The following is a 115,343-nucleotide window of genomic DNA, read 5'->3' as shown; positions in this document are numbered from 1 at the left end:
AACTTTCTATCGCTATGCATCACGATGAAAATCGCACGGCCTATGAGGCTTTGGATCTCAATCGTGCTCGACTACAAGAAGAACTAAAGCGCTCTAAACTGCTTCAGGACAACCACGAAAAGCAGCTCGAAATTGTTAACCTGTATAAAACCCAAGAGCTCTATCAATTCGCTCTGTTTTGCTTGGCTATACTATTGATTGCGACCTATAAAATTCACACTAAGAGCCGTCGCTTAGCTCAGTATGATTCACTGACTAACACACTTAGCAGGATCGGTACACTAAGTCGCGTTCGCCAGCAAAAAGAGCCTAGCCTTGAAGGCTGCTACAACGTGTTAGCACTGTTCGACCTTGACAACTTTAAGCAAGTCAATGACAGCTACGGGCACCCCACGGGTGATTTAGCACTGCTCCACGTCACCCAAGTCATTAATGAAAGTCTTGAGAGGGGTGATTTTATTGGCCGATTAGGAGGGGAAGAATTCTTAGTCTTAATGAAAAATGTGGCAGAAGGCGATGCTGCACATCGAGTGGAATCTTTGCGAGCCTCTATCTCCAACTCGCAATTTACTTCTGAAGATAATTTGGATGTTAACGTTACCGCTAGCTTTGCTTTTTTAGCTACAAAAGAAGCGCTTAACGACTTCGATGTGCTCTATTCGATACTGGATCAAGCGCTCTATCAAGCGAAGCTAAATGGTCGTGATTGCATTGTGGATGCCTACCACGACCCTATCGACATTATGCCTTATTCTGCTGCTCGATAAGCGTTTGCATAACTGCCGCTTGGTTGTCTTGATACTCTTCTAGACCAGCTCGGCGCAGGTCACAAGACGGACAATCACCACACCCATCACCTATGATGCCGTTGTAACAAGTGAGCGTCTCTTCTCGTACCAGTTGCAACGCATCATTTTGATCAGCTAACGCCCAAGTTTGAGCCTTATCTAACCACATCAGCGGCGTTTGAATGGTTAAAGGGCGATCCATCCCTTGAACTAGTGCACTGTTCATCGCTTTGACAAACTCGTCTCGACAATCTGGATAGCCAGAGAAATCTGTCTCACAAACCCCAGTAATTACGGTGTTCGCTCCGATTTGATAAGCGTAGATCCCAGCAAGAGTCAAAAACAAAATGTTTCGGCCTGGCACAAACGAATTAGGTAAACCATTTTCTTGAAGCTCATGAGAAACTGGAATGTCATCTCGAGTCAAAGAGCTGATTGCCAACTCATTCAGCAAGCCTACATCCATCACTTTGTGCGCCGCTACTCCTAGCTTCTTCGCCAAAGCTTCAGCCACTTCAATTTCTAGTTTATGGCGCTGTCCATAATCAAAAGTAATCGCATGAACTTCATCAAATTCTTTAAGAGCTTTGACCAAACAAGTCGTGGAATCCTGTCCACCACTAAAAACCACAACCGCTTTATTCATCTTCTATTCCTATGCGATGTTTAAGTATTTATGAGTTTGAATCGACAAACGCCAATTACGTTTGATGCAGGTGTCGATACACAGCTGAGTTGCACGAGCCTTCTGGCTGATAGGCTGCAAAGCAACGTTTGAAGCGTTAGCGATGCCTGCCATTTCTAATAGCTCATCGAGTTGGTCGATATCTTTCTGAGTACCAACTGGGTGCTTGATCTCATTGGCACGCAACATGGCGCTTTTCAGTACTGGAAGTTGGCCTTTCATTGCGACTTTTGGTGACACTGTCACCCAAGTTGATTCCGTGGCTAACACTTCAGAAGTGCCGCTGGTTTCAATTTGACACTGACAACCAATCGCTTCAAAGGCTTGAGTCAACTCAGTAAGATCATAAATGCACGGTTCGCCGCCTGTGATAACCACATTTGTCGCACTGTAACCTTGAGCTTGATACTCAGCAACCAACTCAGAGGCATCCAACGTACACCAGGTTGGGCTATCACCCTGTTTGACCATAATATCCCCTAGCGAAACTTGGTCCTGCTCCAGTGCTTCCCACGTCTGCTTGGTATCACACCATGCACAGCCTACTGGGCATACTTGGAGACGCACAAATACTGACGGTACACCAGTAAATGAACCTTCTCCCTGAATCGTTTCAAACATTTCGTTTAGTTTATATTGGGTCATGAAGTTCAAACCACTTAAAAAATTGGAATCGAGATTATACGGAAATGATAACCCAATACTAGTGGAGTGATGATATGCAGCGCCTTAGTCTGTCACTAAAGCGCTGTGAATAGAAAATAGCAGCGATGCTTTAACGCTGCATGATCTTGAACACGGAGGCGCAAACCAAAGCTGCACAAGGGTATGGTGCGACGAGCATAATAAACGATAGGAAGGAGCTCGATGAAGCTAACACTTGACCCCAAGCGGCAACAGCAATGATTATAATCCCAATAAGAACCAAGCCCCCTGTCGCAACATGGCTTAGCTTGGTCGAATCATTAGGCAATAAAGTCATATGAATAGCCGCTAAACTAAGGCTCAACGCCAACCAAAATGCAAATTCTGGGCGTTGCCACATTACCACCAGCACCACACACAGTGCACTCAGTGCCCACCAAATCATGCTACTCTCAAACAAACGCTTGAACTTTGAGCCCACCTTCGCCTGTGTTCGAACAAAGTGCCAAACGACCAGTCCACCCAATACTGCACCTAGCACGATATCTAGGAAAAACTGGTTACCCAAAATAATTGACGCAAAACCTTGTAACAATACAATCACCAGCATAGGGCTAACCAAGCGAGCCTCTGCGTAAAGGCGATATGATAACCCAAATAGGGTCACCATCACCGCAGTCGCAAGGCTTGGGGCTCCAAAACCTAGGTCCACCACGCTCGTTTGAAGCGAAGGCATATATGCCCATGGTCTAGCAATCGAAAGCCCTACTTGAGCAACAAGCGCCAAAAGTGACACGATCGAAACAGCAAAGGCGACCATGGTCGCTTCCGCTTTGGAAAATTTGGAATACAAAACGATCATTGCCACCAGCAAAAGCACAGGCGAAGCAAGAGCATCAAGTAAAATCACTACAAACTTCAACCCCTCACTTTGCAATACAAAATCTTGAAGCACGACCAGATAAGGCAGTTGCGCCGCATATAAACTTGGTGCAGCTTCGCTGGCATGCTCAATGAAGCGAACCTTGTGGTGGGTAAGATCTGGTATCGCTTTTTTGATGTGGTAAAGGTGGTAACTGTAACGATAATCCTCAACGTAATCTGGGTTTGCTAACATCACTTGGTTCATTTCTATGCCAAAATGCGGCGCAAACCAAGCTGGCACTAAATAGTGGCCATGTTCTGTCTGAGTGGTATAAGCAATCACTTCAGAATCTGAGACACAGTCGTAATAAATCGCCTTCTCGTTTCGATAAGCTTCATCACCTACTGTCACGACCAATCCAGTTTCTTCCCATGTTTCTCGCTGTGCGGCGAGTTTCGGGTCCTCGCCAGCTTCTATCGTGCCACCGGGCAGCGATAGTTTTCCAGTTAACACCTCTCGAAGCATCACGACTTGGCTATTGTCGGTAGCAATTAAACACAACGCACCTTTGGGCATTTCACTGGCTAGACTTAAGGGCGAGAAAAATAAAATCAATAGTAATAGACGTTGGATCACGAATGGGTCCTTAAACAAGAGGCTTTCTTAGGTAGTGAATGTGATTGATGAATCCGGATTTTTTGTAGAAACCAAGTGCAGGTTGATTGAAGTCCCAAGCCTCCACAAATAGCTGCTCTACACCGCAATCGATGAATGACTGCTGAATCCTATCAAAAAGTAGCTGAGCGACGCCTTGGTTACGATGGTTAGATACGACGAACATCTCATCTATGCTCCCCATTTGAACAGGCTCAACGATAGGCGACATCAACTCACAGAAGTGACCACTGATAAAACCTACTAATTGGTCAGTTTGTGCGACAAAGACAAAGCACTCAGGATGGTCTAAATATCGAGCAATACTTTTTTCTTGTTCGACATCGTGGGCCGTTTTGAACAGAGCCGGGTTAGCTTGATGATGGAAATCATGCAAGTCATACATCATTTGGTTAAGAGCTTCGAGATCATCCAACCGAGCCGCTCGAATAGTTATATCTTTCATGGTCGCTATTTTATTGTTTGATGCTTACGCCATCATACGCATAAATAAAAAAAGCCCCAACAATGGGGCTTAAATTAACGTTACTAAATGCTTTTATAGTGTGTTTTTGAATCAATCGTGGTGCAACACTCTTTCTAGTTCGTTCAAGCTGGTTGGGTCATCAATAGTTGATGGCACTGAATAAGATTCGCCATCGGCGATTTGGCGTATCACTCGGCGCAAGATCTTACCTGAGCGAGTCTTAGGTAATCGGTCCACCACTAGCGCTTGCTTGAAACAGGCCACCGCACCAATCTCCCCTCGGACTTTGCTGACCAATTGATCCTCGAGGTCGTGCTCATCCACTTGCACGCCATCTTTTAAGACCACCAAACCCAATGGCATCTGCCCTTTGAGCTCATCGTGGACACCGATCACAGCACATTCAGCAATGGCTGGATGCCCGCCAACGATCTCTTCCATTTCACCTGTCGACAAGCGGTGACCCGCAACATTAATCACGTCATCGATGCGACCCATGATGAATAAGTAGCCCTCGTCATCAAAATACCCGCCGTCTCCAGACACGTAGTAACCGTCAAATTGGCTCAAATAACCCGATTCAAACCGATCGTGATTACGCCATACCGTTGGTAAACAGCTCGGTGGTAGTGGGCGTTTTAAAGCTACATACCCTTGCTGGTTCGGCCCTACTGGCTCACCAAGTTCATTGAGCACTTCAACTTGGTAACCCGGGATCGGCTTGGTTGCGGAGCCTGCTTTGACAGGCATCAACTCTATACCTGTTGGGTTCCCTGCAATTGCCCAGCCTGTCTCCGTCTGCCACCAGTGATCAATAACAGGTTTACTGGTTTGAGTCTGCACCCACTCAAGAGTTGGCGGGTCTAAACGCTCACCTGCCATGAAGATGGTTTTTAATCCGGACAGATCGTACTTGTCGACCAACAGGCCGTCTGGGTCTTCTTTCTTAATGGCTCGGAAAGCCGTTGGCGCCGAGAATAGAGCATCAACCTTATACTCTTCACACACTCGCCAAAATGCACCCGGATCTGGTGTTTTTACTGGCTTTCCTTCGTACAAAATAGTGGTGCATCCATGAATCAGTGGTGCATAGACAATATATGAATGTCCTACTACCCAACCGACATCCGATGCCGCCCAAAACACACCATCTTGAGCAATATCATAAATAGCACTCATGGAGTATTTCATTGCCACCGCATGACCACCATTATCCCTGACCACCCCCTTAGGTTTCCCCGTGGTGCCGCTGGTGTAAAGGATATAGAGTGGATCTGTGGCTTTCACAGGCACACAGTCGTGAGGCATCGCAAACTGCTCAGCTTGGCGCCAATCTAAATCTCGACTGCCATCAAGCTCTGCGATAGATTCTTGGCGTTGCCATACCAACACTCTTTCTGGCTTCCAGCGACTGTCCATGATCGCTCTGTCAACCAGGGGCTTATACGGCAGTACCTTATTCACTTCAATGCCACAAGAAGCGGTCATGATCACTTTAGGCTCTGCATCTTCTATACGAACTGCCAGTTCATTCGGGGCAAAACCACCAAAGACCACCGAATGTATCGCCCCTAAACGTGCACAGGCTAACATCGCCATTGCAGCTTCAGGGATCATAGGCATATAAATGATGACTCGGTCGCCCTTCTCTACCCCTTGATTCGCCAACATGCCAGCAACTTTAGCCACACGTTGCTGCAATTCAAGATAGGTGTAGGTTTGTTTGGTCGATGTGACTGGCGAGTCATAAATCATCGCCACTTGATCTCCACGACCTTGTTCGGCGTGGTAATCAAGCGCAAGCCAACAGGTATTAAGCTCCCCATCGACAAACCAGCGCTCTATTCCGTTGTCATCTTTCGCCAGTATGGTTTGTGGAAATGTAAACCAATCCAGCTGCTTTGCTTGTTGCGCCCAAAATTCTTCAGGCTGTTGTTTGCTCAGTTGATATTGTTGCTCGTAGGTAGTCACAGGCTCCCCTCCATGAATCTACACTAGTGCCAAGACATCGTGAGTGCGTTTGCACCTCAAGGCAGACATGTATCGCTAGGTACACGTACCCAGCCTTCCATTAAAATTCGAGCGCTTCGGCTCATGCTCGCTTTCTCCACCACCCAACCAGTATCGCCATGAGTCGCACTTGCTCCGACTTTAAGCGACCCTGACGGGTGGCCAAAATTCACTGATTCCCTCTCACCACCTCCGGCAGCAAGGTTAACTAAAGTACCGGGGACACACGCAGCAGAAGCAATCGCCACCGCCGCAGTTCCCATCATTGCGTGGTGCAATTTCCCCATCGACAAAGCACGCACCATCACGTCAACTTCATCCGCACCTACTTGTTTACCGCTAGAGGTCTCATGAGATTGAGCCTTTGCCACAAAGGCAACTTTAGGTGTGTGTTGTCGGGTGGCTGCTTGCTCTAGCTCGTCAATCAAGCCCATCTTTAGCGCACCATGGGCACGGATGGACTCAAAAACGGCCAAGGCTTCTGGGTTGCTATTGATATCATCTTGCAGCTCTTTCCCCGTGTAACCTATCGCACTGGCATCCACAAAAATGGTCGGAATCCCAGCGTTGATCATGGTGGCGTTCAAAACACCTAACTCTGGCACTTCAAGGTCATCCACCAAATTGCCTGTTGGAAACATCGAACCGTCGCTGTCAGCAGGGTCCATGAAATCCACTTGAATTTCCGCGGCGGGAAAGGTCACGCCATCAAGCTCAAAATCCCCAACCTCTTGAACTTGTCCATTACTAATCGGTACGTGCACTACGATCGATTTGTGGATGTTAGCCTGCCAAACCTTGACTTCCACAATCCCGTTTTGTGGAATTTTGCTCTCATCAACCAAGTCACTGTGGATGGCAAACGGCCCAACCGCCGCAGACAGGTTTCCACAGTTTCCGCTCCAGTCTACAAATGCTTTATCAATCGAGACTTGACCAAAGAGGTAATCGACATCGTGACCCGGCTTATCACTCTTAGAAACAATGACAGTTTTGCTGGTACTTGATGTTGCTCCGCCCATGCCGTCTATCTGCTTAGCGTAAGGGTCAGGGCTACCAATCACTCTCAGCAGAAGTGCATCTCTTGCCTTCCCAGCAACTTGTGCCTCTTTGGGAAGATCCGCTAAATTAAAAAACACGCCTTTGCTGGTACCACCACGCATATATGTCGCTGGCACTTTCATTTGTGGTAAAAAGCTCATCACGCCCCCTTACTGCGCCAAGAAATCTTGCGCAAATCGCTGCAGCACACCACCGGCCTTATACACGCTCACTTCATCGGCAGTATCCAAACGACAAGTGACTTGTACATCCAGCTTCTCACCATTGCGTCGAGTAATAATCAACGCTAGATCAGCTCGCGGCTTGATATCCCCAACCACGTCGTAGGTCTCAGAGCCATCTAATGCCAAAGTGTTTCTATCGGTACCCGATTTAAATTCCAATGGCAGGACGCCCATGCCAACCAAGTTAGTGCGGTGGATGCGCTCAAACCCTTGTGCAACGATGGCTTCTACGCCCGCCAGTCGCACACCTTTTGCCGCCCAGTCGCGAGAAGAGCCCTGTCCATAGTCCGCACCAGCAACAATGATTAGTGGCTGTTTGCGGTTCATATAGGTTTCAATGGCTTCCCACATGCGGGTCACTTGGCCCTCTGGCTCGATACGTGCCAACGAACCTTGCACGGTTTCACCGTTTTCTTTAACCATCTCATTGAATAACTTAGGGTTAGCAAACGTTGCGCGCTGAGCCGTCAAGTGATCGCCACGGTGAGTGGCGTAGGAATTGAAGTCTTCCTCCGGCACTTCCATCTTGGCAAGGTATTCACCCGCAGCACTGCTGGCCAAGATGGCATTAGATGGAGACAAGTGGTCTGTAGTGATATTGTCGCCCAACACTGCTAGTGGTCGCATTCCGGAAAGCGTACGCTCGCCCGCTAACGCCCCTTCCCAATAAGGTGGGCGGCGAATATAAGTACTTTTTGCTCGCCAATCGTAAAGCGGATTGCTTTTCGCTAAATCGTCATCGAGTTTAAACATCTGGATGTAAACTTGATTAAACTGCTCTGGCTTAACATGTTGATTAACCACAGCATCGATTTCTTCATCGCTTGGCCATAAGTCATTTAAGTAGATCGGTTTGCCAGAGGCATCAGCACCTAGGGCATCGCGCTCGATATCAAAACGAATTGTGCCCGCCAAAGCATAAGCCACAACCAGTGGTGGAGAGGCTAAGAATGCTTGCTTAGCATAAGGGTGGATTCGGCCATCAAAGTTACGGTTACCGGAAAGTACCGCCGTGGAATAAAGGTCTCTGTCGATGATCTCTTGCTGAATCTTAGGGTCCAACGCACCACTCATACCATTACAAGTGGTACATGCATAGCCCACGATTCCAAAGCCTAGTTTTTCCAGCTCTGGCAATAGACCTGCTTCTTCTAAATAAAGTTTGGCAACTTTAGAGCCCGGAGCAAAAGAAGTTTTCACCCATGGCTGACGAACAAGACCCAGTTCATTGGCTTTTTTAGCCAACAAACCCGCAGCAACCACATTGCGAGGGTTACTGGTGTTAGTACAGGAGGTAATTGCAGCGATTATCACCGCACCATCAGGCATGGTTTCTTTGTTATTATCTGAATCTACAGGCGTCCACTCACCAGCGATACCCTGCTGAGTCAGTTCAGCCGTCGGTAAGCGGCGATGTGGATTTGACGGACCTGCTAGGTTTCGTTCGACGCTCGATAGGTCAAACTCTAGTACTCGCTCGTATTGCGCAGTTTCAAGATCGTCCGCCCAAAGGCCCGTTGTTTTAGCATAATTCTCCACCAACTCTACCTGCTGCGCGTCGCGTCCAGTCAGTTTTAGGTAGTTGATGGTTTGTTCATCGATATAGAACATGCCTGCCGTCGCACCATACTCTGGCGTCATATTTGAGATAGTCGCTCGATCACCAATAGTCAGATCTCTCGCACCTTCACCAAAGAACTCCAAATAAGCTGAGACAACTCGTTCTTGGCGTAAGAACTCTGTAATGGCTAGTACGATATCCGTTGCTGTAATACCCGGCTGTCGTTTACCTGTGAGTTTGACACCAACAATATCTGGCAGTCGCATCATCGAAGGTCGACCAAGCATTACGGTTTCAGCTTCCAAACCACCGACACCAATCGCTATCACACCGAGGGCATCAACGTGGGGCGTGTGGCTATCAGTACCAACACAGGTATCTGGGTAAGCAATGCCTTGTTTGGTTTGAATAACTGGCGACATTTTTTCTAGATTGATTTGGTGCATGATGCCGTTGCCCGCAGGGATTACGCTTACGTTCTCAAATGCGGTTTTACACCACTCAATAAAGTGGAATCGGTCTTCATTGCGACGCTCTTCAATGGCTCGGTTTTTATCAAAAGCATCTTTATCAAAGCCGCCATGCTCTACCGCCAATGAGTGATCAACAATCAGCTGAGTTTCAACCACAGGGTTCACTTTGGCAGGGTCACCTCCCTGGTCGGCAATGGCATCTCTTAGGCCAGCAAGATCGACAAGTGCAGTTTGACCAAGTATGTCATGACATACCACTCGGGCTGGATACCAAGGAAAATCTAGATCTTGCTTGCGTTCAATAAGCTGTTTAAGTGAATCGGTTAACGCTTCTGGCTCACATCGACGGACTAAGTTTTCCGCCAGTATGCGAGAAGTGTAAGGTAGTTTCTCATAGGCACCTTCTGAGATTGCATTGACCGCTTCACGGGTATCAAAATATTCTAGATTGGTGCCTGCCAGTGTTTTCTTGTACTGGGTATTGATTGAATATGTGCTCATATCTTTCATCCATGTAGGGCAAACCATAGACGTTGGAGGAAGTCGCAACGTCTTGGTGAATGAGGGTCCAACAACGAATGCTGGAGGCTAAGCGATACCCTGAGTATTTGATTTTTATTGGGTATCGCTATTTATGGCTATTTCTGATCAGCCACGCTGGTCGATTGGCAACCAATCTTGATGCTCAGGACCGGTGTAATCTGCACTCGGGCGAATGATTCGGTTGTTGGCACGCTGTTCGTATACGTGTGCAGCCCAGCCCGTCAAACGGCTCATTACGAAAATAGGCGTAAACAATTTGGTTGGAATGTCCATAAAGTGATAGGCCGATGCATGGAAGAAATCAGCATTACAGAACAAGCCCTTCTCACGTTTCATTACTGACTCTACTCGCTCTGAGACGGCGTAAAGATGCGTATCACCGACTGCGTCTGATAGCTCTTTTGACCAACGTTTGATAAGTGCATTGCGTGGGTCACTTTCACGATAAATTGCATGACCAAAGCCCATGATCTTGTCTTTGTTTTCTAGCATCTGCATGATTCCAGCTTCTGCTTCATCTGGCGTCTGCCAATTTTCGATCATGTCCATCGCTGCTTCATTGGCACCACCATGGAGAGGTCCACGCAAAGTACCAATTGCACCTGAGATACAAGAATGAATGTCAGACAAAGTCGATGCACACACGCGTGCTGAGAAGGTAGATGCATTAAACTCATGCTCTGCGTACAAAATAAGCGAACAGTGCATTACCTGCTTATGCAGCTGAGATGGGGCTTTGTCAGTCAGCAACTTCAGGAAATAGCCACCGATAGAGTCTTCACTTTGATCTTCAGTATCTATTCGAACGCCATCGTGGCTGAAGCGATACCAGTAGCAGATGATGGCTGGGAAAAGTGCCAACATTCTTTCAGTCGCATCTTGTTGCTCAGAAAAGTCCATCTCTTGTTCTAAGTTGCCCAGCATTGAACAACCGGTACGCATCACATCCATCGGGTGCGCCGAAGCTGGGATCAACTCTAGTGCTTGCTTTAGGTCCGCAGGCAGTCCACGTAACCCAACTAGGCGTGTTTTGTAGTCATCCAGCTCAGCTTGTGTTGGCAAATGGCCACGCAATAGCAAATGAGCGACTTCTTCAAACTGCGCATTCTCTGCAAGGTCAGTAATATCGTAACCACGATAAGTAAGACCTGTGCCTGTTTTACCAACAGTACATAGCGCAGTGCTACCAGCACTTTGACCACGTAATCCTGCGCCACCAAGTTTTTTATCTGACATGAGGAGTTCCTTCTCAGGTTTCAGGTGGCGTTGCCACCTGCTAGTTTCACGTTAATTGGAATATAGTTTTTATAGTGTCGACTTATTGCTTATCTTGACTAAACAGCTGGTCAAGTTTCTGCTCATAGTCGTGGTAATTTAGATAGTCGTATAGCTCAGCGCGAGTTTGCATGCTATCGACCAATGCTTCTTGGTTACCGACAGCAAGCAAGTGCTTATAGACGTTTTCAGCCGCTTTATTCATTGCTCGGAAAGCACTGAGTGGATAAAGCACCATATCGACATTGCTTTGCGCTAGCTCTTGCGTTCCATACAGCGGGGTTTGGCCAAACTCAGTAATATTGGCAAGAATTGGCACGTGTCGCCCACACGCCGATTGCAGTGCGGTTGAAAACTCTTGATATTGACCAAGCTCATTCATCGCTTCAGGGAAGATCATATCTGCGCCTGCTTCTACACAAGCAATCGCTCGTTCAATCGCACTATTCATGCCTTCAACCGCCAAAGCATCGGTACGAGCCATGATCACAAAGTCATCATTATTACGTGCATCAACGGCGGCTTTGACTCGATCAACCATCTCTTGCTGGCTCACAATCGCTTTATTCGGGCGGTGCCCACAGCGTTTTTGGGCCACTTGGTCTTCCATATGTACCGCCGCAGCGCCTGCTTTTTCCATCGCTTTAATCGTACGACCAATATTAAATGCCCCACCAAAACCAGTATCGATATCCACCAGCAAAGGGACCGACGAAGCATTAGTAATACGTTCTACATCCACCAAGACATCGTTAAGTGTGGTGATGCCCAAATCAGGTAAACCATAAGAAGCGTTAGCGATGCCACCGCCAGACAAGTAAATCGCTTGATGTCCAAGACGTTCGGCCATCATGGCGCAGTACGGGTTGATGGTGCCGACAATTTGTAGCGGATCATTTTCTTTCACGGCAAGTCTAAACTTTGCACCCGGCAATAGAGTCATGAGGCATTCTCCTTTTGCTCTTCAATTTGGTTTTGAATCAACAGGCGACTGCCTGCGATGTGGCGGCGCATCAGCATTTCTGCAAGTTCTGCATCTTTATTGCGGATGGCTTTTAAAATCTGTTTGTGTTCGTCCAACGCTTCATTAGGACGAGAGTGGGAACGCGGTGATTGGTAGCGATACATACGCAGCAGTTGATACAACTCATCACAAAGCAGTGAGACAAGTTTTGAATTGCGGCTGGCTTTAATGATGCGATAGTGGAAATCAAAGTCACCGTGTTGATGGAAGTAAGACTTCCCTTCAACTTCATCGATATGGCTTGAGTGCTTGTTTAACAATTTCTCAAGAGAAGTCAGCTCTGCATCAGTGATGTTGGTCGCCGCAAGTCTTGCCGCCATTCCTTCTAAGGCTTCACGTACACTGTAAAGTTCTACCAAATGCTCGCTAGAGATAGTGATGACTCTGGCACCAACATGGGGGATTCGCTCAATCAAGCCTAACCCCTCCAATCGCATCATTGCTTCGCGTAATGGCCCACGGCTCACAGAAAATCGTTTCGCTAACTCTGGCTCAGAAATTTTGCTTCCCGCAGGGATCTGCCCTTCGACAATGGCCTCAATCAAATACCCCGTGAGGTTTTCTGATTTAGTGTTTTCCTTCTCTAGATTGAAGTCATTCATAGCAAATTCACACATCTCGATAACGTACATTTAACATACGCCATTCAAAGGTCGAATTTCAAGCAGATTGTCGACAATTTATACCAAGGTCTAATTTGCAATCTTTGAGGCAGTTTATATAAACCAAATTAATTATTTATATTTCAATGCTTTAAATGGAATACAAGCAAATTCAAATAAAATCCACTTTATATGTTGTCAACAAACCTGCCTGAGTTTATCAGTCTAAACTCACATTACTTCCTGTGATCTAAGTCACCCACATTGAGAATCTTCGAGAGTTCTGGCGATGTTTCTCTCTCTCCTGCTTGAGAGAAATTTCGGCCGTTTTACCATCAAAAACCTTCGATAAACAGCGCGCACAAGGTAAATAAGATGACGATTTATCAGTTAGACCAGTTTGACAAAAGCTCAGATCTCCCCGAAAAAATCATCGACATCATCAATGATGTAAAACAGCGACTAAAGAACTCAGCACGAGTTGGGCACTACACCATCCGCCACTTAAACAGCTTTTACTTTATTGTCGAAGAGCAAACCAAACCGTTTGAACAAACACGCGCTGAAATCCACCACAAATTTATTGATGTGCAAATTGTTCTTGAAGGGCAAGAAACCTATGGTTTTAGCCCCATAGCCCCTTGTGCACTAGAGGAGGTAAAACTAAGAGAGAAAGATGTAGCCTATACATCACAGGTAGAGAATGAACGGTTTTATACTCTGAGTCCTAACGAGTTTATGGTCTTTTACCCAAACCAACCACATCGTCCGATGCTCGCAAAAGATACCCCTAATCGAGTAAAAAAAGCGGTAATTAAAATTGATCGTGCTTTGGTCGAGGTTTAATGATGATAGCTAATTCACTTCAACGCATTGGATTCAAAATCAAATTGCTCATTGTGGTGTTCTGTATTGTTGCGGGAACCATTACCACCTCCAACATCAGTGCTAACTACTTTATTAGCGATTACATCAAGGTAAACGAGCAAAGCCATATCGAGAGTCAACTCAACGTAATACGAGACGTGCTTTCAGAAAGTATCGAGCAAAAAATTCTACTAGCTCAAAGCTTAACGGTGAAACTAACCAATATAGAAGCACTACTGGAAAGCACTGATTTTGAACAGATCTACAAGCTTTCATACGGAATGATTTTTGATCGTCATGGCGAACTTAGCGCTTCGACGCACTCCCAAGACATCAGCGCTCGATTTGCAGCTTCAACAGATAAGCTCTCAGTTAGCAATATCTATCGACTTAATGACGCCCCTCACCTTGCAATAACAGTTCGTCACTCGGAAGGGGCTGCCGATATGTTTGTGATTAACCTAAACACCTTGACCAAAAAACTTGAAGATATGACCGTCGCAGGAAGCTTTCTAGAGCTTAAAGACCAACACCAAGCCGTGGTTTTTACCAATAAAATTGATGGCGACCTCACCGCATTTCAAAATACGATTCGCGTACATGACCATGATTGGATGCTGACAGGTTACATTGATCAACAAGCGATCCAACAAAATGTCGCCAAAATTAATCAAGGCATTACTCTTAGCCTATTGAGCGCAGCACTGGGCATTATTCCTATCAGCGTACTCATGTTGCACCTGACTATGAAACCCATTGCTTCATTGAGAGACATAGTGACCGACCTTGCCCAAGGTGATAGCGATCTTACCAAACGTCTAATTGTCCGCTCTCAAGACGATTTAGGAAAGATAAGCCAAAGTATCAATCTGTTTATCGAAAAACTGCAAACATTACTGATATCGGTTAAAGATGCTGAAAGCCAAATCAACACCCAAACGAACCAGCTTTCTCAACAGACGCAAGCTAGCCAACAGATATTGCTCAATCACACCACAGAAACCGAGCAAGCTGCGGCGGCGGTAGCGCAAATGAGCCAAAGTGCCGATGCAGTCGCTAGCAGTGCAAACGTGGCCGCACAACTCACCAACCAAGCCAGTAGTGAAGTCGAGCGCTCACACCAGGCGGTAAGTAGTGCTATCAGCAGCGTCGAAAACCTGACAATAGAAGTCGAAAAAATGGAGCACGCCGTCCACCACATGAACCAAGAGACGCAAACCATAGGAAAAGTGCTCTCTGTCATTGGCGAAATTGCTGAACAAACGAATCTGTTGGCGCTCAACGCAGCCATTGAAGCCGCTCGTGCTGGTGAGCAGGGCCGAGGTTTTGCGGTGGTCGCCGATGAAGTGCGTTCGCTTGCCGCCCGCACTCAATCTAGTACTTTTGAGATCCAAGATATGCTTGCCAAATTGCATCAAGGTAGCGAAGAGGTGGTATTCGGGATGGAAGCGACTCGAACAGGATGCCAACTTGCAAACCGGCGTACTGAGGAAGTGCGCACAGCGTTGGAAGTGGTCTCTACCTCTGTACAAGAGATCGACCAACTGGCGTCTAGCATTTCATTGGCCGCAAGCGAACAAAATACAGTGAGTGATGAGATCAATCAGATTATGAGCAAGTTACAATCCATGATTGAACAGCTCAATTATCACAGTGATTCGACTCAAGAGAGTGCTATTCACCTAAACACCACTCAGTGCCAGCTAGCAGATATAGTTACCCAATTTAAACTGCGTTAGCACCCACTATCGCAAGAGAGCTCTCATCGGCTCTCTTGCACTCATTTAGCCCAACAACTGTTTCAATCTAGTGCACGCTGGTAGCACCAAAAACTAAAATATTCACAAATAACAATAACTTAAGTTTTGGCATATCTCTTGATTAACTAAAAGAAAAATATAATTAGTTTTAATCTTCGGAGTCACAGATATGTCGGACCAACTATTTAACGCAATACTTATCGCAAAACCAATTGTAGACAAAGGCAAGTACAGTACCTCTTGTCCTGCTACAGGTCGTCATTCACACCAAAATCTTAACCAGCACTTTAAGGAGGTTCTGGTGGCATCGACTGGTCAAAGCCATCGTTCGCACCGCCGCTTCCCAAACTAATAGATCGCTATGTAAACCTTAAAACTGCTCCACAGTTTTATGCTCCCAACTCTCACCGGTCCTTCGTGGCCGGTGAACTTTATGAACAAAATGAAAGTTTTGTTGTTTATTGCCATTACGTTCTCTAACTAGCCAACCCCATTTGTTGCACTTATGTTAATCACTATCGCCTCAAGCGAGAGATAACTAAAAACCTTAGCCCCTGCTCCCAGACTTTTCGCAGTGATGGCTAACAAGGCCTAGTCCACATAAGGAACGTGACATGTTGAAACAGACAAAACCTACCCTACTGGCAGCACTAATTGCAGGTGTTGTATCTTTCTCTGCCAACGCCGCAGATATTGAGAAAATCCATTTCTTGATCCCAGGTGGTGCTGGTGGTGGTTGGGATATGACTGCCCGAGGTACAGGTGACGCACTGATAAAATCAGACATCGTAGAAAACGTATCTTTCCAAAATCTATCTGGCGGCGGCGGCGGTAAAGCCATTGCCCACCTCATTGAAACAGCAGAACGCCAAGAAGACACCTTGATGGTGAATTCAACCCCGATTGTGGTGCGTTCATTAACAGGTATCTTCCCTCAGTCTTTCCGAGACTTAACTCCAGTGGCTGCAACTATCGCTGACTACGGCGCTATCGTTGCAAAACCTGGCTCAAAGTATGAAACATGGGAAGACGTTGTCGCTGATTTTAAAGAAAACCCACGCAGCGTTAAAATCGCTGGGGGCTCAGCGCGCGGAAGCATGGACCACCTTGTCGTCGCAGCTGCATTTAAAGGTGAAGGCTTTGATGCTAAAGCGGTGCGTTACATCTCCTTTGATGCAGGTGGTAAAGCGCTGGCAGCGTTATTGTCAGGTGAAACGCAACTGCTCTCGACTGGTCTTGGTGAAGTGCTAGAGATGTCGAAAAGTGGGCAAGTGAAAATCCTCGCAGTCACCGCACCTAAACGTCTACCAGCCGCTCCTGATATTCCAACACTTACCGAATATGGCAATAACACTGTATTTGCAAACTGGCGTGGATTCTTTGCAGCCCCGGGCACGAGCCAAGCCAAAATTGATGAGTACAATGACGCCCTCACCAAGATGTACAAGACTCAGCAATGGGCCACTGTTAGAGATCGTAACGGTTGGATTGACAGCTACAAACCTGATCAGGAGTTCTACAAGTTCCTTGAAGAGCAAGAGACTGTGATGGGCAATTTAATGCGCGAGCTTGGTTTCTTGAAGTAAGAAACTTTTCGACACGCAATGATTCAGTTTTCCGCCAAGGACGATAGCAACGATCCCCATCGCTTGTTCTATCCGACACTCTCCTTTCAGTTTTTGAGCAAATGCCTCTAGAACTCGTCCTTGGCGGACTTTTTCCACTGTTTAGGAGCCTAATATGACCAAGCAGCCCACCCAACTTTTATGTCGTGACCGAGTGGGAGCAATTATCTTTTTGGTAGTTTGTCTTACCTACGGTTACCAAACCAGCCTTATCCCGATGTTTCCCGGTGATGAGTACGAACCTTTTACTGCTCGAACCTTACCAACCATTTTGTCCATTGTTGGGTCACTGCTTGCTTTGGCTCTAATCATTACAGCCAAGCCTGATGAAGAGACTGGTGCTGTGTTGGATTTTAACTGGAAACTGCTGATTTCATTTTTAGTCTTGATGGCGCTTTACGGGTTGGGATTAACCTACTTAGGCTTCCTACTCGCAACAAGTCTATTTTTGCTCGCAGGTTTTTACCTGTTAGGTGAGCGTCGGAAATCGATACTGTTTGGCGCATCGTTCCCGTTTGTTACCGCTTTTTATCTACTATTGACCCAAGGACTGGATATCTATCTAGAGCCGGGCATTATCTTTAACGCTTGGTAGGAGAATCAAGATGTTAGATGGAATTTTATCTGGATTGTCCACCGCTATCATGCCAATGAATATCATGATGGTGGTGATCGGCTGTTTTGTTGGCACCTTCATTGGTATGCTTCCGGGGCTTGGTCCAATATCGGCAATCGCCCTAATGATCCCTATCAGCTATGGCCTCGACCCCGCATCTGGCCTGATTTTGATGGCGGGTGTTTATTACGGCGCTGTATTTGGTGGTTCAACTTCTTCTATTTTAATCAATGCCCCAGGTTGCTCGTCGACTGTAGTCACCGCATTTGATGGCTACCCAATGGCACAAAAAGGACAGGCAGGTAAAGCACTTGCGCTGGCTGCCTACTCTTCTTTCACTGGTGGAACCTTATCCGCCATTATGCTGCTTGTTGCAGCCCCTGCACTTGCATCTGTATCACTGAGTTTTCAGTCTTCTGACTACTTTGCATTAATGTTACTTGGTCTATCCGCCGTGGCCGCATTTGCAGGCAAAGGTCAGGTGCTTAAAGCATGGATGATGACGATACTTGGGTTAATGCTCTCGACGGTCGGCATAGACAAAGGCGTCGGTGTAGAAAGGTTTACCTTTGGGTTAACTGACCTAATTGATGGCTTTAGTTTCTTGCTACTAGCAATGGCGACTTTCGCATTAGGTGAAACGTTAATGGGCATTTTGAAGCCAGAGCAAGACACCCGCAATCAAGAAAATGAGCAGATGGCCAATATTGGCAGCATGAAGGTGACCAAGGAAGAGGTCAAAGAAGTTGCACCAGTTTCTATTCGCTCATCGATTGTTGGTTTCTTTACTGGGGTATTACCCGGTGCTGGGGCGACAATCGCAGCATTTCTCAGCTATGGCATGGAGCGTAACCTTGCGCCAAAAGAAAAGCGTGAGGAGTTCGGAAAAGGCAGTATTCGTGGATTAGTAGCACCAGAGTCTGCCAACAACGCAGCATCAAGCGGCTCTTTCGTCCCACTGCTCACACTGGGTATCCCAGGCTCTGGTACTACAGCGATCATGCTAGGTGCGCTGATTGCTTACGGAATTCAACCTGGACCTCGCTTGTTTGTCGATCATCCGGACGTGTTTTGGTCAGTGATCATCTCGATGTACTTTGGCAACATCGTGCTGGTCATCTTGAACCTGCCGCTCATTCCATATATTTCTAAACTATTAGCGGTACCAAGAACCGTATTGCTGCCAATGATTTTGTTTTTCTCTATTACTGGCGTGTATTTGGTTTCTTTCAATACTGTCGATGTTTTTATCATGCTGTTGATTGCTATGGCTGCAATCATGCTAAGACTGGCTAACTTCCCATTAGCACCATTACTGCTGGGCTTTATTTTAGGAGGGCTAATGGAGGAGAACCTGCGAAGAGCGCTGATGATCAGTGATGGTGAATTGAGTTTCCTATGGGAGCGCCCTATTACAGCGGTGTTTACTGTACTTGCTATCGCAGTACTCGCTTCCCCCGTGATCACCCGAATAATCCAAAGCTATAAAAAGCGCAACATGGTAGACACAGGGAATCCAAACCAAGTCGATCACTAAAAGCGATAAAAGGTAATAAAAATCGAAGGGAGCAAATTTGCTCCCTTCGTTATTCATGATAGACCGCAATATTTTGAATACTAGCGGGCAGCTCAATTTGCCAACGTTCTAACTCGGTTCGACTAAAAACAAATTTGCCCTTTTCTGGTGTCACTATGGTTGGCATTTTACCCGAGGAAAAGTAACGATTAGCTTGCAAAGCAAGCGCCTTGCCTTGTTCATAACCGCTCAAGCAAAAGCCCCCAATCGTTCGCCCCTTGCCTACAGAAAACTCCCATGTCCCAAATACTGGTAGTCCCGCATGCTTACTGGTCCATGTGTCAACATCTTTCACCGGCACTGCACCACTTCCATCCTCGCCATCCAAACGAGAATAGACAAGTAATAAGATTGCGTCATACCCCTCTGTCGAAGCTGTATTCACCTCTGACTTCCAAGCTTCAAATGAAGGCAGCATTACACCATCTATGACCACACCTGCAATTTTTTGAGAAGCTCTCCCACCAAAAGAGGTACTTAGTATCGCTTGCGAAGAAGGGGAATCATCCATCAACACTTTTACTTTTTTTAGCGAAGGTGCAAATTTTCGAATTAAGCTTACCGAACGCCTCAATAGTGGCCTCTCCAATACGCCACTGGTGAGAGAGTTTACGTCCACATAATCTCGAGGATTTGCATTGATACCTGAAAACAACAAAGGAATATTATTCGCTTGCACGTATCGACCAAGATAGTTGAGAGCATTGTCGTCAGATAAAATCACTAGATCAGACGAACTGTTTTTTAGGTATTCGATAGCGGAAAGCTGGGCAACTTTTAAATCTTCTAAGCTATGACGGCGTTTAGTATCCATCTCAAATTCATCTACGGTGATGCCTTCAGCCAAATAATCGAAAAAGCCTTGTCTGTACTCTTTTACCCACAAATATTCTTGATGATAGCTGTGGATAAATGACACGGTTTTCGCCTCAGCAAAGGAGGTGATGAGTATCAATCCAAGCAGTATCCTTAATCTCACCATAATCATCCTCAATCCTTCAACACCGCTTTCGACAGAATGTCTTCGGGTAACTCTAACCCCCATTTCGCCAGCTCAGAACGGCTGAAAATAAACGCACCTCGTTTAGGAGTGATTATCGGGGGCATAGTACCGCTGCGCAAAAACTCATTGGCCTGCTCAGCCGCAGTAATCCCCTGCTCCAGTGCGCTAATACTCAGACCACCGACGGCTTTGTTTTCCCCAACTGAGTATGACCAAAACGCAAATAGAGGCAATGGGGTATTTTTGCTCGTCCATTCGCTAACATCATCAAGAGAGACGTTTTGACCATGAACATCGGACAGTGCTGCGTAGTTGGCGATAATCACCGCATCAAACCCGTTTGCTTCACTATCGACAATTTCTCGCTGCCAGGTTGCAAAATCCTCAGTTTTACGTGTTTCTACGTAGATCCCGAGTACATCTTGCTTCATCTTGTTGTTAAAGGCCGTTTCGATGATCGCATTGGACGTGTGAGCGCTATCCATGAGCACCAAGACTCGCTTAACGCCTGGAATCACTTTATTGACCATAAACACTGAACGCTTCAGCAAAGGACGCTCTAACACCCCTGAAGAGACACTCGTGATGGGAATATAGTTTCTCGGATTGGCATTGATCCCTAAAAATATAAAGGGAATCTCTTTACTGACAAGTCGTGGGCCCAAGAATTTTAAGGCGTTGTCATCGGCCAACAGGACAAGATCGGCATTTTTGGATTCGATAAACTTCCACGCTTGATCTGCGATCGCTTCAAACTCACTGGCAGGCTTACGCTTAGTATCCATCTGGAAATCGTGGATGGTGACTTCATCGATACTGTTCAAAAAACCAATACGATATTCACCTACCCAAGGATACTCAAAGTGGTAGCTATGGATAAAAACCAGATTTTTGGCTAAAACCTGCTGTGAAAGCAATAACACCATCATAGCTAGTCCACGCACAATCCAACTCATCTTACTCTCCAATAAGAAGTTTTTCTTATATTGTCAGTGTAGAACAAGCTAAGTGATTTTGAGCTAGCGAAGTAACTTTTTATAGGTTCTCTCGGGACGGCCAACACTGCCATACAACACATCGGCTTCGAGTTCGCCGCTAGTAATGAGGTATTCAAGATAACGACGAGCAGTGGTGCGACTGGCCCCAATATTTGTTCCTGCTTCATCAGCAGTTAGCTTTGTGTTGTTGTTAAACAGTGCTCGGATCTTATCCAACGTTACCGCATCAATGCCCTTTGGTAGGCGTATCGATTGGGGCTGTTTATCAGCACTGGTTTGCATCATAGTGTCGACTAAACTCTGATCTAATCCTGATGCCATATCCAGTTTATTGCGCTGTTGCTGAAATTTAGTCAGTGCTGCTTCTAGACGCGGAAACATCACGGGTTTGAGCAGATAATCAACCACACCACCGCGCATGGCCTCCTGCAAGGTATCTACATCACGGGCGGCAGTGATTAGGATGATGTCACTTGGCTGCTGCAGTTGGCGGATCTCTCGTAAAATATTAAGCCCATTGCCGTCAGGCAGGTATACGTCGAGCAATACCAATTCCGGCTGAATGACATCAAGTTGCATCAACGCCTCTTGCTCAGACGTTGCAAGGCCTACCACGTCATAACCGCCAATTTGTTCGAGATAGCGCCGATGTACCTCTGCCAGCGCCATATCATCTTCCACAATCATCACTCGGGTTGTACTAGTCATTGTTTCCTTCCTTGGACAGATAAACGGTAATTCGTGCCCCATTTGGCTTGCGTTCACCTATCTCAATATTTCCATGGTATTTGTCGACAATCTGGCGCACCAAATGCAAACCTACACCTCTATCTGCCCCTTGTTTGCTGGTAACACCACGCTCAAACAGTTGCGCTTCACTCATATCTTCAGGCCAGCCGCAGCCATTGTCTTCAACTTCCAAAATAACATCAGTGCCATAGTCACTAATCGACACCATTAGGTCTTTACTGTGCTGGCTGTGCAGCAGTGCTTCAAACCCGTTATCGATCAAGTTACCTAAAACTGTCACTAGGTCATCGGAGCGTAAGGTGGTGAGTGGGTCGAGGTGCGACTCTTGGTCAATTCGCAAATTCACCCCGAGCTCACCCGCTCGCTCGGACTTACCGAGCAACAACCCTGCCACTAATGGATCTTTAATGGTTTCTCGAATTACACCTATCAACGACTGATAACGTTCAGTCTCTTGTCCTATCAACTGTTGGACCGTGTCTGTTTCACCCAATTGCACTAAGCCACTAATGGTGTTCAACTTATTTCGATGTTCATGGGTTTGCGACCGCAGCATGTCTGCGTATTGCCTTGTTTGAGCAAGCTTCTTAGTGAGTTCAGTTATCTCATCTTTCGGGCGGAAACTAGAGACCACACCCACCACTTCACCTTCGACAAAAATAGGGTTGCGGTTTGCAACTACATGGTGTCCGTTGAGGCGCAACTCTACATCTACTTGAGGCTGCTTGGTTGCCAACACCGTCATCAAATCGCTACTCGGCAACACCTGTGTGATGGGCTTATTTAAAACTCTAAATTGATCAATCCCTAGGATTTCACAAGCACTCTTATTGATTGAACGTATCACTCCCGCTTTATCTACGCTCAATATCCCTTCTCGGATGGTACTCATAGTCACATCCTGCTCAACGTACAAACGTGCGAGTTCTTCTGGTTCAAATCCAAGTATTGCGCGCTGGAACCTTCTTGATAAATAGTTGGAAAGTACACCATTGGCCACGACCACCAGCAGCGCCATCGCAATAAGAAACGCGAGGTAAGGCTCAATTCTGTCTTGAAGAGAATCTAGAAGATAACCAACGGAGATAACACCAATTATATTGCCGTGCCCATCGAATACTGGTGTTTTGCCACGTACAGACTTGCCCAAAGAACCTTCAGCAAACGAGACGTACGACTCTCCATGCACCAGAGCTCGAACGTTGTCACCGCCTTTCATCGGTTTTCCAACACGCTCTTTGATCGGGTGGGTCAAGCGAATGCCATCTTGGTCCCCAAGCACGATAAAAGTTGCGCCAATTAGGTTGGTCAAATTATCAAGTTTGACCGGCATTGGATTGGGTTGTTTTTTCTCAACCATTTCAACAACTGCGGGAGTTTGAGCAAGAAACTGGGCAATCCCCAACGCTTTTTCACCCATTTCCAATTGTTGAGAATGTTTAATATAGGCAAACCCTGCCCAGGTGAGGACCAATAGCTCCACTAGTCCTGAAAGCGTCATGATAATCAACAACCTGTGCCGAAAGCTCAACTGATTCCATGTCACATCTACTCTCCTTTCGCTGACACCATGACGTTAACAAACTTGTTACAGTTTTTCCGAGAGCCATGACAGAAAAAGCCGCCGTACTGATCAATTTATTGCACTGAGGCATAGGTTTGAGGTATAAATTAGAGTTAATACTCTAATTTGAAATTTTGCACGAGAAAGTCATGAAAAAATCCTCGCTCGCACTCATGCTCGGAAGTGTTTTTTGCTTAGCACCAATCAGTGCGCTCGCTCAACCCGTTAGCTTCGAACAAGCTTGGCAGTTGGTTCAACAAAACAACGATTCACTAGCTGCGTCGCAAGCGAACCTACAGCGTTATCAATACATGCAAGATTCACGAGACTCGTTGAATCTACCGAGTATTTCACTCTCGGCTAACTACACTATGTTGGACCAAAACGTTTCAGTGAATGGTCAACAGTTACTCGATGCAACATCCATTGATAATGCTGCACTTGCATCAATCATTGGCGGTCTTGTAGGGAATATTGATGCCTCTGGGCTGTCCACGACCATCTCCGACCGTCACGTGTACGGCTCATCTATTCGAGCAGTGTGGCCAATTTTTACAGGGGGTAAAATCACGGCAGCACAAGACATTGCCGCTGGGCAAACCGAGGAAGCTCGCAGTCAATTTGAAATGGAGCGCCAAGCCAAGTACGAAGACTTAAGCAAATACTATTTTGGTGTAGTGCTTGCGCAAGAAGTGCTTGAAACACGAAAAGCGGTAGAGAAAGGGTTAAGCCAACACCGAGATTTTGCCATCAAACTCGAGAAACAAGGTCAAATCGCCAAAGTAGAGCGTCTTCAAGCCGAAGCTTCGTTAGATAAAGCCAAAGTCGATCGCCAAAAAGCCCAACGCGACTTAGATATTGCCATCACCGCATTGGCAAGTTTGCTCAATCAATCTGACATTAGCTTAGACAGCCGACTGTTTGTTAACGAAGTGCTTCCACCACTGGATGCATTTATCGACCAAACCATTGCCACCTACCCTGGCCTTCGCATATTAGATGCCAAAGAAAAGCAAGCGAGCAACTTAGTCAAAGTTGAGAAAAGTGCCTACTACCCAAACGTTTATTTATATGGTGACTACAGCTTATACGAGCATGACAGCCTTGCCAGCCAAATGAAACCGGATTGGTTAGTCGGTATTGGCGTCAGTGTTCCCATCATCGATACCAATGGACGTTCTGATCGCGCCCAAGCCGCTCACAGCGCCGTACTTCAAGTCCAATACTTAAGAGATCAAGCAAAGCGTGATTTATCAGTATTGGTGGAGAAAACCTACCTTGAAGCTGAGCAAGCGGTCGAGGAAGTCCACGGACTCAACTCAAGCCTGAAGCTCGCCAATGAAAATTTGAATCTGCGCAGCAAAGCCTTCACCCAAGGTTTATCGAATTCGTTAGAAGTCGTTGATGCCGAGCTTTACCTTGCGAGCATCAAAACTCAACAACACCTCGCTAAATACAACTATCTGATCTCCCTAAGTAAGCTTCTTGCACTGAGCAATGAAATGAGTACTTTCGCACAATATCAACAGTCAGCGACTGACAGCCAATAAGGACAAAGTAATGAACCGTAATCTTCTAAAACCTGCCATCGCTGGCACTGCTGCAATCGCTATGGTGAGCTGGATTGGTTATAGCTTCTACCAAGCTTATCAACCACAGCCCGTTCGCCTTCAAGGTTTGATTGAAGCTCAACAATACAATATTTCGTCTAAGGTAGCTGGACGCATAGATGAAGTACTAGTTCGCAAAGGTGACATGGTTAAACAAGGCGATTTAGTGTTTACCATATACAGCCCTGAACTTGACGCTAAGCTTGAACAAGCACTAGCAGGCAAAGAGGCTGCAACCGCACTAGCCCAAGAGGCGGAAAAAGGTGCTCGAACTCAACAAATACAAGCCTCGAAAGACCAATGGCAAAAAGCGAAAGCCGCAGCAGATTTGATGGAAAAGACCTATAAACGAGTCAATAACCTATTCCAAGATGGCGTGGTTGCCGAACAAAAAAGAGATGAAGCATTAACCCAGTGGCAAGCGGCAAAATACACCGAAAGCGCAGCATTCCAGATGTATCAAATGGCTAAAGAAGGTGCCCGCGATGAGACCAAACGCGCAGCAGCCGAGAAAGCTCGAATGGCGGCAGGAAGCGTTGCAGAAGTAGAAGCGTACGCTGCAGACACCAAGATTAAAAGTTGGTTCGAAGGCGAGGTATCTCAAGTCTTATTGAACAGTGGTGAGCTTGCACCACAAGGCTTTCCAGTCGTGACCGTTGTTGATACTCAAGATGCTTGGGCGGTCTTTAACGTCCGAGAAGACTTGCTCAGCGAGTTCAAAAAAGGCTCTCAATTTGAAGCTTTTGTCCCTGCACTTAACCAAAGCATTGAGTTTGAAGTAAGCCACGTAGCTGTAATGGGTGATTTTGCGACATGGCGTTCTACCGATCCTTCTCAAGGATTTGATATGCGTACTTTCGAAGTAGAAGCACGTCCAACAACCGCTCAGCCAGAACTTCGAATGGGCATGAGCGTTGTTCTAGAGGGACTTAAGTATGCACCGTAACTGGCTTCGCCGTCAGAAAGAGATATTAGCCAAAGACCGCTGGTTAGTTGCGGTCTTAACTTGGCTACCTGTCGCCTTGATTGCTTGCTTATGGTGGATATTTGCTCAAGGCATTGCTCGAGATATGCCGATTGGGGTGGTCGACTTAGATCACTCGCAATTGTCACGTCAAATTGTACATCATTATGATGCATCCCCTAGTCTAGCCATTAAGCATATGTATAGCGATGCCACAGCGGCTAAACAAGCACTTAAATCTGGCGATATCTACGCTTATGTAGTGATCCCTAAAGGGGCGAGTAAGGACGTCTACATCTCTCAACCACCACAGATCAGTGCGTTTGTGAACACACAATTTATCTTGGTTGGGCGGTTGGTCAATTCCGCGTTGGTGCAAGCGCAAGGCACGCTAAATGCCAAACTCGATGCTGGCAAGGTGTTAGTCCAAGGCAACAACACTCCGACTCAAGCATTAGGCAAAGCGGTGCCAGTAAGAAGTCAGATCACGGCACTATTTAATAAAGGGGCGAATTACGCCCAATTCTTGATATCAGCGCTAGTGCCTGCGATTTGGCAGATCGCTCTTGTTGTCTCAACAGTAATGATTTTAGCGGCAAACTATCGTTTACACGGAATGCAGGCATGGCTAGGTGAAACACCTGTCAAAAACTGGCTCAAAACTTTAGCGCCTTACGTACCAATATTCATCATGCAAGGTCTTGCTTTCACTTATTGGCTTTATATCGCTCTTAGTTGGCCGTTTCATGGACAGTTCTGGATCTTAATTTGCGCTCAAATATTAATGGTGTTTGCCTGTATCGTCATGGGCAGCATGTTCTATTTTCTGAGTATGGATGCGACCCGCGCTATGAGCTTTGCAGGTGCATTTACAGCGCCAAGTTTTGCTTTTATGGGGATCACCTTCCCGGTAACTGATATGAATCTCTTGGCGCAAACTTGGAGAAACCTACTGCCTGTTAGCCATTACATTGAAGTGCAAACTTCTCAAGCTCACTACGGCAGTAGCTTCCTTGAAGTGCTACCCATGCTCGAATCATTGCTAGGTTACCTCGGACCACTGGTCATTGTGGTGGTACTAATACGCAAAAAACACGCAAAACATAAGGTGACTGCATGAGCTTCTTCGATTTATTAAAACAAGAACTTAAGTCACTATTGGCGCATCCAGCTATTGTGATCACTATCTTCGGAGGAACGGTTTTTTACTCCTTCCTCTACCCGTTGCCTTACGCACACCAAGTTGCGCAAGAACAGCAAATCACTGTAGTGAACTTAGATAAGTCACAAACCAGCTTTAAACTTGAAAGAATGGTGGATGCGACACCTCAAGTCTCAGTGGTTTCACGAACCCACTCTGTTGAAGAAGCTAAAAGCCAGTTTTTGGCTGGAAAGGTTGCGGGCATACTGGTGATCCCCGAACATTTCCACCGTGATCTGCTGATGGGGAAAAGCCCAGTTCTAGCTTATGCTGGTGATGCTTCGTATTTTCTTGTCTATGGTACGGTCGTGGAAGGTTTAGCGAAATCTGCAGGCACCTTATCGGCGCAAGTGAAAGTGACAAAGTTGGTCATGGATGGCGAACCGATGGCTTTAGCCAAAGATCAATACTCGTCTACGCATCTGAACTTCAAACCGACCTTTAACCCTAAGATGGGTTACGTTGACTACGTCGTTCCAGCGGTGTTTATCTTAATCTTGCACCAAACGCTCATCATGGGTACAGGCATATTAACCTGTAACCAAAAAAGTCGGTCGGGTTATTGGCAGAATATCCATCCGGCTAGATTAACGCTTGCAAGAATCACTGCATTCGCTCTGATATATGTGCTAATTAGTATGTTCTATCTCGGCGTTAGCTTTGATATGTATGACATCAACCGACTTGCGTCTATCGAAACAATATTCATTCTGCTCATCCCCTTCCTAATCGCCGCTGGCGCCCTAGGTGTGGTGATAGGAAACTGGGTTCCAAGAACAGAATTAGTTACTATGTTGGTGCTTCTCAGCTCAATGCCGTTAATTTTCAGCGCAGGCTTTATATGGCCAATAGAGAGTATTCCTGAGCCTATTGTCATTGTGAGCAACCTCATCCCAAGTACCCCTGCTATAATGGGCTTCTTGAAATCCAATCAAATGGGGGCTGAGCTGCCACTCATCAAGCACGAGCTCGCCCAGTTATGGATGCTTGCAGCAGGATGGTTAACCATTGCTATATTGACTATTCGTCCAACAAAAAACGCAGCCTAATGGCTGCGTTTGTCTTTAACTGTGTTCGATCTAATTTAATCCCATTTGCTCGGCAAGAGATTGAATTTGCTCCAGATCTAAGCGATGCACTTCTAACATCTGATCGATTTGGCTCAATCGAGATGTCACTTCATCACTCTTGTCACAGGCGTTACTGCTTGCATCCCATGATGCTCCTTCTAAGAAGACATCACACTCATTCTTCAACTTATCAACTTGTGGCAAAAGTGTTTTGCGCTCAGTTTGCAGTGTCTCCATTTCTTGTTTGATCAGCATTTCACGCTGGAATACTTCACGAGATCGTTCAAACATGCTTGCTTGCAAATCAGCTTGGCGATTCAACTGACGATTACTCTTATCAAAAGCCTCAAGTTGGCTTTTTTGTTCGGCAATTAACTTTTCCTGGTCAAGGTTGACCTTTTCTAGTTCAGTCACCGTGGTTTCGAGTTCTTTCAATTGAGCATCAAAGTCTGAACTTAGCGCCTGCTTTTGATCTTCAAGCACCTGAGTGATTTTTTTCTCCACATCCTCTTTGTAGCTGGTGACTTGCTGTTGAAGCACCACCTTTTGGCCTTCAAGCTTTTGCACACGTTCTTCCGCACTAGAGTATGTTTTTTGCCAACTATTTTGAGTAAGCAATGCACCACCCAAGCCACCTACCGCAAGGCCTACTACCGCCGCAATCGCAATATATGCATAAGAAGTTTTATTGCGCTCTTCAACAATAACCACTTCGTCACCTAGGTTATCATCTTGGTCATTTATAGGGTCTTTGCTCACTCTTTATTCTCCACCCTAGCGAATCAATTCCATCGTGACCACATAGATCACGTACAACACAAATCCTGTTATAGCGACGGTAACAACGCCCTTTTGAAGCTTTTCATTGGTGCGATATTTAAACAATAACACCGCCAACACCAGCAACGCTGCTATAGCAAGTAATCGGATCATGGCATCCTCCTAACGTCTGGTATCAAGCCAACAACCTACTCCTTTTTATACCATTTTTTGCAGCAAAGAGGGCATAAATCCACGCAATTAATTCGAGAGTCGATAGCGGATTAATGTTTGACGTACAAAAAGCAACCATTAATTCAAAATGGTTTGTGGTACTCATTGAGCTCCTCAACCGCAGGTAGAAGCCCTTACTAAAACTGTTCTTAAAATCGATAACTTATGGTTAAAGTACTAGTGAAAATTAAAAAGTTATCAATTTCGTTAAAGGAAAGTCCAACTCGCAAATAATTTCACCACATTAAATAGAGATTCTTTAGTTTGTTATGCTTAACGAACAAGGAGGTTTACCAATGAAAAACCAAACATGCCCAGTTCTCGTTGGGCTCAACTTTGACCAAGAAAGCTTACAAGCGATTAAAAGCATTAATGACATCAACACTTCTATCGAAAAAGGGTGGATGGCTATAGCGCTAGGCCATCTTGCTATAATATTTGGAGGTTTAGCAGTCAAAACACCTAACTCTGCTGGCCCCGTAGAAAATATGCTAGGGTTCCAAATTATATCAAGCGATGTAGCTAGCACCTCTTGGAATATATACCAAACGAACTGGGAGTATTTTTTTCTCTCTTTTGGAGCGCTAGAGTCCTATGCGAAAAACCAAATAAGCACTATTGCTGGGCTGCAAATGATACGATCCAACATCGACCAAAAGCAACGAGAATTCTGGAAAGCAATACATCTAGGGTGCAAGGTGGAAGTTCAATGAAATGGCTAACTGTTCTTTGGTTTCTACCTTTGTCCTGTTTAGCGTCAATGACACTTAACGACTCTAAGCTGTTTAATCATCTTGAAAAGAAATTCATCCTCTACCAAGAAAAACATGCTAAGTGTTCAGCTATCGCAAATAACTCCAAGATAAGTGAATCGGTTCTAGAAATAATAAACGGTCTAGATATTGATAACTCAGTAGTCATAGGATACCCGTATAAAATGTCGTTAGAATTATGCTCTAGTAAAGAACGTACTGACGTCATGCGGTTAATTCTTATGATTGATCAGGGAGAGAAAACTGACTTACCACTGAGCTCTAAGTTCGCAGATAGCATTAAGAACATTATGTACACTGGTTCAGATCTATATTTGGAATCAAAGTTACTCTCGCTTTCAGATAACGATCAACGAATGATTCTTGAGCTATCTGAGGAATTAAAGCCATTTAATCTCGTTGATGCTTATGAAAGAATAAATTTAATAAAACAATAATTTTCCATTCATATCTAAGGAAAGCTCATCGGCATAATCTAGACTACCTCATCACTAAAAATATTAGTTCTCAATGGTCACGCCTAAGTTTGTGCAATTCGGTCTGGGTTGGCGTACTAAACCCTGTTAGATCTACATTCACAGGTACAGGCAAACGATTTATTCGTAAGCACTTCATTTTACGTAAGTTTGGTAGTTAGAAAAACATTTAATCTGTTGATCAAAATCAAGTTGAACTTTTCAAATTTGATGATAACCTAGCGCCCGTTAACATTTTCATTGTTGACCAACAGACGCTCAAATTTTGGGCATTTGTTCCGATGAAGATGGCAGGAGAGTGGTATTTCACTATCAAGTGATGCCTACCGAAGAAGTAAATCTTTCAGGTGCTGTAGTGATACAGCGGGGACTGTCATTGGAGGAACCTCTGGAGAGAGCCGTACTACTTTGTTGTAGAAATCGGCCGCCGAAGGAGCAAGCTAGCTGCATTTTGCAGTCAGTGAAACTCTCAGGCAAAAGGACAGAGGAGTGAAAGGCAAAACCTAAGTATTTTTCTACATAGACATTTTGGATCACTGATCCACCCTTTCTCTCTTCTCCTTATACGTTGTATTTTAAGGGGAAATCATGAACAACTTCTATTCACTGCTTCAAACTATCGACAACCTCGTATGGGGTCCACCACTGCTGATCTTGCTGGTTGGTACGGGTATTTATTTCACTTTTCGTCTCAACATTTTGCAATTTCGCCATCTACCAACCGCGCTTAAACTCGTCTTTGGCAAAGATGATAATGCTAAAGCCAATGGTGATGTATCAAGCTTCGCCGCACTTTGTACTGCTCTTTCTGCAACCATAGGTACGGGTAACATCGTTGGTGTTGCTACTGCAATCAAGCTTGGTGGCCCGGGCGCACTGTTTTGGATGTGGCTAGCAGCTCTTTTTGGGATTGCGACCAAATATGCAGAATGTTTGCTGGCGGTGAAATACCGTAAGAAAGATGCTAATGGTCAGATGATGGGCGGTCCTATGTTCTATCTAGAACATGGTGTTGGCTCAAAATTCTTAGCCATTATGTTTGCTGTGTTTGCTTTAGGTGTGGCTTGCTTTGGCATTGGTACTTTCCCACAAGTCAATGCGATTCTCGACGCTAGCCAACTGTCATTTGGTATCTCTCGCGAGATTTCAGCCGTAATTCTGACTAGTTTAGTGGCAGTGGTGACGCTTGGTGGCATCCAATCTATCGCTAAAGTAGCAGGCAAAGTCGTACCAACCATGGCAGTGTTCTATGTTGTTGCATGTTTGTCGGTTCTGGTGATGAACGCTGAGCGAATCTTACCGGCGATTCAGCTGGTAGTATCAAGTGCATTTACTAACACTGCTGCGACGGGTGGTTTCTTGGGCGCTAGCATTATGCTCGCTATCCAGTCAGGTATTGCCCGAGGTGTGTTCTCGAACGAATCTGGCCTCGGTAGTGCACCAATGGCAGCCGCAGCAGCCAAGACGAACTCTTGTGTTAAGCAAGGGTTAATCTCTATGACAGGCACATTCTTTGACACTATCATCATCTGTACCATGACAGGTCTGACTCTTATTATGACAGGTGCATGGCAAGGTGATTTGGCGGGTGCTGAAATGACGACCTATGCCTTTGCAGCTGGCCTTGGTTCTGATACGTTCGGCCCTATGATGGTATCTATTGGTTTGATGTTCTTTGCATTTACCACCATTCTTGGCTGGAACTACTATGGTGAACGCTGCGTAGTTTACCTGATGGGAACCAAAGCCGTTCTGCCATATAAGATCATCTTTGTTGCCTTGGTCGCATCTGGTGCGTTCTTGAAACTGGATATGATTTGGCTAATTGCCGACATCGTGAATGGTTTAATGGCTATTCCAAACCTAATTGGCTTGATTGCACTTCGTCATGTTGTGATCGAAGAGACCAGACACTATTTCGATAAAATCAATCCGGTGGCAACTTCACAGCCGTCACAAGTTTAGCGCTCTGGTTCAATCAATAACGCTCGCGTATGGCGAGCGTTATTGTTATTCGCTATTGACTCGGGTTCACCCCTGCTCTACCCGATTTCGACCAAGATGCTTAGCTTGGTAAAGTGCAGTGTCTGCTCGGCGCACCGCATCCAAAAATCCAGGATTACTCAGACTAGCAGCAACACCAAAGCTGGCAGAGACCGAGATATTATCAACAAATTTGTGCTTTTCTACTTCCAATCGCAATCTATCCGCTTGGTCTACGGCGCTAGCGACATCAACACCTTTTAAAACCACTAGAAACTCTTCTCCTCCCCACCGACACAAAGTATCTGTGGCTCGGCAGTGCGTTTTTAATATCTGAGAAAATTCCTGCAATACTTCATCACCGACATCGTGTCCGTATTGATCATTGATCCGCTTAAACCAATCTATATCAATCAAAATAAGAGAGAATGCACAGCAATCATGCTCAAGCTTCTCAACATGACGCATTAAATAACGACGGTTGTAAACCATAGTCAACGGGTCAATAGAAGCACACTGGACCAAGTTATCTAGACTTTGCTGGAGACTCGTCTCTTTTTCATAGTGATTTACGAGATTGTCACTACCAGGGTCTTCAAACAAGATAGCCATCGCCTTACTCAAGGTTTTTTGCAAACTAAGCAGCGATAAATGCTTGATGGTGAGCTTGATATGGTTTTTTTGCGTATCCGTCAAAGGAGGCGTTCGTTGCACGATCAACGTAAACTGCTCAGAGCGAAAAGCATAAAGCTCGCCTCGAGAAACTTGGGTCGATAACTCGTCTCGATGTTTTAGCTGGAGACTTACAACTTGCACTGTATGATTGTTTAACTCAGTCACGAACACTGGTTCGCCTTCCTTTAAAACACCAAACTGCTCTGTATCCCCAACAAAACCATGTAAATTTTGACACAAAGCCTGCTCAAAGCGATCTTCTGAGCCTTTCTCTATAATTGCTTCAAAATCACGCTTGAGCGTAGCGTATTTCAAGCTTAACTCAGCCACTGCCCCCAGCGCAGAGATACTCTCGTCCAATACCTCTCGGATATTTAGTTGTTGCTGAGGAGATAGATCTGAACTCACGCCACAATACATACCGGATTCTGGTAATGAGAGGCGTTGTTGATCGGCTGGAAGCGTGTCAGTTGACTGACTAAGCGACACGACTCCCGCTTGCCGAATAGCGTCAAGGAATCTGTCTCGTTCATTTTTATCCGTTGGCACTAGTCACTATCCTAATAAATGCGTCTCGATCGAGTTCGGCTTGATAGTAGCCATCCTGAATAAGGTTCTCGAAAGCAACTCTAGTAATTAACCGATCCAGTTCGATGTTTATGTCTGGAAGGATCGATTTCAGCACCTCGACGTCCTGTTGGTTATACATAAAAGAAGGGATATGAGACACTTCTGTCGCAAGAGTTTCTATAGGTGTCACTTGCATTGGAAAGAAGTAAGTCCCTAGAGACATCACGCATCCACCTGGTCGAACAAAACTTGGCGCTTGTTCAAACGCTTGCGAGTCGTGGTAAATGTCTTTTCCAGCGGCATCGACAACAACATCAAAACCCCAGGGTGTAACATCACTATTAGCAATGGCTGAAAAGCCTAGAGCTTTCGCAGCATCAAGACGTTTTGGTAAGTAATCGCATAAGGTAATTTCACAGCGGCTCAACGTCTGCCAGACAGCGGCACATGCCATTCCAATGGCACCAGCCCCCAGAATCAGCACTTTCTTGTTGTCTAACGGCTGGCCATATCGATGATAAGCATGGACTCCCACTAGGAGTGGTTCAACAAACGTCAGAAGCTCTGGCTTGTTTGGGTCGACCTCTAACAAGTTGGATTCATCGACGACTGAAAATTCACAGAAGCCACCATGATCCCCTACAAGCCCATGATAGGTCAGCTCTGAACACTGGTTAACTTGTCCTGCCAAACAAAAATCACACTTGCCGCAATAAGTTAGCGGCAAAACAGCAACAGTCTTTCCAAGCCAACTAGGATCAACACCTGCCCCCACTTGAACCACCTCTCCCCCATATTCTTGGCACGGGATGATAGGCACACCAATTCCCGTTTTAGGATGTGGAACATTGCTAATAATAAATGGGCCTTCAATAAACTCATTCACCTGTGTTTGACTTAGCCCGGCATCAGTCACTCGAATCTGAACCTGATTGTCACTCGGTTCTGGTTTGGGAATATCCTCTAATCGGATGTCTCTTCTTGCATAAAACTGTAATGACTTCATCAAAGACTCCTGACTTTTTATCGAGTTAACTTATAAAGTCCTCAATTAAAAAATAGCACAGAAGTAGAAAATCATCGCAATAGACACAGAGTTACTAAGGGAAATTTTCAAGTCTATCCAATCCACCTGAATCCACTTAAAGCACGAGTACTCTGGTGGTTACTTCTCGATCATCAGTTTAATCCCTAAACCAACCAATACCGCACCCGTAACACCTTCAAGCCAGCGCATCGCACTACCATTACTCAAATAGGTTTTGGCTTTATCTACCGTCGCAGCCAATCCACACTGCCAAACCATTGCAATCAAGAAATGAATCGCGGCCATGGTAAAAGATTGCAGCAATGCTGAATGCTCTGGGTTGATGAATTGGGGCAAGAAGGCCAAATAGAAAACACCGGTTTTCGGATTGAGTACATTGGAAAGAAAACCCTCTTTAAGTGACTGTTGCCACTGAGCCTTGTGCTGACTCTCATTCGCTACACGAATGCCTGCCTCTCCTTGCCACATAGCTTTAAGAGAATTTATCCCGAGCCAAATCAGGTAAGCTGCACCAATACTTTTGACGAGCATGAAAAGCTCTGCAGATTGCAGCAAAATAGCTGAAATTCCGATCGCAGAGAACGTGGCATGCACAAACAAGCCCGCACATACTCCCAAACTAGTTAAACACCCTTGGAAACCTCCACTTCGCGTTGTGTTTCTGATCACAAGTGCTGTATCTAGTCCTGGGGTTAGAGTCAGAATAGTTATCGCAATCAAAAAAGCTTCCGGATTTAAAATGTTCATACATTGCTCATCGTTCAGTGATGGAGTGGTTATAACAACTTGATGAATCGAGGTAAAGTCTCTCACTCGAGAATAAAAGCACTATAAATCCCCTTCCAAGTATTGCTATAGTAGCCAAATTCTCTATACGCTCAGAAACAAGGAGTACCATGAGCTATTATCAAAAGCTGGTTCAGCACCATCAAAAAATATCCCGTTTCAGCCACTTAGGCGCAATTTGTGGCTGGGATCAGGCCGCAATGATGCCTTCAGGTGGCAACCAAGCTCGCTCGGAAGCAATGGCAGAGCTGTCGGTACACATACATCAACTATCTACAGCGCCGCAACTTGGCGAATGGTTTGACAAGGCCGCAGACGAAACACTATCTGTTGACGAACAGGCAAGCCTAAGAGAAATGAAACGCTCTTGGCTTAGCAGTAACGTACTACCAGAAGAACTCGTAGAAGCAAAATCACTAGCAGGGTCTAAATGTGAACACGCATGGCGCTCTCAACGTGGCGACAATGACTGGCAAGGTTTTGAGAAAAACTGGCGTGAAGTAGTTAAGCTGTCACGCGAAGAGGCGCAAGTTCGCGCCGATGCCACCGGACTTACCCCTTACGACGCCATGCTCGACCTTTTTGAGCCGGGAACTAACAATGAGTTCTTAGAGTCTCTGTTTGGTGATGTAAAGACTTGGCTTCCTAGCTTAATCGATGAAGTTATTGAGAAACAGAGCCAAAGCAAAATCATCATTCCTGAGGGCAACTTCTCAACTGAATCTCAGCGCCAGCTAGGTCTAGATGTGATGAAACTGCTGCAATTTGACTTCAACCATGGTCGACTCGATGTCAGTGTTCATCCATTCTGCGGTGGTGTCCCTTCCGACGTGCGATTAACCACTCGTTACGATGAGTCAGATTTCGTGCAATCTCTGATGGGAACCGTTCACGAAACAGGCCATGCTCGTTACGAACAAGGTTTGCCAAAATCTCTAGCGGGTTTACCTGTTGGGGAAGCTCGTTCGATGGGGATTCATGAGTCGCAAAGCCTATTCTTTGAAATGCAGGTAGGACGTAGCGACCCATTCATTGAAATTCTGGCTGCTAAATCTGCCAAACAATTTGGCCGCGAGCAAGATGCCGCATTCTCGCCAGAGAATTTCCACAAAATCTATACCAAGGTTGAAAAAGGTTTTATTCGAGTCGATGCCGATGAACTGACCTACCCTGCGCACGTGATCTTACGTTATGAGATTGAACGTGACTTGATCAACGGCAAGATTGAACATACCGACGTCCCAGAATTGTGGGCACAAAAAATGAAGGACTATCTCGGCCTAGATACTGTTGGCAACTACACCAATGGTTGTATGCAAGATATCCACTGGACAGATGGTGCATTTGGTTACTTCCCAAGCTACACGCTTGGTGCAATGTATGCGGCTCAGTTTATGGCGGCGATGAAATCAACCATCGATACTGATGCCGTGATCAGAAGTGGCGACCTTTCTCCTATTTTCACATGGCTAGAAGAGAAAGTATGGCGTCACGGTAGTCTATTAAGCACTAATGAGCTTGTAAAACAGGCCACTGGCGAGATACTGAATGCTCAGCATTTCCAATCTCACTTGAGAAATCGTTACTTATAGAAACAGAGGGAGTAGCTTGGGCTACTCCCTTCTTTGTTGCGTTGTATGTCAGTTTTGATATCACACAATTTCAATTGATTTCACTGCAAATCGCATTTCCATTGAAATCATTTCAAATCAACACTCAAGGTTTGCACCTAAGTGCGATCAAGCCTGCTTTGCTAACTCGTCGAATAGCGGGAACAGCACATCGTAGATGTAAACTTGCACAAAACGCTGGCCTGTATGCTCTCGGTAAGCACCAAACGTCGCAATCGACATCCCAGTTTCATGGTCAAATGCAGAGAACTGGCCATTCACACCAATCATTAGCGAAATGGTTCGCCCCGTTACAGGGTGAGTCATAGTGCGCCATTGGTTTTTGTAAAATGCATCAGGCACAAGTAGATGCTCGTATGACAATTTATCCCACGCTTGTTTTACTTCATCATCACCAAACTTCACTTGATCAACATAGTGTTTTGGAAGCACCTGCTCGCCTTTCCAGTTTTTTCCGTCATTCGCCATCAAGTAAGAGCCAATTGCAAAATCTCGAGCAGTGGAGTTCATCGAGCCTGCGGCTAGTGACTCTTTGTTCTGGTTAACGTAAAGCGTCATATCTGAAGTAAAGCCACCTTTGCTCCACAAAAACTCTTCCATCAATTCAGACAAGTTTTTGCCCGTCGCACCTTCAACTGCTCGCGCCATGATCTCAGTGTTCAAACCGCGGTATTGATACACTTTGCCAGTTTCGAACTCAGGTTTTGCTTTGAGTGCAAACGCTCGCAGATATTCACTAAAAGAGGTGATTTCTCCAAGCGCATCCGCGGGTGGCACAAGTTTCCCATCTCGCTCAACCAGACCGTTATAGCCTGTTGCAGTTGACATCGCCGAATCCCAGCAAGAAGATCCGTCAGGCATTCCCCAGTTGTGGTAGCCCTCACGAGTAAAGTACATGGTGTTGACGCCCGAGGTCATATCAGCAAATGCTTGAACTGGGATGTTTTCCCACTCTGTACCTTTAAACTCAGGCACGTATTTGCCCACAGGATCATCTGCTTTCAGAAAACCTTTCTCAACGGCAATACCAAACAGCATCGAAGAGAAAGATTTATGCGCAGACATCAAGTGGTGTTTAGTATCTTTATCTGTATTCGACCAGTAATCTTCTGAGACAATCTCACCTTTTTTATTCATGATGACATAGCTTTGGATCTCAGCACGATCACGCATCAAGTTATACATGCTGATTTTTTTGTTTGGGATGACGTCATCAACCATCATCTTAGAAATGTCTAGAGAGTTGATGACTTTCAAAGGCATCGGCTCACCATGCTTGACCACTGAGTGATAGTGGTTTAGGTAGGAATCCGCCATGGTGAAGCGTTGGAAATCTCGAACCTCCCAGTTATCAACACTGATGCCATAAGGTGCTAGGTTTTTATCAAACTGAGGGTTCGGGCCCTTGTACTCTACAGCGGCAGCGCCAAAAGAAATACCAAGACCTACAGTTAAAGCAATAATTGATTTTTTCATATTCGTTCTCGTCAATTGCGTTCAGTTTAAGACCGACTCGTTAGCTCGACTGGGTTGAGCTTCGATGGGTTTAAATTACGTCACAACGGATTTCGCGAATACGAAAACGAATTTGGAAAAACTTAGAAATCAATCGCTATAGTTTGCATACTCTCGCCATTCGACAATCGCTCTTGGATCACCATAGGTTTGAATAAACTTGATAAAACTTTGCGGTACACTGGTATCAAACGCATCCTTAAATGCGGCATTGAGTTTATAGTGACTCTTATAGCCTTGATGATACAGATCGTAAGCTTTATCCGCCTGAAGCCAAAACTTGTCGCTGGCATGGCCACGTTTTTGCAAAAAGGGAAAGGACTTAGTATCTCCTGAGGTATGCAGTGCATTTCCCACCATGTGCAATAGTTTCGATATATGGTTTTCACCAATCTCTTTGGCAGTAAGGTTCTTGATAGCAGACATATCATCACCGACTAAAGACGCCACTTTAGTGATCAGGAAATCCACGTCGAGTTCGCTGGTAATGTCGTACACTATCCAATCTAACCTGGCGAAAATCTCCTCTTTATATTCGTCTTTGGTATAGGCTTTTTCACGCAAACCCCGCCTAAAGTCTACTGACTTCTGACTCTTTTCAAGTAGATGCATCTGCAACTCTGGGTAATCATCAAGTGCGCCTGTATTGTGTGATAACACTTCAAGCAGCCTCTCTTGATCCACTAGCAGCTCACCAAGCTGCTGTTTAGATTTTCCATCCATTTTAAACTCCGAACAATTCATCTAGGGCGCAACTAAAATACATTAGAGGCGTTGTCTTTTTAGATCAACTGGTTATCACCTTGTCGGTGCAGAATACCTTGATTAGTTGGCCCGACTAAAGTTTTGACATTATCTTAACAACAAAAAGGCTTAATTATTTGACGACAAACTTAATAGAAACTAGGATGCCGAACCAGAAATAGATACCACCCTAAACCTTACTGAAAATCAGTATGAGGTTCATTCCCTCTCGGAGTTACAATGAAAAAACTATTCGCTGCTGCAGCAATCCTTGCATCTACATCTTCTTTCGCAGTTGAGACCTCACAAACTCAAGAGGTTTCTAGATACCAAGGTTTGAACCTGAATGTGCTAGCAGGTGCGGACAGCAACGCAGGCCCTACAATTGCTGCGGAAATCGGCCTTGGTTCTGCGTTTGCTGGTTACCAAATGGTTGGAGACATCGATAGTCGAAAGGTTATCGACGCTAACGAGCAAACGCCTGACGGTTTTGACTTCACTAGAACACAAAAAGATTCAGTGATTTATGCGGGCTACAACTTCGACAACGGCTTCTCGGTGAAAGGCGGTTTTGCGATGACAAGTGTTGAAGGCAAGTTTGAAGGTGAAGAGATGTTGAATACGGCTTTCCGCCCTATGGTCGGTTTGGGCTACACATTCAGCAATTCTGTTAACGTAAACCTACACGTATCTAGCGGCCAAGAAGTTGACTTTGAATTTGAAAACTCTAAGTTAAGCGAGCTAAAGACTTATGAATTTGAAACCAACGCTGCGATCATGGTTGGTTACCGTTTCTAATCTCATTTATTGATTCTGAGCATAGTTAAGCCTGCGCACTGTCGCAGGCTTTTTTGTTCCAAGAATACAACTTAACAAATAACTGACAAAACTAACCATAAATTGATTTGATAAAAAACTATTGAGTTATTAGAATTATTTCTAAATTAAGACACCATCTCATATCTTTTATTGAAGGAATAGCCTCATTTGAAGAGCCGGGCAAGGAGCCGATAAACTTTTGGAGAAAAAATGAAAAAGTTACTTCTTGCAACAGCACTTGTTACTGTATCTGGTATTGCTTCTGCTAATGTTGATTTCACCGTGCTTGGCGGCTTCGAAAGCTCTGACGGTTTAAATCTTGGCGCTGAAGTAGGTTTTGGCGCTGCAGTGATCGGTTACAAAGGTCTCGGCGGGTCAGAATCTATGAGTGCAAACCAAATGGTTACATTCACTGAGAGCACAGGGCATGACACTATCTATGGTGGTTTCCGCCTTGGTAACGGCATGACAGTCAAAGCGGGCGCAATGATCACTTCTCTAGAAAAGTCGGCTGAAGCTTTGGGCCAAAAAGAGTCTAAGAGTGGATCTGTCATTCGCCCAATGATCGGTTTTGGCTTCGACGTTAATCCAAATGTTGTGGTTGATCTTCACTACACGATGTCTGGTGAAATTCAAGCGGACACTGAGCTACACACTTATGACGATAGCATTGGTCTGCTAGCGGGTTACCGTTTCTAACTTGAATCAAACCCTAATAATGAGCCCCTGCTGAGAAATCAGTGGGGGCTTTTTTGCATTCAAACTATTCTAGTATCAATTATTAGAAACAAAAAAATACCAGACACTAGGTCTGGTATTTATATAAGGAACTAATTACATGAAGTGAAGTGTCATGTTGATACCAATGTGGTCAACGTCACCATGCTTAGTTTTGAATTTCTGTGCTTGGATACCCGCCGATAAACCTTCCGAGAAGAAGTATTCTGCGCCAACACCGTACATCATGCCATTGCCGCTTACTTTACGGTCATCAACGTAGTCATTGATATTCGTATCGAACAATTCATAGCTGTACTCTTGGCTCCATGCATGACCACCCACTTTTGCAAATAGTTGGACTGGACCTACTGCGATTTGTGGTTTAAGCGCAAAGTAAAAAGAGTCAGTTTTAACTTCTTCTTTATATACAGGCATGTACTTATCGTACTCATATTGACCGTGACCTTGGAAACCTAATTCTACACCTAGGAAAGGCAATAGATTTGCACCTAAGTAAGCACCAACACCAACATCTTTTTCGCTTTCAAATTTAGATTGACCAGCGTTCAAACCAATGTACATGCCAGTTGCCGCTGCATTTGCAGACAGTGTTAGCGCAGCAAGTGCAAGAAGAGTCTTTTTCATCGTTAACTTTACTCAAAATAATGGGATATAAATCAAAGATACTATATCAAATCTTGTAAGCTTAGTTTACGAACAACGGTTAGTTTTATGTCAAAAAAACGCCAGCAATGCTGGCGTTAGTATTAAAGATTTCTATTTCTACTTATAGAAAGTGGAACGTTGCAGTTAGGTTGAAAGAGTTGATGTTGCCGCCTTCCACTTTGAAAGACTGGTAACCACCACCCACGGTGATCATTGGCAGTACAGAATACTCAACACCTAGGCCGTACATAGTGTCTGTACCGTCTGTTGAGTAACCGCTCTTCTCACCTTTAAACTGGTGAATACCTGCTTTACCGTAGATATGTAGCGGACCTAGATCAATGCTTGGTTTCAATGCAAAAAATGTTGAGTGTGCATTAACACCATTGATCTTGCCGTGATGGTTGTAACCTGCCTCAACACCAATGATTGGTAGGATACCCGTGCCCACGTGGAAGCCCGTTGCCGTACCAGTGTGGCCATCGATATCCGACTGACCGATGTTAGCACCTGCGTAAATCAATGCGTCTGCTGATGCGGTTGTAGCAGCACCGGCAAGTACCGCTGCAAGAATAATCTTTTTCATCTTCTGCCTTTATTTATAAATGCTCGATATTCTTCCTTTATCGGCCGAGCGTGAAGATGCTTTAATCCCTAAGCATTTTTTTGTGCGCAGATTTTAACTATAGCTTAGTACCTAGCGCAATCGATAAATCATATTGATTTACAAATAATCAAAAATCACACCGTTATGTTCTTTCAGGCACAAAAAAGCCAGCAACTATTGGCTGGCTTTTCAATCGTTAAGCGAGGCTTACAAAAAGTGGAATGTCGCCGTCAGAGATACCTGATCAGAGTTGTCTTTGATGTAATCACCACCCATCTGGTATTGCATCCAGCTCGCTCCGACCGACAAGTTGTCAATGAGGTAATACTCAGCACCAAAGCCAAACATTAAATCCGTATCTTTGTCATCAATGCTTGAAGTCACATCAGCGCTCCAAGAGTGGATACCCGCTTTGGCATAGACTTGGATTGGGCCTAGATCAACACTTGGTTTAGCGGCTAGGTAAATCGTTGTTGCATCTGGTGTCTTGCTTAGCGTTTGATAACCCGCTTCTACACCAATGAATGGCAAGATACCAGTACCCACATGAAAACCATAAACCGTTGATTTATCGCTATCGATAGTGCCTTGACCAACGTTAGCACCCGCATAAAAAAATGCATCAGCCGAAGCGGTCGTTGCGAATAGGCCAAGAGCCACTGCTAGAGCTGTCTTTTTCATTGCAATATGTCCTTTGTATATTGTTTATGCACGGTGATAGTCACCTTTTTGACTCACTATACACCGTGCCACTTCAATTGAAAGATAAGCAATTATTATTCCAATTAACAATCAGCTATCGCATTTTTCACACGTTTATCCGAAACTGGATAAGGTGTGCCTAGTTGCTGAGCGAAGAAGCTCACACGTAGTTCCTCAATCATCCAGCGGATCTCTTTGACCTGAGCTGGAACCTCAACCCCTTTAGGGATCTTGTTTAACAACTCTTTGTACTCCTTGGTCACCGCTTCAACTTTAAGCATGTGCAAACGGTCTTTATTCGGATCAATCGGCAGTTTTTCCATACGGCGCTCGATGGCCTTCATATAGCGGAGAATGTCCGGCAGTCGCTTCCAACCACAATCCGTAGCGAAACCTTTGCAAATCAAGCCTTCTATTTGCGCTTTAATGTCCGACAACGCAAATGCCATGGTGAAATCAACCTTACCTTTTAACTTTTTGTTGATGTTAAAGGCTGTAGTCAAAATAGTTTCCACTTGCTTGGCGATATCGACAACCGTATCCCCCAATTCCGCTCGAACGTGCTCTTTTAACGCTTCGAACTGCTCTGATTCCCAGACAATGCCTCCCCGCTCCTCTATCAATTTGTCCACACCACATGCGATACAATCATCAATCAAATCTTGCACACGACCATATGAGTTGAAGTAAAGCCCAAGTTTGGACTTGTTTGGCAAATTGGAGTGAAGGTATTTAATCGGCGACGGAACATTTAGCAGTACCAAACGGCGTTGTCCCGCAGCCATAGCTTGCTGCTGCTCTTGCTCAGTTTCGAATAGCTTGATCTCAACACTATCTTTGCTATCTACAATCGCAGGGAAAGCTTTAACTTCATACCCACCACGCTTTTGTTGATAAACTTTAGGCAACTCACCAAAGCTCCACGTATGTAGACCTTGCTGCTCGATATCGTCGTCTGCAACTTTCGACAGTGTCTGCTGCACTTTCTCTTTCAAGCTATCTTTTAGCTCGTAAAGATCTTTGTGCTCTTTCAGTTTACGATTACGATGATCGACGGCTCGATAGGTCACTTTCAAGTGCTCTGGCACTTGCTCCAGTTTCCAATCTTCACGCAGTACTTGGACACCCGTCATGCGCAGTAGCTGTTTTTCAAGTGCATCTAATAGCGGTGCGTCCATTGGTGTCACCGCAGCTAAGAATGCATCTGCGTAGTTCGGTGCCGGCACGAAGTTCTTACGTACCGTCTTTGGCAGCGACTTAATCAAACTCACCACTAGTTCATGACGCAGACCTGGGATCTGCCAATCAAACCCTGCGGTTTCCACTTGGTTTAAGATTGGTAGTGGTAGATGCACCGTCACACCGTCGTTATCATCACCTGGCTCGAACTGGTAGCTCAGCTTGAGTTTCAAACCGTTTTGATGCCAGAAGTTCGGGTAGTCGAGGTCCGTGACATGGCTAGCATCGCCACGAAACAGCATCTCTTTTTCAAAATTAAGTTGCTCTGGATTCTCTTTGCTGGCTTTTTTCCACCAAGTATCAAAGTGGCGGCCAGAAACGACCTCTGTGCTAACTCGCTGATCGTAAAAATCAAACAGCTCATCGTCGTCTACCAAAATGTCACGACGGCGAGACTTATGCTCAAGCTCTTCGACTTCTTGTAGCAATCGACGATTCTGCTTAAAGAATGCGTGTTTGGTTTCCCACTCACCTTCAACCAGTGCGCTGCGAATGAAGATCTCTCGGCTGATTGTTGAATCAATTGCACCATAGTTCATCAAGCGCTTAGCGACGACAGGAATACCGTAAAGCGTCACTTTCTCATAGGCCATGACGGCTGCACGTTTCTTCGACCAATGAGGCTCACTATAGCTGCGTTTAATTAAGTGCTTAGCTAATGGCTCAATCCACTCTGGCTGGATCTTGGCAATGATGCGCCCCCACAGCTTGGAAGTTTCCACCAGCTCAGCGGACATGATCCATTTTGGCTGTTTCTTAAATAGACCTGATGCAGGGAAGATATGGAACCTTGCGTTGCGTGCGCCTTGATACTCGTTCTTTTCCTGATCTTTCATACCGATGTGAGATAACAGCCCCACTAGTAGTGCGGTGTGCACACCATGGTAGCTCGCAGGCTCGGTGTTAAGTTTATAATCCATCTCACGCATCGCTTGATGAATCTGGAAGTAAACATCTTGCCACTCTCGGATACGTAAATAGTTCAAGTAATCTTGCTTACACTGCTTACGGAACTGGTTCGAAGAGAGTGCTTTTTGCTGTTTCTGAATGTATTCCCAAAGGTTAACAAACGTCAGGAAGTCTGATTCTTCGTGGAAGAAGCGACGATGCTTATCGTCAGAAGACTGTTGCTTATCACTAGGACGCTCTCGAGGATCTTGAATAGATAGTGCGGATGCAATGATCATCACTTCTTTCAAAGAACCAGTTTTTGGCGCTTCAAGTACCATACGCGCCATACGAGGATCAATTGGCAATCTAGCCAGCTGGCGACCCATTGAGGTCAGGCGCTTGCGAGGGTCTTTAGCTTTATCATTGATAGCGCCAAGCTCTTCAAGCAGGCGAACACCGTCTTGAATATTGCGTTTATCCGGCGCTTCAACAAATGGGAAAGCGTCGATATCGCCAAGGCCAAGCGAGGTCATCTGAAGGATAACCGATGCTAAGTTAGTACGCAGGATCTCAGGATCAGTGAACTCTGGACGGCTTTCAAAATCCTCCTCAGAGTAAAGGCGGATACAGATACCCGCTTCAACACGGCCACAACGACCTTTACGTTGGTTGGCACTTGCTTGAGAAACGGGTTCAATCGGCAAGCGTTGCACTTTAGTGCGGTAGCTGTAACGGCTAATACGTGCCGTACCTGGGTCAATAACGTATTTAATACCCGGCACAGTCAACGAGGTTTCAGCAACGTTAGTTGCCAATACGATTCGACGACCTGCGTGAGGCTGGAAAATCTTATTCTGTTCACCAGCTGATAGGCGCGCATACAGTGGCACTACCTCGGTATCACGTAAGTTTCGCTTATTCAGCGCTTCCGCAGTATCTCGGATCTCACGCTCACCATTCATAAAGATCAAGATATCACCCAGACCTTCATCTACCAGTTCATCTACCGCTTCAAAAATACCTTCTAGCTGATCCCGATCATCATTATCTTCGCCAGAAAGCGGGCGATAACGAGTCTCCACTGGGTATGTGCGACCCGACACTTCAATGATAGGCGCATCGCTAAAGTGCTTAGAGAAACGCTCAGGGTCGATCGTTGCAGAAGTAATGATAACTTTCAAATCGGGGCGTTTTGGAAGCAGCTGTTTCAGGTAGCCCATGATAAAGTCGATATTGAGGCTACGTTCGTGCGCTTCATCGATAATGATAGTGTCGTACTGATTCAGGAAACGGTCATGTTGAATTTCAGCAAGTAAGATACCGTCCGTCATTAACTTGATCTGGGTATTGTCTGAGATCTGATCGTTAAAGCGAACCTTATAACCTACAAATTCACCTAGGCTAGTTTCCATCTCTTCAGCGATGCGGTTGGCAACTGAGCGAGCCGCAAGACGACGTGGTTGGGTATGACCAATCAAGCCAAATTTACCACGACCAAGTTCAGCACAAATCTTAGGTAGCTGTGTGGTTTTACCCGATCCCGTTTCACCCGCAACAATGACTACCTGATGCTTTTCAATCGCATCAGCTATATCTTGTCTTTTCTGACTAACTGGAAGCAGCTCAGGATATTCAATCTTGGCAATAAAGTTACTACGTTGCTCTACTTCTGCCATTGAGTGAGCAATTTCTAATGCAATTTCGTCAAATACCGCATTGCGAGCTTCATCTTTTTTGATTTTGCTAGCTCCAGCAATACGTTTACTTAAACGAAATCGGTGTTTCATCATGCAGCTTTGCAATGCTGCTCTAAGCGATTTAGCGTTATTCGCTTGTGTTTTTGGCTGTGACGAGGTCAAAGCGTTACCTATATTCTTATCATTCTAAAAAGCTGGCGGGATTGTATCACAACCATAGATTTGGCGTGAGCAAAGAGGAGTATTCAAAATTTTCGAACAAGTCCAACGTAATTAACGGCTGTTTTGCCCTGACTGGGGTTTCTATTATGAGTGCAACACAAACGAAAGCACTTGCAAAAAGGAAAGCTTATGTCTCGCATCTTGGTTCTTAAATCTAGCATTCTTGGTGAATACTCACAGTCAAACAAATTGATTGATAATCTTGTGAAAAACTATCAAAGCACAGATGTCACGGTCAGAGATTTGGCGGCTAACCAACTGCCAGTTCTTGATATGTCTATCGCAACAGCACTTCGTGGTGGAGATAACCTAAGCCCTGAGCAACAAGAAGTTTTGGCACTATCAGACACCTTAGTAGAGGAAGTAAAACAAGCTGATACGCTTATCATTGCAGCGCCAATGTACAACTTTACTGTGCCAACCCAGCTTAAAAACTGGATTGACCTTATCGCCCGAGCAGGCGTCACGTTTAGCTACACCGAGCAAGGTCCAAAAGGTTTATTAGAAGGCAAAAAAGCCATCGTAGTGACTACTCGCGGTGGCATCCATAAAGATGCGGCTACCGACATTATTAAACCATATCTGCAAACCGTACTTGGCTTTGTAGGCATCACCGAACAAGAGTATGTATACGCTGAAGCGCTTGCCATGGGTGACGAAATGGCGGCCAAAGGATTAGCCCAAGCAGAGGACCAGATCGCTCAATTAACTATCTAGTTTAACCGAATTCACTGCCCATATAAAAAAGCCGACCTGTAGATAGGTCGGCTCTCTTTTTTAGAAATCGTATTGCAGATAGATAGTGTTGTAGTTACTGCCACCTTTGATTCGTCCGAATTGAGACGCCTTTTCAAAGATAGAAGAGCGGTGATGCAAGCTGTAACCAATCCACAAATGATCCCAATCTGACTGACCAAACATATCACCGACATTAAAGTCAAATGAGATATCTAGGTAGTTCATCAAGTTGCTGTTTTCGTACCCTTTAGCTTCCAGCTCACTGGATTCTATGTGAGTTGGGTTAACGACGTACGAGACCCCTTCTGCGGCACCAAACTTCCAGCGAATTGGCCACTCGAACGTATAGTAGGCTTTCACTGCAACCACATATTCTGGTGATGAACTCTGAGTGCTACTAGACCAGTGCCACGCCATACCCGGCGTTAAATACACATCAATCGGCGCACCAAACAACTCATCAGTCAATGGATGGCCATAGAAGACCGATGTCATCTTGTTACCGTTAGGATCTGGCTCGCCCTTACCTTGGAAGATATCCCCCATGTCCGAAGGCGTCGCGAAGCCTTGAGCAACACGTAAATATGGCTTAGCGCCAATTTCTTGCTTCTTCACACCGGATTTATCGTTAAAAAGACCAAATCCGATGAAGTATTCTGCATTGTATCGACTATCTACTAGGTCAGCGCTGTAGGCTTGATTATCAAGCACGGTCGCATAAGCAGAACCGAGTAAATACAAGTTTGAAGTAACATGGTAACGAGCTTCAAAGCCAGCTTTTAGATCAACACCTGCGCCAATGGTATCGTAGCCAAGGCTAGAACCTGCGTAGTAATACGAGTTGAAATCCGAACTCTTATATCTCACCTGAACGCTAGGCTTGAAGTCCCAACTTTCCGTCGCATATTCAGCCGTCGCACGCAGATTAGCATGCATGCGCCCATAACTATCGCCCAAAAGCTCAGTATCTGTGTACCAAGATTCATCGACTTGGTAGCGGTGCTGAAGACCTAAATCAAACTGATCACCACCCGCCTGATTTTGATAAGCCGCTGGCATATCAACAAAACGTAAACGGGTAAACAGATTAAAACTGTGTTGATCTTGCTCGTAAAGGTGGACACCACCTTCCAAGCCATCCATGTAGAGGTGTTCACCTTGATAGTAAAAAAGTGGTGTGAAAGTATTCACCTCGGTATGTGAAGTGTTTAACCCCTGACTAGAAGTATCATGAATAAGCGTTGATGAGCGAAATGCCGCAGCCAACCCCCACTCTTGCTCTTGTGCTGCGTTGGCAAAACAAGAAACCAAGCCGAGCGTCACTACGCTATACAGTTTTTTATGAGTCGTCATATATATCTACGATTAAAGTTGCTGAATTTATTACTTCGCAATCCCTGCGTATTTTCGACTATGCTGACATATCACAACCCTAGTCAAAAAATGAAATATCAATTAAGATGCACGCCCTTTTGCCGCTACTATACTAAATAGCAGCCTAGATTGTATAAAATCATTGTGAAAGTATCGGAATTATTACAAATACTTAATACCCTACCATCAGACAAAGACTTAGATGTCGTGACTGGTGAAGAGTGGTTACCAGAACGTCTTATCGCATCGCGATACGATGACGATTTCCTGTTTCTGAATTTTGACCATCAACCAGAAGACCTTGGTGGTGACACCGAAGGGCGAGGTTTTGTCGAGCATGAAATGGCACTACTTAGACACCGTATCCGCCAATTGTTAGTAGAAGACTCAGATATCAGCAGCAAAACAGAAGCTTTGCTTGCGATGCTACTGATCAGCCACGAGAAGTCCTCATCAGAAGTGATTGAACTGCTTGAAGAGGCGGAGTCCGCCTCCGAAGATCCCCAAGCTCTCTAAGTGAGAGCTTGCCACACCGCACCAATCCCGCTCGTTAGACAAAGTGCTAATGCACAATATCGGATCCACTGTTTAGAGAAATGGTGAACAAATTTGCCTGCCAAGAAATAACCCAACCAAGCTGCTGGGAGTAAAGGCAAGATTGCCCACAGATGTTCGAGCGTGAAAAAGCCGATAAACAGTTGAACAATAAGGGAGATCAAAGAGCTCGCTACAAAAAATGCGGATAAATTACCACGCAATGAGTTCGCTTCTTGATGCTGGAGAAGTAGTGCCATCGGTGGCCCACCTATACTTGAGCTTGTACCCATGAATCCCGAAAAAAATCCCGCAACACACATTCGGTTAGGGGTGGGCTCAATTCGCAGCGGTAGCAGACTGATGGCTACGGCAATTAATACAAAAACCCCAAGCCCTAGTGACAGCATGTCCGGTGAGATATAAAGCAGTATCGCTCCCCCGATAATTGAGCCGGGTATTCTCCCAATCACTGCCATTTTTAGTCCGCCTAAACTCACCTCAGATTTATGCTTAAATGCGTTAAGTAGAGAGATGAACAGAGCGACCAAACAGATGGGTGCAGGAACATAAATCGGTGACAACATAAACAGTAAAGGGGCTGCAACGATAGCGAGACCAAAACCGATGGCACTTTGTACAAACGAGCCTACAAATATAAGCCCCATAGCAATGAGAGTTATCGAGTCCAAACAATGAGTTCCTGTGGCGAGTGAGGGGAAAATGAGCCGCTGCTATTGTAGCCTCGTATAACAATATCGGGCTAGTACTAAAAAAGGCTTAAATGTAAGGATTATGTAAAGCCGCTTGTTTTTTGACTGTTCAAACACTATCTACATGGATAACGAAACAATTTTTGGAGTGCTACATGATTAACTCACTATCCAAACTGTTTAAACAGCTTATCGAAGGACAAGACTTAAACGCTCAACCAAATGACAATCCAGAACTTGCCATTGCAGCATTATTTTGTGAAGTGGCTAACGCAGACCACAGTATCGATGTCGAAGAGCATGAGGCAAAAGTATCCATGCTGCAAAAAGTCTTAGAAGTCGATAAATCCCGAGCAGAGCAACTGCTCAGCTCTGCATTAGAGAAGACCCAGCAATCAGCCTCTTTATACGATTTCACCTCTCAGCTGCGAACTCTCGAGCAAGAACAACGTTTTGATGTCATCAAAGGCATGTGGCAAGTTGCCTACGCCGATGGTGTTATCGACCCTCTGGAAGAAGCCGTGATCAGAAAAGTGGCTGAACTGCTTTATGTTGACCATCAAGAGTTCATTCGGGCAAAGCTTGCGGTCATTAACTAAAAAAGGAGCCGATGGCTCCTTTTTTAGTTAATCAATGCTAAAGCATGGTTAAGGCTAGTTTCGCCAAGTTGTGCGCATCATCAAACCCAGAATGATGGCGACCTTCCCACTCAATACCCTTCGCTTCTTGGGCCGCTTTATGGCCGATACGCTTATCTTTGAGGCGATTTTGGATACGGTAGATCGTTGCTAAGTTGATGAACTCATTAAATGGCATCTCAAGGCCTTTTTGCTCACATTCTTTCGCAAGGATCAGATCATCTCGCCCCCAAGCGGCATAGATCTTATTCGCTCCACCAAAGTTTTTCACCATCGACTTCATCACTTCAGCAAGCGGACGACCTTGTTTTTCAATTTTGCGTGGCGTAATGCCCGTAAGCTCAGAGCAAAACAGGGAAACTTCGTCGTGATCGGGTTTCACGTAATACTGAGCACGCTTGACCACTTCACCTTTGACCAGATCTATTTCAGCAAGACCAACTTCGATGATCTCACCCGTTGTGCCCACGCCATCCACGTTCCAACAGCACATCTCTAAATCAAAGCAAACAACACGATTGTAGTTCATCACCAACCTTAAAATTCGAAATTTGGCGCATTTTACCTTACCCCGCTTTGAAGCTAAACCCATGACCCTTCGATTGCTCAATAAATGCCTGATGAGCGCTCTAGCCGTCGACTAAACCACCAGATGAGGATGTTTTTTCAGCTAACGACACTGAAATGACAGGGAAACGTCAATTAATCTTCATGCCTACTCCCTTGAATATGATAAAGTTCGCCCATATTTCCGCCTTATCCGGACATGTCTTCATTGAAGAAAGACATAACAAACTAGAGATTACATTTATGAACTTTGACATAAACATGATTCCTACCACGTTTGACATGCTGCACACAGGCCTAGCGGCATCAAGCGTTCTGCTTCTTATTCTAGCCGTTTCTCGTAAATCTAAAGTGATTGAGAAAGTGGTAGAGAAGCCAGTAGAGAAAATTGTTGAAGTAGAAAAGCCGGTCGAGAAGATCGTAGAAGTTGAAAAGATTGTCGAGAAACAAGTCGAGAAAATCGTTGAGGTAGAGTCTAAACTAGCAACCGCTTCTACTGACTCTGCAATGCAGTTGCTTTCTATCATGCAAAAAGAAGCACGTCTGATCGACTTCCTACAAGAAGACCTAACCCATTTTGCGGACGAAGAAGTTGGCGCAGCGGCTCGTGTTATCCACACTGGCGGCCAGAAAGTACTTAAAGAGTACCTAACCCTAACTCCTGTTCGCAGCGAAGATGAAGAGACTCGTATCACGGTAGAAGAAGGCTTCAACCCACAGCAGGTTCGCCTAACAGGTAACGTAACAGGCAATGCGCCTTTCCACGGTACTTTGGTTCACAAAGGCTGGAAAGCTGACGAAATCAAACTGCCAAAACTTGCTGAAGATTACGACGCTAGCATCATCGCTCCAGCAGAGGTAGAACTGTAATGGAACAGATGACTGACCAAGTAACCGAGCAGGTTACTGAGAAGCAAACCCCTAAATTCAGCGTAGGTATCGACCTTGGTACCACGCACTGCGTTATGTCGTTTCTTGATACGACTAATGAAGAAGCCAGCGTAGAAGTGATGGCTATCCCGCAGCTAACCGCTCCGGGCACGGTAGAAGAGCGCACTCAGCTTGGCTCTTTCCTATACCAGCCACACGAACATGAGATGAGCCCAGCATCACGAGTGCTGCCTTGGACCACTGAACCAACAGCGCTTGTGGGCGCAATCGCTCGTAACCTAGGCTCTAAAACACCAATTCGTCTAATCGCTAGTGCTAAATCTTGGCTATGTCACGGCGGCGTAAACCGTCGTGATGCGTTCCTACCTGCAGGTAGCCCAGAAGAAGTGAGTAAGGTATCGCCACTGCGTGCAACTGAGCTATACCTAGAGCACCTTAAGCAAGCATGGGATCACAAGCACCCTGAGCACCCACTTGCGGAGCAAGACGTAACCATTACCGTACCAGCATCTTTTGATCCAGCCGCTCGCGACCTTACCGCAGAAGCTGCTCGTCACGTGGGCTTTGAGCACCTAACCCTGCTAGAAGAGCCACAAGCTGCGCTATACAGCTGGATTGATAACAGCTCAGACGCTTGGCGTGATGAAGTTAACGTGGGTGACATTGTACTGGTAGTTGATATCGGTGGTGGTACGACTGACCTTTCACTGGTCGAAGTCACCGAAGATGACGGTAACCTAACCCTAAACCGTATTGCCGTTGGCGAGCATATCCTGCTTGGCGGTGATAACATGGATCTCGCGCTGGCGTACCGCCTTAAGATGAAGCTTGCTCAAGATGGCAAAGAGCTTCAACCATGGCAGGTTCAGGCGATGACTCACGCATGTCGTGATGCAAAAGAAGCCCTTCTAAATGATGCAGAGCTTGAATCTATGCCAATCGTCGTACCAAGCCGTGGCTCTAAGCTACTTGGTGCAACGCTGAAAACTGAACTAACTCAGCAAGAAGTTCAGCAAACACTTGTAGATGGTTTCTTCCCACAAGTGGCGATTACTGATCACCCTGTTCAGCGTAACCGTGGTGCACTGACTCAAATGGGTCTGCCATACGCTCAAGATGCGGGCATCACTCGTCATATTGCTGCTTTCCTTGCTAAGCAAGCCAATGCTCAAGGCGGCGAACAAGCAACGGATGCGGGCTTTGACCCATTTGCCAACATGCCGGGTATGCCAGGCGCTGAGCAATCAGCAGATTTCATCAAGCCGACAGCGATTCTATTTAACGGTGGTGTGCTTAAGTCTCAGCTTCTATCTGAACGTCTATTTAGCACCATCAACCAATGGCTAACCACCGCTGGTAGTGAAGAAGCTAAACGCCTATCTGGCCTAGATCTAGACCTAGCAGTTGCTAGCGGTGCGGCTTACTACGGCTCAGTTCGTCGTGGTCAAGGCGTTCGTATCCGTGGTGGTATCGCTTCGGCTTACTACGTAGGTATCGAGAGTGCTATGCCTGCGATTCCGGGTATGGCTCCTCCAATGGAAGCACTGTGTGTCGCTCCATTTGGTATGGAAGAAGGTACTGGTGCTGCCGTACCAAGCCAAGAGTTTGGTTTGATCATCGGCCAACCAGTCAACTTCCAGTTCTTCGGTTCAACCATTCGTCGTGACGATGAAGCCGGTGTGCACCTAGATCACTGGGCACCAGAAGAGCTAGAAGAGCTGCCTGAAATTCAGGTAACTTTGCCAGTTTCCGAAGGTCGTCGTGAAGGCGAAGTCGTTCCTGTGACGCTTGCCTCACGTGTTACCGAGCTAGGCACGCTATACTTGGAAGCTATCGCTGCTGACAATGGTCAAAAGTGGCATGTCGAGTTTGATGTTCGTGACGAACAAGGCGAAGAAACAAGCCAACAGCCAGAGCAACAAGAAAGCCACTAAGGCTAATAGCTCTCGCTTAATAAAGTAAACATCACGGCACCCCTGATCTTCGATCGCGGGTGCCGTTTTAACAGGAGTTATTGATGTCCACTCCCCGTTTTTTGGTTGGTATTGACCTCGGTACTACCAATACTGTTGTTGCTTATTGCGAAATAAGCCAAGAGCTGCAACAAGCCCCAATTCACCTCTTCGAAATAGACCAACTGATTGGTGCAGGTGAAGTGGTGCGTAAACCACTACTCCCCTCTTTTCGTTACCACCCCGCTAATGGTCAGGTAAGTGAAAACGATCTGACGCTTCCATGGCAACATGAAGCCGTCGAAGGGGACTTACCTCAAGTGATCATCGGTGAATGGGCTCGTGAGTTAGGTGCGAAAGTCGAAGGTCGCCAAGTATCGAGTGCTAAAAGCTGGCTATCTCACCAAGCGGTTGATCGTAACTCAGAGATCTTGCCTTGGGCAGCAGCTGCCGATGTTGAGCGTGTCTCTCCTGTCATCGCCAGTGCAAGCTACCTAAACCATATCCGTCTTGCGTGGAACTATCGCAACCCAAGCGATCGTCTTGAAAACCAAGAAGTGGTTGTGACCGTACCAGCATCATTTGATGAGACGGCGCGTAAGCTCACTCTGGATGCAGCCAAGCTAGCGGGCCTACACAAGATCGTATTGCTCGAAGAGCCACAAGCGGTTTGTTATGACTGGTACGCTCGCCACCAAGAGACGGCAGCACAGCAACTAGAATCTTTACCTCTGGTACTTGTTTGTGATGTGGGCGGAGGTACGACTGACCTTAGTTTGATTGAAGCCAAATATGAAAAGGATCAACTAGCACTGGCTCGTATCGGTGTTGGCGATCACCTAATGCTGGGTGGTGACAACCTCGACCTTGCCCTAGCGCACCTTGCAGAGCAGCGTTTTAGCAACAGTAAAAAACTCAACGCAGCCGCATTAACTAAGCTTATCCAGCAAACTCGCCAAGCGAAAGAGGACCTACTCTCTTCCAATGCACCGGAAGATGTAAAGATCACCATGCTAGGTAGTGGTTCAAAGCTACTTGGTGGTACCCGCAGTGTTTCTCTGAGCAAAGAGGAAGTTCATCAGATTGCCCTTGATGGCTTCTTCCCAATCTCTGAGTTTGACCAAGTACCAGACAAACGCCGCAGTGCGGTGGTTGAGTTTGGTCTGCCTTACGTATCAGATCCTGCGGTAAGTAAACACCTTGCAGAGTTCCTGCATCACCACCAGCAGGTATCTAAAGCAGCCCTAAAAGATGACTCTGATCCTGCAATCCCTGTTGGCCTGCTACTCAACGGTGGTGTGTTTAACAGTGAACTCGTCACCGAGCGTATCACCAAACTGCTAGAAAACTGGCGTGGTGGCCCGATCACGCTGCTAGATAACCCACATCCCGATCATTCCGTTGCCCTTGGCGCCGTTGCCTTTGGTAAGGCTCGCCGTGGTGCACAATTGAAGATTGGTGGTGGTGCCGCTCGCTCCTACTTCCTGCATCTGCAAGAGAAAAACAAGCGAGGCAATGCGCTTTGCCTGTTGGCGAAAGGTACCGAAGAGGGCCAAGAGATCCGTCTGTCAGGGCGTCGCTTCAACCTTACGTTAGGCCAGCCGGTGAAGTTCAGCTTGCTCACCTCTACCCACGACCAATCACCACAAGGCGTCACCATTCAAAACGGTGTGATGCTCGATATCGATCCAGATATGTTTGCACCACTGCCGCCTTATATCACCACCCTAGAGAGCGAAGGCAAAGAGCTGCAAGCTAACCAAAAAGAGCGTGTGGAAGTACAGCTTGCGTGCCAACTCACGGAAGTCGGCACGCTAAAGATCGAATGTGTACAAGCCGATGATGACAATAAACGTTGGGCGTTGGAATTTGAGGTTCGTAATCAACAAGCCGAAGAGCTAGAAGAGAAACAAGCCAACCCGAAACTGGAAAGCTGCAAGACGCTTATCACGTCGCTTTACAGCGGTAGCAAGCAAAACAAAGACGAGAAAGCGATCAAGACGCTCGCCAAGACACTAGAGAAAAACCTTGGCAAGCGAGATGCTTGGGACTCTTCTACCCTGCGCTCCCTATTCGACACTTTTGCGCTAGGCCGCAAGCGCCGTCGCCGCTCTGAGCACCATGAAAAGAACTGGTTACGTCTAGCAGGCTTCTCATTGCGTCCAGGATTTGGTGATGCGACTGATAACTGGCGTATCGAGCAAGTTTGGAGCCTATACCAGCAAGGCATTCAGTTTAAAAACCACCAAGGTTGGACAGATTGGTGGGTGTTCTGGCGTCGTATCGCAGGCGGTCTTAACCAAGAACAGCAAGAGACTATCTTAGCGGATATCGCCAAATACCTACATCCGGGCGCAGCTCGTAACAAAGGTACATGGCAAGAAGCACAAGACAACGGCTATGAGGCGATGGTTCGCCTAGCGGCCTCACTTGAACACCTAGAAGTTGAAGATAAAGTTCTGCTAGCAACTTGGTTTATGAACAAAGCGAGCAATCAAACCCAGTTTGCCCAAGCCCACTGGTGGGCTCTTGGCCGTTTGGGTTCTCGCAGCCTCATGTACGGCAGCCAACATAATGTGATCCCACGTGAGCAAGTTGAGCAATGGTTACCAAAGCTACTTGAGCAAGATTGGAACCAAGAGCCAATGATTGCATTCGCCACCGTACTTATCTGCCGCAAAACTGGTGACCGAGCAGTCGACGTAAATGATGACTTCCGCCAACAGATCATCGATAAGCTCAAAAGCAGTAAAACGCCAGACGCATGGTTAGAGTTGGTTTCTGAGGTCAAGGAGCTGTCGGAAAGCGAATCTAAACGCGTGTTTGGTGATGCACTGCCAAGTGGCCTTAGCTTGGTAAAAAACTAAGCCAAGCAATAACTAAGAACGTGGGGAGGCTTTCTTCCCTACGTTCTTCACCAGTTATTTATTACCTCATCATTTATTCAAACAGCTCACACAACATGGCTTTATCTCAAGCAAACACCTAAGCTTTTATAGATTCTACGAATTGAGGTGTCCGATGAAGTCGACCCATTTTGCCCCTTGCGCTTTGTTTCTTTTCGCTCTCAGCAGTAGCTCCAACTGTGCGGCTCAGGAAAGCAAACCTGCAATACATATATCTAGCCCATCAGGATTTTTGACCGTTGAAATTGGCAAAAACATTCTGTCGATTGCTTACCAAAAGATCGGGTTAGAAGCGCACTTTGTCGAGATGCCAGCTAAGCGTTCACTGGTAGAAGCCAACAAAGGGGCTCTGGATGGCGAAGTCAATCGAGTCGAGGCCATTGGTGCCAGTTTTCCTAATCTAATTATGGTGCCAACGCCAATAAATTATGTTGAACAAGTACTTTATTCTTCACTGCACTCAGGGCCGATCACCGACTGTTCACAACTCACCAACTATAAAGTGGGGATAATAAGAGGAGTAAAACACGCTACAACCTGCGCAGAACACGCTAAAGAAGTGGTTGTATTCAATAATGTTACTGATTTAATGAAGGTTCTAAATTTAGGAAGACTAGACTTTGCCATCGCCGCACGAGTAACAGGCTACCCTTTCGAAAGAGACCCTCATTACGCCAACATTAAACCACTAACGCCCGCATTAAAAAGAACTGAGTTGCATCATTACTTACACAAATCAAATGCCGACTTAGTTGGGAAGTTAGATCGAGTGTTCATCGATATGACAAACAGTGGCGAGCTTGAGAAAATTCGAATTAAAACCATTGAAGATTCATTGCAATAGAAACTAAAAAGGCTTGAAGCGTATGACCACTCCAAGCTCCTATATAGTCATGCTATGCAAATATTTTAAAACGCCGGAGAAAGAGCTGATAAACGCTGTATGGAAGGCTCATCTAGATTGAACAAAACTTTGCCTCCAAAGGTCAACACGCTCTAGTAATGCGCCTCTACCTTAAGTTGTCGTGCATTGGCTAGCTTTTACATTCGCTTTCAATCGCTTACTTCCCCTTAACCCAGAAACAACACCTAAGATGACAAGCACTATTGCTGCAAACTCTCCACTATTTGGGAGTCTCTCATCAGCAATAAATCCATAAATCAAACCAGAAATCGTTTCAAACACAATTAGCTGCCCAGCTAAAGCAACTGGTAGATATCTTGAAGTTTGATTCCATAGTATCGTGGCGAGCCATGAAACGACGACCCCAAGGAAGAGGCATGCAGCAATGATTTGAGTAAAATGACCACCTCCAGTACCTGTGGAAAAATCCATCGTATTTGTGAACACTATTAAGATTGGGAGAGCGATAATGCTTTGAGTAAGACAGCATACTCCAATCGCTAGAGACCATGAGTTAGATGATACATTTGGATTCTTTTTCAAGAAATCCGCATTTTTCACCCCGTAATAAGTCCATAGAACCAATGATATGAAGGCGAATAATGCTCCCTCCAGCAAATTATTGCTTCTACCACTTTCGATATTACTTATGCTAAGAGTCACCATTCCACTTAAAATGAGTGCTACGGGAACGACTAGGCTCTTGAATGAATACTCTTTCTCTACGAAGTTACCTACAATAATTAGCGACACTGGAAGGATTCCAACTATCAAGGCTGATATCGTAATACCGCTATAGTGTATGCTGCTCGTAAGGAACAAGTAATATCCTACGTTACCTGAAAAAGCTAAAGTGAAAGCAGTCATCCACTGGTTATTTGACAGCTTATCCCAGCTTTTTCGAGCTAATAGTATTAATACCAGAGAAACTAAGCCGTAGACCATATATCGACCAAAAGCGATAACCATTGGGTTAACTTCCGGGAGAATATAAGGGATAAGGAACGCCATTCCCCATATGCAATTTACAAGTATTCCTAATGCTATAAATACCCCTGTACTCATTCAAACACCTCCTACTGTGTCTGCAATATCTACTGTCGCAAGGTTGTTATCGTCAATCACTTTATTTCCACTAGAAGATATAGCCTTCCTAATCGGTTTTGGAAGGTTGAAACAATGTTCGTGGCTGGTGCGGTCGTAGTATTTTAAAGCGTCTAAGTTTATCTGCCTGAGATTATTTTCCAAATCATTAGTAGACAACCTGTCAGGATTAATATTTATGCTTGCATATAAAAAGCTCCAAGGCGTCCCGTACGAGGGGACAAAGTTTGAATAGCTACTTACGAAATCAAAGCAGTTCCTGACTGTATCTCTTGCCCGCAAATGAAAGCCTAAATCAAGGGTATTCAAATGTCCGGCCTGAGTAACGAAAGCACCACTCTCTGTTAGCAATGACCTAACCTTTTGAGGTGACTTTAGGACAGACGTGCATAGACGTTATAGTAGCGGCAGGCTTTCCCATATCAATCCTTAATATATACAATTTATTGCATATTGAGGGAATCGATTGTTTTCGAAAAATGAAGAAAAAACCGTGACTTAAATCATTGAACACCTACACTCACAGTCTCACATATAGGACATTGTTATGGATTCTAAGTAAAGCCAACAATGTTACAAACGAGCAGGTTAGCGTAAAAGGGTGGTTAAGCCATCGCTATCGAAACTGCTAATACAAGATTAGAACCAAGAGCCAATGATTGTGTTCTCTACCGTACTTATCAGCCGTAAAACTGGTAACCGAGCAGTGGGTGTAACTGATCACTTCCACCAGTACATCATCGATAGACTATATGTAATCAAGACGCCGGATGCATGGTTAGAGTTAGTTTCGGAGGCGAAAGCGCTTTCGGAAAGCGAACCTAAGTGAGTGTAGCTTGATAGCAATTTAATGATTTAGTAGGGAAGGTGTATTTCCCTACTTTCCTGTCAACTTTAGCTAGTTGGCGTTAATCCGTCAGCGAGCGTCCCTGAGTCTCTATCACCTGTTGATACCAGTAAAAGCTCTTTTTCTTTCTTCGCTCAAGCGTTCCAGAGCCGTCGTCGTGGCGATCTACATAAATGTATCCATACCGCTTTTTCATTTCTGCCGTTGAGTTCGCAACGAGATCAATTGGTCCCCAACTGGTAAAGCCCATCAACTCTACCCCATCGGCCAGTGCTTCTTTGGCTTGAACGAGGTGATCATTAAGGTATTTGATTCGATAATCGTCGTTCACCTCACCGTTGGCTTCAACCTTATCAATGGCTCCCAAACCATTCTCGACCACAAATAGCGGCTTCTGATAACGGTCATATAGGAAGTTAAGCAAGATTCGTAAGCCTTTAGGATCAATTAACCACCCCCACTCACTCTTTTCTAAGTAAGGATTTGGCACGCTATCGACAATATTGCCCACCTCTTTTTGTTTCGGGTCCGCACTCGCACATCCGCTGGCATAATAGCTAAATGAAACAAAATCGACAGATGCCGAGGCGATTGTGGCTAAGTCCCCCGCTTCCATCTCAATCTCGATTTTGTTTTCACGGAAGTAGCGCAACATATAGCCTGGGTATTTGCCCCGTGTTTGCACGTCGCCAAAAAACAGCCACTTGTTGTTTTCATGCATCGCTGCCAGAACATCATCTGGACTGCAAGTGTATGGGTAATTGATCGCCCCCAGCAACATATTGCCTACTTTGGCATCAGGTATGATTTGGTGACACAAGTTCACCGCCTTAGCATTGGCGACTAACTGGTGGTGAATGGCTTGATATATCGCTTGTTCACTTGCATCTTCTTGCAAGCCGACACCAGTAAATGGGGCGTGAAGAGACATGTTGATCTCGTTAAAGGTCAGCCATAGTTTCACTTTTTCTTGGTAACGCTCAAAAACCGTTCGCACATAACGTTCAAAAAAGGTGATCAACTGACGATCGCCCCAGCCACCATAGTTCTCCACCAGCGCGTATGGCATTTCATAATGTGAAAGCGTCACAAATGGCGTAATTTCATATTTGGCGAGTTCATCAAATATTCTATCGTAGTAGGCAAGCCCGGCTTCATTGGGCTCAGCTTCATCGCCATTGGGAAAAATACGGCTCCAAGCGATCGATAGTCGAAGACAGTTAAAACCCATCTCATCAAACAGGGCAATATCTTCTGGGTAGCGATGATAAAAATCGATAGCAATATCTTTGATGCCTGCGGTCCGTTCATCTCGTGTTTGGTGAGGGCTCAATATACCCTTGGGTAACATGTCGGAAGTGGACAAACCTTTACTATCTAGATCAAATGCTCCCTCAACTTGGTTTGCCGCAATGGCTCCCCCCCAAAGAAAATTGTCTGGAAATTGATGCATACTGTCCTCAATCGAGTCTAATTTTCGAAAATTGATATTGGCGAACAGTATCGGTTTTAGTAAATAAAAAAGGTGATGTTAATCTGACTTTTGAATCAAAAATGCCCCGTTTACACGGGGCAATCGTTAAGTACTTAAAAGCACAGCACAAAGAATTATAACTATATGCTTAATCCCCTAAGACGATACCTTCACGCCTTGAATCGGCACCTCCGATTAGTTTGCCATTTTCAAATACAACACCATGCAAACCGGAGTTTAAATCTCTCACATTGACCTTAAAGCCCATTGCCTCTAGCGGCTGCTTGAACTTTTGTGCGTCTGTATCTGCCTCGAGATCAAAGGTACCGAACCGATTGAGCATGTTAGGCATTTCTATTGCCTGTTGAATTGGCATTCCCCAGTCGATATGAGCGATAAGCGTTTTTGCGACATAGCCGATGATACGAGAGCCACCAGGGGAACCAATGGCCATGTATGGCGCACCGTCTTTCAGCACTATGGTTGGTGCCATGGAGGAGCGAGGACGTTTGCCTGGTTCCACTCTATTTGCAATCGGGTAACCATTTTTATGAGCAGCAAAGGAGAAGTCGGTTAGCTCGTTATTAAGCAAAAAGCCATTACTCATCACTCGGGAGCCAAAGCCATTTTCAATAGTACTTGTCATGGAAATAATATTGCCTTTCGCATCAACAATCACTATGTGCGTCGTGCTTGGCAGTTCAATCGACTGATCATCTGCCATAGCAATGTTCATGCTCCAAGGTGGCTCTCCAGCAGCCACTGAATCCAAAGCTTTACCCGGCTCAATGAGCTTGGCACGTTGTGCAAGATATTCCGAGTCGAGTAACCCCTCCGGCATTGGCACGAAGTCTGAGTCAGCCATATAGCGACCACGATCAGCAAAGGCGAGTCGAGAGGCATCGCCTATAATTTGCCACGACGTGGGGTTGTCCTTACCCAGCTTGGCTAAATCAAAGTGACTGGATATTCCTAGGATCTGCCCAACGGTTAACGCTCCAGAACTTGGTGGCCCCATACCACATACCTGATATTGGTGATATGCAGAACACACGACAGGTCTTTCCTTAACCTTGTAAGTCGCAAGATCTTCCATAGCCAAGTAACCTGGATTATCCTCAATAGACTGAACCTTGCTCACCATCTCCTTGGCGATAGCACCAGTATAGAAAGCATCAGAGCCTTTAGCGGCGAGTGTCTTTAAGGTTTGAGCATAAGCCTGATTTACCAATAGATGCCCTTCACTAAGAGGCTCGCCCTCCTTATCGAAGAAATAGGCTTGAGTATCTGGATAACGTGCAAGCCTAGCTTTATCTCTCGCTATCGATGCCGCCATACGAGCCGATACGCTAAAGCCATCGGTTGCTAACGATATCGCAGGATCCATAAGTTCTGACCAAGGCTTATTGCCGTATTTCTGATGCACTGCTTCCAATAGCTTGACCGTACCTGGTGTTCCTACGGAGCGACCACCAACGACAGCATCAAAAAACTTTAATGGCTTACCATTTTTATCTTGAAATAACTCGGGTGTCACAGCAAGTGGTGCTGTTTCTCGTCCATCGTAACTGGTGAGAGACTGGGTTTTGGCATCCCAATAGACCAAGAATGCACCGCCGCCTAATCCAGAAGATTGGGGTTCCACCAAGCCCAATACCGTCTGGACTGCTACCAATGCATCGGCAGCGCTACCACCTGATTTCAACACCTTATAACCCGCTTCTACCGCTAAGGGATTTGCCGCAGTAACGATAAATTTGTCCGCCTCGACCGCTTTTTTTGATTGGATATCGCTAGTCGCTTCTGGCGCAACCGAATCAGCAACCTGAGAACCGGCCCAAACAGCGAATGAAGCCATCGATATCGCTGTCGCAAGTATTGTCAATCTAGCCATGAAGTTCCTTTTCTTGTTGTGTGTCTGACACCGAGACTAGAGCACAGCGAATAAACCTGCCCCAATCACGCCCACAAAGTGTGAGCCACAAGAAAAAAGAAAGCTATTTTCTAGCGCTCAATAACCTGGCAACCATTAAATTGGGCGAAAGATTGCAGCTCGACTTCAAAAGCCGCTTGAAACTCTTCGTAGCGCTTAAGGTTTGGCTCTATATGCGTCTTCAATACTCTGAATATATGACGTTTTCTGTCAACTTTGGCGTCGATTCGTGCCACCAATTTGCCATTCCAAAGCACTGGTAAACAGAAATAGCCGTATTGACGTTTAGCTTCAGGGACATAGCACTCAAGCAAGTAGTCGAACTTAAATAAATGACCAATGCGCTTGCGCTGGATAACAAGATTATCAAATGGAGACAAGATCACCGCCTGTCTGCGATTTAAACGAAGGTTTAACTGTAAAAGCGCTTGAGCTGTCGTGTAATAGCGAACTCTATCCACCATTACAATCTCGAGTTCTCCGCTCTCACACATTTCATTCAACACCGTGTTTACTAGTGGCTTTATCCCCTTGAGCTGATAAGTCATCTCAGCCTCCGTTCCCAAACCATGTGCTCTCAAATAGGACAGTATTAAGTGCTTTGCATGTTCGCTAGGGGTTGGAGTTGAGGTATCAATGTCTGCAGGCAGTACTCGCTCGGTTAAGTCATACACTTTATGAAAGTTTGAACGCTCGCGGATCATTAAATCCCCTTGCATAAACAGACTTTCTAGCGCTTGCTTGGTTGGCTTACTTCCCCACCCTTGTACTTTGTGACTTGGCGAATCAAAGTCTTTCGCCATCAGCGGCCCTTCGGCTTTGATGCGCTGTAACACTCCATCCATCAATCGTTGGTCTTTACGATACCAATGGTTTTGTTGACCGGACTTGAGGGCTTCTTTGCGAGGTAAACTGAAACGAAAGTCTTTCATTGGAAGGTATGCAGCAGCATGCGACCAGTATTCATAGACCTGTTTATTCGCCACCAAGTCGTCAAGGTGGTTAGGTAGGTAGTCTACATTTCGGCTCCACAACACGTGGTGATGTGCTCGCTCAACCACTGAGATGGTATCTATTTGCACATAGCCGAGGCGCTCAATAGCACTTAATGTCGCAGCATGAGACGACTTAACAGAGGAAGATTTGGAACGTTTATGAGGCAAACATTGCGACAACAGAGCCAGCTTTCTTGCCTGAGATAACGAGAGTGTCTGCATAACACCTACTTAAAGTAAAACAATCGATTAAGCATAACACTCTCGCTTATTGATTAACGCATTATCAATGCGACAAGTCGGAGTCACGATAGCCAAATTCTGTGCCGCTGTAGATATCTGCCATCGATTTTGGCTTAGCAGTCCGAGTTCGTTTTTTCCCGGTTCTTGGGCATGTTTCAGATTGAAGAGCGTGTTCATGTTCTTGCGCTGAACGGAGGAACTCTTCATTAGCCATCGCTTGTTTGCGTAAGCGATTTACCTGTTCTAGTTTTTCCCACAACATAATCTCTCTCCTTACACACTGTTCATATACACAGTTTAGCTCTTAAAGGAAAGAGATCAAGGTTTTTATTGGGTATTTATACAGTATTCAACCAGTACCACTGTATAGACTTTAGATTGCTATAGATATAAAAAGCCTCCCAAGTGGGAGGCTAGAATTATTCACGATTACCGATTTTCACGGTGCCGTTGCCATTGAACCACAAGGCTTGCTTGCGGCGGCGGGCAATAAGTATCGGTCCATCGTCGAAGAACAAGAAATTCTTCCAGTTATTTTTAAACACTGACCACTTGGTTTCGATGACATTGTACTTTTCGTAACAGAAGTACACGGTAACATCATCTTGCCAATCAATATGCTCAAGCACTTCCGCTGGCATATCATTTTCATCCGCATCCCACTCTGGCATCCACTCTACTTCATGTAGCCAGTTACTGGTTTTCATCGGCCAGTCTTGGTTGCTCATACGCTCCGCATCTGGGCTTTGCTGGCTGATATTCTCTTTCCAAAGTTGAGCTGAGCGTGCTTGGGTCATCGGCTTTATTGCTTCAAGTTCTTGCTCAGATACTGGCATGGATTGATGTGTAAAAATCCACTTTCTGGAATATTCGTCCAGAGACATGTACGACATGCTGTCTCCTCAAACAGGTTGCTGACGCCAGTTGGAATTAACTAACGCCGTTAAATTATGGTCTCGCCACTCACCGTTGATCAGCAAGTAGTCTTTGGCAAATCCTTCTTTAACAAATCCCAGCGCTTCCAACACCGCCTCGCTGCGGCGGTTAGTGGGTATATAGGCCGCCATGATACGGTGAAGATTCTGTTCTTCAAACATATATTCGATGGCCATTTTCAAGGCACGCTTCATCACCCCTTTACCTTGATGATCTTTATGCATTGAATAACCGACACTGCACGCATGAAACGGGTGACGAGAAATGTTACTGAACGAGACAGTTCCCATCATTTGGTTAGTCTCGGTATCGAGTATCACCAGATAATAGCCCAACGCCATACGTTGGAGCTCGTGCAACTTAATTAAGCGTTGCTTCCAGTGGCTGACCTCATAAAAGTCCTTTTCGCGTTTAGGCTCCCATTGGGTGAGGTGATCGACGTTTTCTTGGAAGTAACGGCTGATCATTTCCGCATCTCCTGGATGCGAGCTCCTTAACTGAATCGTGCCGTCGATTTTATCGACTTGGTAAAACCCCACACTTAGTCCCCTTTTCTAATCCCGTAATCACGCAACTTATTGGCAATCGAGGTATGGGATACGTTCAAGCGTTTCGCCAGTTTTCGGCTGGAAGGAAACGAATGATACAAATGTGCAAGGATCTGCGCTTCGTACTCTTTCATAATCTCATCAAGTGAGCCATCAAGATTGAGCTGCGCTTGCGCCGCAGTGGTTTCAACTTCTGGTAATTCAAAATGAGATACCTCAAGCTCATCTCCCATTAATTGGGTTAACGCTCGAAGCACCATATTATCTAACTGACGGATATTTCCGGGCCAAGGGTAATGGCTCAGTTTGTCTATCAAGGCGTCATCAAGCGAAGGCTTACGCATGCCTAGTTGCTGTGCATACTTGGCAACAAACAACTCAAGCAGCGGGGTAACATCACTGCTACGCTCACGTAGTGGCGGGATATGAAGATTGAGTACGTTCAAACGATAATAGAGATCTTCACGGAATGAACCTTTCTCGGTCATCTCCGATAGCTTTTCTTTGGTCGCTGCGATGACTCGTACATCGACGTGCATTTCGTGTTCTTCCCCAACACGGCGGAAGGTGCCATCTTGAAGAAAGCGCAACAGCTTAATTTGCAGGTGCGGGCTCATCTCCCCGATTTCATCAAGAAAAACTGTACCGCCATCGGCCTGTTCAAAGATGCCCACATGCCCCTTTTCATTGTTAAAGGCACCTGGTGCATGACCAAATAATTCGGTCTCAGCGACGTCATCAGGCATTGAGGCACAACTCAACACCAAAAATGGTGAACTGGCTCGCTCACTGCGATTGTGACAAGCACGGGCAAGCATCTCTTTACCGGTACCAGTTTCCCCTTCAATTAGCAGCGGCTGACTCATCATGGACAGTTTTTTCGCTTGGCTAAGTAGCGCTTTGTGCTTAGCAGAAATACCAACAAAATGCTCAAAACCGAGTGCGTTTTGCTCGGACAGATACTGTGTTGCTCGGACTTGAGTTTGATTCGATTTTAGAGTGACTACCGCACTGGCAAGGACGGATTCCTTGTTCTCGCCCGAAATATAAACAGGCATCACTTCGAGTGAGTAGTCCAAGCCGTTAATGACTACATTATCACGAAAACGTGCTGGGCTGCCGTCGAGCCATTTTGCAATGCTGAGCTGAGGTATGTAGTGGTTAACTGGCTCATCCAAAATAGACTCACCATGGATGGAGAACAGATCAGTTGCTGCATGGTTGGCAACGTCGATGGTACCTTTAAGACTCACTGATAACACAGGGTCTGGAAGGTTTGCTAATAGTGCCATCAACTCGGTGCTGTGGCGCTCACTAGGCATAAACTGAATCTTGCGTACATCCGTGACACCACTAATCAACCGGATTTGAGCCATCAGTTCACGAAAAGTATCAAACTCAATTTCTGGGCAATTCAGGTAGATAATGCCACGACGGTCGATCTCAATCCCACGTAAATCGATCTGTTTAGAGGCAAGAATATCCAGCAGTTCACGGGTCAATCCAAGTCGGTCTTCACACAAAACTTCTAGGCGCACAGTGTTGTCCATTAGGGTGTCAGGAAAAGTTGACACTAAGTCTGAGTCAAGCGGCTATTCCAGTCAAGAAATCAGGCATGAAATCAACACTGTGTGCACAATTATGCGTCGTTTTTAGCAGGTTTTAATCGCTGTAAAATCGAGCTACGTATCTCACCGATTTTAATTTGCTTATCTTTTTGCCACGGTAGTGGTCTCACCAACTGAACAGCCTTTAAGCCCAACCTTGCCGTTAAAAGCCCAACACCTAACCCTTGAGCAGCGCGAGTCGATAGCTTGCCAGCGAGATCCATCGACAGTAGATCCATACTGGCATCGGCGACGAGCTCAGTAGCTCCGGCAGCAGCCATGTTCACAAACACTAACTTGAGTAAGCGAATGCGAGACCAGTACCCCAGCTCCACCCCGTACAGGTTAGCAAGGTCATTAACCAGCTTTAAATTACGCCAGGCAACCAACAACATATCCGCAATCGCTAATGGGCTGATAGCAACCAACAGCGCCGATTCACCGGCTGACTTTGCGATCAGCTTTTTCGCTTTTTGGTCTAGCGTTTCAAGTACAAAGCTGTCGTACATGGTTAGCACTTCTTGATCGCTGTGAGTACTGTTAACCGCATTAATCCATCGCTCATAGCCTGTGTGTTCTGCTGGTAATTCACTTTGCTTGGCCAGTTGCTGGCAAAATGGTTTGGCTTTACCCAATTGATCAGACTCTAACAGCTCTACCGCTTGTTCTTGGGTTGAAAAGCGCTGTTTAAGCCGACGCAATTTCCACCACTCTTTAGCAAGCGCACTGCCCCCTAGCGCAGACAATGCAGCGATAAATCCACCCCAGCCTAGGCCTAGCCAATCACCAGCCTGCAACGCAGTCACTACACTATCGACCCCTTGCCAGCCCACTAGTGCGAGAAAAGTTGCTGCTATTCCACCAAAAAGCCAGCGCCCCTTGCCTTTAGGCTTAACGGCATCGGCAATGGCCTGCTCTATTTGCGGCTCTTCGACCGAAACCGGTACAAATTTCTCTGCTGACTCAAATTGTACTTGAGCAGTCAGTTCAATATCGCTTGGGTTGTCTGAAAGCGGCTGCTCAAAAACTTGCTTGGTTTTTAAATCACTCATTGCAGCTTGTCTCCCACTAGAAATTCTAATGCCTTGTCGAGTCGAATATGACCGCATGGCTGGTTAAGCGCCATTGGCTTAGGCAGGAAGGTTTGAAAATCAAATCCAGCCTGTTGCCAATATTTGGCATCGGGTAGTGACGCAGGAACTTCTCCTGGATACAACGTCATCGACTGACCCTGCTCAGTAACACCTTGAATCGCCGCTTGATTGCCACCATTCGACGCAACATAACCCGCTTCTGTTGCAGTAATGGAGGCAAGGCTCATGCAACTCATATCGATGTTTTCGTATGCTGCGTGTCGCCACGCTGGGTGCACCATTTGTTTGAGCAATGAGACAAGGTTCGCATGCTGATCCGGAGTGACATGATCCGCTTTCGTCGCAGCAAACAGTACTTTATCTATCTTAGGTGCAAGCAAGCGACTCAATAGGTTGCTGCGACCATACTTAAAGCTTTTGAGCAACTGTTCTATCGCCGTCTGCATATCGCCAAAGGACTCTTGTCCAGCGTTCAAAGGCTGCAAACAATCCACCAGCACAATTTGGCGATCAAACGTTGAAAAGTGCTCTTTATAGAACTTCTTCACAACTTTGTTTTGATACTCTTCGTATCTCGCCTTAAGCATCGCATATTGGTTGGTTTTACTTTGTGTCTCTTCCGGCAAGGCTTTGACTGGGAAGAACTGTAGCACTGGTGCTCCTGCAAGATCTCCAGGAAGTACAAAACGTCCAGGCTGTACCCAATGCAAACCCGCATCTTTGCAAGCATGCAAGTAGTCAGTGTAAAGCTCACTTATCTCAGCCAAGCGCTTTTCATCGACGTCTGCACCTAGTTCAAAATCTTGCATTGCATCGAGCCAAGGTTTTGCCAGTTCTAGTCGCTTACCTTTCAGTGAATCTAACTGAGTTTGGCTCCATTGCTCAAAGTCCATTTCAAGTAAAGGCAAATCCAGCAGCCACTCCCCCGGATAGTCGACAATATCTAAATACAAGGTGGCCGTTTGAGTGAAATATTTAAGCACGCCAGAGCTCGGTTTGTACTTAATAGCCAAGCGAATTTCACTCACATCTTTAGTTGGCTTGGGCCACTGCGGAGGCTCGGCGGACAAATACTCTAACGCTTCATCGTAACTAAACCGTGGCACTAAGAGGTTTGTTTGTGGCTCACGCTTGGCACCAATTAATCGATCGTCAGCACTAACTTGAAGTAGAGGCAAACTGTCATGAGTTGACGTGTAGAGAAGTTGGTTAACCAACGAGGTAATAAAAGCGGTTTTACCTGCACGCGAAAGTCCAGTTACGGCGAGTTTAAGATGCCTATCCATACCTCGATTTACCAGATCCGTCACTTCTTGGCTAATTCTCTGCATTCAATTACTCCAGCCTAATCAGGCGTTTTGCTTTAATAGCCACAGAGTATGCAAATATCTAGCTTAATGCGAGATGAATGACGGTTTCAGGATCAAAAAAGGTGTAGGAGCTATAAAAGCAACTACACCTATATTCAGTTCATATCCCCTTCTCCCTAACAAGAGTGAAGGGACTGATTAAATTAACTATCCATTTCGGCGATTTTAACTTTCCATGTGTCTGGACCGATTTGGTGAGCATTTGCACCACCTGAATCAACGGCAACAGTAACCGGCATATCTTCCACTTCAAACTCGTAGATAGCTTCCATACCAAGATCTTCGAACGCTACCACACGCGCTTTCTTGATTGCTTTCGCCACTAAGTAAGCTGCGCCGCCAACAGCCATCAAATAAACTGACTTATGTTTTTTGATCGAATCAACGGTTGCAGGTCCACGCTCTGCTTTACCAATCATGCCCATGATGCCCGTTTTCTCTAGCATCATGTCAGTGAACTTATCCATACGAGTCGATGTTGTAGGACCAGCAGGGCCAACCACTTCATCGCCAACTGCATCTACTGGGCCTACGTAGTAAATGAACTTACCTTTAAGATCCACGCCTTCTGGAAGTCCTTCACCGCTCTCAAGCATGCCTTGAATACGCTTATGCGCCGCATCACGGCCAGTAAGGATCTTGCCCGATAGCAATACGGTTTCACCTGTTTTCCACTGCTGCACGTCTTCTGCAGTCACATCATCTAGGTTTACTCGGCGAGTATTCTCACCTGCTTCCCAAGTAATTTCTGGCCAATCTTCCAGTTTAGGAGGTGTAAGTTCCGCAGGGCCAGAGCCATCAAGCGTAAAGTGAACGTGTCTTGTCGCTGCACAGTTTGGGATCATACAAACAGGCTTAGACGCTGCGTGCGTCGGCGCCGTTTTGATTTTGACATCCACAACCGTCGTCAAGCCACCTAGACCTTGAGCACCAATACCCAAACGATTCACTCGATTAAAGATATCAATACGTAGCTCTTCTTCAGCATTTTGCGGTCCACGCTCAATCAGCTCTTGAATATCGATGTGTTCCATCAAAGATTCTTTGGCAAGCACTGCGGCTTTTTCTGCCGTACCACCAATACCTATGCCCAGCATGCCCGGTGGACACCAGCCCGCCCCCATGGTTGGCAGTGTCTTCTCGACCCATTCTGCAATATCGTCCGATGGGTTCAGCATCACCATCTTAGTCTTGTTCTCAGAACCGCCACCTTTTGCAGCGATTTGAATTTCAACTTTGTCACCCGGTACCATGTCGATGTATACCACCGCAGGGGTATTGTCTTTGGTGTTGATGCGTTTACCCGCAGGGTCCATCAATACTGACGCACGTAGCGGGTTATCTGGGTTGTTGTACGCTTGACGAACACCTTCATCAACCATCTCTTGCACAGTTTGATCGGTTTCCCACTGCACATTCATACCAATTTTAACGAAACAGGTCACGATACCTGTATCTTGACAGATAGGGCGATGACCTTCGGCTGCCATTCGAGAGTTAATCAAGATCTGCGCAATCGCATCTTTCGCCGCTTGGCTTTGCTCTTTCTCATATGCATCATTCAATGCATGCACGAAATCTAGAGGGTGGTAATAAGAGATGTATTGCAGTGCGTCTGCCACACTGCTGATAAGATCTTGCTTTCGAATGACCGTCATTGCTTGCCTCGATATTATTATTTGTACTTCCAGCTTGGGTAGAACACCCATTTTTGTGAGTATTATGATACTCTTGCTCGCCATCAGGCGCTACGCAAGCATTACTCTTTTTGTCACAAAATACACAAATGAATTACACATCTGCGCAAAATTTCGCAATTTTCTCTATCGACTATCAGCTAGACTTGGCTCAATCGCTGTTTTCTTCTATTGAATCAACGCCATGGTCGATGTTACTTCGCTCTGTATCACCAGCGCATCCAGATAATCGGTTCGATATCTTGGTGACCAACCCTGTTGCAACCATTGAAACTAGGGGGCAAGAATCTCAGGTAGAATACCAAGGAAAAGTAGAAATTAGTCGAGAAGACCCGTTTACCCTGCTCGACATTTGGCAAAAAAAGCTTCTGGGTGAGCTCGAACCGATTGCAGATATTCCTTTTCTTGGTGGCGCTTTAGGTTACTTCAGTTACGATCTTGGGCGTTGCGTAGAGAAAATTCCAGCCATTGCGCAGCAAGATCTGGGCGCACCAGACATGGCGGTGGGAATTTATGATTGGGCAATCATAGCCGATCACCAATTAAAGAAAGCCTATGCCGTCGGTGTGAATGCTCAAGAAAACTATCAAAACCTGCTCGCCCAAACTTGTCCAGCCAAACCTGCTTTTGCACTGACTACGGCTTGGGCATCCAACATGGATAAAGCCCAATACGCAAGCCGCTTTGAGAAAGTGCAGGCTTATCTCCAATCGGGTGATTGCTATCAGATCAACTTGGCGCAGCGTTTTAGTGCTGAGTACCAAGGCAGTGAGTGGCTTGCATACAACAAGCTGGAACAGGCTAACGGAGCCCCTTTCTCGGCATTCATTCGTACCACAGATAATGCAATATTAAGTGTCTCTCCAGAGCGCTTCTTAGAGCTCAAAGGCGATCTTATTGAAACCAAGCCAATAAAAGGGACGCGTCCGCGTAATCTCGAAGATAAAAGCGCTGATGAGTTACTAGCACAAGAACTCAAAACCACTGACAAAGACCAAGCAGAGAACTTAATGATCGTTGATCTGTTACGTAATGATATCGGTCGTGTGGCTAAACCTGGCAGCGTTCATGTACCTCATCTATTTGAAGTTGAGAGCTTCCCAGCGGTTCATCACCTAGTTAGTACAATTCGGGCCAAACTGGATTCACAATACAGTGCAACTGATCTACTGCGAGCCTGTTTCCCTGGTGGCTCGATTACGGGTGCACCTAAAGTTAGGGCAATGGAAATCATCGAAGAGCTAGAGCCCCATCGTCGTAGTGCCTATTGTGGCAGTATTGGTTACATCAGCCGATGCGGTCAAATGGACTCTAGTATCACCATCCGCACCTTGATCACTGACAAAGGTAAGATCCACGCTTGGGCTGGCGGAGGACTGGTTGCTGACAGCCAAGTCGATGCTGAATACCAAGAAACACTCGACAAGTTGAGTCGAATCTTGCCAACACTCGAAAAATAACCAATTCGGAGCCTCAAATCGGGCTCCGCTTTTTTACCGTTTTTCCAATTTACTCCTATATTTATCTCATAAGCATAACTAAACAATTGGCTAGCTAGGGATAAACTATGAAAAAGATGCTTGTCGTCGAAGACAACAAATCTATAGCCGGAGTCATTCAAAGGATTGGCGAATCATCTGGCTATGAAGTAACAATTGCCTACTCTTTATTAGAAGTTAAACGCATCCTCGAAAAGGAGAGCGATTTTTTCATTGCTACCGTTGATTTCAGCTTACCTGACGCCTATGAAGGACAAGCTATTCCTTACCTGATTAACGAAGAGATCCCTGTCATCGTTATGACGGCACGGGCGAGTGAAAAAATTCGCAATGAACTGCTTAAGCTCCCAATAGTCGATTACATCACCAAAGAGAATGCTCAAGCCTATTTCTACCTGCAACGTATTCTTAGAAGCCAACTCATCAATCATAAGATCGGTGTGTTGGTTGTCGATGACTCTCTCTCTGTTCGCAGTTACGTGGCCAGTTTACTAGAGCGAAGAAACTTCAGCCTATACGTCGAGCCAGATGGGAAAAAAGCCCTGCGCACCATTGCTGACAATAAAGACATTAAGCTGGTAGTTACCGACTATGAAATGCCAGGAATGAGTGGGGTCGATTTGGTGCAGAATATTCGTAAGCTGTTCGTTGAGCGCGATATTGTCATTTTAGGATATTCCTCGCTAGAGAAAGGACACCATTCTGCACGCTTCATTAAAAGTGGAGCGGATGACTACATGCACAAGCCCTTCTGCCCCGAAGAGTTCTACTGCAGGATTTTCAAAAACGTTGAGCGCCTGCAATACATTGAAGACATTAAGAGTCAGACGACCATCGATTATTTAACTTCCCTGCCGACACGAGCCAACTTCATTACGGAAGTTGAGCAAAAACTTGATACCATTCAAGCGAGCAACCTTTGTTTCTTATTGGTCGTTTTCCACATTGACCATTTCCAGAAACTCAATGCCACTCATGGTTCAACAGGCGCAGACCAAGTTCTAATTCACTTCGCCCAACGGGTCAAATCGCAATTTAAGCACTGCATCCGAGCAAGATTTTACGGTGCTGAATTTGGATTGCTTCTCTCTGGCAATGATATTAATAAGCTACAAGAGCAGCTCAACGAGTTCTTGGCTCAAACTCGCAACCAACCTGCCATGTTTAACGAACAGCAAATTCCCTACACCGTCAGTGCAGGTGTTTTGAAAATCGAAAAGCAGACTTCTACCCAAGCTTGTATCGATGAAGCGAGCAAGGCGTTGACCCAAGCTCAACAAGCTGGAGGGAACCAACTATCGCTCATTGCCAACAGCGTGGCGGCCAACTAAAAAATGAAATCTATCATCATTACCCTTTGAAATAACACTTGTTCTCATTCAAGCTGCTAGTATTAAACTAAAGAGCTTAGAATGAGGATGAGAGTTAGCCGATGGATAAGTATGACTTCTTGCAGCGATTCAATCTTTCAACACCCTACGAAATTCCACCGTATCACTTTGCAAACGCTTCAACTAAAGCACCACCAAGGCCAGCAGCAGTATTGATTGGTTTAGTTGAGCGTACCAATGGCCTACATGTCATTCTAACCAAACGAGCCGCCCACCTACGCCACCACCCTGGGCAAGTCAGTTTTCCTGGCGGAAAAGTAGAACCCGAAGACCCGTCCGCTTATGCAACCGCTGTAAGGGAAGCTTGGGAGGAAGTGGGAATCATGCCGTCTCAAGTGTCTCTAATCGGCGAACTGCCAACGTTTGATACCATCAGTCGTTTTAGTGTTACACCAGTCATTGCTAATATTGACAGAAACTATAAGACCAAGATCGACCATAATGAAGTTGAGTCAGTTTTTGAGGTTCCTGCCAGTTTCTTGCTCAATCCCAACAATCTTCATCAACTTAAAGTTCCACGCAAAAATAGGCTGCATCACGTGTTTGCCGTGCCTTATGAGCAACATCTAATCTGGGGTGTTACAGCGCAGATAGTCCATGCACTTCAGCTACAGTTGCACAACAAGCTCGCCCCAACTGCATAACAATAGCAGCTATAGACGTCACTAATTCACCTATAACCATTCTAATCACCAAATCAATGATCGCCCTTTGCTAATAAAGGGTTTCAGGAATCACCGCTTATTAACAACCACCCAACAACATTAGATTTTCTAATCTAATGGCCTAGTATTCCTCATGAGTGGCACGTATTTTTCGTGACTACTCGCACAATTGATAAATCAATTCGACAATCAACTATTTTTTATTGATCTCACACCTAGTATTTATTGATAAAAACGGCAAAATAGCGCTCGAAATTCCTGTTCCCAATAAATTTCACGAGTTTTTAACTATGACTACTACTACAAATACAGTCGCCACTAACACTAATAAGTCCAAGTGGACCTATAAAGATTTTACATGGGCTCTTTCCCTGTTCGGTACAGCGGTTGGCGCAGGTGTACTGTTCCTACCGATCAAAGCTGGCGCTGGTGGCTTCTGGCCTCTAGTAATGCTAGCCCTACTAGCATTGCCAATGACTTGGTTTGCTCATAAGAGCCTCGCTCGCTTCGTTCTTTCAGCATCAAACAAAGAAGCCGATATCACGGACACCGTTGAAGAACACTTTGGTAAGACTGGCGCAAATATCATCACTTTTGCTTACTTTTTTGCAATCTACCCAATTGTTCTAATTTACGGTGTAGGTATCACCAATACTGTCGATTCTTTCCTAGTAAACCAAATGGGGTTCGGTACGATTCCACGTCCAATCCTTTCTGGAGCGCTAATCGCAGCAATGACTTGCGGTGTGGTATTTGGTAAAGATCTAATGCTCAAAGCTACGTCTGCAATGGTTTACCCATTGGTAGCAATCTTACTGGCATTGTCTGTTTACCTGATCCCTGACTGGAACACGTCAATGATCGAAGTAGCCCCAGATTGGAGCACTATGCCTTCTGTTATCTGGCTTGCGATCCCAATCATCGTATTCTCTTTTAACCACAGCCCTGTGATCAGCCAGTTCACCAAAGAACAACGTCTACAACACGGTGATGATGCGGTTAAGAAAACCGATATGATCACAGGTGGCGCAGCAATGATGCTGATGGGCTTTGTGATGTTCTTCGTGTTCTCTGTAGTTCTATCGCTTTCTCCAGCGCAACTGGCACAAGCGCAAGAGCAAAACCTAAGCGTGCTTTCTTACCTAGCAAACATCCACGCTTCACCTCTGATCTCTATCCTAGGCCCAATCGTTGCATTCGCTGCAATCACTTCAAGCTACTTTGGTCACTTCCTAGGTGCTCATGAAGGTTTGGTTGGCCTAGTGAAATCTCGCTCGAAAGCACCTGTTGCCCGTATCGAGAAAGCATCACTTATCTTCATCGTGGTAACCACTTGGATTGTGGCAATTGTTAACCCATCTATCCTCGGCATGATCGAAACTATGGGCGCACCTATGATTGCGGCAATCTTGTTCCTAATGCCAATCTTTGCGATGCAGAAAGTGCCTGCGATGGCGAAGTACAAAACTTCAGCAGCTGCGCAAGTATTTACAGCATTATGTGGTCTTGCTTCGATTACTTCGGTAATCTACGGCGCACTGTAATCTGATACAGAAATCATACTAAGCCCTGCTGCATCTTGTAGCGGGGCTTGCTTTCCTTTGACTAGGCAGTTTTCCAATAAAAATAATAGGATTTTGCCCGTCAATTTTGGTTATCAATACCAGGTATAAATAAAAATGATCAGCGTATTTGACATCTATAAAATCGGTATCGGGCCTTCGAGCTCACATACAGTTGGGCCAATGAAGGCCGGTGAATCTTTCGTTAATGACCTAGAGGAATTAGGTCGTCTTAACGATGTGACTCATATTAAAGTGGATGTTTATGGTTCTCTTTCTCTAACGGGAATCGGCCACCATACGGATATTGCCATTATTCTTGGCTTAGCTGGCAACCTACCTGAGAGTGTGGATATTGACGCCATCCCTACTTTCATTGAGAACGTTAAATCAAACAAAGTTCTGCCTCTTGCTCATGGCAAGGTAGAAGCGAAATTTGACTACGATGTGAACATGGTTTTCCACACAGACAACCTAGAACTGCACGAAAACGGCATGCAAATTCATGCCTTTGCAGGTGATGAACTGCTCCATTCAAAGACCTACTACTCTATCGGCGGCGGTTTCATTGTCGATGAAGAGAACTTTGGTAAAACCTCTGAAGACGAAGTGATCGTACCTTACGAGTTCAACACCGCTCGTGAGCTAGTCGACCTTTGTAATGACAACTGCTTGTCGATCAGTGCGCTCGTCATGGCAAATGAAAAAGTGGTTAAAGACACCAACAAGATCGAAGATGAGTTCAAAGCGATCTGGGAAACCATGAAGGCAGGTATCGAACGTGGTCTGTCGACTGAAGGTGTTCTACCGGGTCCTTTACGTGTGCCTCGTCGTGCTGCAGCCCTTCACCAACAATTAAAAACCGGTGAGCGTCTAAGCAACGACCCAATGACCGTTGTTGACTGGGTGAACATGTATGCATTTGCCGTGAACGAAGAAAATGCCGCTGGTGGTCGCGTTGTAACAGCTCCAACTAATGGTGCGTGTGGTATTATCCCTGCGGTACTTGCTTACTATGACAAGTTCATTTCACCAGTGTCTGAAAAAGAGTACACACGTTACTTTGCTGCATCTGGCGCAATTGGCGGTCTTTACAAGCAAAATGCTTCTATCTCTGGTGCTGAAGTGGGTTGTCAGGGTGAAGTTGGTGTTGCCTGTTCTATGGCCGCTGCGGGCCTTGCAGAGCTAATGGGCGGTAGCCCAGAGCAGGTGTGTATGGCGGCTGAAATCGCAATGGAACACAACCTTGGCCTAACTTGCGATCCTGTTGCTGGTCAAGTACAAGTTCCATGTATTGAGCGTAACGGTATTGCAGCTGTAAAGGCAATCAATGCAACCCGTATGGCGATGCGCCGCGCTTCTGCGCCTCGCGTTTGTTTGGATAAAGTGATCGAAACTATGTTAGAAACAGGTAAAGACATGAACGCCAAGTATCGTGAGACATCGCAAGGCGGGTTGGCAATCAAAGTCATCTGCTAATACAATAAAGGCATGGTCATCCATGCCTTTTTTTATATCGATTACCACGGTCAGTTATGATTGCGCTTAAAAAACCAAAACTAAAACACTTCTCGGCGCTGATGGAGCTCAACGTACAACCTGAGCAACAAGGCTATGTAGAAACTTTTGAGTACCTGTACGAGCACCGCTCAAATGAAGACGTGATTTATTCCATTACGCTAGATGGGAAAATGATCGGCTTTTTTGCTCTCGATTTGGGTTTCAGTAAAAAATACACTTTTGCAGGCAGACAAGAAGTCGAGTTAAAGAACCTCTTTATCGACCAACACTTTCAAAATAAAGGCTATGGTAAAGCGGCTCTTGAGCGCCTTGCTTTATACATGTATACCGCCTATCCAGACGTCTCCTCGGTATGCGTTCTTGCGGAAAAAGATAACCAGGCGGTGATCAAGTGCTGCCAAAATGCAGGCTTTGAAGATGCCAAACAGTCATTTTACGACAACGATGGCAAACGCTTCATTGTATTAAGAAAAGCGAACTCTACGCCTTAACAAAACGAGCATTTATTGCTCGTTTTTTAATGCTCAACTGAGCCAATTATCAAAATACCCCTACTCATAGCACGTTTTAAGACTGTCAATCGTGCTCCTATCACAATCTACATCGTCAAAACATTTTACGAACCCGCACTTAACCTATAATTAACGTCAGCTAGGTCATAAGAATAGAATGATAACGATGAAATTTTCGATCACTTCCAAGTTGCTCATTACGCTCGTCGGCGTTTTCACCCTCGTCTTAACAACGTCAACAGGCTACCAATACTACCAACAAAGAGAGTTACTCAATTCTGTTTTGAGTGAACAACTGCATGACAAAGCCAGCAATTACTTCGACAGCCTCAACATGATGATGTTAACAGGAACCATGGCGCAAAAAGCCACTTTACGTGATAAAGCACTCGCCCAAGATGGTATTGAAGAAGTAAGAGTGATCCGTGCGCAGAAAGTCAATGAGCTATACGGAGCTGCAAACGAAAGTCAACTAGCGAAAGATGATATAGATAAAAGAGCACTACAAGGGGAAACCGTCATTGAACCCTACCAAGCTGACTGGGGCAAAGGTCTAGTGGTTGCCCTACCAATGAAATCAAGCGAGAACTATCGAGGCACCAACTGCAATGCCTGTCATATGTCGCAAGAAGGTGAAGTGCTTGGTGTTATCCGTATGGAGTACAACCTCAATGAGGTCAACAAAGTCGTAAGCCAACGCACGGTAATCGCGGTCGCGATTATGACGGTGATAGCTGCTATCGGGTTTGTTTTAGCTCTGATGATGATCCGAAAAATTGTGGTTAAGCCACTCAAGATCACATCTAAGTTCATGAATACCATTGCTTCCAACAAAGATCTTACCCAGCGTATGGTGTCTAATCGTACTGATGAAGTTGGCCAACTCACTCAAGATGTTAACTCTCTACTTGATGCTATGGCTGATGGGATGGACCAAGTCCAGAAAACCTCACATGCCCTAGCAATGGCTGCCGGAGAGCTGACTGAAGTGGCAATTAAAACTGACGAAGCGACGAACGATCAGCTCAAGGAAACGTCTGACGTACAATCGGGCATGGTAGAACTTCAACAGCAGCAGGCTCAGATTGAAACCGCCACCAATGACGCTTCGACTCTTATTACTCACACCACTGAAACCGCTGAAAATGGCGCAACCAGCGCCCATAAAGCCAGTCAAGACATCACAGATCTTGTTCAGGACATTGATGATGTAAAGGGGCATATCAGCCAACTTAACAGTCAGACTGAACAAGTGACTAGCATTCTTGCCGTTATCACCAGCGTCGCCGAACAGACCAATCTTCTCGCCTTAAACGCTGCCATTGAAGCTGCGCGTGCAGGAGAACATGGACGAGGTTTTGCGGTAGTCGCCGATGAGGTTAGACAGTTGGCCAGTCGTACTCAAGAAGCCACAGGTAATATCGAAACTATCATTGCGGAGTTTAAAGCGGGCAGTCAACGTTCCCTAGATTCGGTAGATTTAGTCTCTGATAACGCTCACCAAAGAGCAAAAACGATTGAAGAACTATCTAAAACACTCAGTGGTGTTGTAGGAGAAATGGAGCAAGCCAACAGTCATGCAAATAACATTAAGCAACAAGTCGAGTTGCAAACTCAGGTCAACACTTCCATAAGTGACAGGGTCACCAAAATCACATCTCACGCTGACCAAACATCATACTCTGCGGGCAAAACTCGAGAGATCTGTCTATATCTTGAACACCTATCTGAGCAGTTGGAGTCATTACTTAACCAATTTACCCTAACAGGCAATAATAAAGGTTGAAGCGAATGATTTGACAGGTAAACTGTCAGGTTCATGCTACAAAGCCCGTTCAAGACGAACGGGTTAATTTTGTGACTTCAACGGAGATTAAACACAACATGACTTACGCGCCTGTAAAAGACGTACTAGGCGGCCAAATCGCAGTAGACAGTGAAATCACTGTTCGCGGTTGGATCCGTTCACGTCGTGATTCCAAAGCTGGAATCTCTTTCCTTGCCATTTATGACGGCTCTTGTTTCGACCCGATTCAGGCCGTGGTCCCTAATAATCTGAATAATTACGAAGACGAAGTACTTAAGCTAACCACTGGCTGCTCTGTCGAAGTAACAGGTAAAGTTGTTGAGTCTCCAGCCAAAGGTCAAGACTTCGAACTTGCAGCAACTGAAGTGAAAGTTGTTGGCTGGGTAGAAGATGCTGACACTTACCCGATGGCGAAGACTCGTCACTCAATTGAGTACCTTCGTGAAGTTGCACACCTGCGTCCACGTACTAACGTCATTGGTGCGGTAGCGCGTGTTCGTAACTGCCTATCTCAAGCTATCCATCGCTTCTACCACGAGCAAGGTTTCTTCTGGGTATCTGCTCCATTGATCACTGCATCTGATGCAGAAGGCGCTGGTGAGATGTTCCGCGTTTCTACGCTAGATATGGAAAACCTACCTCGTACTGATAAAGGCGACGTAGATTACAACGAAGACTTCTTCGGTAAAGAGACTTTCCTTACTGTATCTGGTCAGCTAAACGCAGAAGCTTACGCTTGTGCTCTAAGCAAAGTTTACACATTCGGCCCGACGTTCCGTGCTGAAAACTCAAACACCAGCCGCCACCTAGCGGAATTCTGGATGGTTGAGCCTGAGGTTGCATTTGCTGACCTTGAGGACGTAGCTAAGCTATCTGAAGATATGCTTAAGTTCGTATTCAAAGCGGTACTTGAAGAGTGTCGTGATGACCTTGAGTTCTTCGCTCAACGCATCGATAAAGAAGCAATCACTCGTCTAGAGCAGTTCGTTTCTTCTGACTTTGCACAAGTAGACTACACTGACGCAATCCAGATCCTTCTAGATTCTGGTCGTGAGTTCGAATTCCCTGTTGAGTGGGGCATCGACATGTCTTCTGAGCACGAGCGCTACCTTGCTGAAGAGCACTTCAAAGCACCAGTAATCGTGAAAAACTACCCGAAAGATATCAAAGCGTTCTACATGCGTGCGAACGATGATGGCAAGACAGTTGCGGCAATGGACGTACTTGCACCGGGCATTGGTGAAATCATCGGTGGTTCTCAGCGTGAAGAGCGCCTAGATATCCTAGATGAGCGTATGCGTGAAGTAGGTATCGATCCTGAGCACATGAGCTGGTACCGCGACCTACGTAAATACGGCACTGTACCTCACGCTGGCTTCGGTCTAGGTTTTGAGCGTCTAGTCTCTTACGTAACTGGTATGGGCAACGTTCGTGACGTGATCCCATTCCCACGCACACCACGTAGCGCAAACTTCTAAGTTAAGTTTCGTGAAATAGTAAAAAAGGATGAGCGCTAAGCTCATCCTTTTTTATTGCCCAAGGTTACACCTTAAATTTGGCTACCGATCCAAGAAGCGCTTGGTTTTGGTCGGTCAGTTGTGAGGTTTGATCTATGGTTGTCTCGCCATTGTTAACCAACTCCTGCACCATCTCATTGATGGTCACCATGTTTTGGTTCACCTGTTCGGTGACTACGCTTTGTTCTTTGACAGACATGGCGATCTGGACCACCAACTGGTTTATCTGTTGAGTAAACTCACTCATTGACTCCAACGTCACCGTTACTTTACCAGTCTGCTCTGAAGCCTGCTCACATCGTTCTCGAGTCGTCTCCATACTTGAAACCATGGAGTTATTAGTTAATTGCAATTTGCTGAGCATCTCGTTGATCTCACCAGTGCTTTGACGAGTTCTTGAAGCCAGTGCTCTTACCTCATCTGCAACGACGGCAAAACCTCTACCTTGCTCTCCTGCACGTGCAGCTTCTATCGCCGCGTTAAGCGCAAGCAAGTTGGTTTGTTCTGCGATATCGCCAATCACATGCAACACCGACTCGATACGTTGGGTATCTTCACTCATAGCAACGATAGCGCTGGAAGTATTGGCCACTTCTGCCAGTAGTTCGCTCATACTCGACATGGCGTGTTCTACGACCAGCTTCGATTGATCGCTCTCTTGCTTTGCGATCTCAGTCAGGTCCGCTGCAGACTGTGCATCGTTAGCAATACCTTCTGAGGTTGCGCTCACTTCGTTCACCGATGTCACTACCGAGTCGACTTCTGCTTGATGCGAAGTAAACAAGGTTTGATTATCCTGACTCTGTCCGCTCAAAGAAGAGATAGATTGGCTGGTTTGCTCACAAGAGTCTTTAACACCCGCAATCATCTGCTGTAAGCTCTCTATGAAGTGGTTAATATCATTGGAAATTTTCCCAAACTCGTCACTCGAGCTTACCTCCAAACGCTGGGTAAGATCCCCCTCTCCGGAAGCAAGATCGTTAACCACTTTTTGTAACGATGCGATAGGTTTTAGCAACAACGCAATTAGCAGCATGCTTAAAGGCACAATGATAACGGCTGCGATTAACAGAGCTTTGGTGATTTTCCCACTGATCGACTCTGCACTGGCTACAGCTACGGCTCGGTCTAAATAAGCGGTAAGTACCCAGCTATCACCTAGAACATCCAACTGCGATTCGAAAGCCAAAGAATCCCCAGATATACGGTTAGTAAATACCGTTTCACCGTTAGCTGTATTTAGAGTTAAATAATCGCCATTACCACTGGCCTGCTCGAGCGAATCGGTGATGAAACTCAAATCAAGGTCCAATATCAGGATGCTACCATCGTCCAATTTAGCGATGATTTTTAGCAGCTTGTTGCCGTTTTCTTCAGTGACTTCATTTGCTGATAAGGGAGCGGATACACTAGCTGATCTCGCTAGCAATGCCTTAACTTGCGATTTATCTTCGACCAAACCTTCTTTATCAAAAACAAAATCACCCGATATCTTAGTGATGTTCTCAAACTCGGTTTTCTCAACGATTTCTCGAACATTAATGAAACTAACATCCAATGATCTTGCTTGCTGGAAACTATTGTTCAGCTTATCCGCCACTCCCTGATTGAGGATCTGCAGCTTTTCTTGAACAACCTCCGAGCCACTACTCTCAATATGTGTCCGAATAAAGTGTTCTGCTGAAAAATAGCTAGTGAGCACAGTTGCGAAAATGATAGTGACAACAATGGTGTAAAGTTTGGTTTTAAATGACAGGCCTTTCATCAACCTCTTCCCTAAGCACAAAAAGTTGGCCATAAGGTAAGTTGATTTTAAATCCAGAGTTGTGACTAGTGTATTATATTGAGCATTATTGTACTTTTATGTTGTTTTATGTGATCGAAAATGAGCAATAACTGCCACAAAGACCAGTCAAAGTTTAAGGTTACTGCCTTGCGACAAGTATTTTATGCCAGAAGTTTAATATTTGAGCTAGCTTTGAAAGATATATGATGTGATGACGGTCATGTGGATTACAACTAACTCGTTCAAGCTTATCTCGATGCCATTATTATAAACTGCGAGCATTCAACAATGCATCCAGTACAGGTAAGCCAGAAACAACGCAGGATTGAGCTATATGGAAAATCACTACAATGTAAAGCAGACAGCATCGCTCTATGCCCTTTCCGCCGTATTGTTTGCATTCTATGGTGGGCGGATCTGCCCAATGCTTGAGACCTTAACCTTAATGGAAGTCGCCACACACGTCTCCATCACTTTCTTACTCATGTTCGGTGTGCGACATCTGTTTTTGGCTAACCACTACTGGATTAATAACTTTCAGCACGCCAAGCTCGATACATTGCTATTTGCCCTGTTTGGTTTTGCTCTTGCGGTGTTTTACAACACCATGTTCCAGTTTCCACTCGACAGTAATCTGAAAGTCCTATGCACTATGACACTGTTTGGTTTCTTCAGTGGCACCTTGCTGCAACTTAATGCGAAGTACGTCTGCTTCGATGAAACACTCTCTGTTGGAAAAACGCTTGAGTCCTTCCAAGGAGAGAGGCAGTCGATGGTCAAGCAGATGATTTGGCTCATCGCCTTATTGGTTGCCTGTTTAACCACCATGTTGTCGTTTGTTGCACTAAAAGACGTTTTCTGGCTCGAGAATAACCCAGCTAGAATCGCCGACGGGACTGGCAAAGTTAGCATCATTAAAGAGTTTGCCTACATCGCCGTTGTGCTGGGTGGTTACACCATTGCGATCATGGTTCGTTGGAGCAAACTGATGAAGAAAGTACTGCTCAGCCAAGAGAGCTCGTTGATTAGAGTCAGCGAGGGTAAGATCGACACCCGCCTTCCAGTGTTCGAATACAATGAACTTGGCTCAATGGCTGCTCTAACTAATCAAATGTTAGATAGCCTGCAAGATAGTCAAGATGAGGTAGTGACCACGCGTGATGTTGCTATCACCAGCTTGGCAGCACTCGCTGAATCTCGAGACAATGAAACGGGTGCCCATATTCTGCGAACTCAAGAATATGTCAAAGCTCTCGCTTGCCAATTAGCCAGCAAACCAGAGCACCAATCGCTGCTGACGGCAGAGTACATTGACTTACTTTATAAATCCGCTCCACTTCATGACGTCGGTAAAGTCGGAGTCCCTGACTCAGTGCTTTTAAAGCCAGGAAAATTGACTGACGAGGAATTTGAGGTGATGAAACAGCACCCTGTCATTGGTGCTCAAGCGCTTTCTATTGCTGAAAAACAGATGGGCAGCAGCTCGTTCCTTCGCATTGCGAAAGAGATATCTCTAACCCACCACGAGAAATGGGACGGTAGTGGTTATCCTGTTGGCCTGAGTGGTAGTGACATTCCACTTTCAGGCAGATTAATGGCTTTAGCTGATGTCTACGATGCCCTTATCTCGAAACGTGTTTATAAGCCTGCGTTCAGCCATGAAAAAGCCAAAGCGATTATCTTAGAGGGCAATGGCAAACATTTTGACCCACAAATTGTAGAAGCTTTTGTCGCTATCGAAGATACCTTCGTCCAAATTGCAGCAACATATAAAGACTCGGCAAGCGAAGAAACACCATCTGAGCTGATGACGGAACTAACTCCACAGGTCGGATAACTTGATGGCAATAAATCTAGGTTATGTTGTAATTATTCGACCAATTTGACGATTTTTGCTGACTTTTTTATGAGGCTAATCAATAGAAGCCACCGAAAGTAAATTAAATAGAACTTTTGGTGGAAATGCTGTTGTAACAAAAAGGCGTGAAAGGTATAACTAACTTATCTTTCCCTTAACCGAAATCAACACGGACGCCGATTATCATGTTTGAAAAAGTCACTGCCGCACCTGCGGACCCTATCCTTGGCCTTACTGAAGAGTTTAAGAAAGATGCTCGCGCTGAGAAAATTAACCTTGGCGTAGGTATCTACAAGAATGAAGAGGGTCAAACCCCTGTTCTAGCGACGGTAAAAAAAGCAGAAGCTGCACTTCTAGAAATCGAAAAGACCAAGTCTTACCTAACGATTGAAGGTACTGCAGAATACGGTCTAGCAGTGCAAAAGCTGCTTTTCGGTGCTGACTCAGACATCGTTACAAGTCAGCGTGCCAAAACTGCGCAAGCACCAGGTGGTACAGGTGCTCTACGTGTTGCTGGTGAGTTCATTAAACGCCACCTACCTAGCCAACGTATCTGGATTTCTAACCCAACTTGGGCTAACCACAACGGTGTATTCACGGCTGCTGGTCTAGAAACGGCACAATACGACTACTACAACGCAGAAGCGAAAGACAAAGACTTCGCTGCGATGGTCGCAAGCCTAGAGAACGCTGCAGCAGGTGATCTTGTTCTTCTACACGGCTGCTGTCACAACCCAACAGGTATCGATCCAACAGCGGATGAGTGGGAAACACTTGCTAAGCTGTGTGCAGATAAGGGCCTAATCCCACTATTTGACTTTGCGTACCAAGGTTTTGCTAAAGGTGTAGAAGAAGATGCTGCGGGTCTTCGTACATTTGCTAAATACAATGACGAGATTTTAGTTGCGAGCTCTTTCTCTAAGAACTTTGGCCTATACAATGAGCGTGTCGGTGCGTTCACTCTAGTGGCGAAAGAAGCAGATGTAGCTGCAACGGCATTCTCTCAAGTGAAGGGCATCATCCGTTCAATCTACTCTAACCCACCAGCGCATGGCTCAGCGGTTGTGACATACATCCTAAACGATGCAGAGCTGCGTGCAGAGTGGGAACAAGAAGTGGCTGAAATGCGTGACCGTATCCAAGAGATGCGTGAGCTATTTGTGTCGACTCTGAAAGCGGAAGGTGTTGACGCAGACTTTAGTTTCATCGAGCGTCAAAACGGCATGTTCTCTTTCTCTGGTCTAAGCAAAGAGCAAGTTAACCGTCTTAAAGAAGAGTTTGGTATTTACATCGTAGGTTCTGGCCGTATCAGTGTTGCTGGTATGACTAAGTCAAACATGGGCCCGCTATGTAAAGGGATCGCTGCAGTTTTATAATTCTGCACATTGGGTATCAAGAAGCCAGTAGCCTAGCTACTGGCTTTTTTTGCAATCATATTTTTCCATTTACTATGTGAATATTATTTTATAGATTCATTGTTATTGATATAGATCCTCATTAAGGCCAGATTTCCGTGGTAATTTCCTACTAACTTATGGAATTACATAAATTTAAAGGGAATTCATAAATGGCAAACAAGTCTTACCCAGATGATTTTAATCTGATATCGACGACAGATCCCAGCAGTATCATTACCACAGCTAACCAAGATTTTTGTGACGTAGCGGAATACCAACAAGAAGAATTACTTGGTCAACCACATAACCTCGTTCGCCATCAAGACATGCCAAAGCCTGCGTTTGCCCAGCTATGGCAATACTTGAAACAAGGCAACAGCTGGATGGGGTTGGTAAAAAACCGTTGTGCGGGCGGGGACCACTACTGGGTTTCTGCTTTCGTGACGCCAATCCTGAATAAAGATGGGCAGGTTATTGAGCACCAATCCGTACGTAGTAAGCCTACCGAGCAGCAGATTAACCGTGCTGAATCACTCTACGCCGCAATGCGCAAAGGCCGCTCACTGCCTTTTTCTTCTCGCTTTAAAACTCGCCAGTCACTTTATCTTGTTAGCGTGATGTCGCTGCTTACGTTGACCAGTTTTGCATCTATAGCGATGGAAGGTTTTAACCTATTCAATGTCATTTTTGCTCTGTTTTCTGTTATCGGTTTGACTGTTTCATCTCAGCTGAAAAGCCGTATCGCAAACATGCAAAAAGCAGCAGCAGACTCCTACGATAACAGCTTGATGGAATACCCATACACAGGGCACTTTGATGACCTTTCTTCTATAGAGCTTGCCCTGCAAATGCGAAAGGCACAGCTAAGGGCGGTAGCTGCAAGAACCGAAGAAACTGCCGGACAATTGCTGGTATCGGCAGAAGATGAGCTGGCAAATGCGCAAACCATCAATCAGCAAGTTCATCAACAAAGTGATGAGACTAACCAAGTCGCAACCGCCATTACCGAGCTGACCCATTCCATACAAGAAGTCTCTGACAGTGCAGTCGCTGCCTCCAAAGCAACTGACGATGCCAATCTAGAATCAAGCAATGGATTGGCGATGATTGAAACCACGATAGCAGCAGTCAGCAACTTGGCAAAAGAGCTAGAATCTTCTCGTTATATTGTCGATAAGTTGTCTCAAGACAGCGAAAAAATTGAGCAAATCTTGGATGTTATTGGCAGCGTTTCTGAACAAACCAATTTGCTCGCACTGAACGCTGCCATTGAGGCAGCCCGAGCGGGTGAAGCCGGACGAGGCTTTGCAGTGGTCGCAGATGAAGTGCGCAATTTAGCCTCGAAAACTCACAGCTCGACAGAAGAGATCCACGAGATGATCCGCCAGCTACAAGCCACCGCCAAACAAGCGGTTGAAGCGATGGAGAGAGGCGGCGCTTTGTCTGGCGAGTGCAACCAGCGAGCTGAAGAAACAGGTCAAGTGCTACACCGAATAACGGACATGCTCGACAACGTGACGGCGAGTAGCCACCAGATCGCCACCGCCGTTAACCAGCAAGCCAGCGTGACCCAAGAGATCAATCGTAATGTGGTCAACATTCAAGACCTTGCCAATGATACCAACCAAAGCGCTAACAGCTCGGTTGAGCGCACTGGGAACTTAGTCGAACGCTTAGAATCAATGCAACGCTTGATTGCACAGTTCAAAAACTAACCATGTAACCTTATGAATTGCCTATTACGTCAAAACCGCCCGCTGGGCGGTTTTTTTTCCCCTCAGCATTGGTTACGATGGGCAAAACCCCAAGCATCGAGCACCGTATGCAAGCTGAAATTCTTGAAATTCAATCCTTTTTATCAACGTACCCGCCATTTGATCAACTTCCCGAAGAGAAGCTAACCGAGATCAGTCAACAGGTTGAGATCTCTTACTTTCGAGCCGATACACCCATCATTCATTTTGGTGACCATATTCGCGATTTGTATGTGATGCGCAGTGGTGTTGCGGAAGTGTATCGACGTAATGGTGAGTTGTATAACCGTCTCGATGAAGGCGATCTGTTTGGTCAAATGGGGTTATTGACCAACAACAAAGTACGCTTTCCGGTAAAAGCGATTGAAGATACGTTAGTTTATTGCATTCCAGAAGAAACCTTCCAACAGCTTTACGATGAGTTTGATGCCTTCGCCGATTTTGTCGAGGTTGAAGACTCTGCTCGACTTCGACAAGCGGTTTCGACCACCCAGGATGCCAATGACCTGACCACCTCTAAGCTGCGAACTTTGATCACTCGAGAGCCTGTGATCATTCATCACGACCAAACCATTCAACAAGCTGCAGAAATGATGGCTGAGGAAAATGTCTCCGCTATTTTGGTCAGTGATCTCGAAAGCCGTGACGATGAAGATGACAATCCTCTCATGGGCATTGTGACTGACCGAGATTTATGTACTCGGGTGCTAGCGGCTGGTTTATCGCCTCAAGAACCGGTAGCAAAAGTGATGACGGTTGACGTCATCTCACTTGATCACAATGCCTACGTTTATGAAGCTATGTTGGCTATGTTGCGTACTAACGTCCATCACTTACCTGTGATAAAAAACCAAGTACCTCTGGGCATTATCGAAGTACAAGATATTGTCCGCTATGAGTCTCAGAACTCCTTGCTATTAGTAAGCAGTATTTTCCAGCAACAGACTATCGAAGAACTAGCGACATTGTCAGAGCAAGTCAAAGACAGCTTTGTAAGATTAGTAAATGAAGATGCCAATACCCACATGGTGGGAAGTGCAATGTCGGTTATCGGTAGAAGTTTCAAACAACGTATAATTGAACTGGCTGAGGAAGAACTCGGCTCTGCCCCTATCCCCTACTGCTTTATTGCCCTAGGTTCAATGGGCCGTGATGAACAGTTATTGGTGACCGACCAAGATAATGCCATCATTCTCGACAACAGCTATAACCCTGAGAAACACGAAGAGTATTTTGCAAAATTTGCCAAATTTGTCTGCGATGGCTTAGCCAAGTGTGGCTACAGCTACTGCACTGGAGACATCATGGCAACCAATCCTACTTGGCGCATGACTCGCACCGAGTGGGAAGAGTGTTTTGCCGACTGGATCGATAATCCAAACCCGAAAGCCCTGTTGAATGCTTCGATATTTTTCGATTTGGATGGCGTTTATGGTCGCCTCAAATGGGCGGAACAGCTCAACGGATTCGTATTGCGCAGGGCGCGTAAAAACAACCGATTCCTCGCATGTCTGGCTAGAAATGCAATCAACCGCACTCCACCACTTGGGTTCTTCAAAAGCTTTGTGATGGAAAAAGATGGCCGCCACAAAAACTCTATGAACTTGAAACGACGAGGCACAGCCCCACTTGCGGACCTTATTCGCGTGCACGCTCTTGCTGTTGGTTCTCGTTCAAAGAATTCCTTTGAGCGCCTAGATGATATTCAAGATGCGGGCATACTGCCGCAAGGTCGAGCTCAGGATTTACGTGATGCGATGGAATTTATTTCCATGGTTCGAATTCGTCATCAAGCCATCGATGTCGAAAACCAAATCGAGCCTGACAACAATGTGGAACCCGACAACTTATCGGATTTCGAACGTCGAAACTTAAAAGATGCATTCCAAATTCTCAGTAATGGGCAGAATTTCCTAAAATTCCGCTATCAGGCAAATACATTTAAGTAGGTTTGGCATGTTAAAGCGACTCACTCAAAAACCAAGTCCAAACTGGGTAGAAATCCTAGAATCTCGCCTCGTCAGCGCACAAGACCAAAGGCTCAAAGATTTTTACCAAGCAGGCACGCCTGCCAAAAACACACCAGTGAGCAACGTAGAATTTGTCGCACTCGATTTTGAGACGACAGGTCTAGATGCGGAAAAAGATGATATCGTCAGTGTTGGTCTCGTCCCGTTCACCTTAAAGCGGATTTATTGCCGTCAAGCCAAGCATTGGATTGTTCAGCCTAACTCGCCGTTAGAAGAAGAGTCGGTTGTCATACACGGCATTACTCACAGTGACATTCTTAATGCCCCCGATCTTGACCGTATCATCGGTGAACTGCTCAAAGCTCTGGCAGGAAAGATTGTCGTAGTGCACTACCAATACATCGAGCGCAACTTTCTCGATCAGGCTCTTCAAGCTCGATGGGGAGAGGGTATAACCTTCCCGATGGTAGATACCATGGATTTGGAGAATCGCCATCAGCAGAGAAAAAACGGGGGGTTGCTCAATCGTTTGAAAGGCAAAAAGCAGGAGAGTATTCGCCTTGGTTCCAGCCGAGAGCGCTACGGACTACCAGCCTATCCTCCACACCACGCATTGACTGATGCAATGGCCACCGCAGAGCTTCTCATTGCACAAATCCAGTACCATTACGACCCAGAGACTCCAATCGGTGATATCTGGGTTTAATACTGATGCCACCATATAAAAACACACGGCATGTGCCGTGTGTTAACTATCTTATTTAGCAAGCATTTAGATTACTTGTAGTACGCTTCTACTTCACCTTTTAGCTTGATAAGCATTGGGTTACCAAAGCGATCTTTTGCTTTTGGAGAAGGGATCTTAACCCAACCTTCACTGATGCAGTACTCTTCAACGTCAGTGCGCTCTTTACCATTTAGGCGAATACCAATATGGTGCTCGAAGCACGCTTCCACGAAATGTGGGCTACGTGGGTTGCCTGATAGATGATCTGGTAATTCTGGTTTTTGGTTAGCGTCGCTCATGATTCTTAACCTGGTTTGTAAAAGGTGCGCCATTGTAAGCAAAGTCTGGTTTGCGCTCAACGATTTCCCGCACCAAATTTAAGCCCTTTACCGATTGCCGTTTACCTATTCAATCTAACTCGATCCTTTTAATCCAAACCTCGTAAAACTTTTCGTGACTAACCCAACATAAGTAAAGGATCACAACATGTTTAAATATCTATCAACATTGGCTTCCGTTGCTATAGCCAGCTTATTTCTCTCTCAAGCAGCGCTCGCTCATGACCACGGAATGAAAAAAGATATCGTTGACGTAGCTGCCAAGAATGAGTCTTTCACCACACTGGTAGCAGCCGTAAAAGCAGCCGGCTTGGTCGATACACTGAAAGGCGATGGGCCGTTCACTGTATTTGCGCCCACTGACGAAGCATTCGCCAAACTCCCTGATGGCACCATTGAAATGCTGCTCAAGCCAGAAAACAAAGACAAGTTAGTGTCTATTCTGACTTACCACGTAGTCTCAGGCAAAGTGATGGCCTCAGATGTCGTCGCCTTAAATGATGCTAAATCAGTTCAAGGCGCAATGTTAGACGTGACTGCAAGCGGCAGTGGCGTAATGATCAATGACTCGAATGTCATTGCGACCGACGTAAAAGCCAGTAACGGCGTCATCCACGTCATCGACACCGTTCTAATCCCACAGTAAACACCCTATGGCGCAGCCCCACCGCTGCGCCATTCTTTTTGCTGCTTAATCACTCCCCATGCGACGTTGATACGACCCCAATAAAGTAGACACCTAATTAAAGGATTAGGTGTCATGCAAGTCACATCTCGTAGAAAATACTCAGAAGAATTCAAACGTAATGCTGTTAAGCGATCATTAGAGTCTCCAGATACGGTAAAGTCTGTTGCTATAGCTTTGGGAATTAGCCCTAAAATCTTGAGCAAATGGAGAGCAACGATGACTACTCGAAAAAAGCCAGCTAAACCAATCCCAAACAAAGGGCCAAAAAAATCTCTAGCTCAGCTCGAAAAAGAAAACCGTGAGTTAAAGAAACGCCTTGAAATGGCTGAGATGGAGAACGAATTCTTAAAGGAAGCGAAAGCTTACTTCGACAGCCTAAAAGAGTAAGGTTTGAACATATTTTTAAGCGGACGAAGAACACCTTACCTGTGCGTTTGCTCTGTCGATGGCTCAATGTTTCTCCAGCGGGTTATTACAAATGGCGTAATCGCCAGCAGACAACACGTGAGCAAACCAATGACACTTTGCTGGAGTTCCTTAAGAAGGAAAGTGATGATCAACACTGCATTCCTGGGTACCGCAAACTCTGGGAAGCAGCGATTGCGAGCGGGTTCATCTGTAATAAGAAAAGAGTTCAACGCTTATTACAAAGCCTGGGGTATCGTTCAATAGCCAGTAAAAGGCGTCATGGCCGAGCACCACGACAAGAGCCGATGATGGCAGCATACAACCTGCTCAATCGCCAGTTTGATGTAAAGGAACCAAACCGTGTCTGGGTATCGGATATCACTCAAGTTAGATGCAAAGAAGGGTGGAACTACCTCTGCATCATTCTTGACTTGTACTCTCGTAAAGTCGTTGGGTGGTCTACAAGCCGTATTAACAATGCGGATTTGGTCATAAAAACCCTGAATAAAGCTTGGAAATCTCGACGTCCAAATGGTGAAAAACTGATGTTCCACTCGGATCAAGGCGTACAGTATAGAGCCTTCGAAACCATACGCTGGCACCGCAAACGCAAAGTCACGATAAGTATGTCTGGTAAAGGTAATTGCTGGGATAATGCTTGCTCAGAGAGCTTCTTTGCCCAATACAAAAAAGAATGGATAAGCAATCTAGGCGAACTGTCTCGACAGGAGATGACCGTTCAAAGTCGACAATATATCGATAGTTATTATAATCCAGTAAGAAGACATGGGGCCCTTGGTGGAGTGAGCCCCAATGACTTCGAGCTAATGAATTAAAACCCCGTGTCTACTTTTAGGGGGTCATATCACGTAAACCCTTAAACCCTTAAACCCTTAAACCCTTAAACCCTTAAACCCTTAAACCCTTAAACCAAACATATCTCTCAATCTGAATGCCGACTCCCCCTAAATTAGAATATTTAGTCTATAACTGTATAAGCGCTGTAGCACGACGCTAACTCATGGATGAAACTTAAAGGGTGCGAGATGTCATATAAAACAGAACGATTTTTCGTGGGGATCTACCACAAGCTTGCAGGACAGCTGCTTCCACATATCCCGGTACCAACACCTCAAGTCGTTGAAGGTGAAGTAGCACTCGAAAAGCTTGCTGAGCACTTAATTGATAAGGGAATTGAACGGCCCGTGATTTTCACTGATCCCCTGTTTTCAACCCTACCAGCCTTCCAACATCTAATCGCAGCGCTCGATGCAACTTCACTTGATTACCGACTGTTTAATGCAATTAAACCAGATCCGACTTATAGAGTGATCGAACAAGGAATTGAGGTGTGCAACCAGCATCAATATGACTGTGCGATTGCAATCGGAGGTGGCAGCTCGATCGATGCCACAAAAATGATCAATGCCTGTGCGAAACATGGGATCAACCCTCGAACAGTCACCCATGGTCTGCTCAGCTTATTTCAACTGCGACACAAAGGCGCCTATTTTGTCGCTATTCCGACGACCTCTGGAACTGGCTCAGAAGCGACCACTATCACGGTGATCACCGATGAAAAAACCAACTTAAAACATGGATTAGGCAGCTATGCAATTGTGCCAGATGTTGCGGTGTTTGACCCAAGGCTTACTCAAGGCCTACCGCCCCCTATTACTGCGATGACGGGGATGGATGCCCTCACCCATGCTATAGAGTCATTTCTCAGTATCTATGCGACCCAAAGTACAGACAAAGCTAACTTAGAAACCATAAAAACAATTTTTGAGTATCTACCGCGAGCATATAAAAATGGGGAAGACGATCTTGAAGCAAGAAGCAAAATGGCACTCGCCTCTTTTGAAGCTGGAAAAGCCTTTTCAAGGACCTTGCTAGGATGGGCACACGGGATCTCACATCAACTCGGGGCCTACTACAAAGTGCCTCATGGATTAGGTTGCGCTAAAGCACTGCCACATATCGTTGAGTTCTTAATTCCTACATCGGCGCATCGTATTGCCTTAATTGCAGATGTATTGGAAATAGGAGATGGCACAAACCAGCAAAAAGCGCAGGCGGTAGTCGATGCGCTATTTGACTTGTGTACGCAACTCGATATCGAGGCTCAATTCGAAATGCTCGAAGAACAACACGTTAAAGATATCGCTAGGAATATGGTGAAAAAAGGCAATCTCGGCTATCCCTCACCTCGTAACTTTGACTCTTACGAGCATTTAGAGCAATTTTTGCTGGCGAGAAAAAACAGTCTAAGGCCTTATAATATAAGATAATTTTCACTAAAAACCTCAGCAAGGCCACTACAAGTACAACCAAAACGGCAATATAAGTCGACTAACATGCGCCAAGTAAAGGTAGATTTTTTCGCTGTTGGTAGGTAAGTGTCAACTCTATACAATGGCGAAGCTGTTTTTCAGGCAATGACTCGCTTAATGGTAAAACAATAGCTCGGTTTCCTTGAAACACTAATAAGTCACCATAGAGCTCTCTAAAAGTATCCACCAGCTTAGTTTGGCAATTAAAATAGAGGTAACAATGCGCCGGAGTTTTGAGCTTCCAATCTATGCGTATCGGGCTACCTGTTTTAGCAAGATAGCTGGCTTCTCCCCATTTTAAAGACTCTTCTACTGCCTCTAACTGTAATTGGTGAGCGACCTCATGAATGAGTTTTCTTAGTGTACTTAAGTAATTTTTAGCCTCTTGAGGATAACCACTCCATAGTTTACTTACAGCTTCGTTCATTACTTTCTCTCCTCAACGCCATCATCTTTTCAATTTATGAAATATTCCATATCGTTCCAAAGTGTCTTTGCAAGCAATCCAATAACTCTATTACTCAAAGACTTTTACCAAATATGGCTCAAGCGACTCTTTGTGTTCGATATATGCTGAGTAATAAGTATGAGTACCAAAGTCAGTCGTATGAAGATACCACTTTGCGGCATTAATTTTCATCAGTAGACGTAACAGAGACTGAGCTTTAATACTGATAAAGAGCATCGCCCCTCCAGCTAGCACAGGTGCAATCCAACCCCACTCGTGATCGAAGCTTATGACGAACCCATTTACCGACCAAGCCAACAAGCCCAGCGTGATAACTAGTTTCGGCAACAAGAGCTTGATAAAAGCACCCCGCAGTTCTCGTTCGCTTTTAAAATGCAGGTTAAACAAAGCTTGGGCTACTTCGTTCACCGGTATGCCATTAATATTCACGCTCCAGCGCGTATCCGAGGTCTCCACCAAAACAGCATCACTTTTTCTCCAAGCTTCTACGCGCATGGATACCACAAAAGCGTACGCCAAATTAATTAGCAAAAGATACATGAGCATAGACGGCGCATCGACTACCGTTGCTGCGCAAGCAAACAAGACAACTAGGGTTCTAGAAATTGAATAAAATGCATAGCCACGGTAATTCATCTATATTCCTTAACTTATTATTGGTCCTTTTAAGTCTAAGTATTAAAACACTATCTAGACTCTTCCATTTGTTATGGCTGATTCATGATATAGCGAAAGCAAACAGTGCTCTACGAGGTAAAAATAAAAGTTCAATAATGGGGAGCAGTTGTTTCTACCAATAAAAACAATTACTCAGCAGTAAATGAGATAGAGCCGTATAAAGCTTCAGCATAGCTGCTGCTATCGTCAGTATCTGTCATTATGGCGATGACATCTATGTACTGGTAACTGTCTAAATTTTCTTTTTCGCTGCCTTTGTCGCCAAATAATCGAATCAAATCTTGGTAGACATTTCTTTTCTCGGAATACCAGCTATCTAGCGACGAAGTGGCGTCGCGCAATGCAAACATTTTGACTTGGGAGCCAACATAAGGGTTATTCCAGTGCTCACCCTTAGAATTAGAACTGGACCACACATAATTCAATGCCTTAGAGCTCAATGAGAACATGCCACTTTCTATGACGACGTACACGCGAGCTGCAAAGTCATCGCCTTTTTTTGATTGTTCAGGCAAAGCAATTAATGGTTTGGTAACTTTCCAGCGCCAATTCATGAAGGGGGTTTTGTAAATATCAATTCGCTTTTTCAGCACCAACCCAGAAGCCGCATTGCGACTTTTCGCTTCAACTACATCGCCAGTCGGATGGAGTTGGTATTTGGTTTCACCAGAAAAGGATTTTGCTTCCCACTGTTGAAACTCTTGTTGGTTAAACTTGGCTAACTCGATTTTCACAGATGAGTAAGAACAAAAACTCACTAAAATGAGCAAAAAAAGTTTGTTTTGCATCTGCCTCTTCCCCCCAGTTACTCAACGCACATCACTACGAATCAACGACCATTTTCCAAAAAGGACACACACCAATCCCGCTAGAAATCTAACCAAGCACTTTCCAACGAAAATAAGGGCGTTGACCATCCATTCTTTCGATGTCAGCACCAAGCCTTCTGTAAAAGTCATGGGCCATTATGTTATACGGGCTTGCCGTCCAAGAGATATGGGAAGCTGACGATTTTCTGGCTTCGGTTTTTAAAGCCTCCATAAGCTCTGCGCCATACCCTTTAGAGCGGTGATCTCCAAGGACTAACAGATCATCGAGCCAAATTGATGGCTCACCACTAAACGAAGAGTAACGATAGTGAAAAAGCGCGAAACCAAGTGCATCTCCATTTAGCTCTAGCAGCAAAGCATGAGCGTAAGGTTGCTCTCCAAACAAAGTACGTTCAATTTTATCGACTGTCGTTGAGACTTGGCCGTCGAACCCTTTCATGCTTCTGTCAAAATCGGCTTTCAGCCGTATGAGTTCCAGTAGCTGGTGGGAATCTTGTTTGGACGCTTTTCTTATGTTCATTGTTACCCTCTCTTTGTATTGGCGAAAGACAAGGAATCATTCAGCTCCCTACTTTCCTCACGAATACATTATGCTGCGCTTTTTTCTTGATTAGCATTTGAACTAGATAAAACAAACAAAGCACCGCCCAAAATGATGGCAACGTCAGCGATATTAAAGACGCCTGTTCTTAACGGCCCCAGCCCCATGTTCAAAAAATCGATGACCGCACCGTTGTTGATGACGCGGTCATAAAGATTACTTGCGCCGCCAGAAAGCAGTAAGGTAAGAGCAATGGTGTTAGCCATGCTCAAACCTTTCGAGAAAAGGACATACACAAGTAACACGGTTAAAAATAGACTCACTGCCACAACAAAAAGACCAAAACGATGATCACTGGGTAATGAGCTGCCCAAGCCTAAAAATGCACCGGTATTTTCGGTGTAACCGATGCGAAAGAGATCATGAAGGTAACTGTCCATCTGAAACTTGGGTAAATAGTTCGATGCGAGCACCTTGGTCCCCTGATCACATCCAACGCATAACAAGGAGATGGATACTACCATCAGCAATTTGTTCCAAAATTTCATACCTTTGCCCACACCATATCATTCAAACAACATCCTACTTTTCCTAACAACAAACATATCAAACCCCACACATAGGCGTACAGTGCTCGCACGATACAATGAGACGCATTCCTGAGAAAGCAATAAAAAACTACCCCCTCCAAATTAGGGCACACACAAATTAATTGGGACACACACCAAAGCTTCCTCACACAAATTAATTGGGACACACACCAAAGCTTCCTAACCGAAGCTTCCTTTATATAGCTAAGCTTTGTTCCGAGAGGCACTTGAAAGGCAATTATATTCAACTAGGTTTTGACCCCGCCTCAATTAGGTTTTATGGTCATCTACAACACAAGCACTGCGCTCATACAATCCAAATAGCTGACTAATCTCGTTATGTTCGACTCAATATCTAAATTTATTAATCCTGACAAAAACCCGGACCTCTCTTCAGCGCAAGACTACCAAAACCGTCATCTTCCTACTCTTTGGCTGTTGGGGAAAACTGGGGCTGGCAAGTCTTCACTTATTCAAGCTGTGACCAACCACAATGAAGTAGAGGTTGGTGATGGGTTTGCACCGTGCACAATGACCTCTTTCGCTTATGATTTCCCACAAGAGCACCCTGTGCTTCGTTTTCTCGATACTCGTGGGCTTGGTGAAGCCAACTATGATCCTAGTGAAGACATAGCTGCCTGCTCTGAACAGGGCCATGTCTTATTAATAATCGCTAAGGCCGATGAACAAGAACAAAGCTCGGTTATCGAAGCCTTGAGACTGATTCGAAAGCAGAAGAAAGTTAAGCAAGTACTACTTATACATACTGCGATAAATACAGTTGCAACTCAGGATCGGCAACGCAAGATTCAACATAACCAAGAGCAGTTCGAACAAGCCTGGGGAGAGTGTATAAAGTCAATCGAAGTAGACTTCGACTGCGATAATCAAAGCTTCTTCCATAAAGAAGAACTCATTGAAGAGCTTGCGGAAATGCTACCAATCGTCGGGCGAACATTGCTTGAAAAGGACTATGCAAATCAAGAAGAATACAACTTCAATCTATTAGAGAATGAAATTTTATGGTACTCCGGAACGGCGAGTGCTTCCGACTTTATCCCCGTGGTGGGGTTAGTTTCAGTTCCCGCTGTACAAGCCAAGATGTTGCATAGCTTGGCAGCTCAGTATGGCGTTGAATGGAACAAGCATACATTTAGCGAGCTGATTGCCACCTTGGGGACAAGTTTTGGTATTCAATACGGAGTAAAACTTGGTGCAAGACAACTGGTCAAACTGCTCCCTGTTTATGGGCAAACTGTCGGTGCTGTAGCAGCGGCGGCTATTAGCTTCGCTACCACTTATGGACTAGGACGTGCAGCCTGTTATTACTTCTACAAAAAAAGTATTGGAGAGCAGATCAGTAACGAGGAAGCCCAGCAGCTATATCGTTCGGCATTCAAAACTGGCAAGAAGGTGGCAGATAATGAGTAGACTCAAACACGGAGCAAAAAGCATCAATCACTTTGCTGGTGGTATGGTGGCATTTTCCTTAGTCGGCCTATTATTGCCACTGATTGTACTATCAGGCTTTGGGCTATATGCCGTTGTCACACACGGCTATGCGGTGCATTTTGCGATCTTCTTACTGGCATCTAGCCTGATGGTGATGATCCCACGCGGATTGTGGCTACGTTCTCAGCGTAAGAATCGTGTACCTGAAGAGACGAATGAAGAGGTTTTTGTCGAAGCCTCCTCCGATTGGTCGGAGACAGAACTAGAGCTCTGGTCACAAGCCAATACATCAATCAAAAACAAACTCGACCTCGATAATGACTGGAGCGCATTGAAAAAGCATGGCCTCGAGATTGCTGCCGAAATGTCTCAAGCGTATGGCAAAAAAGAGTTGGATTTTACGCTCCCTGAAGGGTTGCAACTACTTGAGGAGATAAGCCGCCGCTATCGAAAGATACTACACACCCACGTACCAGGTATTGATTTAGTCAAAGTTTCCCAACTGAAATGGGTATACGACAAAAATGATAAGTATGGTGAACAGGCGGGTAACGCCATTAAATACGGAATGCATGTTTGGCGCTTTGCTCGTGCAGCCAACCCAGCAGCGGCAGTAGCATCTGAGCTGCGCAGCCAGTTATTCGGCGCACTTAAAGACAAAGCCTCAAAGAACCTGCAACACAATATTAAACGAGCATTCTTGCAAGAAATTGCGAAACTGAGTCTAGAGCTTTATAGCGGTCGGTTTACTATTGAATCCAGTGACATCCAAACAAGCAAAGCAACTCTAGCTGATAAAGCCCGGAAAGCCATCCCACTTGAGCCCGTGCGTATCACAGTAGTTGGTCAAATGAATGCTGGTAAATCCTCTTTGGTCAATGCACTACTTAAAGAGGTGAATGCAGAAGTCGATGCCCTACCCGCCACCGATGATATCCGTAGCTACCAATGCCACTTTGACGGGGAAGAACAGCTCAATATCATCGACATGCCAGGCCTTGATGGTAATCTTAAAATGACGCAAAGCATGCTTGAACAAATCACTCATTCTGATTTGGTGTTATGGGTACTTAAAGCAAACCAGTCTGCTCGGCAGTTAGATGTTGAGCTTAGAGAGCAAATTGATGCCTATTACCAAGAAAAGAAGCACCAATCTCATAAACGAGCCAAAGTGATTGGGGTGTTAAACCATATCGATGGCCTTAAGCCAAGTAATGAGTGGGCACCACCTTATGATTTGACTGACCAAGCTCAACCGAAAGTAAAAACCATCAACGCCGCCATGGAATATAACCAGTCATTACTCTCGTTTGCCAGTATCTACCCTTTGGCACTACCGAGTGATAAGCCTCAATTTGGATTAGATGCCCTAGAACAAGAGATCCAAGAACAATGCGATCATGCGAAAGCGGTACAACTTAATCGTCGACGAAATGAGCACAAAGGGGCCGCTGGTATCAAGCAACAAAGTCAGCGATTATTCAAAGGCGCTGCTGAGATTGTGAAAAATGCGGTAAAGAGTAATTAAAGTCGAGCAGCCATGGGGTTGTCTGCACCAATCACTAGAAAAGCCGCCAACACTACTTGTGTTTACATGGAGATACCTAAGACAATAGCGGCGCAATTTAAACTAGGCAAAAAATTATGAAAATATTAGTCCGCAATCTAGCTCGAACCACCACCGAACACCAAGTTCGAGTGCTTTTCTCTGAACACGGCAGAGTAACGCAATGTGACTTGGTTCTAGATCAGGAAACAGGACAATCTAAAGGTTTCGCTTTCGTCAACATGCCTAATGAAGAAGAAGCGAAAACGGCGATCAAGACTTTGAACCTTACTATGCTAGACAAGAGCAAAATTCGCATTAAATTCTCTCAGCACTAAACTAAACGTTTGAAAAGGGAGCTCAGAAATGGGCTCCCTTTCTCGTTTTCATTTCGGTACTACAGACAAAACCACTTTAAAGCAATAAATTGCTAGCCAGGCGGTTTTCCACACTCCTGACTCTTCCCCATCATGAAAAATTCTCAATGTACTTTTTCAACGACTCTGTCGGCACAAATAGCGGGCTGACGGGAAGATCAAGGTTCAACCGCTCGATCTCCAATGCCGAAGCTCCGTAAATCTCCTCAAATTCACTCCAACTAACCTTGTGGACCTTTTCCACAAGTCGAAAATCAAGTAATAGCTGGGAATACGCTTCAGGACTATACCCCTCAATCTCAGCAATAAAATGTTGTGCAGCGAAAACTTGCTGTTCTGCTAACAGTAAATAGAACCTAGCAATGTCTTCCACATGAATATACTGGTTAAACCCTAGAGATGGTGTTGCCACTTGTATCGTTTGGTCTGTTAGAGATTCTATCGTTCGCTTCAACTGACAGTTTTCACCTCCATACACCAAGCTAGGGCAATAAACGACATGCCAGTTCTTGTGAATAGCGTAGGCTATTGTATCTACATCCAATTTAACGACTTCTAACGGTTTCAACCTAAACACTTTTAAGTCATGGGTAGAAGCGTTTCCGAACAACCAAATCCCTGACGTATGGATTTTGACCGCTCCTTTGGCAGCATAGCTATCTAATTGCTCTAGTAGTTTGTATTCAATGTCAGCAATTTCGTCGGGCGAAAATTCAGACCAATGCGGACGAGCACAGTTTATGACGATATCAAAGTAACCTAGGAAATCTGAATCAACTTTTTTCGATGAGCCATCAAGGTGCTGGATACCGCTATGTCTATTGTAAACCGATACGTCAAAGCCCCCACCAACGAATACCTTAGTAACGTGGCGGCCAATGTATCCATTGGCCCCTGCAATTAGTACTTTCATTTATTCCTAAAAATTTGAATTAAGCATGTTCGATACGATTAACAGGCCTCAAATAGCGATGACAGGATCAATCCCTGCAATCAATGAATCTTGACACAAGATAGTCAATCAGGCGCTTATTCACTTCGAGGCAGTTCAAAAATAGAGAAAACTTTGTAGGACACACACCAAAAGTATGAATTAAGACTGAATTCACTCAAATAGGAATTTTGCTCCCGTTCTTTACCACTCTATGTCGCTACAGTTAGTCTAAACAGCAAACCTTAATAGACTTATGACTACTGCAAGAAAACAGCTCGTAGCTATAGACGCCACACCTTACTATCATTGTGTATCTCGCTGCGTGAGGCGCAGCTTCCTATGTGGGATTGATAGCGTAACTAACACTAGCTATGAACATCGACGAGCTTGGGTTGAAGCAAAAATTCTGTCACTTACACACATGTACTGCATTGATGTCTGTGCTTATGCAGTGATGAGTAACCACTTTCATGTTGTACTCCACATCGATCGTAGTAAAGCACTAGCATTGACTCACGAAGAGATTGTTGAGCGATGGGGAATGGAGCACAAGCTACCTGCTTTGGTTCAGAAATGGCAGCAAGGGCAACTCGTCTGCCAAGTGGAAGCTCAAAAATGTTCTGAGATAATTGAGGTATGGCGAGAGCGTTTATGGTCACTGAGCTGGTTTATGAAGGAGCTAAACTATGATATCGCCTGCAAGGCCAACCGAGAGGACAAATGCACTGGTCATTTTTGGGAAAGCCGCTTTAAAAGTCAGGCTTTACTAGATGAAAAGGCTCTAGCCGCAGCAATGGCTTACGTCGATTTAAACCCTGTCAGGGCTGGTGTAGCTCAAACCCCTGAAGACTCTGCTTTTACTTCGATAAAAGGCCGTATAGAAGCTCTCAACCGGAACCAAGCGACCGCACCTTGTTTACATCCATTCGTTGGTTCTTCCAGCAACGAAAACCTTGATGGTATTCCATTACGGCTAATTGATTATATCGAACTCGTTGATTGGACGGCCCGCCAGTTTAGAGAAGACAAATATGTTATGGATAGTAACTTCCCACCTATATTAGATAGGCTACAAATCGACTCAACAGCATGGTTGAAAGCGTGTACTCAGCTAGAGAAACCGCATGCGACTGCTGTAGGGAGTGCGACCCATATCGAGTATGCAAAAGCGGCTCTCAACAAGTCTAAAATTCACCTGTATTCACTCGAATAAAGTTTGCTAGAACGTCAATTTTAGTTATGCCAGTTGATTCTGGCTGTTTGTGGTGTTTGATGTACCAGGTTGTCACCATCGGGAGGCATCGTTAACTGCCTGATGGGCTATGTCTCTTAATTACCTCACTGTTACCGGAACAAAAACTATCCTTCTTGGTGAGATTTTGTTTTTGGAGATTTTGGTGCCTGATTTTGGTGATTTTGGGGTGATTTTGGTGCCTGTCCTTTATTATTCCTCTAGCTATGAACATCGACGAGCTTGGGTTGAAGCAAAAATTCTGTCACTTACACACATGTACTGCATTGATGTCTGTGCTTATGCAGTGATGAGTAACCACTTTCATGTTGTACTCCACATCGATCGTAGTAAAGCACTAGCATTGACTCACGAAGAGATTGTTGAGCGATGGGGAATGGAGCACAAGCTACCTGCTTTGGTTCAGAAATGGCAGCAAGGGCAACTCGTCTGCCAAGTGGAAGCACAAAAATGTTCTGAGATAATTGAGGTATGGCGAGAGCGTTTATGGTCACTGAGTTGGTTTATGAAGGAGCTAAACTATGACATCGCCTGCAAAGCGAATCGAGAGGACAATTGCACTGGCCATTTTTGGGAAAGCCGCTTTAAAAGTCAGGCTCTACTAGATGAAAAGGCGCTCGCTGCTGCGATGGCTTACGTCGATTTAAACCCCGTCAGGGCTGGTGTAGCTCAAACCCCTGAAGACTCTGCTTTTACTTCGATAAAAGGCCGTATAGAAGCTCTCAACCGGAACCAAGCGACCGCACCTTGTTTACATCCATTCGTTGGTTCTTCCAGCAACGAAAACCTTGATGGTATTCCATTACGGCTAATTGATTATATCGAACTCGTTGATTGGACGGCCCGCCAGTTTAGAGAAGACAAATATGTTATGGATAGTAACTTCCCACCTATATTAGATAGGCTACAAATCGACTCAACAGCATGGTTGAAAGCATGTACTCAGCTAGAGAAACCGCATGCGACTGCTGTAGGGAGTGCGATCCATATCGAATATGCAAAAGCGGCTCTCAACAAGTCTAAAATTCACCTGTATTCACTCGAATAAAGTTTGCTAGAACGTCAATTTTAGTTATGCCAGTTGATTCTGGCTGATTGTGGTGTTTGATGTACCAGGTTGTCACCATCGGGAGGCATCGTTAACTGCCAGATGGGCTATGTCTCTTAATTACCTCACTGTTACCGGAACAAAAACTATCCTTTTTGGTGAGATTTTGTTTTTGGAGATTTTGGTGCCTGTCCTTTATTATTCTGATTAAATGTCACTACCCAAGTTATTGAGTTTTGGTGTGTGTCCTTAAATAGTTTACCAATCACTAGAAAAGCAGCCATCACTACTTGGTTTACATGGAGATACCTGAGACAATAGCGGCGCAATTTAAACTAGGCAAAAAATTATGAAAATATTAGTCCGCAATCTAGCCCGAACCACTACCGAACACCAAGTTCGACTGCTTTTCTCTGAACACGGCAGAGTAACGCAATGTGACTTGGTTCTAGATCAGGAAACAGGACAATCTAAAGGCTTCGCTTTTGTCGACATGCCTAATGAGGAAGAAGCGAAAGCGGCGATCAAGAGTTTGAACCTTACTATGCTAGACAAGAGCAAAATTCGCGTAAAATTCTCTCAGCACTAAACGTTTGAAAAGGGAGCTCGGAAATGGGCTCCCTTTTTCGTTTCAGTACTACAGGCAAACCACTTTATAGCAATAAATTGCTAGCTAGACGGTTTTCCACACTCCTGACTCTTCCCCATCATGAAAAATTCTCAATGTACTTTTTCAACGACTCTGTCGGCACAAATAGCGGGCTGACGGGAAGCTCAAGATTCAACCGCTCGATCTCCAATGCCGAAGCTCCGTAAATCTCCTCAAATTCACTCCAGTTAACCTTGTGAACCTTTTTCACTACTCGAAAATCCAGTAATAGCTGGGAAAACGCTTCAGGACTATACCCCTCAATCTCAGCAATAAAATGTTGTACAGCGAAAACTTGCTGTTCGGCTAACAGTAAATAGAACCTAGCAATGTCTTCAACATGGATATACTGGTTATACCCTAGAGACGGTGTTGCAACTTGCATCATTTGGTCCGCTAAAGATTGTATTGCTCGCTTCAACTGACAGTTTTCACCACCGTATACTAAACTCGGGCAGTAAACGACATGCCATTTCTTCTGAACAGCATAGGCTATCGTATCAACGTCCAATTTAACGACTTCTAACGGCTTCAACCTAAACGCTTTTAAATCTTGGGTAGAGGCGTTTCCAAACAACCAAATCCCTGAGGTGTGTATTTTGACGGATCCTTTGGCTGCATAGCTGTCTAACTGCTCAAGCAGTTTGCATTCAATATCAGCAATTTCATCTGGCGAAAACTCAGACCAATGTGGACGAGCACAGTTTATGACGATATCAAAGTAGCCTAGAAAATCTGAATCGACTTTTTTCGGTGAGCCATCAGGATGCTGGATACCGTCACTTCTATTGTAAACCGATACGTCTAAGCCACCGTCAACGAATACCTTAGTAACGTGGCGGCCAATGTATCCACTTGCCCCTGCGATAAGTACTTTCATTTATTCCTAAAATTTGAATTAAGCATGTTCGATACGATTAACAGGCCTCAAATAGCGATGACAGAATCAATCCCTGCAATCAATGAGTCTTGACACAAGATAGTCAATCAGGCGCTTATTCACTTCGAGGCGGTTCAAAAATAGGAAAAAACTTTGTAGAAACTTTGTGGGACACACACCAAAAGTATGAATTAAGACTGAATTCACTCAAATAGGAATTTTGCTCCCATTCTTTACCACTCTATGTCGCTACAGTTAGCCTAAACAGCAAACCTTAATAGACTTATGACTACTGCAAGAAAACGGCTCGTAGCTATAGACGCCACACCATACTATCATTGTGTATCTCGTTGCGTGAGGCGCAGCTTCCTATGTGGGATTGATAGCGTAACTAACACTAGCTATGAACATCGACGAGCTTGGGTTGAAGCAAAAATTCTGTCACTTACACACATGTATTGCATTGATGTTTGTGCTTATGCAGTGATGAGTAACCACTTTCACGTTGTGCTCCACATAGATCGCCGTAAAGCACTAGCATTGACTCAGAAAGAAATTGTTGAGCGATGGGGAATGGAGCACAAGCTACCTGCCTTAATCCAGAAATGGCAGCAAGGGCAACTCGTCTGCCAAATGGAAGCACAAAAATGTTCTGAGATAATTGAGGTATGGCGAGAGCGTTTATGGTCACTGAGCTGGTTTATGAAGGAGCTAAACTATGATATCGCCTGCAAGGCCAACCGAGAGGACAAATGCACTGGTCATTTTTGGGAAAGCCGCTTTAAAAGTCAGGCTCTACTAGATGAAAAGGCTCTAGCCGCAGCAATGGCTTACGTCGATTTAAACCCTGTCAGGGCTGGTGTAGCTCAAACCCCTGAAGACTCTGCTTTTACTTCGATAAAAGCCCGTATCGAAGCTCTGAACCGGAACCAAGCGACCGCACCTTGTTTACATCCATTCGTTGGTTCTTCCAGCAACGCAAACCTTGATGGTATTCCATTACGGCTAATTGATTATATCGAACTCGTTGATTGGACAGCACGCCGATTTAGAGAAAATAAATATGCGATGGATAGTGATTTGCCCTCTATATTGGATAGGCTACAAATCGACCCAACAGAATGGTTGAAAGCTTGTACTCAGCTAGAGAAACCGCATGCGACTGCTGTGGGTAGTGCGAGCCATATCGAATATGCAAAAGCGGCTCTCAACAAGTCTAAAATTCACCTGTATTCACTCGAATAAAGTTTGCTAGAACGTCAATTTTAGTTATGCCAGTTGATTCTGGCTGTTTGTGGTGTTTGATGTACCAGGTTGTCACCATCGGGAGGCATCGTTAACTGCCTGATGGGCTATGTCTCTTAATTACCTCACTGTTACCGGAACAAAAACTATCCTTCTTGGTGAGATTTTGTTTTTGGAGATTTTGGTGCCTGATTTTGGTGATTTTGGTGCCTGTCCTTTATTATTCTTTTATTATTCCCAATAGAGGTTCTCCTTCGACCTCAACACCGATTAAATGTCACCTCCCAAATTATTGAGTTTTGGTGTGTGTCCTTAAATAGCTAGTTTTGTAAGTTAGAATCTATAGAGTGATAGTTATCTACCATCCCGTTATGCAACAGGTCTAATTTCTGGTCTTGAGCACATGCTTGTATTGAGAAAAAAATCGACAACACAAAAATCATAAAAATTTTCATTGCTGTTCCTCTAAGCAATTAGATATGTTTATCGTGATGTTTTATTCTTTCATACAGGACACACACCAAAAGTATGAATAAAGGCTGATTTCATTCAAACAGGAATTTTGCTCCCGTTCTTTACCACTCTATGTCGCTACAGTTAGCCTAAACAGCAAACCTTAATAGGCTTATGACTACTGCAAGAAAACAGCTCGTGGCTGTAGATGCCACACCTTACTATCATTGTGTGTCTCGCTGCGTTAGACGTGGCTTCCTATGTGGGATTGATAGCGTAACTAACACTAGTTATGAACATCGACGAGCTTGGGTTGAAGCAAAAATTCTGTCACTTACACACATGTATTGCATTGATGTTTGTGCTTATGCAGTGATGAGTAACCACTTTCACGTTGTGCTCCACATAGATCGCCGTAAAGCACTGGCATTGACTCAGAAAGAAATTGTTGAGCGATGGGGAATGGAGCACAAGCTACCTGCCTTAATCCAGAAATGGCAGCAAGGGCAACTCGTCTGCCAAATGGAAGCACAAAAATGTTCTGAGATAATTGAGGTATGGCGAGAACGTTTATGGTCACTGAGTTGGTTTATGAAGGAGTTAAACCAAGACATCGCCTGCAAAGCGAATCGAGAGGACAATTGCACTGGCCATTTTTGGGAAAGCCGCTTTAAAAGTCAGGCTCTACTAGATGAAAAGGCTCTCGCTGCTGCGATGGCTTACGTAGATTTAAACCCCGTCAGGGCTGGTGTAGCTCAAACCCCTGAAGACTCAGCTTTTACTTCGATAAAAGTCCGTATCGAAGCTCTGAACCGGAACCAAGCGACCGCACCTTTTTTACATCCATTCGTTGGTTCTTCCAGCAACGAAAACCTTGATGGTATTCCATTGCGGCTAATTGATTATATCGAACTCGTTGATTGGACGGCTCGCCAGTTTAGAGAAGGCAAATATTCAATGGATTGTGGCTTCCCCTCTATATTGGATAGGCTACAAATCGATTCAACAGCATGGTTGAAAGCGTGTACTCAGCTAGAGAAACCGCATGCGACTGCTGTGGGGAGTGCGAGCCATATCGAGTATGCAAAAGCGGCTCTCAACAAGTCTAAGATTCACCTGTATTCACTCGAATAAAGTTTGCTAGAACGTCAATTTTAGTTATGCCAGTTGATTCTGGCTATTTGTGGTGTTTGATGTACTTGGTTGCCACCATCGGTAGGCATAGTTAACTTCCCGATGGGCTATGCCTCTTAATTCCCTCACTGTTACTGGAACAAAAAACTATCCTTCTTGGTGAGATTTTTTTTTGGTGATTTTGGTGATTTTGGTGCCTGTCCTTTATTAAACCCAATGAACTTTCGGTCGAAACTCATCATACCTAACAGCTGCCTCGGAAATACTAAAATATGCCATTTATTCTCCATGTAAACTGACGTTTTATCTACAGCTTCACACCTTAAGCCTACCAAACCATTGGCAAACTTCCTACACCTTAGAAGTAATACTGGACATATACCGAAAACTTTAAGTAACTTTAAGTGTGTGTCCTTTATTAAGAATATGCGATAAGAAATTTAAATTAGCGATTAATTCGAAGGTGAACTAAGGTCCACTTTAAAATCTCCTTCGATCCATGGTCTCGACGCTACATTATAGATGCCTGGCTTAACGTCTCGTATCCAGTCTCCATTAGGTTGTACTTCTAGGTAATCCCTAAAGTCATCACTTTGTCTGCTAGAGAAATACCACACATAAAAGCGAGTGCTGTCTCTAGCATCTACTTGAACAATACCCCCTACTTGAGACTCGATCTTACCATTTTTTCTATATACGAAGCCTTTAGGTGCTTGAAAGAAAACACGCCCAGATGAACTAGCAATCGGATTGTAAGTACCCTGAGGTATTTGAGCGGTGAAATGGGTGGATGCAAGCCCTCGATTGACACTAACAGAGTAATCTTTGTGCAGTATCAGTTGGTCAGCATTGGTCGTAGATAGATCTGCGTAAAAATCATTTTGTAATTCTAGTGCATCATTCATCCCAACACAGCCCACTAGGCTCATCGATATCAATACCATTGCTATTCTAAGTATTAATTTTTGCAAACCATCTCCTTGGAAAATATTCCATATATTATGAACTTGAACCTAACTAGATTCACTGGCTATATCTAATTTAGCGATGAGTGCGTTTTGCACACCTTTCCACTCCCCATCTTCACTACTTTCTTCCCACAGCTCTAGGAGTTCAGAGTCAGAAGAAATTTTACGGACGGCATCCAATGCCAACTTGGCATGTTCTGAAGTTATTTTAGGCGTACTCCCAAATAGCCAGCCTTGTTTACGATTGAGCCAATCTCTTGCCTCTTCCGGTATCAAGGAATAATCACGGGTGAAACTTGCGGCGATTACTTCAGATGCAGCCAAGGCCTCGCAGCAAGTATCTGCTTCCACGTACTCGCTGTTATTCAAAACAGCAAGAATAGGCGACAGTAAGAAATCTAACCCTTTAGACTTTTCCAACTCCCATACCCAGTCACTAGCAATGTCATTTCCAAAGTTACCTTGACTCCATGCTCCCATAATAGAGGTCCTCCTTCGACCTCAACACCGATTGACTGTCACCACCCAAGTTATCGAGTTTTAGTGAGTGTCCTTAAATAGTTTAAATAGTCTTTTACCCACACGGTTCCGACAGCCCAGAACTCCACGCTTCCATCACATTTCCTGGATTTTCTATTTTGTAGCAAGCTATCAAACTTGAAGGTGATTTTATGCCTATCACTACACCTTTTCCCTCGATTTTCCCGAAGCTATCTCGATAAATCGATAACGCAGGTTGAATTATGTTTTTCCAGTAAACATCGACCAGTTCGCTTTCACTCGTATATTTAAGGTTTTTGGATAATTTGCTAGCACAAAACAAGGTATAAAATGTTATACCTCCTGATGACATAACCGATGGTTCTATGGAGCAAGTGAGGAGATTACTTGCATCTACTGAAGTTAAAAAAGGCTTCAACTCATCTCTAGCGGCGCTAAGCTCTAGTTGAATATACGTTAAAGGTAGCAGTGTCGTGACAACTAAGAGCAACCCCATACGAAGCTTATTACCAGAGTAATTTTTAAACGCATGGTAATAAGTGAAAGGAAATAGGAAAAGACCTAAAAATCCCAACCATAGCTTTTGCTTAAACATGTCAACAACGACTGTAAAATACAAAACTATCCCTAGAAAAAGTAGTAATATGATCAAAGTTAACATAGTTGCGAATTATTTCCTTGTTATTAAATAACATCTGACCTACTGCTTGACACTATAGGCCTTCTTAACCAATTGCATACTATCCCATATCCTAAGTAACCATTACTATTATCCTCAAACAAATCAGTCAGATAGTGATCCACCACTCATTCGAAATATCCTAATACGTGCTTCGTCGCCTCCCACTGGCTAAGCTGATAAAAGCCCCCACATAAAAGCAGCACCCATTCCCACCCCCATAAAAAAACACACCGATCTCTCGGTGTGTTTTCAAACATCTAATATCCCAACTTACAATTACCTACCGATATCCACGCTCAGTACGCATCCCCATCAACAAGCTCACACACATCAATAGAAGAATAAACGTGAATGGCAGTGCCGTTGAAATCGCACCTGCTTGCAGCGCTTGTATCGATTGAGTACCACCAATCCAAAGTAGCGCCGCGGCAATTGCACCTTCCATGAATGCCCAGAACACGCGTTGAACCACAGGGGCATCGACTTTACCACCAGCGGTAATGCTATCGATAACCAATGAACCTGAATCTGACGAGGTGATGAAGAACACCAGTACCAGCAAGATAGCAATCAAAGACAACACAGTGCCAAACGGCAGTGCATCGAACATCTCGAACATAGCCAGTGGTACTTCACGTAGACCGTTTGCACCAAGTACGCCGATGTCATTAACAACCTGATCAATCGCAATGCCACCAAAAACAGACATCCACAAAATAGTTACTGTCGTTGGTACAAGAAGAACAGCTACGATAAATTCACGAACAGTACGGCCTTTAGATACACGAGCGATGAACATGCCAACAAATGGTGACCATGATATCCACCAAGCCCAGTAGAACACAGTCCAGCCTTGGAACCATGCTTCATCGTTACGGCCGTGTGGGTTACTTAGTGGGATGATGTTTTCAATGTATGCCATCAAAGTGGTTGGGATAGAACCGAACGCAACGGCGGCGCTCACCAATGCCACAAAAATAAGCAGCATGAAGGCTAGAATCATGTTGATGTTAGAAATAACTTTCACACCACCATCAATGCCACGCAGTACCGATACTACCGCCAATAGAGTTACCAAGAAGATAACCACAATTTGCAGCCACATACCGCCATCGATACCAAACACGTGGTTGATACCACTTGCCGCTTGCTGTGCACCTAGACCCAAAGATGTTGCAAGGCCAAACAGCGTTGCAAGTACCGCTAGAATATCAACGATATGACCCGCCCAGCCCCACGCTCGGTCGCCTAGGATTGGATAGAAAATCGAACGAATAGATAGCGGCATTCCCTTGTTATAGGTGAAAAATGCCAATGAAAGTGCAACAACACCATAGATCGCCCAAGGGTGAAGACCCCAGTGGAACATGGTAGCACCCATAGCTAAGCGAGCAGCTTCTGGTGTATTAGCTTCAACGCCGAGTGGTGTTTCATACCAGCCTGTAAAGTATGCCACTGGTTCAGCAACACTCCAAAACATCAAGCCAATGCCCATACCAGCGGCAAACAACATGGCCAGCCAAGATAGGAAGCTGTAATCGGCTGTTGCTTCATTACCACCTAGACGGATCTTACCGTAAGGCGAAACGATTAGAGCCAAGCAGAAGATAACAAAGATGTTACCTGCCCAAATAAACAGAGCATCAAACTGGGCGATGATCTTAAATTTAAGCCCATCGAGCGCTGCCTTTGCAGTCTCTGGTTCTACCAAAAAAGTAGCGATTAGAAACAGGATAATGAAGCCTGCACTAACGCCAAATACAGGGTTATGAACGTCAAAACCCCACTTCTGCACATTGTCCTGACCGACGGTATAGTCAGTGCTGTCAATGCTGTATTTATCGATCCCTTTAGTCATGTAACCTCTCATCTATGAGCTAAAGAGGTGAATTGGTATGGTCATTAATACTTAGTGAACATACTATTTCACCACCAAATTTCGTGCTCATGGTACACACTCCACATACTTACCTCTAGTGCAAAGTCGCTTTTTTGAGCGACATTGGGCACTTATACCGTCCGAGTGACTATAATTCACACTAGCGTCATAATTAATTTATTTAGAACACGAAGCATTTTGTCTTATTCAGTATGGTTGAATTCGACATAAATCATAAAATTTGTTTTGTTTTCTTCTCAAACTGGGTTAGCTTAGCCAGCCCAAAATCGCTTAAAGATGCTATGTATTTGTTATACCGCTCTCAACGACTTAGAGCAGGTATTAGTATGTTCAGGTAATTCAGATTGGAAAAGCACGAAGAAGTACTCATATCCCTCCGCCAGATCATTCGCGCCATTGATTTACACTCAAAGAAATTGAGTAAGGAATCAGGGCTAACCGGACCACAACTGATCCTGATGCGCTCCATTGAGCAGCTGGGTGAAGTAACGATTCGTAGCCTGGCGAATCACACCAATATGAGCCAAGCCACGGCGACAACGATATTGGACCGCCTGCAAAGAAATGGATATATCGAAAGGCAAAGAAGTGAAACTGACAAGCGCAAGGTGCACGCTTATCTTACGGATAAAGGCAAAGAAGTATTAGCTGAAGCTCCCCTGCCATTGCAAGAGAACTTCATTCGACAATATCAACAGCTTGAAGAGTGGGAACAAAGTTTGCTGCTCTCGTCGGTACAACGCATCTCCAGCATGATGAATGCTGAGAACATCGATGTAGTACCTATGCTGGAGATTGGTAGCTTAACCAAAGCAGAAGAATAAGCTAATCGCTTATCCCCTGCTCTAAGGCGTATTTCGCAAGTTCCGCCGTCGAATGAAGGTCGAGCTTGTGTTTAATGTTCTGACGATGAGTCTCTACCGTTCGATAGCTAATATCTAGCATCGTCGCAATTTTCTTGCTGCTACACCCTTGTGCCACCAGCTTGAGCACCGACTCTTCTCGCCTCGTCAAAGGATTACTGGTGGTTGGTGCTGGCGCAACCTGCTGAGTGAATAAGGTTTGGGTTACAGTTTCACAAAAGTAAGTTGCACCTTGGTTAACCGTTTTAATCGCCTGCACCATACGAGTGGCGCAAATATCTTTGAGCATGTAAC

General features: G+C 45.2%; 103 protein-coding genes and 1 riboswitch (2 of these 104 only partly in view). Of the genes, 50 read left to right on the top strand and 53 right to left on the bottom strand.

The window, feature by feature from the left end; all coding sequences use genetic code 11:
- Nucleotides 1–767, top strand: the final stretch of a protein-coding gene (locus J4N39_RS06730; protein WP_252023331.1) for a diguanylate cyclase. Its footprint begins 1,192 nt before the window's first position; 767 of the gene's 1,959 nt are visible here — the last part of the coding sequence; the start codon falls outside the window, past its left edge; it ends in the stop codon at nt 765–767.
- On the opposite strand, the gene queC is transcribed toward J4N39_RS06730, so the two are convergent.
- The 10 genes from queC to J4N39_RS06680 all read right to left on the bottom strand — a co-directional run bounded on the left by queC (nt 742) and on the right by J4N39_RS06680 (nt 12,928).
- Nucleotides 742–1,434, bottom strand: a complete 693-nt coding sequence (queC, locus tag J4N39_RS06725; protein ID WP_252023329.1) for a 7-cyano-7-deazaguanine synthase QueC — start codon at nt 1,432–1,434, stop codon at nt 742–744. The two genes, J4N39_RS06730 and queC, sit on opposite strands and share 26 nt — an antisense overlap.
- A 9-nt stretch (nt 1,435–1,443) precedes the next feature.
- A complete protein-coding gene (queE, locus tag J4N39_RS06720) occupies nt 1,444–2,118 on the bottom strand; it encodes a 7-carboxy-7-deazaguanine synthase QueE (protein WP_252023327.1) in 675 nt (224 codons plus the stop codon).
- A 130-nt stretch (nt 2,119–2,248) separates the two neighbouring features.
- Nucleotides 2,249–3,619 carry a bifunctional NUDIX hydrolase/phosphatase PAP2 family protein gene (locus J4N39_RS06715; protein ID WP_252023325.1) on the bottom strand — a complete coding sequence of 457 codons (1,371 nt, stop codon included), beginning with the start codon at nt 3,617–3,619 and terminating at the stop codon, nt 2,249–2,251.
- A 10-nt stretch (nt 3,620–3,629) separates the two neighbouring features.
- Nucleotides 3,630–4,103 carry a GNAT family N-acetyltransferase gene (locus J4N39_RS06710; RefSeq protein WP_252023323.1) on the bottom strand — a complete coding sequence of 158 codons (474 nt, stop codon included), beginning with the start codon at nt 4,101–4,103 and terminating at the stop codon, nt 3,630–3,632.
- Nucleotides 4,104–4,214: 111 nt separating this feature from the next.
- Nucleotides 4,215–6,095 carry a propionyl-CoA synthetase gene (locus J4N39_RS06705; RefSeq protein WP_252023321.1) on the bottom strand — a complete coding sequence of 627 codons (1,881 nt, stop codon included), beginning with the start codon at nt 6,093–6,095 and terminating at the stop codon, nt 4,215–4,217.
- Nucleotides 6,096–6,151: 56 nt separating this feature from the next.
- A complete protein-coding gene (gene prpF, locus J4N39_RS06700; RefSeq protein ID WP_252023319.1) occupies nt 6,152–7,336 on the bottom strand; it encodes a 2-methylaconitate cis-trans isomerase PrpF in 1,185 nt (394 codons plus the stop codon).
- Between the two features lie 9 nt (nt 7,337–7,345).
- Complete coding sequence (acnD, locus tag J4N39_RS06695; protein WP_252023318.1) at nt 7,346–9,955, bottom strand: Fe/S-dependent 2-methylisocitrate dehydratase AcnD; 2,610 nt, start codon at nt 9,953–9,955, stop codon at nt 7,346–7,348.
- Nucleotides 9,956–10,102: 147 nt separating this feature from the next.
- On the bottom strand, nt 10,103–11,233 hold the full coding sequence (gene prpC, locus J4N39_RS06690; RefSeq protein WP_252023316.1) for a bifunctional 2-methylcitrate synthase/citrate synthase: 1,131 nt from the start codon (nt 11,231–11,233) through the stop codon (nt 10,103–10,105).
- An 82-nt stretch (nt 11,234–11,315) separates the two neighbouring features.
- The gene (gene prpB, locus J4N39_RS06685; RefSeq protein ID WP_252023314.1) at nt 11,316–12,215 is read right to left on the bottom strand and encodes a methylisocitrate lyase; all 900 of its coding nucleotides are present in this window, start codon (nt 12,213–12,215) and stop codon (nt 11,316–11,318) included.
- A complete protein-coding gene (locus J4N39_RS06680) occupies nt 12,212–12,928 on the bottom strand; it encodes a GntR family transcriptional regulator (protein WP_252023312.1) in 717 nt (238 codons plus the stop codon). The genes prpB and J4N39_RS06680 overlap by 4 nt, the downstream gene beginning before the upstream one ends.
- A 345-nt stretch (nt 12,929–13,273) precedes the next feature.
- Here J4N39_RS06680 and J4N39_RS06675 point away from each other — a divergent pair, with 345 nt between their 5' ends.
- From J4N39_RS06675 to J4N39_RS06650, 6 genes are all read left to right on the top strand, one after another.
- A complete protein-coding gene (locus J4N39_RS06675; RefSeq protein ID WP_252023310.1) occupies nt 13,274–13,744 on the top strand; it encodes a NanQ anomerase/TabA/YiaL family protein in 471 nt (156 codons plus the stop codon).
- On the top strand, nt 13,744–15,504 hold the full coding sequence (locus J4N39_RS06670; protein WP_252023308.1) for a methyl-accepting chemotaxis protein: 1,761 nt from the start codon (nt 13,744–13,746) through the stop codon (nt 15,502–15,504). The genes J4N39_RS06675 and J4N39_RS06670 overlap by 1 nt, the downstream gene beginning before the upstream one ends.
- A gap of 190 nt (nt 15,505–15,694) precedes the next feature.
- Complete coding sequence (locus tag J4N39_RS06665; protein ID WP_252023306.1) at nt 15,695–15,877, top strand: hypothetical protein; 183 nt, start codon at nt 15,695–15,697, stop codon at nt 15,875–15,877.
- Nucleotides 15,878–16,139: 262 nt separating this feature from the next.
- Nucleotides 16,140–17,111 carry a tripartite tricarboxylate transporter substrate binding protein gene (locus J4N39_RS06660; RefSeq protein WP_252023305.1) on the top strand — a complete coding sequence of 324 codons (972 nt, stop codon included), beginning with the start codon at nt 16,140–16,142 and terminating at the stop codon, nt 17,109–17,111.
- A gap of 154 nt (nt 17,112–17,265) precedes the next feature.
- Entirely contained in the window at nt 17,266–17,745 is a 480-nt protein-coding gene (locus J4N39_RS06655; RefSeq protein WP_252023303.1) for a tripartite tricarboxylate transporter TctB family protein, read from the top strand.
- A 10-nt stretch (nt 17,746–17,755) separates the two neighbouring features.
- Nucleotides 17,756–19,303: a tripartite tricarboxylate transporter permease gene (locus J4N39_RS06650; protein WP_252023301.1), complete on the top strand. Its 1,548-nt coding sequence runs from the start codon at nt 17,756–17,758 to the stop codon at nt 19,301–19,303.
- Between the two features lie 49 nt (nt 19,304–19,352).
- Here J4N39_RS06650 and J4N39_RS06645 read toward each other — a convergent pair whose 3' ends face one another.
- The 4 genes from J4N39_RS06645 to J4N39_RS06630 form a co-directional block, all read right to left on the bottom strand.
- Entirely contained in the window at nt 19,353–20,387 is a 1,035-nt protein-coding gene (locus J4N39_RS06645) for an ABC transporter substrate-binding protein (RefSeq protein WP_252023299.1), read from the bottom strand.
- Entirely contained in the window at nt 20,333–21,301 is a 969-nt protein-coding gene (locus J4N39_RS06640) for an ABC transporter substrate-binding protein (protein ID WP_252023297.1), read from the bottom strand. Before J4N39_RS06640 ends, J4N39_RS06645 begins: the two co-directional genes overlap by 55 nt.
- A 63-nt stretch (nt 21,302–21,364) precedes the next feature.
- Entirely contained in the window at nt 21,365–22,051 is a 687-nt protein-coding gene (locus J4N39_RS06635) for a response regulator (RefSeq protein WP_252023295.1), read from the bottom strand.
- Nucleotides 22,044–23,639, bottom strand: coding sequence for a sensor histidine kinase (locus J4N39_RS06630; RefSeq protein WP_252023293.1), 1,596 nt, complete (start codon nt 23,637–23,639; stop codon nt 22,044–22,046). The genes J4N39_RS06635 and J4N39_RS06630 overlap by 8 nt, the downstream gene beginning before the upstream one ends.
- 191 nt (nt 23,640–23,830) lie before the next feature.
- On the opposite strand from J4N39_RS06630, the gene J4N39_RS06625 reads away from it, so the two are divergent.
- The 4 genes from J4N39_RS06625 to J4N39_RS06610 are packed head-to-tail and all read left to right on the top strand — an operon-like array spanning nt 23,831 to nt 28,481.
- Nucleotides 23,831–25,207, top strand: a complete 1,377-nt coding sequence (locus J4N39_RS06625; RefSeq protein ID WP_503063900.1) for a TolC family protein — start codon at nt 23,831–23,833, stop codon at nt 25,205–25,207.
- Nucleotides 25,208–25,217: 10 nt separating this feature from the next.
- Nucleotides 25,218–26,213 carry an HlyD family secretion protein gene (locus tag J4N39_RS06620; RefSeq protein ID WP_252023290.1) on the top strand — a complete coding sequence of 332 codons (996 nt, stop codon included), beginning with the start codon at nt 25,218–25,220 and terminating at the stop codon, nt 26,211–26,213.
- The gene (locus J4N39_RS06615; RefSeq protein ID WP_252023280.1) at nt 26,203–27,351 is read left to right on the top strand and encodes an ABC transporter permease; all 1,149 of its coding nucleotides are present in this window, start codon (nt 26,203–26,205) and stop codon (nt 27,349–27,351) included. Before J4N39_RS06620 ends, J4N39_RS06615 begins: the two co-directional genes overlap by 11 nt.
- Nucleotides 27,348–28,481, top strand: a complete 1,134-nt coding sequence (locus J4N39_RS06610) for an ABC transporter permease (RefSeq protein WP_252023278.1) — start codon at nt 27,348–27,350, stop codon at nt 28,479–28,481. Before J4N39_RS06615 ends, J4N39_RS06610 begins: the two co-directional genes overlap by 4 nt.
- Nucleotides 28,482–28,511: 30 nt before the next feature.
- Here J4N39_RS06610 and J4N39_RS06605 read toward each other — a convergent pair whose 3' ends face one another.
- Entirely contained in the window at nt 28,512–29,261 is a 750-nt protein-coding gene (locus J4N39_RS06605; protein ID WP_252023276.1) for a chromosome partitioning protein ParA, read from the bottom strand.
- Between the two features lie 15 nt (nt 29,262–29,276).
- Nucleotides 29,277–29,435, bottom strand: coding sequence for a hypothetical protein (locus J4N39_RS06600; protein ID WP_252023274.1), 159 nt, complete (start codon nt 29,433–29,435; stop codon nt 29,277–29,279).
- Between the two features lie 356 nt (nt 29,436–29,791).
- Here J4N39_RS06600 and J4N39_RS06595 point away from each other — a divergent pair, with 356 nt between their 5' ends.
- The 3 genes from J4N39_RS06595 (at nt 29,792) to J4N39_RS06585 (ending at nt 32,709) form a co-directional block, all read left to right on the top strand.
- On the top strand, nt 29,792–30,208 hold the full coding sequence (locus tag J4N39_RS06595) for a hypothetical protein (RefSeq protein ID WP_252023273.1): 417 nt from the start codon (nt 29,792–29,794) through the stop codon (nt 30,206–30,208).
- A complete protein-coding gene (locus J4N39_RS06590) occupies nt 30,205–30,705 on the top strand; it encodes a hypothetical protein (protein WP_252023270.1) in 501 nt (166 codons plus the stop codon). The genes J4N39_RS06595 and J4N39_RS06590 overlap by 4 nt, the downstream gene beginning before the upstream one ends.
- A 417-nt stretch (nt 30,706–31,122) precedes the next feature.
- A riboswitch (glycine riboswitch) is annotated at nt 31,123–31,239 on the top strand.
- 93 nt (nt 31,240–31,332) lie between these two features.
- The gene (locus J4N39_RS06585; protein WP_252023268.1) at nt 31,333–32,709 is read left to right on the top strand and encodes an alanine/glycine:cation symporter family protein; all 1,377 of its coding nucleotides are present in this window, start codon (nt 31,333–31,335) and stop codon (nt 32,707–32,709) included.
- Between the two features lie 66 nt (nt 32,710–32,775).
- Here the strand turns inward: J4N39_RS06585 and J4N39_RS06580 are convergent, their stop codons facing one another.
- The 3 genes from J4N39_RS06580 to J4N39_RS06570 form a co-directional block, all read right to left on the bottom strand.
- Nucleotides 32,776–33,951, bottom strand: a complete 1,176-nt coding sequence (locus tag J4N39_RS06580; RefSeq protein WP_252023266.1) for a GGDEF domain-containing protein — start codon at nt 33,949–33,951, stop codon at nt 32,776–32,778.
- Nucleotides 33,938–34,978, bottom strand: a complete 1,041-nt coding sequence (locus J4N39_RS06575) for an alcohol dehydrogenase catalytic domain-containing protein (RefSeq protein ID WP_252023264.1) — start codon at nt 34,976–34,978, stop codon at nt 33,938–33,940. Before J4N39_RS06575 ends, J4N39_RS06580 begins: the two co-directional genes overlap by 14 nt.
- A 159-nt stretch (nt 34,979–35,137) precedes the next feature.
- A complete protein-coding gene (locus J4N39_RS06570; RefSeq protein ID WP_252023262.1) occupies nt 35,138–35,767 on the bottom strand; it encodes a LysE family translocator in 630 nt (209 codons plus the stop codon).
- Between the two features lie 149 nt (nt 35,768–35,916).
- Here J4N39_RS06570 and J4N39_RS06565 point away from each other — a divergent pair, with 149 nt between their 5' ends.
- Entirely contained in the window at nt 35,917–37,398 is a 1,482-nt protein-coding gene (locus J4N39_RS06565) for a carboxypeptidase M32 (protein ID WP_252023260.1), read from the top strand.
- A gap of 147 nt (nt 37,399–37,545) precedes the next feature.
- Here the strand turns inward: J4N39_RS06565 and J4N39_RS06560 are convergent, their stop codons facing one another.
- Together J4N39_RS06560 and J4N39_RS06555 are read right to left on the bottom strand one after the other, a co-directional pair.
- Nucleotides 37,546–38,913 carry a serine hydrolase domain-containing protein gene (locus J4N39_RS06560; RefSeq protein WP_252023258.1) on the bottom strand — a complete coding sequence of 456 codons (1,368 nt, stop codon included), beginning with the start codon at nt 38,911–38,913 and terminating at the stop codon, nt 37,546–37,548.
- A gap of 129 nt (nt 38,914–39,042) precedes the next feature.
- Entirely contained in the window at nt 39,043–39,675 is a 633-nt protein-coding gene (locus J4N39_RS06555) for a hypothetical protein (protein ID WP_252023256.1), read from the bottom strand.
- A 261-nt stretch (nt 39,676–39,936) separates the two neighbouring features.
- Here J4N39_RS06555 and J4N39_RS06550 point away from each other — a divergent pair, with 261 nt between their 5' ends.
- A complete protein-coding gene (locus J4N39_RS06550; protein ID WP_252023254.1) occupies nt 39,937–40,494 on the top strand; it encodes a hypothetical protein in 558 nt (185 codons plus the stop codon).
- A 231-nt stretch (nt 40,495–40,725) separates the two neighbouring features.
- The gene (locus J4N39_RS06545) at nt 40,726–41,214 is read left to right on the top strand and encodes a hypothetical protein (RefSeq protein WP_252023253.1); all 489 of its coding nucleotides are present in this window, start codon (nt 40,726–40,728) and stop codon (nt 41,212–41,214) included.
- Nucleotides 41,215–41,349: 135 nt separating this feature from the next.
- On the opposite strand, the gene J4N39_RS06540 is transcribed toward J4N39_RS06545, so the two are convergent.
- From J4N39_RS06540 to hrpA, 4 genes are all read right to left on the bottom strand, one after another.
- Nucleotides 41,350–41,880: a porin family protein gene (locus tag J4N39_RS06540; protein ID WP_252023252.1), complete on the bottom strand. Its 531-nt coding sequence runs from the start codon at nt 41,878–41,880 to the stop codon at nt 41,350–41,352.
- A 142-nt stretch (nt 41,881–42,022) separates the two neighbouring features.
- Nucleotides 42,023–42,487 carry an outer membrane beta-barrel protein gene (locus tag J4N39_RS06535; protein ID WP_252023251.1) on the bottom strand — a complete coding sequence of 155 codons (465 nt, stop codon included), beginning with the start codon at nt 42,485–42,487 and terminating at the stop codon, nt 42,023–42,025.
- 228 nt (nt 42,488–42,715) lie between these two features.
- Nucleotides 42,716–43,189: a porin family protein gene (locus tag J4N39_RS06530; protein WP_252023250.1), complete on the bottom strand. Its 474-nt coding sequence runs from the start codon at nt 43,187–43,189 to the stop codon at nt 42,716–42,718.
- Nucleotides 43,190–43,293: 104 nt separating this feature from the next.
- A complete protein-coding gene (hrpA, locus tag J4N39_RS06525) occupies nt 43,294–47,199 on the bottom strand; it encodes an ATP-dependent RNA helicase HrpA (RefSeq protein ID WP_252023249.1) in 3,906 nt (1,301 codons plus the stop codon).
- 189 nt (nt 47,200–47,388) lie between these two features.
- Between hrpA and J4N39_RS06520 the strand changes: the two genes are divergently transcribed.
- Entirely contained in the window at nt 47,389–47,976 is a 588-nt protein-coding gene (locus tag J4N39_RS06520; RefSeq protein ID WP_252023248.1) for an FMN-dependent NADH-azoreductase, read from the top strand.
- A gap of 60 nt (nt 47,977–48,036) precedes the next feature.
- On the opposite strand, the gene J4N39_RS06515 is transcribed toward J4N39_RS06520, so the two are convergent.
- Nucleotides 48,037–49,350, bottom strand: coding sequence for a MipA/OmpV family protein (locus tag J4N39_RS06515; protein WP_252023247.1), 1,314 nt, complete (start codon nt 49,348–49,350; stop codon nt 48,037–48,039).
- Between the two features lie 150 nt (nt 49,351–49,500).
- Here J4N39_RS06515 and J4N39_RS06510 point away from each other — a divergent pair, with 150 nt between their 5' ends.
- Complete coding sequence (locus J4N39_RS06510; RefSeq protein ID WP_252023246.1) at nt 49,501–49,887, top strand: VC1380 family protein; 387 nt, start codon at nt 49,501–49,503, stop codon at nt 49,885–49,887.
- On the opposite strand, the gene J4N39_RS06505 is transcribed toward J4N39_RS06510, so the two are convergent.
- Nucleotides 49,884–50,573 carry a sulfite exporter TauE/SafE family protein gene (locus J4N39_RS06505; protein WP_252023645.1) on the bottom strand — a complete coding sequence of 230 codons (690 nt, stop codon included), beginning with the start codon at nt 50,571–50,573 and terminating at the stop codon, nt 49,884–49,886. The genes J4N39_RS06510 and J4N39_RS06505 overlap by 4 nt on opposite strands.
- A gap of 200 nt (nt 50,574–50,773) precedes the next feature.
- On the opposite strand from J4N39_RS06505, the gene J4N39_RS06500 reads away from it, so the two are divergent.
- Nucleotides 50,774–51,217: a tellurite resistance TerB family protein gene (locus J4N39_RS06500; protein ID WP_252023245.1), complete on the top strand. Its 444-nt coding sequence runs from the start codon at nt 50,774–50,776 to the stop codon at nt 51,215–51,217.
- Nucleotides 51,218–51,254: 37 nt separating this feature from the next.
- Here the strand turns inward: J4N39_RS06500 and J4N39_RS06495 are convergent, their stop codons facing one another.
- Nucleotides 51,255–51,785: a 3'-5' exonuclease gene (locus J4N39_RS06495; protein ID WP_252023243.1), complete on the bottom strand. Its 531-nt coding sequence runs from the start codon at nt 51,783–51,785 to the stop codon at nt 51,255–51,257.
- A 281-nt stretch (nt 51,786–52,066) separates the two neighbouring features.
- On the opposite strand from J4N39_RS06495, the gene J4N39_RS06490 reads away from it, so the two are divergent.
- The 4 genes from J4N39_RS06490 to J4N39_RS06475 all read left to right on the top strand — a co-directional run bounded on the left by J4N39_RS06490 (nt 52,067) and on the right by J4N39_RS06475 (nt 58,416).
- Nucleotides 52,067–52,693, top strand: coding sequence for a DUF2760 domain-containing protein (locus tag J4N39_RS06490; protein ID WP_252023241.1), 627 nt, complete (start codon nt 52,067–52,069; stop codon nt 52,691–52,693).
- Nucleotides 52,693–54,648 carry an Hsp70 family protein gene (locus J4N39_RS06485; RefSeq protein WP_252023239.1) on the top strand — a complete coding sequence of 652 codons (1,956 nt, stop codon included), beginning with the start codon at nt 52,693–52,695 and terminating at the stop codon, nt 54,646–54,648. The genes J4N39_RS06490 and J4N39_RS06485 overlap by 1 nt, the downstream gene beginning before the upstream one ends.
- 83 nt (nt 54,649–54,731) lie before the next feature.
- Entirely contained in the window at nt 54,732–57,533 is a 2,802-nt protein-coding gene (locus tag J4N39_RS06480; RefSeq protein WP_252023237.1) for an Hsp70 family protein, read from the top strand.
- 154 nt (nt 57,534–57,687) lie between these two features.
- Nucleotides 57,688–58,416, top strand: a complete 729-nt coding sequence (locus J4N39_RS06475; RefSeq protein WP_252023235.1) for a substrate-binding periplasmic protein — start codon at nt 57,688–57,690, stop codon at nt 58,414–58,416.
- A gap of 171 nt (nt 58,417–58,587) precedes the next feature.
- Here the strand turns inward: J4N39_RS06475 and J4N39_RS06470 are convergent, their stop codons facing one another.
- Entirely contained in the window at nt 58,588–59,541 is a 954-nt protein-coding gene (locus J4N39_RS06470) for a DMT family transporter (protein WP_252023233.1), read from the bottom strand.
- A gap of 694 nt (nt 59,542–60,235) precedes the next feature.
- Here J4N39_RS06470 and J4N39_RS06465 point away from each other — a divergent pair.
- On the top strand, nt 60,236–60,409 hold the full coding sequence (locus J4N39_RS06465) for a hypothetical protein (protein WP_252023231.1): 174 nt from the start codon (nt 60,236–60,238) through the stop codon (nt 60,407–60,409).
- Between the two features lie 79 nt (nt 60,410–60,488).
- Here J4N39_RS06465 and J4N39_RS06460 read toward each other — a convergent pair whose 3' ends face one another.
- From J4N39_RS06460 to J4N39_RS06415, 10 genes are all read right to left on the bottom strand, one after another.
- Entirely contained in the window at nt 60,489–61,880 is a 1,392-nt protein-coding gene (locus J4N39_RS06460) for a glycoside hydrolase family 1 protein (RefSeq protein WP_252023229.1), read from the bottom strand.
- Between the two features lie 169 nt (nt 61,881–62,049).
- Complete coding sequence (gene ggt, locus J4N39_RS06455; protein WP_252023227.1) at nt 62,050–63,795, bottom strand: gamma-glutamyltransferase; 1,746 nt, start codon at nt 63,793–63,795, stop codon at nt 62,050–62,052.
- 110 nt (nt 63,796–63,905) lie between these two features.
- Nucleotides 63,906–65,051, bottom strand: a complete 1,146-nt coding sequence (locus J4N39_RS06450) for a winged helix-turn-helix domain-containing protein (protein ID WP_252023225.1) — start codon at nt 65,049–65,051, stop codon at nt 63,906–63,908.
- Between the two features lie 64 nt (nt 65,052–65,115).
- Entirely contained in the window at nt 65,116–65,334 is a 219-nt protein-coding gene (locus J4N39_RS06445) for a hypothetical protein (RefSeq protein WP_252023223.1), read from the bottom strand.
- A gap of 157 nt (nt 65,335–65,491) precedes the next feature.
- Nucleotides 65,492–65,965 carry a DUF2947 domain-containing protein gene (locus tag J4N39_RS06440; RefSeq protein WP_252023221.1) on the bottom strand — a complete coding sequence of 158 codons (474 nt, stop codon included), beginning with the start codon at nt 65,963–65,965 and terminating at the stop codon, nt 65,492–65,494.
- A 9-nt stretch (nt 65,966–65,974) separates the two neighbouring features.
- Nucleotides 65,975–66,547 carry a ribosomal protein S5-alanine N-acetyltransferase gene (rimJ, locus tag J4N39_RS06435; RefSeq protein WP_252023219.1) on the bottom strand — a complete coding sequence of 191 codons (573 nt, stop codon included), beginning with the start codon at nt 66,545–66,547 and terminating at the stop codon, nt 65,975–65,977.
- A gap of 2 nt (nt 66,548–66,549) precedes the next feature.
- Nucleotides 66,550–68,094, bottom strand: a complete 1,545-nt coding sequence (tyrR, locus tag J4N39_RS06430) for a transcriptional regulator TyrR (protein ID WP_252023217.1) — start codon at nt 68,092–68,094, stop codon at nt 66,550–66,552.
- Nucleotides 68,095–68,195: 101 nt separating this feature from the next.
- Nucleotides 68,196–69,215, bottom strand: coding sequence for a YcjF family protein (locus tag J4N39_RS06425; RefSeq protein ID WP_252023215.1), 1,020 nt, complete (start codon nt 69,213–69,215; stop codon nt 68,196–68,198).
- Nucleotides 69,212–70,588, bottom strand: coding sequence for a YcjX family GTP-binding protein (locus tag J4N39_RS06420; RefSeq protein ID WP_252023213.1), 1,377 nt, complete (start codon nt 70,586–70,588; stop codon nt 69,212–69,214). The genes J4N39_RS06425 and J4N39_RS06420 overlap by 4 nt, the downstream gene beginning before the upstream one ends.
- 182 nt (nt 70,589–70,770) lie before the next feature.
- Nucleotides 70,771–72,285: a fumarate hydratase gene (locus J4N39_RS06415; protein ID WP_252023211.1), complete on the bottom strand. Its 1,515-nt coding sequence runs from the start codon at nt 72,283–72,285 to the stop codon at nt 70,771–70,773.
- Nucleotides 72,286–72,413: 128 nt separating this feature from the next.
- Between J4N39_RS06415 and pabB the strand changes: the two genes are divergently transcribed.
- From pabB to asnS, 8 genes are all read left to right on the top strand, one after another.
- A complete protein-coding gene (gene pabB, locus J4N39_RS06410) occupies nt 72,414–73,784 on the top strand; it encodes an aminodeoxychorismate synthase component I (protein WP_252023209.1) in 1,371 nt (456 codons plus the stop codon).
- Between the two features lie 107 nt (nt 73,785–73,891).
- Nucleotides 73,892–75,154, top strand: coding sequence for a GGDEF domain-containing response regulator (locus J4N39_RS06405; RefSeq protein ID WP_252023207.1), 1,263 nt, complete (start codon nt 73,892–73,894; stop codon nt 75,152–75,154).
- Between the two features lie 101 nt (nt 75,155–75,255).
- A complete protein-coding gene (locus tag J4N39_RS06400; protein WP_252023205.1) occupies nt 75,256–75,858 on the top strand; it encodes a CoA pyrophosphatase in 603 nt (200 codons plus the stop codon).
- A gap of 311 nt (nt 75,859–76,169) precedes the next feature.
- Nucleotides 76,170–77,423: an aromatic amino acid transport family protein gene (locus J4N39_RS06395; RefSeq protein WP_252023202.1), complete on the top strand. Its 1,254-nt coding sequence runs from the start codon at nt 76,170–76,172 to the stop codon at nt 77,421–77,423.
- 135 nt (nt 77,424–77,558) lie between these two features.
- Nucleotides 77,559–78,920, top strand: coding sequence for an L-serine ammonia-lyase (locus tag J4N39_RS06390; protein WP_252023200.1), 1,362 nt, complete (start codon nt 77,559–77,561; stop codon nt 78,918–78,920).
- 56 nt (nt 78,921–78,976) lie between these two features.
- Nucleotides 78,977–79,453, top strand: coding sequence for a GNAT family N-acetyltransferase (locus tag J4N39_RS06385; RefSeq protein ID WP_252023198.1), 477 nt, complete (start codon nt 78,977–78,979; stop codon nt 79,451–79,453).
- Between the two features lie 187 nt (nt 79,454–79,640).
- The gene (locus tag J4N39_RS06380; RefSeq protein ID WP_252023196.1) at nt 79,641–81,260 is read left to right on the top strand and encodes a methyl-accepting chemotaxis protein; all 1,620 of its coding nucleotides are present in this window, start codon (nt 79,641–79,643) and stop codon (nt 81,258–81,260) included.
- Between the two features lie 98 nt (nt 81,261–81,358).
- Entirely contained in the window at nt 81,359–82,759 is a 1,401-nt protein-coding gene (gene asnS / locus J4N39_RS06375) for an asparagine--tRNA ligase (protein WP_252023194.1), read from the top strand.
- Between the two features lie 64 nt (nt 82,760–82,823).
- On the opposite strand, the gene J4N39_RS06370 is transcribed toward asnS, so the two are convergent.
- Nucleotides 82,824–84,563, bottom strand: a complete 1,740-nt coding sequence (locus tag J4N39_RS06370; RefSeq protein WP_252023192.1) for a methyl-accepting chemotaxis protein — start codon at nt 84,561–84,563, stop codon at nt 82,824–82,826.
- A 355-nt stretch (nt 84,564–84,918) separates the two neighbouring features.
- Between J4N39_RS06370 and J4N39_RS06365 the strand changes: the two genes are divergently transcribed.
- From J4N39_RS06365 to J4N39_RS06345, 5 genes are all read left to right on the top strand, one after another.
- Entirely contained in the window at nt 84,919–86,421 is a 1,503-nt protein-coding gene (locus J4N39_RS06365) for an HD-GYP domain-containing protein (protein WP_252023190.1), read from the top strand.
- Nucleotides 86,422–86,627: 206 nt separating this feature from the next.
- Entirely contained in the window at nt 86,628–87,818 is a 1,191-nt protein-coding gene (locus tag J4N39_RS06360; RefSeq protein WP_252023187.1) for an amino acid aminotransferase, read from the top strand.
- A gap of 191 nt (nt 87,819–88,009) precedes the next feature.
- Entirely contained in the window at nt 88,010–89,554 is a 1,545-nt protein-coding gene (locus J4N39_RS06355) for a methyl-accepting chemotaxis protein (protein WP_252023185.1), read from the top strand.
- Nucleotides 89,555–89,661: 107 nt separating this feature from the next.
- Nucleotides 89,662–91,542 carry a DUF294 nucleotidyltransferase-like domain-containing protein gene (locus J4N39_RS06350; RefSeq protein ID WP_252023643.1) on the top strand — a complete coding sequence of 627 codons (1,881 nt, stop codon included), beginning with the start codon at nt 89,662–89,664 and terminating at the stop codon, nt 91,540–91,542.
- Between the two features lie 7 nt (nt 91,543–91,549).
- A complete protein-coding gene (locus J4N39_RS06345) occupies nt 91,550–92,269 on the top strand; it encodes a 3'-5' exonuclease (RefSeq protein WP_252023183.1) in 720 nt (239 codons plus the stop codon).
- A gap of 71 nt (nt 92,270–92,340) precedes the next feature.
- Here J4N39_RS06345 and J4N39_RS06340 read toward each other — a convergent pair whose 3' ends face one another.
- Nucleotides 92,341–92,589 (bottom strand): DUF3297 family protein, encoded by a 249-nt coding sequence (locus J4N39_RS06340; RefSeq protein WP_252023181.1) that lies wholly within the window; start codon nt 92,587–92,589, stop codon nt 92,341–92,343.
- A gap of 187 nt (nt 92,590–92,776) precedes the next feature.
- Between J4N39_RS06340 and J4N39_RS06335 the strand changes: the two genes are divergently transcribed.
- From J4N39_RS06335 to J4N39_RS06325, 3 genes are all read left to right on the top strand, one after another.
- On the top strand, nt 92,777–93,274 hold the full coding sequence (locus tag J4N39_RS06335; RefSeq protein WP_252023179.1) for a fasciclin domain-containing protein: 498 nt from the start codon (nt 92,777–92,779) through the stop codon (nt 93,272–93,274).
- 114 nt (nt 93,275–93,388) lie between these two features.
- A protein-coding gene (locus J4N39_RS06330) for an IS3 family transposase (protein ID WP_252017926.1) occupies nt 93,389–94,560 on the top strand; the annotation gives its coding sequence in 2 pieces (ribosomal slippage) (nt 93,389–93,671 and nt 93,671–94,560; 1,173 coding nt in all).
- 210 nt (nt 94,561–94,770) lie between these two features.
- On the top strand, nt 94,771–96,015 hold the full coding sequence (locus tag J4N39_RS06325) for an iron-containing alcohol dehydrogenase (RefSeq protein ID WP_252023177.1): 1,245 nt from the start codon (nt 94,771–94,773) through the stop codon (nt 96,013–96,015).
- Between the two features lie 61 nt (nt 96,016–96,076).
- Here the strand turns inward: J4N39_RS06325 and J4N39_RS06320 are convergent, their stop codons facing one another.
- The 5 genes from J4N39_RS06320 to lspA form a co-directional block, all read right to left on the bottom strand.
- The gene (locus J4N39_RS06320; RefSeq protein WP_252023175.1) at nt 96,077–96,484 is read right to left on the bottom strand and encodes a DUF1801 domain-containing protein; all 408 of its coding nucleotides are present in this window, start codon (nt 96,482–96,484) and stop codon (nt 96,077–96,079) included.
- A gap of 90 nt (nt 96,485–96,574) precedes the next feature.
- On the bottom strand, nt 96,575–97,162 hold the full coding sequence (locus J4N39_RS06315; RefSeq protein ID WP_252023173.1) for a hypothetical protein: 588 nt from the start codon (nt 97,160–97,162) through the stop codon (nt 96,575–96,577).
- A 170-nt stretch (nt 97,163–97,332) separates the two neighbouring features.
- The gene (locus tag J4N39_RS06310; RefSeq protein WP_252023171.1) at nt 97,333–97,992 is read right to left on the bottom strand and encodes a DUF3047 domain-containing protein; all 660 of its coding nucleotides are present in this window, start codon (nt 97,990–97,992) and stop codon (nt 97,333–97,335) included.
- 88 nt (nt 97,993–98,080) lie between these two features.
- On the bottom strand, nt 98,081–98,554 hold the full coding sequence (locus J4N39_RS06305; RefSeq protein WP_252023169.1) for a GNAT family N-acetyltransferase: 474 nt from the start codon (nt 98,552–98,554) through the stop codon (nt 98,081–98,083).
- Nucleotides 98,555–98,622: 68 nt separating this feature from the next.
- Nucleotides 98,623–99,123: a signal peptidase II gene (gene lspA, locus J4N39_RS06300; protein ID WP_252023167.1), complete on the bottom strand. Its 501-nt coding sequence runs from the start codon at nt 99,121–99,123 to the stop codon at nt 98,623–98,625.
- Nucleotides 99,124–99,504: 381 nt separating this feature from the next.
- Here lspA and J4N39_RS06295 point away from each other — a divergent pair, with 381 nt between their 5' ends.
- From J4N39_RS06295 to J4N39_RS06285, 3 genes are all read left to right on the top strand, one after another.
- The gene (locus J4N39_RS06295; protein ID WP_252023165.1) at nt 99,505–100,596 is read left to right on the top strand and encodes a YcjF family protein; all 1,092 of its coding nucleotides are present in this window, start codon (nt 99,505–99,507) and stop codon (nt 100,594–100,596) included.
- On the top strand, nt 100,589–102,145 hold the full coding sequence (locus J4N39_RS06290; RefSeq protein WP_252023163.1) for a GTPase family protein: 1,557 nt from the start codon (nt 100,589–100,591) through the stop codon (nt 102,143–102,145). The genes J4N39_RS06295 and J4N39_RS06290 overlap by 8 nt, the downstream gene beginning before the upstream one ends.
- 116 nt (nt 102,146–102,261) lie before the next feature.
- Nucleotides 102,262–102,501: an RNA recognition motif domain-containing protein gene (locus tag J4N39_RS06285; protein WP_252023161.1), complete on the top strand. Its 240-nt coding sequence runs from the start codon at nt 102,262–102,264 to the stop codon at nt 102,499–102,501.
- Between the two features lie 130 nt (nt 102,502–102,631).
- Here the strand turns inward: J4N39_RS06285 and J4N39_RS06280 are convergent, their stop codons facing one another.
- Complete coding sequence (locus tag J4N39_RS06280) at nt 102,632–103,453, bottom strand: NAD-dependent epimerase/dehydratase family protein (protein ID WP_252023159.1); 822 nt, start codon at nt 103,451–103,453, stop codon at nt 102,632–102,634.
- Between the two features lie 274 nt (nt 103,454–103,727).
- On the opposite strand from J4N39_RS06280, the gene J4N39_RS06275 reads away from it, so the two are divergent.
- The 3 genes from J4N39_RS06275 to J4N39_RS06265 all read left to right on the top strand — a co-directional run bounded on the left by J4N39_RS06275 (nt 103,728) and on the right by J4N39_RS06265 (nt 106,363).
- Nucleotides 103,728–104,687 carry a transposase gene (locus J4N39_RS06275; RefSeq protein ID WP_252023157.1) on the top strand — a complete coding sequence of 320 codons (960 nt, stop codon included), beginning with the start codon at nt 103,728–103,730 and terminating at the stop codon, nt 104,685–104,687.
- 109 nt (nt 104,688–104,796) lie between these two features.
- Complete coding sequence (locus J4N39_RS06270; RefSeq protein WP_252023155.1) at nt 104,797–105,774, top strand: transposase; 978 nt, start codon at nt 104,797–104,799, stop codon at nt 105,772–105,774.
- A gap of 349 nt (nt 105,775–106,123) precedes the next feature.
- The gene (locus J4N39_RS06265; RefSeq protein ID WP_252023153.1) at nt 106,124–106,363 is read left to right on the top strand and encodes an RNA recognition motif domain-containing protein; all 240 of its coding nucleotides are present in this window, start codon (nt 106,124–106,126) and stop codon (nt 106,361–106,363) included.
- Nucleotides 106,364–106,481: 118 nt separating this feature from the next.
- Here J4N39_RS06265 and J4N39_RS06260 read toward each other — a convergent pair whose 3' ends face one another.
- Nucleotides 106,482–107,303, bottom strand: a complete 822-nt coding sequence (locus J4N39_RS06260) for an NAD-dependent epimerase/dehydratase family protein (protein WP_252023151.1) — start codon at nt 107,301–107,303, stop codon at nt 106,482–106,484.
- 285 nt (nt 107,304–107,588) lie between these two features.
- Here J4N39_RS06260 and J4N39_RS06255 point away from each other — a divergent pair, with 285 nt between their 5' ends.
- Together J4N39_RS06255 and J4N39_RS06250 are read left to right on the top strand one after the other, a co-directional pair.
- On the top strand, nt 107,589–108,548 hold the full coding sequence (locus J4N39_RS06255) for a transposase (RefSeq protein WP_252023148.1): 960 nt from the start codon (nt 107,589–107,591) through the stop codon (nt 108,546–108,548).
- 627 nt (nt 108,549–109,175) lie between these two features.
- Nucleotides 109,176–110,135: a transposase gene (locus J4N39_RS06250; RefSeq protein WP_252023146.1), complete on the top strand. Its 960-nt coding sequence runs from the start codon at nt 109,176–109,178 to the stop codon at nt 110,133–110,135.
- A 452-nt stretch (nt 110,136–110,587) separates the two neighbouring features.
- Here J4N39_RS06250 and J4N39_RS06245 read toward each other — a convergent pair whose 3' ends face one another.
- From J4N39_RS06245 to J4N39_RS06230, 4 genes are all read right to left on the bottom strand, one after another.
- Complete coding sequence (locus J4N39_RS06245) at nt 110,588–111,106, bottom strand: hypothetical protein (RefSeq protein ID WP_252023144.1); 519 nt, start codon at nt 111,104–111,106, stop codon at nt 110,588–110,590.
- Nucleotides 111,107–111,148: 42 nt separating this feature from the next.
- Nucleotides 111,149–111,583 (bottom strand): DUF4259 domain-containing protein, encoded by a 435-nt coding sequence (locus tag J4N39_RS06240; protein ID WP_252023142.1) that lies wholly within the window; start codon nt 111,581–111,583, stop codon nt 111,149–111,151.
- A 94-nt stretch (nt 111,584–111,677) separates the two neighbouring features.
- Nucleotides 111,678–112,265, bottom strand: a complete 588-nt coding sequence (locus J4N39_RS06235; protein WP_252023140.1) for a hypothetical protein — start codon at nt 112,263–112,265, stop codon at nt 111,678–111,680.
- A gap of 301 nt (nt 112,266–112,566) precedes the next feature.
- The gene (locus tag J4N39_RS06230; protein ID WP_252023138.1) at nt 112,567–114,144 is read right to left on the bottom strand and encodes a BCCT family transporter; all 1,578 of its coding nucleotides are present in this window, start codon (nt 114,142–114,144) and stop codon (nt 112,567–112,569) included.
- Between the two features lie 386 nt (nt 114,145–114,530).
- On the opposite strand from J4N39_RS06230, the gene J4N39_RS06225 reads away from it, so the two are divergent.
- The gene (locus J4N39_RS06225) at nt 114,531–115,010 is read left to right on the top strand and encodes a MarR family winged helix-turn-helix transcriptional regulator (RefSeq protein WP_252023136.1); all 480 of its coding nucleotides are present in this window, start codon (nt 114,531–114,533) and stop codon (nt 115,008–115,010) included.
- 1 nt (nt 115,011) lies between these two features.
- Here J4N39_RS06225 and J4N39_RS06220 read toward each other — a convergent pair whose 3' ends face one another.
- Nucleotides 115,012–115,343: the 3' portion of a response regulator gene (locus J4N39_RS06220; protein ID WP_252023133.1), read on the bottom strand. Its footprint extends 307 nt past the window's final position; the window shows 332 of its 639 coding nt (coding positions 308–639); its start codon lies beyond the right edge, outside the window; its stop codon occupies nt 115,012–115,014.

Source organism: Vibrio sp. SCSIO 43136, assembly GCF_023716565.1.
Taxonomy (GTDB): Bacteria; Pseudomonadota; Gammaproteobacteria; order Enterobacterales; family Vibrionaceae; genus Vibrio.
The sequence above is the reverse complement of the archived record's forward strand: the minus strand, read 5'-3'. Positions and strand labels throughout refer to the sequence as shown.

Excerpts from the sequence above, each read along its gene's own strand:
- queC (WP_252023329.1), bottom strand. The coding sequence starts at position 1,434 with ATGAATAAAGCGGTTGTGGTTTTTAGTGGTGGACAGGATTCCACGACT.
- queE (WP_252023327.1), bottom strand. The coding sequence starts at position 2,118 with ATGACCCAATATAAACTAAACGAAATGTTTGAAACGATTCAGGGAGAA.
- J4N39_RS06710 (WP_252023323.1), bottom strand. The coding sequence starts at position 4,103 with ATGAAAGATATAACTATTCGAGCGGCTCGGTTGGATGATCTCGAAGCT.
- prpF (WP_252023319.1), bottom strand. The coding sequence starts at position 7,336 with ATGAGCTTTTTACCACAAATGAAAGTGCCAGCGACATATATGCGTGGT.
- acnD (WP_252023318.1), bottom strand. The coding sequence starts at position 9,955 with ATGAGCACATATTCAATCAATACCCAGTACAAGAAAACACTGGCAGGC.
- prpC (WP_252023316.1), bottom strand. The coding sequence starts at position 11,233 with ATGTCAGATAAAAAACTTGGTGGCGCAGGATTACGTGGTCAAAGTGCT.
- prpB (WP_252023314.1), bottom strand. The coding sequence starts at position 12,215 with ATGACTCTATTGCCGGGTGCAAAGTTTAGACTTGCCGTGAAAGAAAAT.
- J4N39_RS06680 (WP_252023312.1), bottom strand. The coding sequence starts at position 12,928 with ATGTACGTTATCGAGATGTGTGAATTTGCTATGAATGACTTCAATCTA.
- J4N39_RS06675 (WP_252023310.1), top strand. The coding sequence starts at position 13,274 with ATGACGATTTATCAGTTAGACCAGTTTGACAAAAGCTCAGATCTCCCC.
- J4N39_RS06670 (WP_252023308.1), top strand. The coding sequence starts at position 13,744 with ATGATGATAGCTAATTCACTTCAACGCATTGGATTCAAAATCAAATTG.
- J4N39_RS06665 (WP_252023306.1), top strand. The coding sequence starts at position 15,695 with ATGTCGGACCAACTATTTAACGCAATACTTATCGCAAAACCAATTGTA.
- J4N39_RS06660 (WP_252023305.1), top strand. The coding sequence starts at position 16,140 with ATGTTGAAACAGACAAAACCTACCCTACTGGCAGCACTAATTGCAGGT.
- J4N39_RS06655 (WP_252023303.1), top strand. The coding sequence starts at position 17,266 with ATGACCAAGCAGCCCACCCAACTTTTATGTCGTGACCGAGTGGGAGCA.
- J4N39_RS06650 (WP_252023301.1), top strand. The coding sequence starts at position 17,756 with ATGTTAGATGGAATTTTATCTGGATTGTCCACCGCTATCATGCCAATG.
- J4N39_RS06645 (WP_252023299.1), bottom strand. The coding sequence starts at position 20,387 with ATGGGGGTTAGAGTTACCCGAAGACATTCTGTCGAAAGCGGTGTTGAA.
- J4N39_RS06640 (WP_252023297.1), bottom strand. The coding sequence starts at position 21,301 with ATGAGTTGGATTGTGCGTGGACTAGCTATGATGGTGTTATTGCTTTCA.
- J4N39_RS06635 (WP_252023295.1), bottom strand. The coding sequence starts at position 22,051 with ATGACTAGTACAACCCGAGTGATGATTGTGGAAGATGATATGGCGCTG.
- J4N39_RS06625 (WP_503063900.1), top strand. The coding sequence starts at position 23,831 with ATGCTCGGAAGTGTTTTTTGCTTAGCACCAATCAGTGCGCTCGCTCAA.
- J4N39_RS06620 (WP_252023290.1), top strand. The coding sequence starts at position 25,218 with ATGAACCGTAATCTTCTAAAACCTGCCATCGCTGGCACTGCTGCAATC.
- J4N39_RS06615 (WP_252023280.1), top strand. The coding sequence starts at position 26,203 with ATGCACCGTAACTGGCTTCGCCGTCAGAAAGAGATATTAGCCAAAGAC.
- J4N39_RS06610 (WP_252023278.1), top strand. The coding sequence starts at position 27,348 with ATGAGCTTCTTCGATTTATTAAAACAAGAACTTAAGTCACTATTGGCG.
- J4N39_RS06600 (WP_252023274.1), bottom strand. The coding sequence starts at position 29,435 with ATGATCCGATTACTTGCTATAGCAGCGTTGCTGGTGTTGGCGGTGTTA.
- J4N39_RS06595 (WP_252023273.1), top strand. The coding sequence starts at position 29,792 with ATGAAAAACCAAACATGCCCAGTTCTCGTTGGGCTCAACTTTGACCAA.
- J4N39_RS06590 (WP_252023270.1), top strand. The coding sequence starts at position 30,205 with ATGAAATGGCTAACTGTTCTTTGGTTTCTACCTTTGTCCTGTTTAGCG.
- J4N39_RS06585 (WP_252023268.1), top strand. The coding sequence starts at position 31,333 with ATGAACAACTTCTATTCACTGCTTCAAACTATCGACAACCTCGTATGG.
- J4N39_RS06575 (WP_252023264.1), bottom strand. The coding sequence starts at position 34,978 with ATGAAGTCATTACAGTTTTATGCAAGAAGAGACATCCGATTAGAGGAT.
- J4N39_RS06570 (WP_252023262.1), bottom strand. The coding sequence starts at position 35,767 with ATGAACATTTTAAATCCGGAAGCTTTTTTGATTGCGATAACTATTCTG.
- J4N39_RS06565 (WP_252023260.1), top strand. The coding sequence starts at position 35,917 with ATGAGCTATTATCAAAAGCTGGTTCAGCACCATCAAAAAATATCCCGT.
- J4N39_RS06560 (WP_252023258.1), bottom strand. The coding sequence starts at position 38,913 with ATGAAAAAATCAATTATTGCTTTAACTGTAGGTCTTGGTATTTCTTTT.
- J4N39_RS06555 (WP_252023256.1), bottom strand. The coding sequence starts at position 39,675 with ATGGATGGAAAATCTAAACAGCAGCTTGGTGAGCTGCTAGTGGATCAA.
- J4N39_RS06550 (WP_252023254.1), top strand. The coding sequence starts at position 39,937 with ATGAAAAAACTATTCGCTGCTGCAGCAATCCTTGCATCTACATCTTCT.
- J4N39_RS06545 (WP_252023253.1), top strand. The coding sequence starts at position 40,726 with ATGAAAAAGTTACTTCTTGCAACAGCACTTGTTACTGTATCTGGTATT.
- J4N39_RS06540 (WP_252023252.1), bottom strand. The coding sequence starts at position 41,880 with ATGAAAAAGACTCTTCTTGCACTTGCTGCGCTAACACTGTCTGCAAAT.
- J4N39_RS06535 (WP_252023251.1), bottom strand. The coding sequence starts at position 42,487 with ATGAAAAAGATTATTCTTGCAGCGGTACTTGCCGGTGCTGCTACAACC.
- J4N39_RS06530 (WP_252023250.1), bottom strand. The coding sequence starts at position 43,189 with ATGAAAAAGACAGCTCTAGCAGTGGCTCTTGGCCTATTCGCAACGACC.
- J4N39_RS06520 (WP_252023248.1), top strand. The coding sequence starts at position 47,389 with ATGTCTCGCATCTTGGTTCTTAAATCTAGCATTCTTGGTGAATACTCA.
- J4N39_RS06515 (WP_252023247.1), bottom strand. The coding sequence starts at position 49,350 with ATGACGACTCATAAAAAACTGTATAGCGTAGTGACGCTCGGCTTGGTT.
- J4N39_RS06505 (WP_252023645.1), bottom strand. The coding sequence starts at position 50,573 with ATGGGGCTTATATTTGTAGGCTCGTTTGTACAAAGTGCCATCGGTTTT.
- J4N39_RS06500 (WP_252023245.1), top strand. The coding sequence starts at position 50,774 with ATGATTAACTCACTATCCAAACTGTTTAAACAGCTTATCGAAGGACAA.
- J4N39_RS06495 (WP_252023243.1), bottom strand. The coding sequence starts at position 51,785 with ATGAACTACAATCGTGTTGTTTGCTTTGATTTAGAGATGTGCTGTTGG.
- J4N39_RS06490 (WP_252023241.1), top strand. The coding sequence starts at position 52,067 with ATGAACTTTGACATAAACATGATTCCTACCACGTTTGACATGCTGCAC.
- J4N39_RS06485 (WP_252023239.1), top strand. The coding sequence starts at position 52,693 with ATGGAACAGATGACTGACCAAGTAACCGAGCAGGTTACTGAGAAGCAA.
- J4N39_RS06480 (WP_252023237.1), top strand. The coding sequence starts at position 54,732 with ATGTCCACTCCCCGTTTTTTGGTTGGTATTGACCTCGGTACTACCAAT.
- J4N39_RS06475 (WP_252023235.1), top strand. The coding sequence starts at position 57,688 with ATGAAGTCGACCCATTTTGCCCCTTGCGCTTTGTTTCTTTTCGCTCTC.
- J4N39_RS06470 (WP_252023233.1), bottom strand. The coding sequence starts at position 59,541 with ATGAGTACAGGGGTATTTATAGCATTAGGAATACTTGTAAATTGCATA.
- J4N39_RS06465 (WP_252023231.1), top strand. The coding sequence starts at position 60,236 with ATGATTGTGTTCTCTACCGTACTTATCAGCCGTAAAACTGGTAACCGA.
- J4N39_RS06460 (WP_252023229.1), bottom strand. The coding sequence starts at position 61,880 with ATGCATCAATTTCCAGACAATTTTCTTTGGGGGGGAGCCATTGCGGCA.
- ggt (WP_252023227.1), bottom strand. The coding sequence starts at position 63,795 with ATGGCTAGATTGACAATACTTGCGACAGCGATATCGATGGCTTCATTC.
- J4N39_RS06450 (WP_252023225.1), bottom strand. The coding sequence starts at position 65,051 with ATGCAGACACTCTCGTTATCTCAGGCAAGAAAGCTGGCTCTGTTGTCG.
- J4N39_RS06445 (WP_252023223.1), bottom strand. The coding sequence starts at position 65,334 with ATGTTGTGGGAAAAACTAGAACAGGTAAATCGCTTACGCAAACAAGCG.
- J4N39_RS06440 (WP_252023221.1), bottom strand. The coding sequence starts at position 65,965 with ATGTCGTACATGTCTCTGGACGAATATTCCAGAAAGTGGATTTTTACA.
- J4N39_RS06425 (WP_252023215.1), bottom strand. The coding sequence starts at position 69,215 with ATGAGTGATTTAAAAACCAAGCAAGTTTTTGAGCAGCCGCTTTCAGAC.
- J4N39_RS06420 (WP_252023213.1), bottom strand. The coding sequence starts at position 70,588 with ATGCAGAGAATTAGCCAAGAAGTGACGGATCTGGTAAATCGAGGTATG.
- J4N39_RS06415 (WP_252023211.1), bottom strand. The coding sequence starts at position 72,285 with ATGACGGTCATTCGAAAGCAAGATCTTATCAGCAGTGTGGCAGACGCA.
- pabB (WP_252023209.1), top strand. The coding sequence starts at position 72,414 with ATGAATTACACATCTGCGCAAAATTTCGCAATTTTCTCTATCGACTAT.
- J4N39_RS06405 (WP_252023207.1), top strand. The coding sequence starts at position 73,892 with ATGAAAAAGATGCTTGTCGTCGAAGACAACAAATCTATAGCCGGAGTC.
- J4N39_RS06400 (WP_252023205.1), top strand. The coding sequence starts at position 75,256 with ATGGATAAGTATGACTTCTTGCAGCGATTCAATCTTTCAACACCCTAC.
- J4N39_RS06395 (WP_252023202.1), top strand. The coding sequence starts at position 76,170 with ATGACTACTACTACAAATACAGTCGCCACTAACACTAATAAGTCCAAG.
- J4N39_RS06390 (WP_252023200.1), top strand. The coding sequence starts at position 77,559 with ATGATCAGCGTATTTGACATCTATAAAATCGGTATCGGGCCTTCGAGC.
- J4N39_RS06385 (WP_252023198.1), top strand. The coding sequence starts at position 78,977 with ATGATTGCGCTTAAAAAACCAAAACTAAAACACTTCTCGGCGCTGATG.
- J4N39_RS06380 (WP_252023196.1), top strand. The coding sequence starts at position 79,641 with ATGAAATTTTCGATCACTTCCAAGTTGCTCATTACGCTCGTCGGCGTT.
- asnS (WP_252023194.1), top strand. The coding sequence starts at position 81,359 with ATGACTTACGCGCCTGTAAAAGACGTACTAGGCGGCCAAATCGCAGTA.
- J4N39_RS06370 (WP_252023192.1), bottom strand. The coding sequence starts at position 84,563 with ATGAAAGGCCTGTCATTTAAAACCAAACTTTACACCATTGTTGTCACT.
- J4N39_RS06365 (WP_252023190.1), top strand. The coding sequence starts at position 84,919 with ATGGAAAATCACTACAATGTAAAGCAGACAGCATCGCTCTATGCCCTT.
- J4N39_RS06360 (WP_252023187.1), top strand. The coding sequence starts at position 86,628 with ATGTTTGAAAAAGTCACTGCCGCACCTGCGGACCCTATCCTTGGCCTT.
- J4N39_RS06355 (WP_252023185.1), top strand. The coding sequence starts at position 88,010 with ATGGCAAACAAGTCTTACCCAGATGATTTTAATCTGATATCGACGACA.
- J4N39_RS06350 (WP_252023643.1), top strand. The coding sequence starts at position 89,662 with ATGCAAGCTGAAATTCTTGAAATTCAATCCTTTTTATCAACGTACCCG.
- J4N39_RS06345 (WP_252023183.1), top strand. The coding sequence starts at position 91,550 with ATGTTAAAGCGACTCACTCAAAAACCAAGTCCAAACTGGGTAGAAATC.
- J4N39_RS06340 (WP_252023181.1), bottom strand. The coding sequence starts at position 92,589 with ATGAGCGACGCTAACCAAAAACCAGAATTACCAGATCATCTATCAGGC.
- J4N39_RS06335 (WP_252023179.1), top strand. The coding sequence starts at position 92,777 with ATGTTTAAATATCTATCAACATTGGCTTCCGTTGCTATAGCCAGCTTA.
- J4N39_RS06325 (WP_252023177.1), top strand. The coding sequence starts at position 94,771 with ATGTCATATAAAACAGAACGATTTTTCGTGGGGATCTACCACAAGCTT.
- J4N39_RS06320 (WP_252023175.1), bottom strand. The coding sequence starts at position 96,484 with ATGAACGAAGCTGTAAGTAAACTATGGAGTGGTTATCCTCAAGAGGCT.
- J4N39_RS06315 (WP_252023173.1), bottom strand. The coding sequence starts at position 97,162 with ATGAATTACCGTGGCTATGCATTTTATTCAATTTCTAGAACCCTAGTT.
- J4N39_RS06310 (WP_252023171.1), bottom strand. The coding sequence starts at position 97,992 with ATGCAAAACAAACTTTTTTTGCTCATTTTAGTGAGTTTTTGTTCTTAC.
- J4N39_RS06305 (WP_252023169.1), bottom strand. The coding sequence starts at position 98,554 with ATGAACATAAGAAAAGCGTCCAAACAAGATTCCCACCAGCTACTGGAA.
- lspA (WP_252023167.1), bottom strand. The coding sequence starts at position 99,123 with ATGAAATTTTGGAACAAATTGCTGATGGTAGTATCCATCTCCTTGTTA.
- J4N39_RS06295 (WP_252023165.1), top strand. The coding sequence starts at position 99,505 with ATGTTCGACTCAATATCTAAATTTATTAATCCTGACAAAAACCCGGAC.
- J4N39_RS06290 (WP_252023163.1), top strand. The coding sequence starts at position 100,589 with ATGAGTAGACTCAAACACGGAGCAAAAAGCATCAATCACTTTGCTGGT.
- J4N39_RS06285 (WP_252023161.1), top strand. The coding sequence starts at position 102,262 with ATGAAAATATTAGTCCGCAATCTAGCTCGAACCACCACCGAACACCAA.
- J4N39_RS06280 (WP_252023159.1), bottom strand. The coding sequence starts at position 103,453 with ATGAAAGTACTAATTGCAGGGGCCAATGGATACATTGGCCGCCACGTT.
- J4N39_RS06275 (WP_252023157.1), top strand. The coding sequence starts at position 103,728 with ATGACTACTGCAAGAAAACAGCTCGTAGCTATAGACGCCACACCTTAC.
- J4N39_RS06270 (WP_252023155.1), top strand. The coding sequence starts at position 104,797 with ATGTCTCTTAATTACCTCACTGTTACCGGAACAAAAACTATCCTTCTT.
- J4N39_RS06265 (WP_252023153.1), top strand. The coding sequence starts at position 106,124 with ATGAAAATATTAGTCCGCAATCTAGCCCGAACCACTACCGAACACCAA.
- J4N39_RS06260 (WP_252023151.1), bottom strand. The coding sequence starts at position 107,303 with ATGAAAGTACTTATCGCAGGGGCAAGTGGATACATTGGCCGCCACGTT.
- J4N39_RS06255 (WP_252023148.1), top strand. The coding sequence starts at position 107,589 with ATGACTACTGCAAGAAAACGGCTCGTAGCTATAGACGCCACACCATAC.
- J4N39_RS06250 (WP_252023146.1), top strand. The coding sequence starts at position 109,176 with ATGACTACTGCAAGAAAACAGCTCGTGGCTGTAGATGCCACACCTTAC.
- J4N39_RS06240 (WP_252023142.1), bottom strand. The coding sequence starts at position 111,583 with ATGGGAGCATGGAGTCAAGGTAACTTTGGAAATGACATTGCTAGTGAC.
- J4N39_RS06235 (WP_252023140.1), bottom strand. The coding sequence starts at position 112,265 with ATGTTAACTTTGATCATATTACTACTTTTTCTAGGGATAGTTTTGTAT.
- J4N39_RS06230 (WP_252023138.1), bottom strand. The coding sequence starts at position 114,144 with ATGACTAAAGGGATCGATAAATACAGCATTGACAGCACTGACTATACC.